Genomic DNA, 85,903 nt, shown 5'->3' on the forward strand with positions numbered 1-85,903 from the left:
GTGTTGGTTACGCCCCACACGAGCGGCACCAGCACGTAAAGCCAGAAGATCGCCATCAGCGCATTGTTCGACGATTTCGGGGCGGCTTGGGTAGACATTGCGCGTTCCTCCTTATTTACCGGCGGCGAGTTGCGTCTCGCTCATGTGGTGCTTCGCGTCCACGCGGCGCACGAGCAGATTGCAGATGAAGCCGATCACGAGCAGCGAAGCCATGATGTGCACGGTCATCGTGTAGGCGTCGGCCTTCGCCACGCCGTGCGCGACCTGGTACGCACGCACGTAGTTCACGAGCACCGGGCCCGCCACGCCTGCCGCGGCCCATGCGGTGAGCAGACGGCCGTGAATGCCGCCGACGAACGCCGTGCCGAACATGTCCGCGAGATAGGCGGGCACGGTCGAGAAGCCGCCGCCGTACATCGAGAGAATCAGGCAGAACGCGAGCACGAAGAACACGATGTTGCCGCTCTGCGCGAACTGCGGCACCGCGTAATAGAGCAGCGCGCCGAACACGAAGAAGATGAAGTAGGTGTTCTTGCGGCCCACCCAGTCGGAAGCCGAAGCCCACACGAAGCGCCCGCCCATGTTGAAGAGCGAGAGCAGGCCGACGAAGCCCGCCGCCGCGCCGGCGCTCACGGTGTCCTTGAAGCTTTCCTGGATCATGACCGAGGCCTGGCCCAGAATGCCGATGCCGGCCGTCACGTTGAGGAACAGCACGAGCCAGATCAGATAGAACTGCGGCGTCTTGAGCGCCTGGTCGATATGCACGTGCTGGTTCGACACGAGCTTCTTCGCCACGACGGGCGGCGTCCAGCCAGCCGGCTTCCAGTCCGGCGCAGGCACGCGGATGGTGATGGCGCCGATCGTCATCGAGATGAAATACGCCACGCCGAGCACCACGAAGGTCTGGGCGACGCCCACGCTCGTGTCGCTCGCGAAATGCTTCATCAGCATGACGGAGAGCGGGGCGGCGATCATCGCGCCGCCGCCAAAGCCCATGATCGCGAGGCCCGTTGCCATGCCGCGGCGGTCGGGGAACCAGCGGATCAGCGTCGAAACCGGCGAGACGTAGCCGAGTCCGAGGCCGATGCCGCCGATCACGCCGTAGCCGAGATAGAGCAGCGCGATCTGGTGCAGATACACGCCGAGCGCGGAAACGAGGAAACCGCCGCCAAAGCAGCACGCCGCGGTAAACATCGTGCGGCGCGGGCCGACACGTTCGAGCCACTTGCCGCCGAACGCGGCGGAAAGGCCGAGAAACACGATGGCCAGCGAGAAAATCCAGCCCAGCGTGGTGAGCGACCAGTCATCGGGCGCGGACTGCGTAATGCCGATCACCTTCGTGAGCGGCGCGTTGAACACGGAAAACGCGTAGGCCTGGCCGATGCACAGATGCACGGCCAGCGCGGCGGGCGGCACCATCCAGCGCGAAAAGCCCGGCGGGGCGACGGTCGCCTCTTTGGAAAAGAAAGGTGCGCTTTGCGCACCGCGCGTCGAATCTGCAACGCTGCTCATGGGATCTCCCGAATCGACCAGAGGTTGAGAGCGCGGGGTCAACGCTCGCTCTGGTCCCATCCAAAATGGCTGTTGGTAGGCGTGGTCTTTCGTGCTCTTTATATGCGCAAACGCATAGAACACTTAATTGCCGCTTGACGGCTGGACGAACCTTAGTCCCCAACCGCCTCCTTGGCAATATGAGGTAAACATACATATGCCATACAACGGGCCTCGCGCTGCCACGCGGCCTCGATTGTTGCGTGCGCAGCAAACCGGCGGGGACGCCAATGACGCAGCGGAGAACGCCACAGGCGGGCATGTCGTTGCACGGCCCAGCTTTAGACTCAACACTCGATACAGGGCCCCCTGCGGTCGCTGTGCGGGCCATCCGCTTGACAAGCGGGTTGCATGACTTTTAAGTGGCAGAAGTAGCGCTCATCCGCGACCCGCCACCTGCCGAGCCCCCCATGCGCCTCGCTCTCGCTCTTTGCCTAGCCGTGCTCGGCCCCGCCACGGGAACCTTCGCCGCCGACCTGCGCCCGGGCATGGCGCAGCTCACCCCGGTGCCGCTCGAAGCGGGCGCGCTGAATCCCGCAGGCAGCGCCGCACAGGCGCCCTACACCAACGAAGCGGAGACGCAGACCTTCACCGTCAACGCGGACGGCTCGTACACCAAGCTCGACTCGCTCACGCTGCGCGTGAACACCGAAGCCGGCATTGCGCGCGCGGGCCAGTATTACGTGTGGTTCAACCGCGAGATGGCCCACGTGGAGGTGCTCGAAGCGTGGACCGAGGACGCCCAGGGCGGGCGTCACGACGTGCGCCCCGAGCAGATCCGCGACGTGCAGGAGGTGCACTCGTTCGACGCCCCGATGTTCCAGGACGTGCAGGACAAGGTGATCGTGTTCCCGGCCGTGGAGCCGGGCGCGCGCGTGCATCTCACGTGGCGCAAGATCCAGCGCGTGCCGCTCGTGCCCGGCTGGTTCAGCGACTTTACGCCCCCCGACCTCGCGCCGACACACCACTTCCGCGTGATCTACGACCTGCCCGCGAAAGTGCCGCTCTACGCCGACGCGCGCGGCTTCACCGTGCTGCCGCCCGCCACGGTGAACGGCCGCACGCGCTACGAGTACCGCTACGACAAGTCGAATTTCGAGCGCCTCGAATATGGCTCGGTCGCCTACGTGAGCTACGGCGACCGGCTGATGGTATCCACCTTTCCCGACTACGCGGCCTTCGCGAAGGTGTATCGCGAGGCGGCGATGGATCCCACCGTGCGCGATCCGGCCGTCGTGCGCCTTGCGCAGACGCTCACGGCACACGACGACACGCCGCGCGCAAAGGCGCAAACGCTCTATGACTGGGTGCGCCGCAACATTCGCTACGTGGCGATGAATATCGGGCGCGGCGAGATCGTGCCGCACCACGTAACCGACGTGCTCGCCAACCGCTACGGCGATTGCAAGGACCACGTCGCGCTCTACGGCGCGCTGCTCGGCGCCGTGGGCATCCGCAGCACGCCGGCGCTCGTGAACAGCGGCACGGTCTACACGCTGCCGGTCGTGCCGGGCTTCGGCGTGATCAATCACGTCATCACCTGGCTGCCCGATCTGCAGATGTTCGCGGATTCCACGGCGAGCAACATCGAGTTCGGCTATTTGCCGTCGACGGACATGGACCGCGAGGCCGTGCTCGCCGGCGACGGCACGCAGGTCCGCACGCCCGCCACGGCCACGACCACGCGCGAGAGCGATCTCGACATCACGGTCGCGCCCGACGGCTCGGCGCGCTTCATCTATCGCTTGCAGTCGGAGGGCTGGTCCGCCGAACAGACGCGCAGCGTGCTGCGCCTGCAAACGCCCGCGCAGCGCGAGGAGTCGCTGCAATGGGAGCTGCGCAACGCGAACCTGCGCGGTAACGCCACGCTCGCCTCCAGCCCGCTCGACGCCACCGCGGGTCCGCTCGTGCTCACGCTCACGGGCACCTTCGACGGCTTCGTCGACCCGGAAATGACCACGCCCGTGCCCACGCTCACGAGCTTCGTGGGCGGGCTCGACGCGAATCTGCGCTACTGGCTCGGCGAATCGCGGCGCACGCAGCCCTTCATGTGCCGCAACGTGGTGGTGACCGAGCGCACGCGCATCGTGTTGCCGCCGGGCATGCACGTACTCGACGTGCCCGTGCCGCAGCACGCCGACAACCGTTTCATTGATTTCAGTTCGCAGTACGCGCTCGACCCGCAGGCGAACGTGCTGCGCGTCACGCGTATCGGGCAAACGCATTTCGCGAGCGACGTCTGCAGCGCCGACGATTTCGCGCAGATGCGCCCCGCGTTCGAGACGATGGCGCGCGACCTGCGCGCGCAGTTGATCGTCAAGCCGTCGGCTCAGGGCGCCGCGCCAGATAGTCAGGCGAGCGCGCAGTGAGCCGGCGCACGACGTTCACACGGGCCAGAGCGGTCCTTCCTGCATCGCACCGATCTGCTCGCGCAGTTCGAGAATGCGCTCTTCCCAGTAGCGCTGCGTGTTGAACCACGGGAAGGCGGCCGGAAACGCGGGATCGTGCCAGCGGCGCGCGAGCCAGGCCGAGTAGTGGATGAGACGCAGCGTGCGCAGCGCTTCGACGAGGTGCAGTTCGCGCGGCTCGAATTCGCAGAAGTCCTCGTAACCGGCGAGCAAATCCGCCATGGCACGCGAAGCGCCCGCGCGATCTCCGGGCAAAAGCAGCCACAAATCCTGGATAGCGGGACCCATGCGGCTGTCGTCGAAGTCCACGAAATGCGGGCCGGCGTCGGTCCAGAGCACGTTGCTCGGATGGCAATCGCCGTGCAGGCGCAACGACCGCACATCGCCCGCACGCTCGAAGGCCGCCTCCACGCCTTCGAGCGCGAGCGTCACCGCGGCCTGCCACGCTTCGCGCACGTCCTCGGGCACGAAGCCGTGTTCGAGCAGATACGTGCGCGGCTCGTAGCCGTAGGACTGAATGTCGAGCGTGGGGCGCGCCTCGTACGGCCGGGTCGCGCCCACGGCGTGAATGCGGCCGATGAAGCGGCCGAGCCACTCGAGCGTGTCGCTGCGGTCGAGATCAGGCGCGCGGCCGCCGCGCCGCTCGAACAGCGAGAAGCGAAACCCGTCGAACTCGTGCAGCGTGCGCCCTTCGAAGGCGAGCGCAGGCACGGCCGGAATCTCGCGCGCGGCGAGTTCGGCGACGAAAGCGTGCTCTTCGAGGATCGCCTCGTCGCTCCAGCGCCCGGGCCGGTAGAACTTGGCGACGAGCGGCGGGCCGTCTTCCACACCCACCTGGTAGACGCGATTCTCGTAGCTGTTGAGCGCGAGCATGCGGCCATCCGTGCGGCGCTCGGCCGGGATCAGCACGCCGTCGACGGCGTCGAGCACGCATTCGGGCGTGAGGCGCGCGTACGGCGCGGCTTGCTGGTCGCCGGGACCGGAAGGCCCGCCCGGGACAGGAGAAGGATCGTAATTCATACCCGCAATTGTGCCTCTTGCGGGCAGTGCCGGCGAGCGCGCGGTGCACGCGCCAGACACGATCAACACAAACGCGGCGCACAACCCTGCGACGGGACGCGGCGCGCCTCGTCAACGTGTCACAGGGCCCAGACTCAGTGGATCTGCGCGCCGGCGGGCATGACGTGCTCGCCCGTGTCGATCAGATCTTCGAGAAAAAAGGGCTCGGTATTGAGCTGCGCCGACGAGCCAGGCTCCCCGGCATACCACGTCACCATCGCCATGTCGCCGAGAATGCGCATCACGATGCCGCGCGCGCCCTGTGGCACCGCGATATGAACGGAACGGACGATAGAACCGATTTGCATGATGTTTCCCCGTTACCTCGCTACCTTCGCCGACTCCCTCGAAGGAAGTCCGGTCGGCATGCTGACAAAAAAAACCGATGCGCACGATCAGTTGCGCGCGCATCCAAACTCGCTTCGGGCGACCCGCTCTCGCCGCGCGCTTAAGCACGGCCGGACCCTTGGCAACCCCATTGTTGCCTGTTTGAGCGCGCGAGCAAAGCGAAAAAATAGGGGGGTGTATCAACGGCGGCGTGCATTTGGCGCCTCGTGCCGCCACAGCCCCGCCCTGCTTCGCTCACGCATCTTACGAAAACCTGACTGTAACAGATGGTAAACCCCATTCTTCGCGACCTTGCTAGGGCAGTCCCTGAAAAAGTACGCTGATGCATGGCGACTGGCGCTATAGTCCTGTCCCAACCGTGCACCACAAAGGCCCGGCGCAGCACAGGCAAAGACCTCACGCGCGCCACAATAGCCGGCCACGATACCGATAACCTGAACGCTCGCCACCGCGGCCAGACCAGCCGCGCGAGCCAGACTCCGCCACCAGCGAAGGAACCCGCCGTTCCATGTGGATCGTTCGACTCGCGCTCAAGCGCCCGTACACGTTCGTCGTGCTCGCGTTGCTGCTTTTGATTGTCGGGCCGCTGACGATCCTGCGCACGCCCACGGACATCTTCCCGAACATCGACATTCCGGTGCTCTCGGTGATCTGGACCTACACGGGTCTGCCCGCCGACGAGATGGAAAAGCGCATCGTGCTCAATTACGAGCGCGGCCTTTCCGTGGCGGTGAACGATATCGAGCACACCGAATCGACGTCGCTGAACGGCATTGCGGTCGTGAAGATCTTCTTCCAGCCGCATGCCAATATCCAGGAAGCGCTCGCCGAAGTCACGGCGCTGTCACAGGCGCAGCTGCGCTCGCTGCCGCCCGGCATCCAGCCGCCGTTCATCCTGCGCTACAACGCCTCGACGGTGCCGATCCTGCGCCTGTCGCTTTCTTCGCCGCAGCTGACCGAGCAGGAGCTGTTCGACTACGGCAACAACTTCCTGAAGACGCAGCTCGCGACCGTGCCGGGCGCCTCCGCGCCGCTGCCCTATGGCGGCAAGCAGCGGCAGATCATGGTCGACATCAACCAGCGCGCGCTGCAGCAGCACAATCTCTCGCCCATGGACGTGGTGAACGCGATCAGCGCGCAGAACCTCATCCTGCCTTCGGGCACGGCGAAAATCGGCGCAACCGAATATTCGGTGACGATGAATGCAAGCCCCGACAGCTTAGCGGGCCTGAACGACATTCCCGTGAAAACCACGGCGAGCGGCACGATCTATATCCGCGACGTGGCGCACGTGCGCGACGGCTACGTGCCGCAAACCAATATCGTGCGCGTGGACGGCCAGCGCGCCTCGCTTCTCACCATCAACAAGAGCGGCAACACGTCCACGCTCGAGATCGTGGACCGCATCAAGGAGATGATGCCGACGCTGCGCAATCTCGTGCCGCCGTCGCTCAATATCGATCCGGTCGCCGACCAGTCGCTGTTCGTGCGCGCCTCCGTGCAGGGCGTGCTGCGCGAAGCGCTCATCGCCGCGGCGCTCACGGCGCTCATGATCCTGCTGTTCCTCGGCAACTGGCGCGCCACGCTCATCATCGCGATCTCGATTCCGCTGTCGATGATCACCTCGGTCATCGTACTCGCAGCGCTCGGCGAGACCATCAACATCATGACGCTGGGCGGGCTCGCGCTCGCGGTCGGCATTCTGGTTGACGACGCAACGGTCGCGATCGAGAACATCAGCCAGCAACTGGAGCAAGGCAAGACGCTGGAACAGGCGATTCTCGACGGCGCGCACCAGATCGCGATTCCCACGCTCGTCTCCACGCTCTCCATCTGCATCGTGTTCGTGCCGATGTTCCTGCTCACGGGCGTGGCGCACTACCTCTTCATTCCGCTCGCGGAAGCCGTGGTGTTCGCGATGCTGGCGTCGTACTTCTTTTCGCGTACGCTCGTCCCGACGCTCGCGAAGTATCTGATGCGCCATCATCACAAGCCCGCCGACCTGCATCACGTGCATGGCACGACGCGCAATCCGTTCATGCGCGTGCACCTCGCGTTCGAGCGCGGCTTCGAGGGGCTGCGCGAGCGCTATCGCGGTTTTCTCATGGCGCGGGTGAAGCATCCCGTGTGGTTCGTGGTGGCGTTTCTCGCCTGCTGTGGCGCGTCGTTGCTGCTCATGCCGTTCCTCGGACGCGACTTCTTTCCGCAAGTCGATGCGGGCACCATCGCGCTGCACGTGCGCGCGAAAACCGGCATGCGCGTCGAGGAAACCGCGGTGCTCGTCGACCGTATCGACAAGCGCGTGCGTACGCTGATTCCGCCGGGCGAGCTGCATTCGATCATCGACAACATCGGCCTGCCGGTCTCGGGCATCAACCTCTCGTACAGCAACACGGGCACCATCGGCACGTCCGACGCCGACGTGCTGATCTCGCTGAACGAGGACCATCACCCGACCGCCGGTTACGTGCGCCTCCTGCGCCGCACGCTCAACGACGAGTTTCCGGGCGTGCAATTCGCCTTCCTGCCCGCCGATATCGTGAGCCAGACGCTGAACTTCGGCATGCCCTCGCCCATCGACGTGCAGATCGTGGGCCGCGACGTGGCCGGCAACCGCGCGTTCGCGGCGAAGCTGCTCGCGCGGCTGCGCGGCGTACCCGGTTTCGCCGACGCGCGCATCCAGCAGCCCGCGGACCTGCCGCGCATCTTCATCGACGTGGACCGCACGCGCGCGCAGCAGGCGGGCTTCTCGCAGAAGGACGTGGCGAGCGACCTGCTCATCACGCTCTCGGGCAGCCAGCAGACCACGCCCACGTTCTGGCTCAATCCGATCAACGGCGTGAGCTACAACGTCGTCACGGAAGCCCCGCAATACACGATCGATTCGCTGCAATCGCTCGCCAACATTCCACTCACCGCGAACGGGCGCAGCAACATACTCGGCTCGCTCGCGAGCATGCAGCGCATCTCGGGCGACGCGGTGGTCACGCACTACAACGCGCAGACCACCATCGACATTTACGGCACCGCCGACGGGCGCGACCTGGGCGCCGTTTCCGACGACATCGCGAAGATCATCGATGAGACGCGCAGCGAACTGCCGAAGACGTCGAGCATCAAGCTGCGCGGCCAGGTCCAGACGATGAACGATTCGTTCTCCGGACTGTTCGGCGGGCTCGTCTTCGCGATCGTGCTCGTGTATCTGCTGATCGTCGTGAACTTCCAGTCGTGGCTCGATCCGTTCATCATCATCACGGCGCTGCCGGGCGCACTCGCGGGCATCGTCTGGATGCTGTTCCTCACGCACACCACGCTGTCCATTCCCGCGCTCACGGGCGCGATCATGTGTATCGGCATCGCCACGGCGAACTCCATTCTCGTCATCAGCTTCGCGCGCGAGCAGTTGCGCCTGCACGGCGACGCGGCGCGCGCCGCGATCGAAGCGGGCTACACGCGCTTTCGCCCGGTGCTCATGACCGCGCTCGCCATGGTGATCGGCATGGTGCCGATGGCCATCGGCCTCGGCGAAGGCGGCGAGCAGAACGCGCCGCTCGGGCGCGCGGTGATCGGCGGCCTCGCGGTGGGCACGCTCGCCACGCTGATCTTCGTCCCCGTGGTGTTCTCGCTCATCTACCGCAAGCTCGGCGAGCGCCGCCAGCGCGCCAGTGAAAACGTGATGCCCAAATCATGAATACCCCGTCATGACGACTCATTCGCAAACGCCTTCGCCACAAGAGCCGCCTCGTCCTCATCAACCGCGGCGCTGGCCCATCGTGCTCGCCGCGCTCGTGGTGCTCGGCCTCGCGGCGCAGGGCATCTGGTCGCGCCATAGCGCGCATGCGGCGCTCGAACGCGAGGCCAAAAGCGCGAGCACACTGACCGTGCAGGTCGTCACGCCGCAGCGCTCGGCGCGCGCGCTCGACCTCGTGCTGCCCGGCAACGTGCAGGCCTTTCTCGACACGCCGATCTACGCGCGCACGAGCGGTTATCTGCGCAAGTGGTACTTCGACATCGGCGCGCACGTGAAGGCGGGCCAGCTGCTCGCCGAAATCGAGGCGCCCGAAGTGGACGACCAGTTGCGCGCCGCGCGCGCCGATCTCGCCAACGCCGAAGCGAACTACGCGCTCGCGAAAACCACGGCCGACCGCTGGACGCAGATGTTGCAAACGCGCTCGGTGGCGAAACAGGACACCGACGAAAAAGTCGGCGACATGCTCGCGAAAAAGGCCACGCTCGATTCCGCGCGCTTCAATGTCTCGCGGCTCTCGCAGCTGCAGTCGTACGAGCGCGTGACGGCGCCCTTCGACGGCATCGTCACGGCACGTAACGTGGACGTCGGCGCACTCATCGACGCGGGCAACGGCGGCACCTCGCAAAAGGAGCTGTTCCATCTTGCGCAGGCCGACCGTCTGCGCGTGTACGCGAACGTGCCGCAGGCTTACGCCCAGCAGATCCGTGTGCAGCAGCACGCGTATCTCACGCTCAACGAGGAGCAGGGCAAGCACTTTCCCGGCATCGTCGCGCGCACCGCGGGCGCGGTCGACGCGCAGCAGCGCACCATGCTGGTCGAAGTCGATGTGGACAACCGCGGCGGCGAACTGCTGCCCGGCGCGTATGCGCAGGTCCACTTCGCGCTCGACGGCTCGGCCACGCCGATCACGCTGCCCGGCAACGCCTTCCTGTTCCGCCCCGACGGTGTGAAGGTGGCGACCGTCGATGCGCAAGATCGCGTGAAGCTCGTGAAGGTCACGCTCGGCACCGACTTCGGCACGCGCGTGGCAGTGGCGGCCGGGCTCACGGGCGACGAGCGCGTGATCGTCAATCCGCAGGACGCGATCGTCGACGGCACGCCGGTGCGCATCGTGCAGCCGCGCGGCGCGCACGAGGCCGGTGCGGCGCATGGCGCGAGCGGTGCGGGCAGGAACATGGGCAACAGCGCGCAGGCGCAGGGCGAATGATGAAGCACGCGCGGATTCGACTGTTCGCGTTGGCCATGCTCGCGGCGCTCGGCGGCTGCAAGGCAGGCCCCGACTACGTGCGCCCGGCGATGCCCGTGGCCGCAACCTTCAGGGAACTCGAAGGCACGGGCTGGACGATTGCGCAGCCCGCTGATAGTGCGTCGCGCGGCGCGTGGTGGACGATCTACGAGGACGCCCAGCTCGACGCACTCGAAGCCCAGGTCGAGAGCGCGAACCAGAACGTGCAGGCCGCGCAGGCGCACTTTCGCGCGGCGCGCGCGAACGTCGCGCAGCAGCGCTCGAGCTTTTTCCCGCACGTGACGGCGAGCGGCGACTTTTCGCGCTACCGCACCTCGCAGAATCTCCTGTACACGTCGAAGGCCGGTCAGACGATCAATGACTACTCCGTGGGCATCGACGCCACCTGGGAGCCCGACATCTGGGGCCGCGTCGCGCGCAACGTCGAGGCCGCCAAAGCGAGCGCACAGGCGAGCGCCGCCGATACGCAGGCCGTGCTGCTCTCCATGCAGGCCGAACTCGCGACCGACTACTTCGAGCTGCGCGGCGTCGACCGCGAACGGCAACTGCTCGACGACACCATCAAGGCCTATCGCGAATCGCTCGAACTCACGCAGAACCGCTACGCGGGCGGCATCGCCACCGACGCCGACGTGGGCCAGGCGCAAACGCAGCTGCAGACCACCGAGGCGCAGGCGATCGATCTCGGCGTGCAGCGCGCGCAGCTCGAACACGCCATCGCGATCCTGATCGGACAGTCGCCCTCTACGTTCACACTCGCTGCCGCGCCGAAGGAGGCCTATGCGGTGCGCGCGATCGCGAGCCCGCCGGGCGTGCCCTCGACGCTGCTCGAACGGCGCCCCGACATCGCGGCTGCCGAACGGCGCGTGGCCGCTGCAAACGCGCAGGTGGGCGTGGCGACGGCGGCGTTCTTCCCGAGCCTCATGCTCGCGGTCACGGGCGGCCTGGAAGCGACCAACTTCAGCCAGTGGCTCGTCGCGCCCGCGCGCTTCTGGTCGCTCGGACCGACGCTCGCGGGCACGCTGATCGACTTCGGCGGGCGCGAGGCGGTGCGCAACGAAGCGCGCGCGCAGTATGACGAGAACGTCGCGCAGTATCGCCAGACCGTGCTCGACGCCTTCGGCGAGGTCGAGGACAACCTCGCGGCGCTGCGCGTGCTCGAACAGGAGGCGGCGGCCCAGGACCGCGCGGTGAACGCCGCGCAGCGCACGCTCGTCACCATCAACAATCGCTATCTGGGCGGCGCGATCACCTATCTCGACGTGGTGGTCGCGCAAACCACGGCGCTCACCAACGAACGCCAGGCCGTGGCGATCTCGCGCCGGCGCATGGCGGCGAGCGTCGCGCTCGTGAAGGCGCTGGGCGGCGGCTGGAACGCGGCGGATTTGCCGGGCGATGCGGCGCTGGTCCACCCGGACGACGCACAAAATGCGCAGCCCGCCAGCGGGCCGCAAGGCGCTTCGCCGGCCGCCGCTCGCAGCGCGCAGCCGGGCGCCTCGCGCGCTCCGGGCTGAGCGGCCGCGCGGTTGCGCCGGGCACCCGGCCTGCGGCGCTCGACCACGCCATTTGCCCAACAGGCGTATCGTTGCGCCTTTGCAATCTTGCTGGAGATCCTGTCGTGACTGCATCACCGGGCGCCCCGCGCACTTCCGCGCCCTCCGCCGTTCCGTACATCGAACGCGGCACTCCCGAATTCTGGCGCGCAAGCCTCGCGCTGCTGTTCGCCGGCTACGCCACCTTTTCGCTTCTCTACTGCGTGCAGCCGCTCCTGCCCGCGTTCTCCCAAACCTTCGGCGTGAGCCCCGCGCAGAGCAGTCTCTCGCTCTCGTTCACCACGGCCGCGCTCGCCATCGCGATCTTCGTCGCGGGCTTCGTCTCCGAAGGCTGGAGCCGGCGCGGCATGATGACCGCTTCGCTGTGCGCCTCGTCGCTGCTCACGCTCGCCAGCGCCTTCGTGCCGCACTGGCAGGAGATGCTCGTGCTGCGCACGCTCCTCGGCATCGCGCTCGGCGGCGTGCCCGCCGTGGCCATGGCGTGGCTCGCCGAGGAAATGCACCCGGACGGCCTCGGCCTTTCGATGGGCCTCTACGTGGGCGGCACGGCGATCGGCGGCATGGCCGGGCGCGTAATCACGGGCATCGTCACCGACCTGTTCGGCTGGCGCGCGGCCGTGGCCGTGATCGGCGTGCTCGGGCTCGCCTCCATGTTCGCGTTCCGCTCGCTGCTGCCGCCCTCGCGTCACTTCGTGCCGAAGAGCGGCCTCGGCTTCGCGCATCATCGCGCGGCGCTGCTGCGCCACTTCGCGCGGCCGGGCCTGCCCATGCTGTTCGCCATGGGCTTCGTCCTGATGGGCAGCTTCGTCACGCTCTACAACTACATCGGCTACCGCTTGATCGCGGCGCCCTATCACATGAGCCAGGCGGCCATCGGCGCGATTTTCCTCGTCTACCTGACCGGCGTGGTCGCCTCGCCGTGGTCGGGCCGCATGGCCGACACGTTCGGGCGCGGCCGCGTGCTGATCGCCAGTCTCGCGCTGATGCTCACGGGCGTCGTGCTCACGCTGTTCGCACCGCTCACCGCGATTGCGGCGGGCATCGCCTGCCTGACCATCGGCTTCTTCGCGGGGCATGCGGTCGCGAGCGGCTGGGTCGGCCGGCTCGCGCGCGAAGCGAAGGGCCAGGCCGCGGCGCTTTACCTGCTCGCCTATTACCTCGGCTCGAGCGTGATGGGTTCGATCGGCGGCCACTTCTGGGCCGGCGCGGGCTGGGGCGGCGTGGCCGGCCTCGTGATCGTGCTGCTGGCCGTGGGCCTCGCACTGGCGCTCACGTTGCGCGGGCGCGAACGAGCCGGAGCGGCCTGAGCCCGCGCGGCATGCAAACTGCGCACTCGCGACTTTGTGTGCTGCGCGCGATGGCAATCGAAAGGCGTCCGTAATATTCAGACGACTCGCGATTTGCGGGCCGTGTGCATCGCACCGCAGCGCAGCGCCGCATCTGGCGGGCTTTTGCGGCGCGGCATCGGCTTCGCGGGGAGTCTGACGGCGCGCACACGCGCCGCCGCGCGCGCCGCCCTCACCTATACTCGATTGCAGGCCCGGGGCCGCAGCGCCATGCCATTGGCATGGCGATGAGAAAGACAAGCACTGCGAGCCATCGTCGCCCATACGATACGCAATCCCTGCATGGGACCGGAGTCAATGCTGAAGCACTAACTCCGGATCGACAGGAGACAAGCATGGAAGGTTATTTCACGATCGGCGATTTCGTGATGATCATCCCGATGGCCCTCGCTGGCGCGCTCTTTCTTGGCGCAGTGCCGTGCGCAACGGAATTCAGACACAACACGCTGCGCGTGATCGGCGCGCTGATCGGCGTGCTCGCGGCCGTTGCACTCGTCGAGACACTGCCGGCGCTGATGTAGCGGACGTTTGCCGTACGCTTCGTACGCACGGCGGCTTGCGATGCGCCGGCCCGTGAAGTGACGAAGCAACGAAGCGGCATCCTCGCGGCTCGAAGCGTTGCGGCTGGCGCGCACGCGCGCCAGCCGCTCGCACTCCCCCTCTCAGCCGGGATCGATACCCGGCTGCAAGCCCTTGAACTGACGCAATGCAGCGGCCAGGTAGCCCGTTCGCGCCGCCGCGCCTGCGGCCTCTTCGGCGTGCACGAGCGCGGGCAGCGCCGTCCATGGCTGCGTCGGATGCAGATGATGCTGGCGATGCAGATGGTGATTCATCAGCAGCACGCCCAGCGCGCGCGGTACGCGAAAATCCCGCGCGCGGCCCGGTTCGTCGAGCGCGACGCCGTAGTGCGGCAGGTTGTCGGCAAGCGAGAGCCACAGTCCGCGCAGGTACATCGCCACGAGGAGCACTGGCCAGGCCTTGCCGTAGAGCGCGAACGAAGCCGCATAGAGGGCGAGCGACGCGAGCCAGTCGCGCCGCGCGCGGCGACGCCTCACGGGATCGGTGGCGTGGTTCGCGAAGAGCCGCTGCACCTGCACGCCTTCGCGGCCATGCGCGCCCACGCCGCGCTCGATGACGGCACGCGCGAGCCGCGCCGGCACGAACGCCAGCAGCGGCAGCAGCAATTCGGCGAGGTACAGGCCGCCCATCAGCCGCCCGTAGTACGCCACGCGACGACGCCAGCGCGGACCGCTCGCGCCGTGCTTGTCGTGCACATCGGGCCGGTCGAACGGCTCGCGCGTGAAGCGGTGATGCATCAGGTGTCCGAAACGCACGGCGTCGAACGGCATCGCCAGACCGATCGAGAGCGCGCGGGCGAACCACTCGTTCACGCGCCGGTCGCGCGCCAGTTGCCCGTGTATGCCTTCGTGAATGAGGCCCCAGTGGATCGGCGTGGCGAGCACGACGGGCGCGAGCGTCGCCAGCAGCGCGAGCGTCGGGCCGCCCGCTGCGTCCAGCAAGAGCGGCAAGCCGATGAGTTCGTAGCCAAGCGCCGTGAACGCGAACGCGATCAGCGCGGCGTTCATGCGGGTCGTCGTTGCGGGCCTGGGTGGGTGGGTTGGCCGCCTGGCGGGTTCGGCGCGGGTGGCGGACGGGGAAAGCGCTTCAGTTTCGGCGCTCAAGAACTCCATGGTGATTCCTCGCGGCAAAGGCTGCCGCGACGTTAGCAGGGCCACATGACAAAGCGAAGAATGGCGCACCGCGCGGTCGTGGCCGATGTCTGCCCGATTGTTCGCGCATAAAAAAACCGCCTCGCGAGGAGGCGGTTCTTTACGCCGGGAAGCGGGCAGAAGCGTGCCGCTCAGATGTGCTGATCGGTCGACGGCTTCTCCCACAGATTCACGCCGCCTTCGGTCGCATAGCGGTCGATCTCCGCGAGTTCTTCCTTCGAAAACTCGAGGTTCTTCAACGCCGCGACGTTCTCGCGTACCTGCTCCGCGCGGCTCGCGCCGATCAGCGCCGAGGTCACGCGGCCGCCGCGCAGCGTCCACGCGATCGCCATCTGCGCGAGGCTCTGGCCGCGGCGCAGCGCGAGGTCGTTGAGCTTGCGCACGTGCTCGATGTTCTGCGTGCTCAGGTGCTCGCTCTTGAGCGAGCCGCCGCCCGGGCGGTTCACGCGCGCGTCTTCGGGCACGCCGTTCAGGTACTTGTTCGTGAGCACGCCCTGCGCGAGCGGCGTGAACGCGATGCTGCCCGTGCCGAGGTCCTCGAGCGTGTCGAGCAGTTCTTCCTCGACCCAGCGATTGAGCATGTTGTACGACGGCTGGTGAATGAGCAGCGGCACCTTGTATTCGGCGAGGAGCCGGGCCATTTCGCGCGTCTTCGCGGGCGAATACGACGAGATGCCGACATAGAGCGCCTTGCCCTGCTGCACGGCCGTGGCCAGCGCGCCCGCCGTTTCTTCGAGCGGCGTTTCCACGTCGAAGCGGTGCGAATAGAAGATGTCGACGTAGTCGAGGCCCATGCGCTGCAGGCTCTGGTCGAGGCTCGCGAGCACGTACTTGCGCGAACCGCCGCCCTGGCCGTACGGGCCCGGCCACATGTCCCAGCCGGCCTTCGACGAGATCAGCAGCTCGTCGCGGTACGGACGGAAATCGTCCTTGAAAATGCGGCCGAAGTTCGTTTCGGCGCTGCCGTACGGCGGGCCGTAGTTGTTCGCGAGGTCGAAGTGCGTGATGCCGAGATCGAACGCGGTGCGCAGGATGTCGCGCTGGGTCGAGATCGGCGTGGTGTCGCCGAAGTTGTGCCACAGACCGAGCGACAGCGCGGGCAGTTTGAGCCCCGACTTGCCGCAAAAGCGGTACTGCATGTCCGAATAGCGTTCTGAGGCTGCTGCGTAAGCCATGGTCTGAATCCTCGGCGAAAACGGGAAGTGAGCGAAACGAGGGGCGCGATGCGCCGAGGGGCGCACCGCTCGCGTGAGGCAGCTATGTTAGCCAATCCGCCCAAGGCGTGCAGATGCCCACTATGCGGGAAAGGCGATGGAGCGCGCGCGTCGGGCAGGCGCAAAAAACCGCACCCTGGACGCGCCGCGGCCACTCGCCTACACTGCGGCGTCCATCCTTTGCGAGAGGTTGTTCATGGCCAAAGCGATTTCGATCGCGCTCATCGCCTGTGGCGTCGTGCTGTTGTACTTCGGCGGCCAGTCGCTCCATTCGTTCGCGAACGACATGTCGCGCCTGTTTACCGGCGCGCCCACCAACCGCACGATCCTCCTGATCGGGGGCGGCATCGCCGCGACGCTCGCGGGCATCACCGGGCTCGCGATGTCGGGGCGCCGGCGCTAGTTGCCAGCACGGCAGCGTCGGCTCAGAACTTCACCTCGGGCTTCGACGCCGAGCGCGTGCCCGGCAGCGGCACGTTGCTCGCGCCGTGATAGGTGTAGACAAGCGAAAACTTCACCTGATCGCTCTGGTTCTGCCCCGCCGAATGCAGCGTGTTGCAGTGGAAGAAGACGACGTCGCCGGCGGCGAGCGTCGGGGCAATGGCGCGGTCGATCCACACCTTGTTCTCGGGCAGGTCGGCGCGGAAGAATTTGGCGGCGTCGAACTTGTCCGAGGTGAACGGCGCTTCATGCGAGCCCGGCACGAACCACAACCCGCCGTTTTCCATCTTCTCCGGCCCGAGCGCGAGCCAGACCGACACGAGGTCGTCCCGCTCGAACGACCAGTAGCGCACGTCGCGGTGCCAGCCCGTCAGGCTGCCGTAGTGCGGATGCTTCGTCATCATGCAGTTGTGATGCGCGCACGACAGGACCGGCTCCTCGCCGAAATACAGCTCCATCCACCCCGCGATTTCCGGCGACGTCGCCCACTCGCGATACAACGCGTGGCGCGAGTAGGCGTCGAGCAGGCGCCGCACCGTATGGCCGCCGGGAGCGTGCTTCGATTCCGGCGCGCCGGGGTAGCGCAGATCGGCCTCGAATTCGAGCGGCGCGGCAGCCGCCTGCAACTGCTCCTGAGCAACCCGCTTGATCGCCTCGCAGCGCTCGGGCGAGACGAGCCCCGGCACGACCACGAAGCCGCGCTCGCGCAGCGCCTGCACCTGTTCTTTCTTTGACTGGACTGACATGGGACTTCCGTTATGCGATCTCGATGCGAGCAAGGGCCGCAGCCTGCGTTCGCCGCTTGGTCAAACGACAAGCGTGCGGCGTCGGCGCGCGCCGACTTCATCGATTGTAAAGCGTGCCGGCACGGCGGGAAGGACCACGCGCTCACACGAGGTGGCTCCATGTGCGCCGCGCATCGAGCCGCACGCGAATGGCGCGCGCGCACCGCGATGAAGACAAAGGGCGGGATCGCATGCATCAAAGACGCGCAGGGCCGGGTATTAACGGACTTTCTGCCGTCATGATTCGCGTGTAGCCTGTCGCGATGTTGTTTTACTTCACCGAATTCTCATCGCACGGACGGATCGCCGTGAACGCCTTGCCCCACAAGGTGCTCCAACAGAAGAATCCGTCGCGTCGCGTCCTACGCCGCGCCATGCGGCCCGTCTCCCGTCCACCGAAATCGTGACGCCCTGGAAGACAGGCACGTTTGCTGCTCGACGCATAGCGTCGCGCAAGGCGCACCTCGAACCGATTGCTCAACCGCCATGCATACCCTCTTCAATACTCAACGCATGACCCACGCCGCCCACACAGCGCTGAAAGCGGCACGCCCCGCCCGCCGTCACCTGGTGCGCGCACTGCGACACCATGCCGCCCGCACCCGCGCGCTCACGCAACAGGTGCGCGAAGCGAAGCCCGTCGACGGCATGCGCACCTGGTTCCACTCGTTCTTCGCCGTGCTGCGCATGCGCTCGGGCGCGCGTCACTTCTCGCTGCGCACGCTGCTCTATCGCCCGAATGCGCCGCTGCGCACGCTCGCCGCGCCCTCCACGGTTCATGTGGCGCGCAGCACGCGCAAGCCGCGCCGGATGGCCGTGAGCAGCGCAGGCTGGTTCGGCTTCGCGATGCGTTAAGACCTGCGCGCGGCCCGCGCCGCGCAATCCGCAGAAAACAAAAACCCCGCACGGGCTTGCACCCTGCGGGGTTTTTCTTCGCTTGCTTCACTTAAGCCGGCGCGAAGCCGGCTTTTCGCGAACGCTTACGCGACGGCTGCGCTCACCGGCTCCGTGCCGGCGGCTTCGGCCAGCGCCAGCGCCTTGTCGGTCGCTTCCCACGAGAATTCCGGCTCTTCGCGGCCGAAGTGGCCATAAGCGGCGGTCTTTTCATAGACCGGACGCAGCAGGTCGAGCATCTGGATGATGCCCTTCGGGCGCAAGTCGAAGTGCTCGCGCACGAGCTTCGTGATGGTCGCGTCCGAAACCTTGCCGGTGCCGAACGTGTTGACCATGACCGAGGTCGGCTCGGCCACGCCGATGGCGTACGACACCTGGATCAGGCAGCGCGACGCGAGGCCGGCGGCCACGATGTTCTTCGCGACGTAGCGGCCGGCGTAGGCTGCCGAGCGGTCCACCTTCGACGGATCCTTGCCCGAGAACGCACCGCCGCCGTGCGGGGCTGCGCCGCCGTACGTATCGACGATGATCTTGCGGCCCGTGAGACCGCAATCGCCCTGCGGGCCGCCGATCACGAAGCGACCGGTCGGGTTCACGAGGAACTTGATGTCGCCCTTGATCAGCTCGGAAGGCAGCACCGGCTTGATGACTTCTTCGATCACGGCTTCGCGCAGCGTGCCGAGGTCGATGTCCGGCGAGTGCTGGGTGGAGAGCACGACGGTGTCGATGGCGTGCGGCTTGCCGTCGACGTAGCGGATCGTGACCTGCGACTTCGCGTCCGGGCGCAGCCAGGGCAGACGGCCGTCGCGGCGCAGGTTCGACTGGCGCTCGACCAGACGGTGCGACAGGTGGATCGGCAACGGCATCAGTTCGGGCGTTTCGTCGCACGCATAGCCGAACATCAGGCCCTGGTCGCCGGCGCCCTGGTCGAGGTTGTTGTCGTGCGCGCGGTCCACGCCCTGGGCGATGTCCGGCGACTGCTTGTCGTAGGCGACGAGCACCGCGCAGCCGCGGTAGTCGATGCCGTAGTCGGTGTTGTCGTAGCCGATGCGCTTGATGGTATCGCGCGCGACCTGGATGTAGTCGACGTTGGCAGTCGTGGTGATTTCACCGGCGAGCACGACGAGACCCGTGTTGCAGAGCGTTTCCGCTGCAACGCGCGAGTACTTGTCTTGCGTGAGGATGGCGTCGAGGATCGCGTCCGAGATCTGGTCGGCGACCTTGTCCGGATGGCCTTCGGAGACGGATTCGGAGGTGAAGAAATAGTCGTTTGCCACGTGTATGGCTCCTTGTAGCTGGTGACGGTTGAGTTCACGTAGCCAGCTTCGGGAGCTTTGAAGCGGCGACGCTTTAGCGGAATTGCTGCCCGGTTGCCATGACTCGCGATCGATCACGCGTAGTTCACAGCCCACCGGCTTCGCCCCGCAAGTTGTCTATTAACTCGGCGAAGCCCTTATTATAGCGACTTCCTTAAATTGTCGCAGAGTCTCCCCCGCGTGCCGCCCATCGCCCCTTCCACAGTTCGCAAGCCCTGCAGCGGAGTTGCCACATGATAGGCAAACTCGGCTCCCGTTTCGCCATCGGCCTGCTCAAGCTGTTTGCGATCCTGCCCTATGGCTTCGTCGCGCGTCTGGGCGACGGCCTCGGCTGGCTGCTCTATCAGATCCCGAGCCGGCGCAAGCGCGTCGTTCATACGAATCTGCGCCTGTGCTTCCCCGAGTGGAGCGACGAAAAGCGCGAGGAAGTGGCGGGGCTGCACTTCCGTCACGCGATTCGCAGCTATATGGAGCGCAGCGTGCAATGGTTCGCCTCGGCGAAGAAGCTCGAAAAAATCGTCGAACTCGACAGCGAGATCGATCTCACCGATCGGAACCTGCCGCCCACACTCTTTCTCGGCCTGCATTTCGTGGGCATCGAGGCGGGCTCCATGTTTCTGAACTACTCCCTGCACCGGCCGTGCGGCTCGCTCTACCAGCCGTTCTCGAACCCCGAGTTCGAAGCCGCGGCCAAGGCGGGACGCAGCCGTTTCGGCGCGGAAATGGTGAGCCGCGCGGACAGCGCGCGCGCCGTGCTGCGCTGGCTGCGCGACAAAAAACCCGTGATGCTCGGCGCCGACATGGACTACGGCATGCGCAATTCCACGTTCGTGCCCTTCTTCGGCGTGCCGGCGTGCACGCTCACGGCGGTGGGACGTCTGGCGAAGGTGGGTCATGCGCAGGTGGTACCGTTCATCGGCGAGGTGTTGCCCAATTACAAGGGTTATCGGCTGAAAGTGTTCAAACCTTGGGAAAATTATCCAACCGGCGACGACGATCTCGACGCGCGCCGCATGAACGCCTTCCTCGAAGAACAGATTCCACACATTCCCGAGCAGTACTACTGGGTCCATAAGCGCTTCAAGACGCGGCCGCCAGGCGAGCCGAGCGTCTATAACTGAACGTTGCGCACACGATCGAGGCCCGGGTTTTCGCCCGGGCCTCGCTTACAATGGCGGCATGAAACTCAAATTCACCAAGATGCACGGCGCGGGCAACGACTTCGTCGTGCTCGACGGCTACAGCCAGGACCTCGCGCTCACGCCCGAGCGCGTGCGCGCGCTCGCCGACCGCCACTTCGGCATCGGCGCGGATCAGTTGCTGCTGGTCGAGAAGCCGACCGTGGAAGGCGTGGACTTCCGCTATCGCATCTTCAATTGCGACGGCGGCGAGGTCGAGCACTGCGGCAACGGCGCGCGCTGCTTCGTGAAATTCGTGCGCGACCGCAAGCTCACCGATTCGAACCGCGTGCGCGTGCAGGTGCAGAAGGGCACGATCACGCTCGTCGTGCAGGAAAACGGTGAAGTCGTCGTCGACATGGACCGCCCCGAGTTCGAACCGGCGCTCGTGCCGTTCAACGCGAACGGCCTCGAAGGCCGCCGCGAAGGCAACGACACGCTCTGGCCGCTCGACGTGAACGGCGCCCGGCGCTGGGTGTCGGTCGTCTCGATGGGCAACCCGCACGCGGTGCAGGTCGTGGACGACGTCGAGGCGTACCCGGTGAAGGCCGAAGGCGCGGTCATCGAAACGCATGCGCGTTTCCCGAACAAGGTGAATGCCGGTTTCATGCAGATCGTTTCGCGCCACGAAGTGAAGCTGCGCGTATTCGAGCGCGGCGCAGGCGAAACGCTCGCGTGCGGCACGGGCGCATGCGCGGCCGTGGCGGCGGGCATTCGCCGCGGGCTGCTCGACACGCCCGTGAAGGTGCATACCCACGGCGGCATCCTGACCATCGCCTGGGACGGCGCACGCGATGAATCCGCCGCGCTCACCATGGCGGGCCCGGCTGCCACGGTGTTCGAAGGCGAGATCGAGCTGGCCGACTGACACGCACCATCGGCCTCGTGCGGCGTGCGCAACGAGAGAACGTCGCGCTGCACGAAGACCCGAAAACCATCCACCGCATGACAGACCGCGCGCCGCCGTGCGCGCCTCACAACTACAACGCGTCCACAACATGAACGATCGCGAAGTTGCCGACTATCTGCTCGCCCACCCCGATTTTTTCGTTGAGCATGCCGAACTGCTCGCGACGATCAAGCTAGGCAATCCGCACGGCAAGGCTGCCGTCTCGCTGCAGGAGCGCCAGATGGAAATGCTGCGCGAGAAGAACAAGCATCTCGAGCGGCGTCTCTCCGAGCTGCTGCGCTACGGCCACGAGAACGATTCGATCGCCTCGAAGTTCAACCGCTGGACCACGCGCATGATCGCCGAGCGCGATCCGTACGCGCTGCCGCGCTCGATCACGCAGAACCTGCGCGACGTGTTCGACATGCCGCAAGCCGCGCTGCGCGTGTGGGACGTGGCCGAGTCCTACAGCCAGGCCGACTTCGCGCGCCATACCGGCGAGGAAGTGCGCATCTTTGCGAACAGTCTCGACACGCCGTACTGCGGTGCGAACACCGGCTTCGAGGCCGCGCAATGGCTCGACTCGAGCGACGGCGCCGCCGAATCGGTTGCGATCATCGCGCTGCGCGCCCCCGCTGTGGCCTCGAACGACGCGCCAGTGGGCGAAGCCTTCGGCCTGCTGGTGATGGGCTCGCCCGACCCGCGCCGCTTCCACGAAGGCATGGCCACCGACTTTCTCACGCAGATCGGCGCACTCGCGAGCGCGGCACTCTCGCGCCTGTTGCCGCACTGACACCCGCCCAGGCCGCCCAACGTGAACCCGACCGATCCGATCGCCGCCTATCTCGCGATGCTCGAACACGAGCGGCGGCTCTCGGAGCACACGCTGCGCGGCTACACGCATGAACTCGACGAGCTGAAGAAGCTCGCCAACGGCAAGCCGCTCGAAACGGTCACCGCCGCGCAGGTGCGTGGCGCGGTGGCGCGCGCGCATGCGGGCGGCCTCTCGGCGCGCTCGATCGCGCACCGGCTCTCGGCGTGGCGCGCCTTCTATCGCTGGCTCGCGGGGCGCATCGAGATGGACGCGAATCCCGTGGCCGCCGTGCGTGCGCCCAAGCGCGCCAAGACGCTGCCGAAGGCGCTTTCGGTCGACGACGCCGCGCATCTCATGGAAGCGCCTGCCGTCGCCGGCACAGAGGAAGGCGGCCCCGAGGCGTTGCGCGACCGCGCGATGCTCGAGCTGTTCTACTCGTCCGGGCTGCGGCTCGCCGAACTCGTGGGCCTCGACGTGCGTTACGTGAAGCGCGACGGCTACGAATCGGCGGGCTGGCTCAAGCGCGACGCCGCCGAAGTCGAGGTGCTGGGCAAGGGCAACCGTCACCGCATGGTGCCGGTCGGGCGCAAGGCGCTCGACGCGCTCGACGCCTGGCTCGCCGCTCGCAGCGCCTTCGTGAAGCACGACGACGCCCCGCTCTTTCTCTCCGTGCGCGGCAACCGCATGGCGCCCGGCGTGGTGCGCGAGCGCGTGAAGCGCGCCGCCATCGCGGCGGGCATTCCCGCGAACGTGCACCCGCACGTGCTGCGGCACTCGTTCGCCACCCACCTGCTGCAGTCGAGCGGCGACCTGCGCGCCGTGCAGGAACTGCTCGGTCACGCGAGCATCTCGGCCACCCAGGTCTATACGTCGCTCGACTTTCAGCATCTCGCGAAGGTCTACGACACCGCGCATCCGCGCGCCAAGAAGCGCGATTGATACGCCACGGCGCTCGCGCAACGCTGCGCGACACGAGTGCCGTTACCCAGCATCGAAGCCATCATGAATATCGTCACCCTCAAGCCGTCCAAAGAAAAATCCCTGCTGCGCCGCCATCCGTGGGTCTACGCGAACGCGATCGACCACGTGGAAGGCAAGCCCACGCCAGGCGCGACCGTCATCGTGCGCGCGGCCGACGGCCGCTTTCTCGGGCGCGCCGCCTACAGCCCGCATTCGCAGATCCGCGCGCGCGTGTGGAGCTTCGACGAAAACGAGCCGATCGACCACGCGTTCTTCAAGCGGCGCGTGCAGCGCGCCGTGGCCGACCGCCGCGCGATGGTGAGCGGCACGGGCGCGGTGCGCCTGATCTTCGGCGAGGCCGACGGCCTGCCCGGCCTGATCGTCGACTACTACATCGAAGACGGCGGCGACGGTCGCGGCCAGCTCGTGTGCCAGTTCATGGCGGCGGGCGTCGAGGCGTGGAAGGAGGCGATCGTCGCCGCGCTCACGTCGGCGACGGGCTGCCCGAACGTGTACGAGCGCTCGGACGTGTCGATCCGCGAAAAGGAAGGGCTCGAACAGATCACCGGCCTGCTCGCCGGCGACGAACCGCCCGCCACGATCATCACGAGCGAGAACGGCGTGCGCTATCACGTGGACGTGCGCAACGGCCACAAGACCGGCTTCTACGTGGATCAGCGCGACAACCGCGCGCTCGTGCAGACCTACGCGCGCGAGCGCGAGGTGCTCAACTGCTTCTGCTACACCGGCGGCTTCTCGCTCGCGGCCATGAAGGGCGGTGCGAAACGCGTGGTGTCGATCGATTCCTCGGGCGAAGCGCTCGCCACGGCGCAGAAGAACGTCGAGGCGAACGGCTTCGACGCCGCCCTCGCCGCCTGGCTCGACGCCGACGCCTTCAAGACGCTGCGCCGCCTCTACGACGATGGCGAGCGCTTCGACCTCGTGGTGCTCGATCCGCCCAAGTTCGCGGCCTCGCGCGAGCACGTGGACCGCGCCGCGCGCGCCTACAAGGACATCAATCTCACGGGTTTCAAGCTGCTGCGTCCGGGTGGTCTGCTGTTCACGTACTCGTGCTCGGGTGCGATCGATTCGGCGCTGTTCCAGAAGATCGTGGCCGGCGCCGCCGCCGACGCCAGGGTGGACGCGCGCATCCTCAAGCGCCTTGGCGCGGGTGTGGATCACCCGCTGCTCACGGCGTTCCCGGAAGGCGAATATCTGAAGGGCCTGCTGTTGCAAATCGCCTGAGGCGGCCTTACTTGAGGCTTTTCGGCGGCGCGCCGGAACGCCTTTCGGGCCGTCTGTTCGTGCCCCGATTGGGCCTCGCGCCCGGCCGCCGCATGCGGGCGCGGCGCAGATATGTTTCAATAGGAAGTTATGTTGTAACACTCGAAGGCAGCGACAGCACGAAGCGGCGCGCCTGAACGTACCCCTCGAACACCTACCAGGCAGACAGCATGGCAACCAGCATGATTCCCGTCACCATCCTGACCGGCTTTCTCGGCAGCGGCAAAACCACGCTGCTCAAGCGCATCCTGAACGAGAAGCACGGCATGAAGATCGCCGTGATCGAGAACGAGTTCGGCGAAGAGAACATCGACAACGAAATCCTCGTGCAGGACAGCACCGAGCAGATCATCCAGATGAGCAACGGCTGCATCTGCTGCACGATTCGCGGCGACCTCGCGCGCGTGCTCGGCGACCTCGCGCAGCAAAAGCGCGACGGCAAGCTGGACTTCGACCGCGTGGTGATCGAAACCACCGGCCTCGCCAATCCGGGCCCGGTCGCGCAGACCTTCTTCATGGACAACGAGATCGCCGACGAATTCCTGCTCGACGCGATCATCACGCTCGTGGACGCCAAGCACGGCAACCATCAGCTCGACGAGCACGAAGTGGTGCAGCGCCAGGTCGGTTTCGCCGACCGCCTCTTCATCACGAAGGCCGACCTCGTCGACGAGAATGAACTCGCCGACCTGCGCCATCGCGTGCTGCACATGAATCCGAAGGCGCAGATCCGCCAGGTCAATTTCGGCGAGGCCGACATCAAGGAAGTGTTCGACCTGCGCGGCTTCAACCTGAACGCCAAGCTCGAGATCGACCCCGACTTCCTCGCCGAAGACGATCACGCTCATGCGCATCACGACCATGATCATGACCACGCGCATGATCATGACCACGCCGATTGCGACCACGATCACGGCCAGTGCAGCCACGAAGGCCACGATCACGGCCATCACCATCACGCGCACCACGACGACAAGATCAAGTCGTTCGTCTACCGCAGCGACCGTCCGTTCGATCCGAACCGCCTCGAAGACTTCCTCGGCGGCATCCTGCAGATCTACGGCGAGCGCCTGTTGCGCTACAAGGGCGTGCTCTACATGAAGGGCGTGGACCGCAAGGTGGTGTTCCAGGGCGTGCACCAGATGATGGGCAGCGACCTGGCCGCCAAGTGGCTGCCGATCGAGAAGAAGGGCAGCAAGATGGTGTTCATCGGCATCGAGCTGCCGCAGGACCTCATCACCGACGGGCTCGACGCCTGCCTCGCCTGACGCACTTCCCCGCTTTTCCCGATACGCCCGGCCCGCTGCCGGGCGTTTTCGTCTGGAGTTTGTGCACTGCGACGCGGCGGCGGCGCCGAGTTTGCGGCCTGCGCAAAGATTTCCTTCCGGCTTCGTGCGTCAAATAACGTACCCGACCATCGCTTTTTCACGATTGGCGCGTTATATTTTCTGGATATCGACCGGTTCGCAAACGGCCTGGTAGCAGGCGGGCCACAGCAGGGATTTCCCGCTTGCGGCGCGAGTTTGCGGTTCGGTTACAATACGGCCCCACTGGAAGAGAGGTGCCCCGGAATTCAGCCGAGGGACGCCCCGCCGGCAGCGCATCGCGTCGCAGCGCGCAGTCGGTACGATATATGCCTCAGAAGCATCTGATGACCGGTTTCCAGAGGAGTTCGGCCCCGCAGCGGCGCTTCGGGCGTCACGACAGTTCATCGTCCGTGCCCGCCAGCGCGCATATAACGGCGCGGTAACTGCGCCTGGCAAAGTGGTAAGGGTTGGTAAAGGCCACCGCGGCCACTGCGGGCAACACAAAAGTGCAGGCAAGATGTGCCAGTTTTGCCTCACTCATTGAAGAAGCAAGCCAGATGACGACGAAACGACTCTTGACCGAAGCCGAAATCCTGAAGATGAGCGACAAGGATTACATGAACGAGGATCAGCTCGCCTTCTTCAAGAACCGGCTCGAACAGCTGCAGGCGGAAATCCTCCGCAATGCGGGCCAGACCACTGAGAATCTGCGCGAAACCGTGATCGTTCCCGATCCGGCCGACCGCGCGACGATCGAAGAAGAGCATGCGCTCGAGCTGCGTACGCGCGACCGCGAACGCAAGCTGCTCAAGAAGGTGCAGCAATCGCTCGCGCGCATCGATTCCGGCGACTACGGCTGGTGCGAAGAAACGGGCGAGCCGATCGGCATCCCGCGTCTGCTCGCGCGCCCGACCGCCACGCTCTCGCTCGAAGCGCAAGAGCGCCGCGAACTGCGCCAGAAGCTGTTCGGCGATTGAGCTTTATTCTGGCCGCGAAGCCCTGCTTGCGCGGCTAGCGACTTGCCTTCCCTGTCGAAGCGCACGGAGCCCCGTGCGCTTTTTTCTTTTGCGCGCGTGGCCGCCGCGCCACCGGGCCGGCGTACCGTTTTCTGCGCCGGCGGCCCTTGATATGCCCATTGCCGCCCTAAACTGCAACTGATATGCGCTCGCGGCGCGAGATAGGCGCGCGCGAAGCACCCGGATTCAGGGCAGCGGCGCCCGCAGCGTGCACGGCGCGCGAGCACCGCGGGGCCCACCCGAAAGCGGCAGGCACACCACCTTCGCATCCAACCCGGCATCAACGGTAAAAAGGAACGCACATGGAGCAATTTCACGGCACGACGATCGTATCCGTGCGGCGCGGCGACAAGGTCGCGCTCGGCGGCGACGGCCAGGTCACCCTCGGCAACATCGTCATGAAGGGTGGCGCGAAGAAGGTCCGGCGCATTTACGGCGGCAAGGTCATGGTCGGCTTCGCCGGCGGCACCGCCGACGCGTTCTCGCTGCTCGACCGCTTCGAAGCCAAGCTCGAAAAGCATCAGGGCAACCTCACGCGCGCCGCCGTCGAACTCGCCAAGGATTGGCGCACCGACCGCATGCTGCGCCGCCTCGAAGCCATGCTGATCGCCGCCGACGCGACCACCACGCTCGTGATCACCGGCAACGGCGACGTGCTCGACCCCGAAGAAGGCATCTGCGCGATCGGTTCGGGCGGCGCGTATGCGCAGGCCGCGGCCCGCGCACTCGTGGAGAACACCGAACTCTCGCCGCGCGAGATCGTCGAAAAATCGCTCGAGATCGCGGGCGACATGTGTATCTACACGAATCACAACCGCGTGATCGAAACCATCGAATAACTCGCCAACCGACCGTACCGACGAGAAGGAATCAGGATGAGCACCATGACCCCCGCCGAGATCGTCTCGGAACTCGACAAGCACATCATCGGCCAGGCGAACGCGAAGAAGGCCGTGGCCGTCGCGCTGCGCAACCGCTGGCGCCGCCAGCAGGTCGCCGAGCCGCTGCGCCAGGAAATCACGCCGAAGAACATCCTCATGATCGGGCCGACGGGCGTCGGCAAGACCGAAATCGCGCGGCGTCTCGCGAAGCTCGCGGACGCGCCGTTCATCAAGATCGAAGCGACCAAGTTCACCGAAGTGGGCTACGTGGGCCGCGACGTGGACAGCATCGTGCGCGACCTCATCGAGATCTCGGTGAAGCAGACGCGCGAAACGGAAATGCGCAAGGTGCGCAGCAAGGCCACGGATCAGGCCGAAGACCGCATCCTCGACATCCTGCTGCCGACGGCGCGCCCGGTAGGCTTCGGTTCGTCCGATGCGGGGAGCCACGCCGAAAGCGGCGACAACACGACGCGTCAGACCTTCCGCAAGCGACTGCGCGAAGGCCAGCTCGACGACAAGGAAATCGAGCTGGACGTGGAGCAGCCGCAAGTGGGCATGGACATCATGGGCCCCCCGGGCATGGAAGACATGACCGAGCAGATCCGCTCGATGTTCGCCAATCTCGGCGGCGGCAAGAAAACCCGCCGCAAGGTGAAGGTCAAGGAAGCGCTCAAGCTGCTGACCGACGAGGAAGCCGGCAAGATGCTCAACGACGAAGAGGTCAAGCAAAAGGCCGTGCAGAACGTCGAGCAGAACGGCATCGTGTTCCTCGACGAGATCGACAAGATCGCCTCGCGCAACAACGAGGGCAGCGGCGGCGAAGTTTCGCGTCAGGGCGTGCAGCGCGATCTGCTGCCGCTCGTGGAAGGCACGACCATCAACACGAAATACGGGATGGTGAAGACCGATCACATCCTGTTCATCGCGAGCGGCGCGTTCCATCTCTCGAAGCCGAGCGATCTGATTCCCGAGCTGCAGGGCCGTTTCCCGATTCGCGTGGAACTCGACTCGCTCTCCGTGAAGGACTTCGAAGCGATTCTGGTCGCGACCGACGCGAGCCTCGTGAAGCAGTATCAGGCCCTGCTCGCCACTGAAGACGTGCAGCTCGATTTCGCCGAAGACGGCATTCGCCGCCTCGCGGAAATCGCCTTCTCGGTGAACGAGAAGACCGAGAACATCGGCGCGCGCCGACTCTACACGGTGATCGAAAAGCTGCTGGAAGATGTCTCGTTCGCAGCCGGCAATCACGCCGGCAAGAGCGTGACCATCGACGCCGCCTATGTCGACAATGCACTCGGCGAAGTGGCGCAGGACGAAGACCTGTCGCGTTACGTGCTCTAAACGTTACGCATGGCGCATGAAAAAGGGACCCCGCGGGGTCCCTTTTCTTTTGCCGCGCCTGGGGCAGCCGTGCTTACTGGCGCACCGGGCGTTTCGCGAGCTTGCGCTGCAGCGTGCGCCGGTGCATGTTGAGCGCGCGCGCCGTGGCCGAGATGTTGCCGTTGTGCTCGGCCAGCACGCGCTGGATGTGCTCCCATTCGAGGCGCGCGACCGAGAGCGGCGCCGGGTGCTCGATGGCCTCTTCGGCCTGCATGGCGCTCGCATCGCTTTGGAGTGCCGAGAGAATCATCTCGACGTTGGCGGGCTTGGCCAGATAGTTGTCTGCGCCGTCCTTCACGGCCTGCACCGCCGTGGCGATGCTCGCGTAGCCCGTGAGCACGAGCATGCGTGCGTCCGGCTGCAGTTCGCGCAGCGGCGCGATGAGCGACAGGCCTGAGTCGTTGCCGAGATGCAGGTCCACGGTGATCTGCGAGAACTTCTGCTGGTTGGCGAAGCGAATCGCCTCTTCCGCATTGTGTGCCTGCTTCACCTCGAAGCCGCGCCGCGTGAGGCCGCGCGTGAGGATGTCGGAGAACACTTCGTCGTCGTCGATGACCAGAAAACTCATATCGCTCATGCCTAATTCTCCGTGTTGTTACGCGGCGTCGGGCCGGGTCGGCCCCTCGCCTGATCCAATCTCCGAACCCGCAGGCGCTGCGCCCTCGCGCGCCGCCGCGGAGTTCGCCTGACCCGCCTTGACCGGCTTCGCCGGCAGGCGCAGCACCGCACGGGTGCCGCGCGGGCGGCGCGTGCGCATGCCGCTGCCCGTTACGATGCCGGCCGACGTCTCGTCGTCCGCGCCGCACACTTCGCCCGACGCGCTGCCGGGCGGCGTGACGTCGTTGAGCTCGATCGAGCCGCCAAGCCGTGCCGCCGACGAAAACGCCAGATACAGTCCGACGCCGTGACCGCCCTGGGTGCTGTCCACGGGCGCGGCGCCCAGCGAGGCGCGCAGCGACGACGGAATGCCGGGCCCCGCATCGCAAACTTCGAAGTCGACGTACCCGGCTCGCGCAGCCGCATAGGCGCGCAGCGTCACGAAATCGCGGCTGGCGCGCGCGGCGTTGTCGAGCAGGATGGTGAGGATCTGGCCAACGGCGACGGTGTCGTCGAGAGCGAAGTCGCCCGGTCCATTGTCGAGGAGTTCGAACTTCACGTGCGGATGACGCAGACGCCATTGCTCGACGAACGGCCCGAGCCATTCGCTCACGAGCTGGCGCGCGCCCGTGGACGACGCGCGGCTCCTCAGCCGTGCGAGCGCCGAGGTGCAAAGCGAGATCTGCTTGTCGAGCAGCTCGAGGTCGGCGGCATACGGTTCGAGGCCCTTGTCCGTGCGCGCGACGTCGCGCAGCTCCTCGGTGAGCATGGCGATGGTCGAGAGCGGCGTGCCGATCTCGTGCGCCACGGTGGCGGCCTGCACGCCCAGCGCCACGGCGCGTTCGTCGCGCAGCAGGCGCTGCTGCGCGTCGCCAAGCGCGGTGTCGCGCTGGCGCAGCGCGCGCGACATACGCGCGACGAACCACACGATCAGGCACACGCTCACCATGAAGTTCACCCACATGCCCGCGCGATAGTAGTCGAACAGGTTGGCGGGATTGTCGAGATTGAGCGGCACGTTGTCGAAGCCGAGCAGCACGTAGCAGGCCACCGCGAAGGCCGCGAGCCACGCGGTGAGATACCACGGCAGCACGGCGGCCGCGATGGCGAGCGAGGGCAGGTAGAGCGAGACGAACGGATTGGTCGTGCCGCCGGAAAGAAAGAGCAGCGCGGAAAGCGCGCCGAGATCGACCCAGAGCTGGCCGAACAGTTCGAGATTCGATTCGGGACGATCCTGCGTGACGCGCAGCCAGGTCACGCCGTTGAACGCCACTTCCATGGCGATCACGAACAGCATGGCGGGCAGCGGCAACTGCACGCCGATGAAGAGCTGCACGAACGCGATCGTACAGAGCTGGCCGATGATGGCGAGACTGCGCAGCCAGAACAGATGGCTGAGATTGACGCGAGCACTGACGGTTATGCGATGCATGCTGTCAGTTTACCGGTTAAGACTTATCTGATTCATCATCTTGAAAGGGTTTGCTTCAATCTATGTCATCCGCCGACCACTTTTGCTTCGGCGCTTTCTGACAAGCCAGACGGAACAATGCAAGCCTCGCCCCCTGACGTACTCCACACCGTGCGCAATCTCTTTCTCGATTTCATCGACGCTGCGGCGGCCAGTGGAACCGACGAGGCGACCGATGCGTCCGCACACGAATTGCTGGCCGCCACGCGCGCCGCGCTGCGCGGCCTCGACGACGACGCGCTCATGCACATCGCCGCTCGCGCACAGGACAGCACCCTCGCGCAAGAAGCCGTACGCCTGAGCGCCGCGATCGCCCGGCTCGCCCCGGAGCGCGCCGCCGCGTGGTTCTCAGCGGGCCTCGCGCTGCAGTTTGCAAACCGTCATGCCGAAGCGGTAGAACCTTACCGCCACGCGCTTGGAATCGCGCGTACGTTTCCAAATCTGCGCAACAATCTTGCAACAGCTTTGATGCAGATCAATTTTGGAGACCGCGAGATTCTGTCGCTGCTCGAAGAAACGGTCGCCGAAGAGCCCGCCAACGTCAACGCCTGGATCAACCTGGCGCGCGTGTTCCCAACCGATACCGACGCGGCGCGTCCACTCCACGCCAGTCGCCGCGCGCTCGAACTCGCACCGCGAAGCCCGCTCGCCCTGAACAACCGTGCGATGGCCTGCAAGGAAGCGCAGCAGTGGGACGAGGTCGAACGCGCCGCGCGCGCCGCCTGCCAGTATGCGCCCAACGACGCATCGCTACGCTCGAACCTGTCGATGACCCAGCTTCTGCGCGGCAACTATGCCGAGGGCTGGCCCGGACACGAGATGCGCTGGCAGGGGTCGAGTGAGCTGGCCATGGGCCGCCCGGTGTTCCCGAAGCCCGAGTGGCGAGGCGAGACGCTCGCGGGGCGCACATTGCTGGTCTGGGGCGAACAGGGCATGGGCGACCTGCTGCAATTTTGCCGCTACGTGCCCATGCTCGCCGAACGCGTGCATCGCGAAGGCGGCCGGCTCGTCTGGAATTCGTTTCCGCAGATGGGCGCGCTGCTCGCGCGCAGCCTGGGCCGCCATTGCGACCTGTACTGCGCGGGCGGTCCCGTCGAAAACCTGCCTCCCTACGACTGCGAAATCTCGCTATTGAGCCTGCCACGTATATTCGGCACCGAGGAAGCGACGATCCCGGGCCCCACCGGTTATCTCAAGGCCGATCCCGAGGCGGCGGCGCGCTGGCGCGAGCGCCTTGCGATCGAACCGCGCCTGAAGGTCGGGCTCGCATGGACGGGCAGCCTCACGCACAAACGCAATCCGTTTCGTCGCGTCGGGCTCGAGCGGTATGCCCGGCATTTCGGCGGCATCGAGGGCGTGGCGTTCTATTCGCTGCAGCCCGGCGCACAGCAGGACATCGCCGCGGCGCACGAAGCGGGCTTCGAGGTGACCGACTTCAGCGCTCAGTGGAAGACCTTCGACGACACCGCCGCGTTCGTCGATGCGCTCGACCTGGTGATCTCCGTGTGCACGTCGAGCGCACACCTTGCGGGCGCGCTCGGCAAGCGCGCCTGGGTACTGCTGGACGTGAATCCGCATTGGGTCTGGCTGCTGGATCGGCGCGACAGTCCGTGGTATCCGAATACCCGGCTGTACCGTCAAAAGGTGTTCAGACAGTGGCAACCCGTGCTCGACGAGGTGAGCGCCGATCTCGCGGCGCTCGCGCACGGCGCGCAACGCAACGCGCAACTCGGCGCGCCATTCATGGCATAACGCTCCTGCCCTTCGGCGCGGCGCTCGCTGCCGGCGCCGCCGCCGCCGCGAGGCATTCGGGGCAGAGGCAGCGCCCGCGCGAGTCCAGCTCGCTCGCGGGCAAGGCGGGCAGCGACTTGCACCAGCAATCGAAGGGTTCGGTGTTCCTGCCGCAATCGAAGCTGTTGCCGCAGCGCGGGCAGCGGGCGCTTTTCATGCCGGTGGCGGGCACGGCGGAGGCGGTCATGGCACGCACTCCTCTCGAAGCCATGGGTTGGCGACAGGAAGATGATGCCACAGCCCGCGCGCGGGTCCTGCGCCTCGCTTGCCACGCCCGCCTTTCCCCGCCGATTTCGCCCCGTTTTGCGGCGCTGCCGATACGCCCGCGCCCGTGTTGCGCACGTGCCTCGCCGGGCGTGGGACGCGCGTCGTTTTCCCCGCCGTTTTCCCTGCTGCACCGCGCCAGTCCTGTACAATCCGGCCTGTTTCGACCGTTTTGCGGCCGCGTTCTTCGTGCGCGGATTTTCGTCCGCGAGTTTCGTCTGTTTTTCGTCCAAGTCTCCGCCGCCATGTCCGAGCCCATCGACCTTTCGCAGATCGCCCCCACCCTGAAAGCCGAAATTCTGGCCGAAGCGCTGCCTTACATTCGCCAGTATCACGGCAAGACCGTCGTCATCAAGTACGGCGGCAACGCCATGACCGAAGAGCGGCTCAAGCAGGGCTTCGCGCGCGACGTCATCCTGCTCAAGCTCGTGGGCATCAATCCGGTCATCGTGCACGGCGGCGGCCCGCAGATCGACACGGCGCTCAAGAAGATCGGCAAGCAAGGCACGTTCATCCAGGGCATGCGCGTGACCGACGAAGAAACCATGGAAGTCGTCGAGTGGGTGCTCGGCGGCGAGGTGCAGCAGGACATCGTCACGCTCATCAACCACTTCGGCGGCCACGCGGTCGGCTTGACCGGCAAGGACGGCGGCCTGATCCACGCGCGCAAGCTGATGATGCCGGACCGCGACAACCCCGGTCAGTACGTCGACATCGGCCAGGTGGGCGAAGTCGAGGCGATCAACCCGGCGGTCGTGAAGGCGCTCCAGGACGACGCGTTCATTCCGGTGATCTCGCCGATCGGCTTCGGCGAAGACGGCCTCTCGTACAACATCAACGCGGACCTCGTGGCGGGCAAGCTCGCCGTGGTGCTCAACGCCGAAAAGCTCGTGATGATGACGAACATCCCGGGCGTGATGGACAAGGCAGGCAATCTGCTCACCGACCTCTCGGCGCGCGAGATCGACGCCCTCTTCGAAGACGGCACGATCTCGGGCGGCATGCTGCCGAAGATCTCGTCGGCGCTCGACGCGGCCAAGAGCGGCGTGCGCTCGGTGCACATCATCGACGGCCGTATCGAGCACTCCGTGCTGCTGGAAATCCTGACCGAGCAGCCGTTCGGCACGATGATCCGCTCGCACTAAGCTCCTTGCTCCCGGCGGCGGCGCCGTGCCGCCGCGTCTCACGTCCGCGATGACCGACTCCAGCCTTCATGCCAGGCGTGCCCGGCGCCGGCCGCGCCGCGTCGCCCGTACAGCGGGCGCCCCCACCTTGCGCGGCCCGGGCTACGGCGCCCCCACCTTGCGCGGCCCGGGCTACGGCGCCCCCGTCTGGCTCTTCGATCTCGACAACACGCTGCACAATGCGTCGCGCGCAATCTTCCCGGCCATCAACGCCGGCATGACGCAGTACATCATCGATGCGCTCGGCGTGAGCCGCGACGAAGCCAATCACCTGCGCACGAGCTACACGCGCCGCTACGGCGCGACGCTGCTCGGCCTCACGCGCCATCATCCGATCGACCCGCACGACTTCCTCAAGGTCGTGCACACCTTCGACGACCTGCACGGCATGCTGCACGCCGAGCGCGGCCTCGCCCGCACGCTCGCCGCGCTGCCCGGGCGCAAGATCGTGCTCACCAACGGCCCCGAGGACTACGCGCACGCGGTGCTCGCGGCGCTCGGCATCGAGCGGCTGTTCGAACGCGTGATCGCCATCGAAGGCATGCGCTCGCGCAGCCACTGGCGCGCCAAGCCCGACTGCGCGATGCTGCGCGGCACGCTGCGCCGGGCGGGCGTGGCGCTCGCCGATGCGATCCTGATCGAAGATACGCGCAGCCATCTCAAGCGCTACCGGCGCCTCGGCATCCGCACCGTCTGGATCACCGGGCATTTGCCGGCGCACTTGCCGGGTACCGGCAGGCCGCACTATGTCGATCGTCGCATTCGTTCGCTAAAATCCCTGAAACCAGGCCTGCAGTCGGGACGCTCGAAGTAAAACGGGGGAGCGCCAACCCAGAGGCCAACGCCAGGGACGATATCCATGCAGCCGACAGAAACGCGTGAAGCAGTCGAAGCAGCAGAATCGCCGGGCGCGGCCCGCCGCGCCCCCCGCCCGAAACCGGGCGAACGCCGTATCCACATTCTCCAGACGCTCGCCACCATGCTCGAGGCGCCGCGCGGCGAGAAAATCACCACCGCGGCATTGGCCGCGCGCCTGGGGGTGTCCGAGGCCGCGCTGTATCGCCATTTCGCGAGCAAGGCCCAGATGTACGAGGGCCTGATCGATTTCATCGAGCAGACGCTCTTCGGGCTCATCAACCAGATCGTCGAAAAAGAGCCGAGCGGCGTCCTGCAGGCGCGTGCGATCGCGCTGATGCTCGTCAACTTTTCCACGCGCAACGCCGGCATGACCCGCGTGCTGACCTGCGAAGCCCTCGTGGGCGAGCACGAGCGCCTCGCCGAGCGCGTGAACCAGATGCTCGATCGCGTCGAAGCGTCGCTGCGCCAGTGCCTGCGCGTCGACCTCGCGCAGGAGGCCGAGCGCAAGGCAATTTCGGGGTCTGAACATGTCAGCGCGAAGCCGGCCGCCAAGGGATACGATCCAACGGTCCGGGCGAATCTGGTCGTGCGCTATGTGATCGGTTGCTGGCATCGCTATGCGCAAAGCGGCTTCACGCGTTCACCGAGCGAGCACGCCGACGAGCAGATCCGCATCATTCTTCAATAGCGCGGCCGCGCGGCGTTGTTCCGTGGCGGTGGCTCGCGTCGCTACCAGGAGAACCGTCGCATGAACCGTCCCGTTCCTCCTCTCGGCCTGCCGCCCATCCTGATGGGCCTCTCCGCCCATTGGGGCTGGCTCGTCGCGCGCGGCATCGCCGCCATCGTCTTCGGCGTGCTCGCCTTCTCGCTGCCCGGCCTCACCGTGCTCACGCTCGCCATCGTCTGGGGCGCCTACGCCCTCGTCGACGGCGCGTTCGCGCTGATCTACGGCGCGCGCGGCGGCGGCACGCGGCGCTGGACCTACATCATCATCGGCCTGATCGGCGTGATCGCGGGCCTCGTGGCGTTTTTCTGGCCCGGCGAGACCGCCATCGTCCTCGTCATGATCATCGGCGTGTGGGCGTTCTTCACGGGCATCTTCGAGATCGTCTATGCGATCCAGTACCGGCACGCCATCGCGCATCCGTGGGCGGTCGGGATTTCGGGGCTGCTCTCGGCCACGGTGGGCTTTTTCTTCGCGATGTTCCCCGGCGCGGGCGCGCTCTCGCTGATCTGGGTGATCGCCGCCTATGCGGTCCTCTACGGCCTCCTGATGATCATCGCGGCCTTGCAGCTGCGGCGCTGGCGCAACGCGCATCCGTCCGCGCCCATGAAGTGATAAGGCTTCCCGGCCTCGCGCGGTGCGCGGGCACGTGAAGCGGCGGTGCCAAGGCGCCGGGCGGCAGCGCGCCGCCCGGCCGGCCTTTCCCGTGCGCCGCGTCGCTTTGCACTTTTTCCGATATACTCTGCGTTCCTTTTGCAATACCCACGCGCCGATTTGCTGACTCGATTGCGGGCGCGTGAACTCCCAAGGCCTGGGCCCCGGAGTTCGATATAAATGCGGCTAAAGAGGTCGTCAGCTGCGCCAATCCTTTCGCACTCCGCGCCCGCCGACACCGTTTAGCCGCCCGAAAAACCAAGGCGGAACGAATGGAATCGATCGGCATCGTCGCTCCTCAAACACTGCATTTCGACGAGCCTCTGCAACTGCAGAACGGCACGGCGCTGGCCGGGTACGACCTCGTGGTCGAAACCTACGGCACGCTCAACGCCGCGCGCAGCAACGCGGTGCTCGTCTGTCACGCGCTCAATGCGTCGCACCACGTGGCGGGCGTCTACGCGGACGACCCCAAGAACGTGGGCTGGTGGGACAACATGGTCGGCCCGGGCAAGCCGCTCGACACCAACCGCTTCTTCGTGATCGGCGTGAACAATCTCGGCTCGTGCTTCGGCTCGACCGGCCCGATGAGCATCGACCCGGCCACCGGCCAGCCCTATGGCGCGAAGTTTCCGGTCGTGACCGTCGAGGACTGGGTGGACGCCCAGGCGCGCGTGGCCGATCGCTTCGGCATCGAGAAGTTCGCCGCGGTGATGGGCGGCAGCCTTGGCGGCATGCAGGCGCTTGCATGGAGCCTGCGCTATCCGGATCGCCTCGGCCACTGCATCGTGGTCGCCTCCACGCCCAAGCTCTCGGCGCAGAACATCGCGTTCAACGAAGTCGCGCGCTCGGCCATCCTCTCGGACCCCGACTTCCATGGCGGCGACTACTACGCCCACGACGTGAAGCCGCGCCGCGGCCTGCGTGTCGCGCGCATGATCGGCCACATCACCTATCTGTCCGACGATGACATGGCCGAGAAATTCGGCCGGGCGCTGCGCCGCGCGGAAGGCGCCGAGAACGCCTACAACTTCAACTTCGACGTGGAATTCGAAGTGGAGTCGTACCTGCGCTATCAGGGCGACAAGTTCGCCGACTACTTCGACGCCAACACCTACCTGCTGATCACGCGCGCGCTCGATTACTTCGACCCCGCCAAGGCGTATGACGGCGACCTCACGCGCGCACTCGCGCACACGAAGGCGAAATACCTCGTGGCGAGCTTCGCGACCGACTGGCGATTCGCGCCCGCGCGTTCGCGCGAACTCGTGAAGGCGCTGCTCGATCACAAGCGCCAGGTGACCTACGCGGAAATCGACGCGCCGCACGGCCACGACGCCTTCCTGCTCGACGACGCGCGCTATCACAATGTGGTGCGCGCTTACTACGAACGTATTGCTGCTGAGGTGGGCGCATGAACCAGAGCGCTTTCGACAGTCTTTCCGCCCGTCCCGACTTTCGCACCATCGCGCGCTGGATCGAACCGCGCGCGAAGGTGCTCGACCTCGGCTGCGGCGACGGCTCGCTGCTCTCGCTGCTCACCGAGGAGCTGGAGTGCACGGGATACGGCATCGAGATCAACGACGCGGGCGTGCTCGCTTCGGTAAAGAACGGCATCAACGTGATCCAGCAGAATCTGGAAGACGGCCTGCGCCTGTTCGAGGACGCGAGCTTCGATTTCGCGATCCTCTCGCAAACGCTGCAGACCATTCACCAGACGGCCGCCATCCTGCGCGAGACGGCGCGCGTGGGCAAGGAGTGCATCGTCTCGTTCCCGAACTTCGGCTACTGGCCGCACCGGCTTTCGGTAATGCGCGGACGCATGCCGGTTTCGAAGTCGCTGCCCTACCAGTGGCATAACACGCCGAACGTGCGTGTTCTCACGGTGAAGGACTTCGAGGCGCTCGCGCCCGAGGTGGGCATCGAAATTCTCGACCGCGCCGTGCTCCATGGGGGTCAGACCGTTCGTTGGGGTGTGAACTGGCGTGGTAGTCTTGCGGTCTATCGCGTGAGAAAAAAATGACGCCGTGCGCGGCGTCGCGTGTTTTTCTGCCCGACCGGTTCACCTGGAACCGCACCCAACACCGCCGCCGCTAACGACGACATGCAGAATCCGCCCCACGAGGCACCCGCTCTTACCGCTCACGAATCCCACCCCGGCTGGCGTGCGTATCTGAATACGCACATGCTGATCTGCGTGTTCCTCGGTTTTACCTCCGGGCTGCCGCTGTTCACGCTCGTCTATCTGGTGCAGGCGTGGCTGCGCTCGGAGGGCGTCAATCTCAAGGAGATCGGCCTCTTCGCGCTGATCCAGTTCCCCTACACCTGGAAGTTCGTCTGGGCGCCGCTCATGGACCGCTACGTGCCGCGCCTGCCCGGCTGGCGCCCGGGGCGGCGGCGCGGCTGGATGCTCGTCACGCAGATTCTCGTGGCGCTCGCCATCGGCACGCTCGGCTACGTTTCGCCGAAAGATTCGATCTGGACCGTGGCCGCGCTCACCGCGCTGGTGGCGTTCTTCGGCGCGAGCCAGGACATCTCCATCGACGCCTACCGGCGCGAACTGCTCACCGATACGCAGCAGGGCCTCGGCAACGCCGTGCACGTGAACGCCTACAAGATCGCGGCGCTCGTGCCGGGTTCGCTCGCGCTGATCCTTTCCGATCATCTGCCGTGGAGCACCGTGTTCGTCGTGACGGCGGCGTTCATGATTCCCGGCATGATCATGACGCTCGTCGTGAAAGAGCCCGAAGTGCACGGCGCGCCGCCGAAGAACCTGCGCGAAGCGATCGTGCAGCCGTTCGCCGAATTCGTGCGCCGTGACGGTCTGGCCGCGGCACTGTTTGTGCTCGCCTTCATCTTTCTCTACAAACTCGGCGACACGATGGCGACCACCCTGTCCACATCGTTCTTCCTCGACATCGGCTATTCACGCACCGAGATCGGCGTGATCGCCAAGATGACGGCGTTCGGCGCGAGCCTCGCCGGCGGCATTATCGGTGGCGTGGCGCTCGTGAAGATCGGCATTGGGCGCGGGCTGTGGATCTTCGGCTTCCTGCAAATGATTTCTACTCTGGGTTTCGCGTGGCTCGCGCAGCTCGGCGCCGGATCGCCCTCGCTCGCGGCCATCTACGATGCCGTGGTCGCCGTGAGCCACGCGGTTGCGTGGGCCGCGGGTCTCTTCGGCGCCACCGTGCAGTTCACGCTCGACCCGCGCGCCGTTGCGCTCGCGCTCGTGTACGGCTTCGAGACCTTCGCAACGGGACTCACGCTCGCCGCGTTCACTGCTTATATTGCAAGCACGACCGATCCGCGTTACACCGCCACGCAGTTCGCACTCTTCACGAGCCTCGCCTCCGTGCCGCGCACGCTGGCCTCGGCCGCGAGCGGCTATGTGGTCGCGAAGATCGGCTGGTTCGACTATTTCATCGTCTGCACGGTGCTCGCGGTACCGGGTATGCTCCTGCTCATTCGTATTGCCCCGTGGAGAGTCCGGTCGTGAGCACGCATGAGACCGTCGCGCAAAGCCCGCGTGCGCCGCAGCGCAGCGGCGAGCGCGCTCGTGCGCTCGTGCTGGCGCTCGCCGCCGTCTTGCCGGGTCTTTGCGCATGGAATGCCTGGGGTGCCGAAAACCCGGCCGCCACGAGCGCCCCGGCGAGCGTGCCGGCCAACCCTGCCACGCCGCCAGCAGGCAGCGCCGCGAGTGCAGGCAATGCCGCAACGAACCCGACGAACGGCGCAGCAAACAGCGGCGCGAACGCAAGCGTCGCGCCGGGCAGCGTCGCCCCCGGCACGCCGAACACGGGCCGTGTGGTGCGCTTCGGCAACGCCGCCGTGTACCGCAACCTGATTCCTTCGCCGATGCTCGAAGCGCAGGCCACGGCCGAGTTCAACGAGATCGTGCGCGGCGCGGCCCATTCGAACCGCCTCTATGCCGAAAGCGATCCGCACGTGCAGCGCGTGCGGGCTTTCGTCGACCGGCTCGCGCCTTACTCGCTGAAGTGGAGCGATCGCGTCAAGAACTGGAAGTGGGAAGTGGCGGTGATCCGCTCGAACGACATCCGCATGTACGCGCTGCCGGGCGGCAAGATCGTCGTGTATGGCGGCCTGCTCGACCGCGTGAAGCTCAACGACAACGAGTTCGGCATGCTGCTCGGCCACGAGATCGCGCATGCGGTGCGCGAGCACGTGCGCGAGCGCCTGGGCGAACAACAGGCCGCGCAGATCGAATCGGGCTCCGTGCCGCAGCTCTTCGGGCTCGCGGATCTCGGCGTGTTTCCGCTCGGCATCGGCTCGCAGCTCGTGGAGATGCACTACGGCCGCGCCGACGAAACCGAAGCCGACGTGATCGGCAGCGATATCGCCTCGCGCGCGGGCTTCGATCCGCGCGCGGCGCTCACGCTGTGGGACAAGCTCGCGGTGGCGACGCGCGCCGACCGCGATCAGGGCTTCATCTACGTGCATCCGTACACGCCGGCGCGGCGCGCCGATATCGCCAAGCGCCTCGCCGACATGATGCCGCTCTACGCCAAGGCCATCGGCAAGCCGCTCGCCGAGTTGCCCGACTACGAGGGCATCCCCGCTGTGCAGAAGCGCAAGGTGGTGTCGGCGCCGTGAAAGCGGTTTCGCAGCGCGCCACGGTGAGCGTCAGCTCTTGACCTTGTAGTCGTAGTCGATGGTCAGCGGCGCGTGGTCGCTGAACTTGATGTCCTTGAAGATCGAGGTCTTCTTCGCCTTGTGCGCAATGCCGGGCGTCGCGATCTGATAGTCGATACGCCACCCCACGTTCTTCGCATACGCCTGGCCGCGGTTGCTCCACCACGTGTATTGCTCGGGGCGCGCGTCGAGCGTGCGGAACACGTCCACGTAGCCCACGTCGTCGAACAGGCTCGTGAGCCATGCACGCTCTTCGGGCAGGCAGCCGGAGTTCTTCTGGTTGCCCTTCCAGTTCTTGATATCGATTTCCTTGTGGACGATGTTCACGTCGCCACACAGGATCACTTCACGCTCACGCTTGAGTTCCGCGAGATGCGGCATGAATTCGTCCATGAAGCGGTACTTGGCGGCCTGACGCTCGTCGCCGCTCGAGCCCGAAGGCACGTACACGGAGATCACCGAAAGCTTGCCGAAGCGCGTTTCCACATAGCGCCCTTCCGGGTCGAACTCCTCGCTGCCAAAGCCGATGATGACCTCGTCGGGCTCGTGGCGCGAATAGACGCCCGCGCCGCTATAGCCCTTCTTGACCGCATGCTGGAAGTAGCCCGTGAAGTCGTGCGGGGCGAGGAATTCGGGCGTCATGTCGTCCTGCGAGCACTTGATTTCCTGCACGCAGAGCACGTCGGCCTTCTGTTCGCCGAACCATTCGAAAAAGCCCTTCTTCGCCGCCGAGCGGATGCCGTTCAGATTCGCGGTGATCACACGCAACATGTCTTCTTTCCTCTTGATTGTGCGTTGCCTCGCACGGCGCGCCGAACCGCAACTGCGCCGCGCCGCGCGAGGAAATTCGGTCGGTCTCAGTCGATCTTGAGACCCTTGAGTTCGGCCTTGGCCGGCGGAAATTCGAGTTTCAGACTTTCCATCAGGCGCAGCAGCAGTTCGGCCACCATGAGGTTGCGATGCGACTTCGAGTTCGCGGGGATCACGTACCACGGCGCGTATTCCGTGGAGGTGGCCGCGAGCGCGTCGTGGTACGCGGCCTGATAGGCGTCCCAATGCTTGCGCGCTTCGAGATCGGATACGTCGAATTTCCAGTGCTTGGTGGGGTCGTCGATGCGCGCCTGGATGCGGCTGCGCTGCTCGTCCTTCGAGATGTGCAGCATGCACTTGATGATCGACGTGCCGCTCTCGGCGAGCAGCGCCTCGAAATGGCGGATCTGCCGGTAGCGGCGCTCGCACTCGGCCGGGTCGATCTGGCCGATCACGCGCGGCACGAGCACGTCTTCGTAGTGGCTGCGGTTGAAGATCGCCAGCTCGCCCGCCGCGGGCACCTGCAGGTGCACGCGCCAGAGAAAGTCACGCGCGGCCTCGATGGGCGTCGGCGCGCGAAACGGCACGATGCGCAGGCCGAGCGGATCGACCTCGTGAAACACGCCGCGGATCGTTCCGTCCTTGCCGCTCGTGTCCATGCCCTGCAACACGAGCAGCACGCGCTGATGGCGCTGCGAATGCAGACGTTCCTGCAACACGTCGAGCTTGTTGCCGATCTCGGTGAGCCGGTCGCGGTCACCGTCCTTGCTGCCGGTCGAGAACGGTTTCACGGCGGGGTCGAGCGCGCTGAGCGAGAACGTCTCCGCCTTCTTGCCGCTGAAGTACGGCACGCGGTAATCGTCGAGACTCGGGATATGGGACATGCGTTGTTCTCCTCTCTCTCGTGAATTTGACGGCGCCAACGCCGTTGCCCGCCTGAAGCGGCAAGGCGGCGCCGCACTGCTACGCACGACGCCGCCTCGCAAGCATGCCCGAATCAGGCCGGCTCAAGTCAAACTCAGCCCAGCTTCTTCTTTAGCAGCTCGTTGACCTGCTGCGGGTTCGCCTTGCCCTTCGTAGCCTTCATGGCCTGGCCGATCAGCGCGTTGAACGCCTTTTCCTTGCCGGCGCGGAATTCTTCCACCGACTTCTGGTTTGCGGCGAGCACCTCGTCGATGATCGCTTCGAGCGCGCCGGTGTCCGAGATCTGCTTGAGGCCCTTCGCTTCGATGATGCGGTCGGCTGCGTCGACGTCCGTGGCCTTCTCGTCCCACATCGCCTGGAACACTTCCTTGGCGATCTTGTTCGAGATCGTGCCGTCGGCGATGCGCGCGAGCAGCACCGCGAACTGCGCGGCCGAGACCGGCGAGTCGGCAATGTCGAGGCCCTCGCGGTTGAGCTGCGACGAGACTTCGCCCATCAGCCAGTTGGCCGCGGCCTTGGCCTGCGCCGCGCCCGCCTTGGCCACCACCGCTTCGAAGTAAGCCGCCATCGCCTTGCTCGAAGTGAGCACGTTCGCGTCATACGGCGTCACGCCGTACTGCTCGACAAAACGCGTTTGCATCGTCGCGGGCAGCTCGGGCAGCTCGCCCTTCACGCGCTCGACCCACGCGGCATCGATCACGAGCGGCATGAGGTCGGGGTCGGGGAAATAGCGGTAATCGTGCGCGTCTTCCTTGCTGCGCATCGAACGCGTCTCGCGCTTGTCCGGGTCGTAGAGGCGCGTTTCCTGCACCACCGTGCCGCCGTCTTCGATCAACTCGATCTGGCGGCGCACTTCGTACTGGATCGCCTCTTCGAGAAAGCGGAACGAGTTCAGGTTCTTGATCTCGGCGCGCGTGCCGAATTCCTTCTGGCCGACCGGACGCACGGAGACGTTCGCGTCGCAGCGGAACGAGCCTTCCTGCATGTTGCCGTCGCAAATGCCGAGCCACACGACGAGCGTGTGCAGCGACTTCGCGTACGCAACGGCTTCGGCGGCGCTGCGCATTTCGGGTTCCGTGACGATTTCGAGCAGCGGCGTGCCGGCGCGGTTCAGGTCGATGCCCGTCATGCCCGCGAAGTCTTCGTGCAGCGACTTGCCTGCGTCTTCTTCGAGGTGCGCGCGTGTGAGATTGACGGTCTTCTCGTACGCTTCCTTGCCGGCCTTTTCGTTAGCCGGGACCTGAATGGTGATCTGGCCGCCCTGCACGACCGGAATCTCGTACTGGCTGATCTGATAGCCCTTCGGCAGGTCCGGATAGAAGTAGTTCTTGCGCGCGAAAATGCTGCGCGGCGCAATCGTTGCGTTGATCGCGAGGCCGAACTGGATCGCGCGCTCCACGGCGCCGCGGTTCATCACCGGCAGCACGCCCGGCAGCGCGAGATCGACGGGGCAGGCCTGCGAGTTGGGTGCGGCGCCGAACTGCGTCGATGCGCCCGAGAAGATCTTCGACGCCGTCGACAATTGCGCGTGCGTCTCGAGACCGATAACGACTTCCCACTGTGTTGCCATGTTCACACCCCTGCCGGCGCCTTGCGATGCCAGTCGGTCGCGCGCTGGAAGGCGTCGGCGACCTGCAGCATGCGGGCCTCGTTGAAATAGTTGCCGACGATCTGCAGACCGACGGGTCGCTGCGCGTTCGCACCCGCGCCGAAGCCGCACGGCACGCTCATGCCGGGCAGGCCCGCGAGGCTCGTGGAGAGCGTGTAGATGTCCGCGAGGTACATCTGCAGCGGATCGTCGCCCTTGGCGCCGAGGTCCCATGCCACGCTCGGGGCGACCGGCCCCATGATCACGTCGCACTGTTTGAACGCTTCCTGGAAGTCCTGCGCAATGATGCGGCGGATCTTCTGCGCCTGCAGGTAGTACGCGTCGTAGTAGCCGTGCGAGAGCACGTAGGTGCCCACCAGAATACGGCGCTTCACCTCGGGGCCGAAGCCCTCGGCGCGCGACTTCTTGTACATGTCGAGCAGATCGCGGTATTCGGCCGCGCGGTGGCCAAAGCGCACGCCGTCGAAGCGCGAGAGGTTCGACGAGGCTTCGGCCGGGGCGATCACGTAGTACACCGGAATGGACAGCTCGGTTTTCGGCAGCGTGACTTCCACGAGCGTGGCGCCGAGCGACTCGTACGTCTTCAGCGCGGCGTCGATGGCGGCGCGCACGTCGTCGGCGAGGCCCGCGCCGAAGTATTCCTTCGGCAGGCCGATGCGCAGGCCCGCGAGCGGCTTGTCGGCGCCGGCGTCCTGGCTCCACGTCTGGCCGATAAAGCGCGTGTAGTCCTCGTGCTCGTGCGTGAGGCTCGTCGAGTCGCGCTCGTCGAAGCCGCCCATGGCGTTCAGGAGCAGCCCGCAATCGCTGGCGCTGTGCGCGAACGGGCCGCCCTGGTCGAGAGACGAGGCGAACGCGATCATGCCGTAGCGCGAGACGCGGCCGTAGGTGGGCTTGATGCCCGTCACGCCCGTGAACGACGCCGGCTGGCGAATCGAGCCGCCGGTGTCGGTGCCGGTCGCGGCGGGCGCGAGGCGTGCGGCGACGGCCGCGGCGGAACCGCCCGACGAGCCGCCCGGCACGGCCTTCGTGTCCCACGGGTTCTTCACGGCGCCGAAGTGCGAGTTCTCGTTGGACGAGCCCATCGCGAATTCGTCCATGTTGGTCTTGCCGAGGCAGACCATGCCCGCGCGCTCGAGCCGCTCGACCACGGTCGCGTCGAACGGGCTCACGTAGTTTGCAAGCATCTTCGAGCCGGCGGTCGAGCGCCAGCCGCGCGTGACGAACACGTCCTTGTGCGCGAGCGGAATGCCCGCGAGCGGGCCCGCGTGCCCCGAGTGCAGGAGCGCGTCCGCGGCCTTCGCCTGGGCGAGCGTCAATTCGGGATTGACGTCGACGAAGGCGTTCAGGTCTTGATGCGCCTCAATCCGGCCCAGAAAGTGCTGGGCCAGCTCGACTGCGGAGCACTCCTTCGCAGCCAGCGCGGCGCGCAGTTCGGTCAAGCTTTTGTCATGCATTGCGTGATTCCTGGAAGAACGTCACGGCGTGGTCGAAATCCGATCGTTGCGCCGTCCGGGAGCGGCTCGACTGACGTTGGCAAACGTTCAGGCCGCCACCCGGAAAACCCCGGAAAATTCGGGAGTCCGTGCCGTTTCGAACCGTTCCGACGACTCGAAAGATTTCGAAATGGCGAAAAAATGCTGCGCGCTTACTCAATCACGCGCGGTACGAGGTAAAGTCCGTCCTGCACCGCGGGCGCGGGACGCTGCAGCGCTTCGCGGTCCACGATTTCGGTCACGGCGTCCTCGCGCAGGCGCAGCGCGACGTCCTCGATCTGCTCGATCGGGTGGGCGAGCGGCGCAATGCCGGTCGTGTCCACGGCCTGCATCTGCTCGACGAGGCCGAAGAAGCCGTTCAGGCGTTCGAGCGTATTGCCGGCTTCGGCGTCGGCCAGTTCGAGGCGCGCAAGATGCGCGATACGCTTCACATCGTTCAGGGTCAGGGCCATGCGGTCACCGGAAAAAGGGGCTGCGGCAGTGCGGAAATTCGGTGCTGCAACAGCGGTTTATCGCGCCGGATCCGGCTCTGGAGGAAAGCTTCGATGAGGTCAAAAACTGCCTTCCGGATCCTGCAAAACAGGCAAAATTATAAGGTATCATTACGCGTTCGACCCAAACCCGGACCGCCTTGCATCCGCCTTTCAGTTCTGTACGCAACACAATGCGGCCAGACAAGATCAAACGGGCGGCGCAGCCAGGCAGCCTCCGGTAATCATCCCCGCAGTCTCAGGCCCCTCGTGGCGCCCCTTGCGACGCCCTCCGCCGTGATTTCGGAGTGCTCTCGTGGTGGAGCATATCGCCCTGAGGCTGTTAATTTTTCCGCTGCCGTCCTCGCCCACCAAGCTGGAAGGACGGCCACAAGCGAGACAGGATTTTTGAATGTTCGGTTTTCTGCGTAGCTACTTCTCCAACGACCTGGCGATCGACCTCGGCACCGCCAACACCCTGATCTACATGCGCGGCAAGGGCATCGTCCTCGACGAACCCTCGGTCGTCTCCATTCGCCAGGAAGGCGGCCCGAACGGCAAGAAGACGATTCAGGCAGTCGGCAAGGAAGCCAAGCAGATGCTCGGCAAGGTCCCGGGCAACATCGAAGCCATCCGGCCGATGAAGGACGGCGTGATCGCCGACTTCACCGTCACCGAGCAGATGATCAAGCAGTTCATCAAGACGGCGCACGAGTCGCGCATGTTCTCGCCGTCGCCGCGCATCATCATCTGCGTGCCGTGCGGTTCGACCCAGGTCGAGCGCCGCGCGATCAAGGAAGCCGCGCACGGCGCGGGCGCCTCGCAGGTCTATCTCATCGAGGAACCGATGGCCGCCGCGATCGGCGCGGGCCTGCCGGTTTCGGAAGCCACGGGCTCGATGGTCGTCGACATCGGCGGCGGCACGACCGAGGTGGGCGTGATCTCGCTCGGCGGCATCGTCTACAAGGGCTCGGTGCGCGTGGGCGGCGACAAGTTCGACGAAGCGATCGTCAACTATATCCGCCGCAACTACGGCATGCTGATCGGCGAGCAAACCGCCGAAGCCATCAAGAAGGAAATCGGTTCGGCCTTCCCGGGCTCCGAAGTCAAGGAAATGGAAGTGAAGGGCCGCAACCTGTCGGAAGGCATTCCGCGCAGCTTCACCATTTCGAGCAACGAAATCCTCGAAGCGCTCACCGACCCGCTGAACCAGATCGTCTCGTCGGTGAAGATCGCGCTCGAACAAACGCCGCCGGAACTGGGCGCCGACATCGCCGAGCGCGGCATGATGCTCACGGGCGGCGGCGCACTGCTGCGCGACCTGGACCGCCTGCTCGCCGAAGAAACCGGTCTGCCGGTGCTCGTGGCCGAAGATCCGCTCACCTGCGTGGTGCGCGGCTCGGGCATGGCGCTCGAGCGCATGGACAAGCTTGGCAGCATCTTCTCGTACGAGTAAGCGCGCCGCGCACCGCTGCGCTCGCCCGCGGCGCGGTTTCGGCGTCGCCGCGCCATTGATGGCGTGGCGGCACGTGCGCCGCCACGGCGCCCGCAAAGGGGCGTCCTGCGGGGCGCCGAAGTTTCACGCTTCGTTGTGCCCTCCGTTACACCCTCTGTTTCACCGAACCGCACACGCCCCCGGCGCCGACCATGGAATACAGTCCGCCGCCCCTCTTTAAACAGGGCCCATCGGCACTCGCACGGCTGATTTTCTTCGTCGTGCTGTCGCTCGCGCTGCTCGTCTCCGACGCGCGTTTCAAGACGCTAGAGATCGTGCGCGGCGTGCTCGGCGCGGGTCTCTACCCGCTGCAACGCGCGGCCCTCGTGCCGCGTGACTTCTTTATGGGCGCCGCCGATCTGGCCGTGACGAGTTCCACGCTGCGCACCGAAAACACCCAGCTGCACGTGCGCAATCTCCAGCTTTCGCAGCAGGCCAACGCGGCCGCTTCGCTCGCCGCCGAAAACGCGCACCTGCGCGCGCTTCTGCAGCTCTCGCAGCGCATCGGCGCGCAAACCACGCCGGCGGAGATCCAGTACGACACGCGCGACCCGTTCACGCAGAAGGTCGTGATCGGCGGCGGCTCGCAGCAGAATATCCAGAACGGCTCGCCGGTATTGAGCGAGGACGGCGTGATCGGACAGATCACGCGCGTGTTCCCGATGCAGTCCGAAGTCACGCTCGTCACCGACAAGGACCAGGCCGTGCCGGTCGAAGTCGTGCGCACGGGTCTGCGCAGCGTGATCTACGGCACGGCGAAGGGCGACCTGCTCGATCTGCGCTTCGTGCCGATCAGCGCCGATCTGCAAGTGGGCGACGAACTCGTGACGAGCGGCCTCGACGGCATCTATCCGCAAGGGCTGCCGGTCGCGAAGGTGTTGCGTGTGGACAAGCAGGCCGACACCGCATTCGCGCGCGTGGTGTGTCTGCCGCTCGCCGCCGTGCGCGGGGCGCGCCAGGTGCTCGTGCTGCACTATGTGCCGCAGGTGCCGCCCAACCCGATCGCCGCCGAAGAGGCTGCAGCGGCCGCCGAGGCGAAGGACGCGAAGAAGAAGCCCGCCAAGGCCGCGGACAAGAAGGGCGACAAGAAAGCCGATGACGCGAAGGCGAAACCCGCCGCCGCATCGGGCGCGGCGCCGGCCCCGGCGCAGCAGGCGAAGCCCGCAGCGAACGCAGCCGCAGCAGACACCAGGGCGGCGGAGAAAAAGCGGCCCAGGGAGAGCCTGCGCGAAGAGGCAGCGAAGGCCGTCGAGAAAGGGGGCCACTGATGCCGCGTCCGCAATACATTCTGCAGCCGGTCAATCCGTACTTCATCGTTTTCAGCCTCGCGGCGGCGTTCCTGCTGAACCTGCTGCCCTGGGGCAAGCTGCCCGGCGTGCCCGACTTCGTCGCGCTCGTGCTGCTGTTCTGGAACATTCACCAGCCGCGCAAGGTCGGCATGGGCGTCGCGTTCTTCCTCGGGCTCCTCATGGACGTCCACAACGCGAACCTGCTCGGCGAGCACGCGCTCGCCTACACGCTGCTTTCGTATGGCGCGATCACCATTCACCGCCGCGTGCTGTGGATGTCGATCGGCCTGCAGATGTTCGCCGTCGCGCCCATGCTGATCGGCGCGCAGGTCGTGCCGTTCGTGATCCGCCTGCTGATGGGCGCGTCGTTTCCTGGCTGGGGATACCTCATCAGCGGCTTCGTCGAGGCGATCCTCTGGCCGATCGCGAGCGTGCTGCTGCTCCTGCCGCAGCGCCGCCCCGTCGATCCCGACGACACCCGGCCCATTTGAGCGGCGCGCCGCCCGCCGCTGGAAGACTCGCTTGACTACCTCTTACGCACCCCGGCCCGCCGTTCCTCGCGATTGGAACCGTGGCGCCTGGGTCTGACAGCATGACCGAATTCAAGGACACCCAGCAGCAGCTCACGAAGTTCCGCCTGCGCGTCGCGGCGGCGGGGCTGTTCGTGTTCGTCTGCTTCGGGCTGATCGCGTTCCGCTTCCTCTATCTGCAGGTCTGGAACCACAGCAAGTACTCGCTGCAGGCAGACGAAAACCGCATTTCCGTCGCGCCGATCGTGCCGAACCGCGGCATCATCACCGACCGCAACGGCGTCGTGCTCGCGAAGAACTACTCGGCGTACACGCTCGAAATCACGCCCTCGAAGCTCACAGACACGCTCGACAACACGATCGACGAACTCTCGACCGTGATCCCGATCGATGCGCGCGACCGCCGCCGCTTCAAGAAGCTGCTCGAAGACTCGAAGAATTTCGAGAGCCTGCCGATCCGCACGCGCCTGACCGACGACGAAGTCGCGCGTTTCACGGCCCAGCGCTTCCGCTTCCCCGGCGTGGAAGTGCGCGCGCGCCTGTTCCGCCAGTATCCGCTCGGGCCCACGGCCGCGCACGTGATCGGCTATATCGGCCGGATTTCGCAGCGCGACCAGGAGCGCATCGACGACCTCTCCGACAAGAACGACAGCGATCCCGAGCACTACGATCCGCGTCTGGATGCGAACAACTACAACGGCACCGACTACATCGGCAAGATCGGCGTCGAGCAGAGCTACGAAACCGAGCTGCACGGCCTGACGGGCTTCGAGGAAGTGGAAGTGACGGCGGGCGGCCGCCCTGTGCGCACGCTCTCGCGCACCCAGGCCACGCCGGGCAACAACCTCGTGCTCTCGATCGACATCGGTTTGCAGCAGGTCGCCGAGCAGGCCTTCGCGGGCAAGCGCGGCGCGCTCGTGGCGATCGAGCCGTCCACGGGCGACATTCTCGCGTTCGTCTCGGCGCCGAGCTTCGACCCGAACTCGTTCGTGGACGGCATCGACCAGCAGACCTGGGACGAGCTCAACAACTCGCCCGATCACCCGCTCCTGAACCGTCCTCTGCACGGCACCTACCCGCCGGGCTCGACCTACAAGCCGTTCATGGCGCTCGCCGCGCTCACGCTGCACAAGCGCACGCCGCAGTGGGGCTTCTCCGACCCCGGCTACTACATGTTCGGCGGCCACCGCTTCAACAACGACGTGCGCTCGGGCCAGGGCTGGGTCGACATGAACCGCGCGATCATGGTGTCGAACGACACTTACTTCTTCATGCTCGCGCACGACCTGGGCGTGGACAACATTGCCAACTTCATGAAGCCGCTCGGCTTCGGCCAGCTCACCGGCATCGACATCGCGGGCGAGGCGCGCGGCATCCTGCCCTCCACCGAATGGAAGCGCAAGGCGTACCGCAAGCCCGAGCAGCAGCGCTGGTACGAGGGCGAGACGATCAGCCTCGGGATTGGCCAGGGCTACAACTCGTTCACGATCCTGCAGCTCGCGCACGCCACGGCCACGCTCGCCGACAACGGCGTTCTGATGAAGCCCCACCTCGTGAAGGAGATCGAGAATCCGATCACGAAGCAGGAGCGCCTCACGGTGCCAAGCGAAAGCGGGCGCCTGAACGTGACCCAGGCCGATATCGACGTGGTCAAGCGCGGCATGGAAAACGTGACGATGAATCCCTCGGGCACGGCCTACCAGGTGTTCCGCAACGCGCCGTACACCTCGGCCGGCAAGACCGGCACGGCGCAGGTGTTCTCGCTGCAGGGCGGCAAGTACAAGGCGCATGCGCTCGCCGAAAACCTGCGCGATCACGCGCTCTTCGTCGCGTTCGCGCCGGCCGAGAAGCCGCAGATCGCGCTCGCGCTGATCGTCGAAAACGGCGGCTGGGGCGCACAGGCCGCAGGCCCGATCGCGCGCCGCGTGCTGGATTACTACCTCGTCGATCGCCTGAAGCCGGGCGTCGAGCAGGCAGCCGTGAGCGCGGCGGCTTCGGCCACGGAGGACGCCTCCGCGCCCGTGATCGGCGCGCCGCCCGAGGCGGCGTCGGCTTCGGCGGCGTCGGCGGCTTCGGGCGCGGCCCCGGCCGCGCCCGCCGTGCAGCCAGTGCGGGTCGCCGCCGGCTTCACGCCGCTGCCGATTCCCGGAGCGGCATCGGCAGCCGCGGCGGCTTCCGCTGCTGCGGCGGCTTCGGAAGCCTCGGGCGCAGCCGCTGCTGCGCCTGCCTCCGCTGCCGGTCCGGCTGCGGCCCCCGGTGCGGCGACGCGGCCCACGCCCGCCAGCAGCGCCGCCGGCAAGACTCGCAAGCCCCGTCAGAACGTGAGCCCCGATGCGTCCGCAGCAACCGACGCCGTGAATGGCGGCACCGCCGGCACGTCCGACACGGGCGCCGCGCGCCCCGCGCCCGCCTCCGAGCCCCGCCACTTCGGCCCTGGCCCCCATCGCCCGCGCCGCCCCGCCAGCGCGAGCGACGCGGCCACGCTCGCACCGCCGCCCAAGCCCGCAACGGGCGGCATCGACGAGTAAGGAATCACCATGCCTTTCCTCCAGTTCGACAAGATCGACAAGCGCGCGGTGCTCGACACGCTGCGCAAGATGTTCCTCGGCTTCGACCGCCCGCTCGCGCTCACCGTGTTCCTGCTGCTGTGCGTGGGCATCGTCACGCTGTACAGCGCGAGCCTCGACGTGCCGGGCCGCGTGGAGGACCAGCTGCGCAACATCATGCTCACCTTCGTGCTGATGTGGGCGCTCGCCAATGTGCCGCCCAACACGCTCATGCGCTTCGCGGTGCCGATCTACACGTTCGGCATCGCGCTGCTCGTTGCCGTGGCGCTGTTCGGCCTCACGCGCAAGGGCGCCAAGCGCTGGATCAACGTGGGCGTTGTGATCCAACCCTCGGAAATCCTCAAGATCGCCACGCCGCTCATGCTCGCCTGGTACTACCAGCGCCGCGAAGGCGTGATGCGCTGGTACGACTTCGTCGTCGGCTTCGTGATCCTGCTCGTGCCGGTGGGGCTCATCGCCAAGCAGCCCGACCTCGGCACCGCCGTGCTCGTGTTCGCGTCGGGCCTCTTCGTCATCTATTTCGCGGGACTCTCGTTCAAGCTGATCGTGCCGGTGCTGATCGCAGGCGTGATCGCGGTGGCCTCGATCGCGGCGTTCCAGGACAAGATCTGCCAGCCGCAGGTGAACTGGCCGCTCATGCACGACTACCAGAAGCACCGCATCTGCACGCTGCTCGACCCGACCTCCGATCCGCTCGGCAAGGGCTTCCACACCATCCAGGCCGTGATCGCGATCGGCTCGGGCGGCCCGCTCGGCAAGGGCTGGCTGAAGGGCACGCAGTCGCACCTCGAGTTCATCCCCGAAAAGCACACCGACTTCATCTTCGCGGTGTTCTCAGAAGAGTTCGGCCTGGCAGGCGGCCTCGTGCTGCTCACGCTCTACATGTGTCTGATCGCGCGCGGGCTCTATATCGCCGCGAACGGCGCGACGCTGTTCGGGCGATTACTGGCCGGTTCGCTCACGATGGCGTTCTTTACCTACGCGTTCGTCAACATCGGCATGGTGAGCGGCATCCTGCCCGTGGTCGGCGTGCCACTGCCGTTCATGAGTTATGGCGGCACGGCGCTCACCACGCTCGGCGTGGCGATCGGGCTGATCATGAGCGTGGGACGCCAGAAGCGCTTGATGCAGAGTTGAGGGCGCGGCGGGCGGCCATGCCCAACCGATCGCGGAGATCGAAGCCCCCAAAAAAACGCGCCGGCATTGTCCGGCGCGTTTTCGTTTCGGTGATCGCTCGCTGGCGCTTACTGGGTGGGCGCCGACTTCATCAGCTGTGCACTCAACTGCTGGTACTTCAGGCGCGCCACGGGATCGCCCTGGGCCGCCGCCGCGGCGTAGTACGCGCGCGCGACGTTGAGGTTCTTCGGCACGCCGTCGCCGCCGCGCTCGTAGAACGAGCCGGTCACGTATTGCGCCGTCATGTCGCCGCCCTCGGCGGCCTTCTTGTACCAGTAGAACGCCTGCTTGTTGTCGCGCGTGGTACCGCGCCCGTCCAGGTACTGGTTCGCGAGCGCCAGCTCCGCCTGCACGTGGCCCTGCTTGGCCGCCTTGAGGAACCACTGGTGCGCCTGCACGGGATCGCGCTCGACGAAGTCGCCGTCGTCGTACATCTTGCCGTACACGTACTGCGCGTGCGACATGTTTGCGTCCGCCGCCTTGCGCAGCCACTTGCGCCCCTCGCTCACGTCGGCGGCACCGCCTTCGCCGTTCACGAGCATCATCGCGTAGTTGAACTCCGCCAGCCGGTTGCCGCGCTCCGCGGCCGCCTGGAACTCGGCGCGCGCCGCGCTGAGGTTGCCCGCGTTGTAGTCGGCAACGGCGCTGGCCGTTTGCGGATCGGATTCCGCGCCCGCGGTGGCGCTCGCGGCGTCGGCGGCTGCTGCGGCTCCACTTACGCCGAGCGCGGCGGCCGCGAAGCAGCCGATGGCAAGCGCGCGCGCTCGCCCCAAAAGCGCTTTCGGACGCGTCATGATCTCGCCTCCTGCAGCGCCTGGCGTGTCGCCCGCACGAGCCACATCACGTCGGCGGCCAGGGCGATGAAGCTGAAACCCATCTCGCGATACTGCCTCGCGGCGGCCGCATCCATGGCGAAGATGCCCGCGGCCACGCCCGCCTCGCGCGCGGCCGCAACGATGCGCTGCACGGCGGCGACCACGTCCGGATGCTTCGAATCGCCGAGATGGCCAAGGCTCGCCGCCAGATCGGCGGGACCCACGAACAGGCAGTCGACGCCCGGCACCTTCGCGATCTTCTCGACTTCGCCCAGCGCCGCCGCCGACTCGATCTGCACGATCGTCGCGATCTGCGCGTTCGCGCCCTGAAGGTAATCGCGCCGCATGCCGTAGGCCGCCGCGCGCACCGCGCCCGCCACGCCGCGCTGGCCGCCGGGCGTGCTCGCGTCGGGATATTGCGTGAGGCTGACGGCGCGCGCCGCTTCTTCAGCCGACGCCACATTGGGGAACATCACCGTGCGCGCGCCCGCGTCGAGCACGTGCTTGACGAGCCACGGCTCGCTGTCGGGCAGACGCACCACGGGCTCGGTGGGCAGATGTGCGGCCGCAATGGCGCGCAGTTGCGCGATGGTGTCGGCGCTGTCGTTGGGGGTGTGCTCCATGTCGATCAGCAGCCAGTCGAAGCCGGCGTGCGCGAGCGCCTCGGCCGCGGTCTCGCTGCCCATCGACAGCCAGAGGCCGAATAGCGGGTCCGCCTCCTTGAGGCGTTCCTTGAGGGGATTGGTGAAGGTGCTCATCGCCGTGCTCCCGGCGAGGCCGCGGGGCGCACGCGCCAGGCGCGGGCGGTGTCGCCCGGCAGCGCGGCAGCCGGCAGGTCTCGCTCCGTTATGTGTTTGTCGGGCCGCGCGCGGGGATGCGCAGGCCTTGCGGCAATGATCATACCGCGACAAAAACTTGCGGGACGGCACGGAAAACCCGCCTTGCGCGGGTCGCCGGAGCGAGGGTGAGTGAGGCGGGTAAAGGGGCCCTGCGCGCGTCAGTCGCGCGTGACTTCGGCCCAGCAGTTCGGCGTCTCGTACAGGCGCAGCTTGTGCAGGCGCAGATTCACGCCATAGTGCGCGTCGTACACGTTCGCGAGAATGTCGAACGCGATGGCCGCGAGGTTTTCCACGGTCGGAATGCGGTCGATCACGACCGTCTTGTGGCCCGGCAGCGTTTCGAGGAAGCCGCGCACCTGCGTATCGCCCGCAAAGACGAGGAACGCGTGATCCCACAGGTCGACGAGATGCTGGTTCGCGAGCGACTTCACGTCGGCGAAGTCCATCACCATCCCGCGGTCGGGCGCGCCCTCGGTTTCGACGAGGTCGCCTTCCAGCGTGATTTCGAGCACGTAGCGATGGCCGTGCAGATTACGGCACTGGCTGCGGTGGTCGGGGATGCGGTGGCCCGCGTCGAATTCGAGTTTTCGGGTGATCGTCAGCACGGCGCTTCTTCAGGTAAATTCGCGTGAATCAGGGAATGTTCAAGTATTTGTGGGTCTGCATCGACAGGCGCCACTGCGGATGGCGCTTGCACCAGTCGATGGCGAGCTTCGTGTTCAGGTCGCGCGACGGGCCGTCCATGGGCTGCACGAGAAAATACTCGAAATCGAGCTTCGCGTAGTCGGCGAGGCGCTGGTTTTCCTGCGGCACGACAACCTTCAACTCGTTGCCCTTCGTGACGACGAGCGGCGCATCGGCCTTCGGGCTCACGCAGATCCAGTCGATGGTTTCCAGCACCGGCAGCGAGCCGTTGGTTTCGATCGCGATCTCGAAACCGGCAGCGTGCAGCGCGTCGACGAACGGCTGGTCGATCTGCAGCATCGGCTCGCCGCCCGTGCAGACCACGAAGCGGTTGCCCTCGCCTTCTGGCCAGAGCAAGGCGATCTGCGCGACGAGCGCTTCCGGCGTGCGGAATTTGCCGCCGTTCTCGCCATCGGTGCCGACGAAATCGGTGTCGCAGAAGCGGCAAACGGCCTGCTCGCGATCTTCCTCGCGGCCCGACCACAGATTGCAGCCGGCGAACCGGCAGAACACGGCCGGACGCCCGGCGTTCGCGCCCTCGCCCTGCAACGTGTAGAAAATTTCCTTTACCGCGTAAGTCATCGTGCAGCCTGGTTCTGGCTCATGCGCGCGAGGCGCGTGCAAAGCCGGTTGGTCTCGGGCGCGAAATCATCGTGTCGGCGGGGCGCGCCGCCCGTGCGCGGCCCTGGCCGTATTCATCCACCGCGAAAGTCGCGGCTGCGGCCCGAGGTTAACACTCAGACCGGGGCTTCCGTCACGTTCTCGCCGGCGAGATACGCTTCATACCCGCGCTTGCGCAACTTGCACGCCGGGCACTCGCCGCAGCCGAAACCCCACGCGTGAAGCTCGGCGCGCTCGCCCACGTAGCAGGTGTGCGTTTCGACGCGGATCATGTCCACCAGCGCTTCGCCGCCCAGCTGTTCGGCGAGCCGCCATGTGTCGGCCTTGTCGAGCCACATGAGCGGCGTTTCCAGCACGAAGCGCGTGTCCATGCCGAGATTGAGCACCACCTGCAGCGCCTTCATCGTATCGTCGCGGCAGTCGGGGTAGCCCGAGAAGTCGGTTTCGCACATCCCGCCCACGAGCACCTTGAGCCCGCGACGATAAGCGATCGCCGCGGCGATCTGCATGAACATCAGGTTGCGGCCCGGCACGAAGGTGTTCGGCAAGCCGCTCGCGGCGGTTTCGATCTCGATCTCGCGGGTCATGGCCGTGTCGCTGATCGAGCCGAGCACCGAGAGATCGATCATGTGATCGTCGCCGAGGCGCTCGCCCCACTCGGGGAACGTGCCGGCAATCGCCGCGCGAAAGCCCTCGCGGCATTCCAGTTCGACGCGATGACGCTGGCCGTAATCGAAGCCGAGCGTTTCGACGCTCTCGTAGCGGTCGAGCGCCCATGCGAGGCACGTGGCCGAATCCTGGCCGCCGGAAAACAGGACGAGCGCGCCTTTGGCTTCTGTTCGAGTCACCGTGAAACTCCGTGTATGAGGTTTCCGCGCGAATGCCTTCGTTGCGTGCCTGGGTTGCTCGCTTTTGTCGCCTGGCGCCCGGCGGGCCGGCAGGGACAACTCCCGCGCCGGCTCATGCAGTATAGGCCTGGGCCCCTGCCCGGGCATCGGCGCACCCTTATACCCCGGATACCGCCGATGTCTGGAGTTCGAGCCGCAGGACAACGCGCACAACGAAAAAGCCCCAGGAATCGAACGATCTCCTGGGGCTGCATTCTGGTGGCCTGGGACGGAATCGAACCATCGACACGCGGATTTTCAATCCGCTGCTCTACCAACTGAGCTACCGGGCCAACGAAGAAAGAAGAGTATAGCGGTGAAATCAGCGTTTGCCAAGTGGCTTACGCAAAATTGATGCGTCCGGCCGCGCCGCTCACCTGCCCACGTTCATTCGCCCTTGCTCTTGCCGAGGTCGACGCCGAGCTGCTTGAGCTTGCGATACAGGTGCGTGCGCTCAAGCCCCGTTTTTTCGGCCACGCGCGTCATGCTGCCGTTCTCGCGCGCGAGGTGGTACTCGAAGTAGGCGCGCTCGAATGCGTCGCGTGCATCGCGCAGCGGGATGTCGAACGAGATCGATGCCGTTTGCGTGGCCGCGCCCGCCTGCATGCCATGCACGCCGTCGGCGCCCAGCACCGGCAGCGCCGCCGCCGATGCCACGACCGCGGGTCCGCCCGCCGCCGTCTTCCCCGCCGCCGCCGCTGTGGCCGGCGCGACCGGCGCGGCCGTGCCGCGCGCGAGCCCCTGCTCGACCGCCTTCAAGAGCTTTTGCAGCGCGATCGGTTTTTCGAGGAAGTTGAGCGCGCCGATCTTCGTCGCCTCGACGGCGGTGTCGATGGTCGCGTGCCCCGACATCATGATGACCGGCATCGTGAGATGACCCTGCGCGGCCCATTCCTTGAGCAGCGTCACGCCATCGGTGTCCGGCATCCAGATATCGAGCAGGACGAGGTCCGGCACGTGGCGCTGCCGGAACTCGCGCGCCTGCTGCGCATCTTCCGCGAGCTCCACGACGTGTCCTTCGTCGCTGAGGATCTCCGAGAGCAATTCCCGGATGCCCATTTCATCATCTACCACCAGGATGGTTGCCATTTACGCTGCCCTTGTCTGCACTGTTGCTTTTGATCCCTGCTCCGCTTCGGCACGCGCCTGCCCCTCCCCGGATCGGCCGGGTCCGGGCGTGACGGCATCGTCTGCCAACTGGAGAAAGAGAATCGAGATCTGCGCGCCTTCGATCACATCGCCCGCTCTCATTCGATTGCGGATGTCGATGCGCGCGCCGTGCTCGTCGACGATCTTCTTGACCATCGCAAGCCCGAGTCCTGTTCCTTTGGCCTTGGTCGTCACATAGGGTTCGAACGCACGCGTGAGGATGCGCGCCGGGAAACCCGGGCCGTTGTCCGATACCGTGAGACGAACCGCCACGCGCGTGCGGCCTTGCGCGTCGGGGTCTCCGTATTCTACGGCGCGGGTCTCGAGCGTCACGCGAGGATTCTGCGTATCGGCCACCGCGTCCTGCGCGTTTTGCAGCAGGTTGTGGATCACCTGACGCAATTGCGTCGCGTCGCCGCGTATCACCGGCAAGTCGGAGAGCTCGACCTTGATCGCGCTCTTGCCTTCTTCCGCGCCGTAGAGCGTGAGCACTTCGCTCACGAGTTCGTTGAGCTGCAGGTTCGCGAGCACCGCCGGCGGCGTGCGCGCGTAATCGCGGAAGTCGTCGACCATCTGCTTCATCGCCGCGACCTGATTGACGATGGTGGTCGCGCCGCGCCTGAGCACTTCGGCGTCGGTGGGCGCGAGCTTGTCGGTGAGCTTCATCTGCAGGCGTTCGGCCGACAGCTGGATCGGCGTGAGCGGATTCTTGATCTCGTGCGCAAGACGCCGCGCGACTTCGCCCCACGCGACCGAGCGCTGCGCCGAGATCACGTCGGAGATGTCGTCGAACACCACGACGTAGCCCGAGGTCTGCATGTCGCCCGCGTCGCGGCCCGTGTCGGATACGAGGCGCGCGCCGCGCACGAGCAGCGTGAGCGGATCGGTCTCACCCGGAATCGGCACGGAGAACTGCTGCTGCCAGTGGCCGCGCTCGTGATCGCCATCGCCGCGCGACGCTTCCTGGTCGGCGAAGGCCTTGCGCACCATCGCGCCGAACTCCGTGAGCGCGCCGATATGATCGAGCGCGACGCCGAGCTGCGTCTGGAACGGCTGACGGAAGATGCGCTCCGCACCGGGGTTCGCCGTCGTGAGGCGGAACTGCCGGTCGAACACGAACACGCCCGCGGTGAGGTTCGCGAGAATGCTTTCGAGGTACGCCTTCGAATGCTCGAGCGCGACGCGGTTCTTCTCCACGGCCTGGCGCGCTTCGGAAAGCTGGCGCGTCATCGCGTTGAACGACTGCGTAAGGAAGCCCAACTCGTCGCGCGACTTGATTTCGCGCTTGGGCGTGTAGTCGCCCTCGGTGACTTCCTTCGTGCCCTGCGCGAGCAGGAAGAGCGGCCTCGCCAGCTGGTTGCCGAGCGCGAGCGCGAGCATCATCGCGACGAAGGTGGCGAGAAAGAGCGCGAGCGTGAGCGTGCCGATATACATCTTGCGCAGGCCCGTGCGGCCGAGCGCCTTTTCCTGATACTCGCGGTACGCGCGTTGCACGGCGTCGGCGTTGCGCGCGAGCGCGGCCGGCACCGGTTGCTCGAGCTGCAGGAAACGCTCGACCGGCTGCAGATCCGTTGTGTTCGCATCGGGAATGCGCGTGACGACGCGCAATCGCAGCGCGCCCTTCGAGCCAAGCTGATGCGGGTCGCCGTCCACTTCGCCTTCGATCGCCGCATAGCCGCGCCCGCGCGCCTGATCGATCATGAGCGCCGTGGGCATGTCGGCGGGCATGAGCGACGAGAAGTTGCTCGACGCCTGCGCCACCACGTGCATGTCCGGCGCCGCGCCCGACATGCTGCGCACCGGCTCGACGATCATCGCGTCCTGAACGCCGAACTGGTCGCGCGCACGCAGCAGCGTGAGCGTCGTGCCCGCGGAATCGCCGTTCGCGATCTGCTCGGCCATCAGGCGGCCCTTGGTTTGCAGGTCGGAGAGCGAGGCGTCGAGCATGCCGCGGCCGAGATTCAGGCCCGCCGTGAGCGCGGTTTCCACGTTCACGTCGAACCACGACTCGATCGAGCGCGAGACGAACTGGTACGAAACGATATAGATGATGCCGCCCGGCACCACGCCCACGAGCGCGAAAAAGAACGCGAGCTTGGCGAGCAGCCGCGTGCCGAATTTGCCGCGCCTCAAGCGCACGACGATCACGATCATGAGCGCCGTGACCACCGACAGGAAGATCAGCGCGACGACGATATTGGCCGCGTAGAGCCAGCCGTAGTAGCGGTCGAAGAACTCGGTGTTCGCGCTCGCCGCGGCGAGCAGGACGAGCAGCAGCGTCGCGGTGAACGCGACGGTGGAGACGAGCAGCTTGACGACGACGCTGCTGAAGCTGGTGGCGCGGCGCACTTTATTTAGCACGTTCGGTCACTGTGAAGTTGAAGCGCTTCCAGTCGGAAGCGAGGTTCCAGTCGCGGTTGTTCACGGCGTCGATCTGGAACGGCTTGGGCATCAGCGCGACGTCGAGCTGCATGCGCACCGAGGCCGTGTACGTTTCGCCGGCATGCACGTCGTTGCGGTCGATCACGTGCCACGAGGTGACGTGCTTGATGACCGCGAGCGCGTCCGCGAGCGTCGAGAAGCCGAGCTGCAGACCGCCGCTCGACACGCGGTACTCGCGCGTAAGCGGCTGGAACGACAGGCGAATGCTTTGCGAAACGCTCACCGGCTGTTCGTCGAACCAGTACCAGCGCGCGCGCGTGAGCTCGAAGTCGGTGGTGAAGTAGAGCGGAATGCCCTTGTTGACCGCGTCTTCCAGGCTGCTGTTGAGGTCGAAGTCGAAACGGGCGTCGAGGCTCCAGCCGTTGCTGTCGGCCTGGAGCGACGCGCGCTGCACCGAGATCGAGTCGGCGCGCGCCGGCGCGGCGGCCACGAAGCCGACGACGGCAAGCACCAGCCAGATCAGGGCCGCGAACCGCAGCGGGAAGAAGCGTTTGATGGTCACCGTTTCTGAAAGCGCGCGTAGAAGAATCCGTCGTGATCTGCGGTGCGATCGGGAACGGGAAAGACAGTTGTCGTCACTTCGGCCTTTGCAGCAGCATCGTGCCGCGCTTCGCCGGCTGCGCCGTCTTCTGGCCCCCGGGCCGGCGCGCCGAACGCCTCGGGCAGCAACTGCCCCGGGGCGTCCAATCGTACCGCATCCGCATGGGTGCTTTCAAACCAGCGCGCCTGCGCCTCGCCTTCCTCGGGGAAGATCGAACAGGTCACGTAGAGCAGTTCGCCGCCTGGTTTCACGAGCGGCCACAGCGCATCGACGATGCGGCGCTGCTCGGCGGCAAGCGCCGCGATGTCGCTCTCGCGGCGCAGCCAGCGGATGTCCGGGTGACGGCGCACGATGCCCGCGGCCGAGCACGGCACGTCGGCGAGGATGCGATCGAAGCCTTCGCCGTCGTGCCACGCGGCCGGATTGCCCGCGTCGCCGACCACAATCTTCGCGCGCCGCATGGGATGCGCGGGATCGTCCTGCGTAAAACCGAGGCGCGCGAAGTTTTCGCCGATGCGCGCGGCGCGCGCGGCGTCGCTTTCGAGCGCAACCAGGTCGATGTCGGCAAGCTCGAGCAGATGGCCGCTCTTGCCGCCGGGCGCCGCGCACGCGTCGAGCACGCGCATGCCGTCACGCGCGCCGAGGATTTGCGCGGCCACTTGCGCGCCGGCGTCCTGCACGGACACGTCGCCCGCGAGGAACCCGGGGATGCGATCCACCGGCAACGCGGCGGCGAGACGCACGGCGTGTGCGCCGATCTGGGTGGCGGCGATGTTTTCGGCGGCGAGCCGCTGGACGTATTCGGCAGCGCTTGCACGGCGCGCGTTCACGCGCAGCGTGAGCGGGCCCTGCGTGTTGCCCGCGGTGAGAATCGCCTGCCACTGCGTGGGCCACGCGGCGCGCACCGCGTCGATCCACCAGCGCGGATAGTTCCAGTGGGCGATTTCATCGGCCTGGGCGGCGGCAAGCGCGGTGTCGCGCTCGCGCAAAAAGCCACGCAGCACCGCATTGACGAGCCCCGTTGCGAAGGCGATCTCGCGGCGCGCGCCCACGGCGCGCACGGCCTGATCGACGACCGTAAACGGCGTGTAGGCGGCGCTCGCCTCGTCTTCGGCGAGCAACGCCAGCGCGCAGGCGAGGAGGTTCGCGACGAGCGGCGGCGGCGCCTTGCTCACGCGCTGCCGGATCAGCCAGTCGACCGTGCCGAGCCGCCGCATCGTGCGATAGGCGATGTCCTGCACGGCGCCGCGAGCCTGCGGCGCGAAGTCGGCGGGCAAGGCGGCGAAGGCGCTCGCAAGCGCGGCGGGCAAAGCCGCACCGGCGCGCACCGCGCCGACCGCATGTGCGGCCTGGTCGAGCGCAAAGCCCAGCGAATCGGGGGCCAGGTGCACGGCGTGGCTGCGCGCCGGCGCCGCGCCCTGCTGGCGCGCGGGCGATGCGGAACTCTTTTTGCCGTGAGACGGCTTGCTGGGTCGCCGGGATGGGCTGGATGTCATGAAGAAACCGGATGCGGGCCGCAGTGAGTCGCGGCGTCAGTAATGCACAAGCGAGCCATTGTAGCGTGGCGAGCGCGCAACACTGCGAGCCGGCGCGATTCCCGTTGACGGCACCGCGCCCGCACGCGAATAGCGACGAAAGCGCAGGGATACATATTGGCGGATACCGACTAGCCGCTCGCCTCATGATGGCGACAGAAAACGCCCCTCCTCCCTGCGACGTAGCGGCCATCATGAAACGACTCGGGAAGAAACAAGACTTCGCGTTCCTCGCCTTCGTTGCCCTCTTTTCCGTGTACCAGCAGGGACGGGGAAAGCTGTTCTCGCCGTTCTGGGACTACAAGGTATACGCGTATGCGCTGGATCAGTTCAAGCGCGGCGCGAATCCGTATATCCCGCACGGATTCCCCTTCGTCTATCCGCCCATCTTCCTGAATCTCTTTTCGCGCGTGCCATTTCACTGGCTTTATCTGGCATTCGCTATCGCGTCGCTGATCTATCTCGCCTACAGCATCAGGCATGCGGATTTCGTCGTCGCGGGAGCGTTGGGGTTTCTGACCGGTGGCGCGGGCGTGGGCGGCATCCTCACGGGGAATTTCGCGATCTTCGGCCACTTGCTGATCATTGCGCTTTTTTATGCGGCTTCGCGGGACAGCCGTGGCGCGACGGCAAAGTATTGCGCGCTGGCTTTCTTTATCGCCCTGTTTGCCTCCATCAAGATTTATTTCCTGACCTACGCCGTCGTGTTCTTTTTTATCCCCAAAGGCATGCGCTACTTCTTCGCCGTGCCGTTGTGCGTTGCGCTGGCGACCATCGCGCAGCTCGCGCTGGAACCGCGCCTGTGGACCGACTTCGAAACCCTGCTGCGCTGGCAGATGCTCGCCCAGAACGATTCCGGGCTCGTGCTGTTCGGGATACTCGAACAGCACGTGCGCGCGCTGTCGACACTGGAAGACGTGCTGCTCTACGAACTGGTGGTCGTGGCGCTATTCGTGTATGCGGTCAATCCATTGCGCGGGCGGCGGCTCATGATTGCCGAAAACGCAAGCGTGCCAGGCAGGCTGTTCTATGTGCTCGCGTTCTGTCTCGCGCTGAATCCGAGAATGAAGGAATACGACATCGCGCCGTTTTTTGCGTGCTGCTACGTTTCGCTGTTCCAGAGCAGCAAGGAAGTAAACCGGATGGATCGCGTGTTTTTCTACGCCGTACCGTTGGCGTTCATCGCCGCGTGGATCGTCGTCAAGTTCGGGCACGTGTACTACGCGCTCGACGTGTCCTGGTTCATCGCCGTCTATTTCGTGTTCTTCGTGGTTTCGCTGCGTCAACGGACATTGCGGGTTTCGGCGCGAGCGTGTGCCCGACAGGTGGACGGCGACGCGGCGGCGACGGGCTGAATGAAAAAACGCCTCCGAAAAGGCGTTTTTTCCGTTACCCGTTATCCGTCGTCGCTCTAGCGTCGGCCGCCCGCAGCCATCTCCATCAAGCGGCGGATCCGCTCTTCGGTGGACGGGTGCGTGCTGAAGAGGTTCTGCAAGCCGCCGCCCGACAGCGGATTCATGATCATCATCTGCGCCGTGGCCGGATGCTCTTCGGCCGCCGGGAACGGAATGCCCTGGGCGTAGCGGTGGATCTTGTCGAGCGCCGAGGCGAGCGCCTGCGGATCGCCGGAGATCTCGGCGCCGCCGCGGTCCGCCTCGAACTCGCGCGCACGCGAAATCGCCATCTGGATCAGCGCGCCCGCGATCGGCGCGAGCAGCGCCACGGCGATGCTCGCGATGGGGTTCGCCGGGCGGCCGTTTTCGTCGCGGCCGCCGAAGATCATCGCGAAGTTGGCGAGCGCCGAGATCGCGCCGGCCATGGTGGCCGAGATCGTCGAGATGAGAATGTCGCGGTGCTTCACGTGCGCCAACTCGTGCGCCATGACGCCGCGCATCTCGCGCTCGGACAGCACGCGCAGGATGCCCGTGGTCGCCGCGACCGCGGCGTGCTCGGGGTTGCGGCCCGTGGCGAAGGCGTTGGGCGCGTCCTCGTTGATGAGGTAGACGCGCGGCATCGGCAGACCCGCCCGCGTGGCCAGATCGCGGACCATGCGATAGAACTGCGGCGCCGTGGTCTCGTCGACTTCCTGCGCGTTGTACATGCGCAGAACCATCTTGTCCGAATACCAGTACGAGAAGAAGTTCATGGCGAGCGCGAAGAACAGCGCCAGCACCATCCCGCGATGCCCGCCGATCAGCCCGCCAATCACGATGAAAAGGGCCGTAATCGCGGCCATCAACATCGCGGTTTTGACCCAGTTGAACATGTGCTGTGCTCCTTCACCCATCAGGGGATCAAATCGATCGTTGAACGCCCGCCGCCAGCCGGTCAGCCGCGCTCGGGCGAGCGCATTGTAAGCGATTTGTTAGATATGGGCAGATCCGAAAAATTCAATCTCAGCGCGTGGCGGTCGCGAGCTTCAGGCCCAGCCCGACGAACGCCGAGCCGACCGTGCGGTCGAGCCACTTCTTCACGCCCGGCTTGCCCGAGAAGCGCTGCGTGACGCCACCCGCCACCCACGCGACGAAGCTGTTCCACACCGTGCTCATCAGCAGGAACACGGCGCCGAGCGTGAGGAAAGCGAGGGCCTTGTGCTCCGTCCCCGTGGACACGAACTGCGGGAAAAACGAGACGAAGAACAGCACCACCTTCGGATTGAGCACGTTGGTGCAGAAACCCGACACGAACAGCTGACGCAGCGGGCGCGGCGCGGCGGCGGAAGGCGTGGCTGGCGCGCCGCCTGCGGCGGGCCTGGACTCGTGCTTCGTGAGCATGAGGCGCACGCCGAGATACACGAGATAGACCGCGCCGACGATCTTGATGACCGTGAACGCCGTGGCCGACGCCGCGAGCAGCGCGGTCAAGCCGAACGCGCAGGCGAGCGTGTGCACGCAGCAGCCCGCCGAGATACCCAGTGCGGAAACGAGGCCAGCGCCGCGGCCCTGCGCGACGCTGCGGCCGACGATATAGGCCGTGTCGGGCCCCGGCGTCACGTTCAGGAGAAATACGGCGACGACAAAGAAACCGAAATGGGTAATGCCGAGCATGACAACCTCAAAATCGAAAAACCGCGCTTCAAACGCCATTGATTCTAGCGCGCCGGGAACCTCGCGGCACTTGGCCTCGCGGCCGTTTTCAGGCGCTGGCGTTCAGGCAATGGCGCGAGCCCTGGTTAGGCCGCAGGCGTCTCGGGCAACTGAAAACGCTGCCCCGCCGCCAGCGGCATGCCGGCCAGGAATTCGCGCGCGGGCAGGCGCTTGCCGCCCGGCTTTTGCAGCTGCGTGAGGCGCAGCGCGCCCTCGCCGCAGGCCACCACCACCCCCGCCGGGCTCACTTCGAGAATCTCGCCCGGCTCGGCGGCGGCGGTCGACGTACGCTCGACCGGCTCGGCAGCCCACAGCTTGAGCTGCGCGCCGTCCAGCGTGGCCGCGCCGCCCGGGAACGGGTCGAACGCGCGAATCTGCCGCGCGAGCGCCACCGCCGGCCGGCGCCAGTCGAGCGCGGCTTCCTGCTTGCCGATTTTTTCGGCGTAAGTCGCGCCTTCTGCCGGCTGCGGCGTGGCGGGCAGCGCGCCGTCGCGCTCGAGCGCGACGAGCCCATCCACGATCAGCCGCGCACCGAGTTGCGCCAGGCGGTCGTGCAGCGTCGCCGTGGTGTCGCCCGGCGCGATCGGCGTGCGCACCTCGGAGATCATCGGGCCGGTGTCGAGCCCCGCGTCCATCTGCATGAGCGTGATGCCGGTCTCGGTGTCGCCGGCTTCGATCGCGCGATGAATCGGCGCCGCACCGCGCCAGCGCGGCAGGATGGACCCATGAATGTTGATGCAGCCGCGCGGCGGGATGTCCAGCACTTCCTGCGGCAGCAACAAGCCGTAGGCGGCGACCACCATCACGTCGTGCGGCGTGGCGCGCAGCAGGTCCAGCGCCGCGGCGGCCTCCTGCGGATACTTGCCCGCGCGGCGCAGCGACGGCGGCTGGGCGACGGCCATGCCATGCTCCTGCGCATAGCGCTTGACCGGGCTTGCCTGGAGCTTCATGCCGCGGCCCGCCGGGCGGTCCGGCTGGGTCAGGACGAGCGGCACGGCAAAGCCCGCTTCGTGAATCGCCGCGAGCGCCGCGGCGGCGAATTCCGGCGTGCCGGCGAAGATGACGCGAAGGGTGTGGCTCATGGGCGCTCGGTGCGTGGCGGCAGGTTGATGAAGAAAGAGACGGTCAGATCGCGCTTACATCGCGCGTTCGAGCTTCTTCATCTTGCTGCGGATGCGCGTCTGCTTGAGCGACGAGAGGTATTCGACGAACACCTTGCCCATCAGGTGATCCATTTCGTGCTGGATGCACACGGCGAGCAGCCCTTCGCAGTCCACCTCGTAGGTCTCGCCCTTTTCGTTCATCGCGCGCACGCGCACCTTTTCCGCGCGCTCGACTTCATCGTAGATGCCCGGCACGGAAAGGCAGCCTTCCTCGTGAACTTCGCGCTCGTCGCTCGACCAGATGATTTCCGGGTTGATGAACACGCGCAGTTCGTCGTGCGCGTCGGACACGTCGATCACCACGACGCGTTCATGCACGTCGACCTGGGTGGCCGCGAGACCGACGCCCGGCGCGGCGTACATGGTTTCGGCCATGTCGGCGACCAGTTTGCGGATGCGGTCGTTGACCGCCTCGACCGGCTTCGCGACCTTGTGCAGACGCTTGTCCGGGTAATGAAGAATGTTCAGTAGAGCCATGATTTGACGGGTTTCTCGTTGGGCGCCTGAAAGAGCCAGGCACAGGGAACGATGCGCGCCTGGCCATTCGGCCAGCTTGCGGGTCCCAGGCCGGATACGGAGGATATCTCCTCATATTCGGACAAAAGGGCCGCAATTCAACGTTGAACGCGCTGATCGCCCGCGCGGATGCGCTGCGCCCGAAGGCGTGCGCGCAATGCCACGGGTCAGGACGCCACGGTGTATTTCGGATGGTGAAAATTTTATCACGAGGTGCGGCAAACCGTCCGCGCCAGGGGGAACGCAATGCCGACGACCTTGCCGCTGTCTGCCGGGGAACTGGCTGCCTGGCTGCGCCTCGCCGTCGCGCGCGGCCTGAGGCCTACCGCGCTGCGGGCGCTGCTCGGCGCGTTCGGCTTGCCTCAAAACGTGCTGGCCCAGCCGTTCGCCGCACTCGCCGCGGTGGCGGGTACGCAGGCCGCCCACGCCGCCCTGGCCGAGCCCCGGCCGGACTTCGCGGCGCAACTCGAAGCCCTGCAGGCCTGGCGCGCGGCGCCCGGCAACGCACTCATCACGCTTGCCGATCCGGCTTATCCGGCCCGCCTGCTCGACATGTCCGATCCACCGCCGCTGCTCTATGCAAAGGGCCGGCTCGAGCTGCTGCACGCACGCGCGGTAGCCGTCGTGGGGAGCCGCAGCGCCACGCCGCAGGCCGTCGAGGACGCCGCGCGTTTCGCGCGCACACTCGCCGCGTCGGGTCTCACGGTCGTCTCGGGGCTCGCGCTCGGCGTGGACGGCGCCGCGCATCGTGGCGCACTCCACGAGCAGGGCGGCACTGTCGCCGTGATCGGCACCGGCGCGAATCTCGTCTATCCCCCGGCCCATCATCCGCTCGCCATGGAAATCGCCGCACACGGCGCGCTCGTCTCCGAATGGCCGCTCGGCACCCCGGCGCGCTCCGCGAACTTTCCGCAGCGCAACCGCGTGATTGCCGCGCTCGTCGAAGGCGTGGTGGTGGTCGAGGCCGCGCAACGTTCCGGCTCGCTCATCACGGCAAGGCTCGCCAACGAAATGGGACGCGACGTGTTTGCGCTGCCCGGCTCGATTCACGCGCCGCACACGCGTGGCTGCCACGGGCTCATCAAGCAGGGGGCGCAGTTGATCGAATCGCCCGAAGAGGTGCTCGATGCACTCAATGTCGGGCCACCCCCGGGTGCCGGGCGCGCGCTCGCGTCGCCGCGGGAACCGCGCCGCCAGAAGGTCTCGGTTCCCTTCGATTGCATCCAGCGCGACGACACAAGCGAAACGCCACAGCTGGCGCTCGCATTCCCCCACCCCGAACCGACGCCTGTGCATCGCACTGAAGCACGAAAACCGCCCGCCAGCCTTGGCGTCGAAGCCCGGCGCCTGCTCGAAGCGCTCGGTCACGCGCCGGCCACGGTTGAAATTCTCGCGCAGCGCACCGACATGCCCGAAGCGGTGCTGCAAGGCACGCTGCTGCAACTCGAACTCGCGGGACACCTCGACGCCCTGCCCGGCGGCTGGTTCTCGCGGGCCTCGCGTGGCTGATGCCGCACATTGGGGGAGCCTCACCGGCTGCGCGCCGCCGTGATACATTCGCGCCAAATACCCCGCTCTATATATAAGAGAACGCAAGGAACGCCCATGCCCGCGCTAGACCTCGACACCGACGCCGACCAGATCGCCGAGCGCGTCAGCAATCAGGACACGCTGTTCGTCGCGTGCCTGTGCGCGCAGTGGTGCGGGACGTGCCGCGACTACCGTGCCACGTTCGACCGCATCGCCGAGGCGCATCCCGATGTCTGCTTCGCGTACATCGACATCGAAACCCATGCCGACCGCTTCGACGATCTCGATGTCGAGAACTTCCCGACCATCCTGATCGAGGACGGTCACGCCACGCGCTTTTTTGGCACGGTCCTGCCGCACGCCGCCGTGGTCGAGCGCATGCTCTCGGACCTCACGGCGCTGCCGGGTGTGTCCGACGCGCCCAAGCTGCGCCCCGCGCTGGCCGTCGTTTAAGCGCAACCGGCATCTGACCCCGGTCAGGCACGCCGCTTGCCGCGCGGCCTGGCGCGCCCTTATGATTGGGCGCCCTGGCGGGTGCGCGGGTGTCGTCATGAGATGACGCAAAAATCGACGCCGACGCGCCATGTGCTATAAAGCGGTCGAGAACGGCCCCCCGAGCGGGGCAGCAACGCCGGGCATCGCGCCCAAGCGCCCATTCAGGCGGTATCGGCCCCGGGGCGCCAACCGGATACACCCACAAGCAACCAGTCATGTCCAAAGCTCTGATCATCGCCGAGAAGCCATCCGTCGCGAACGACATCGCGCGTGCGCTGGGCGGTTTTACCAAGCATGACGAGTACTACGAGAGCGACGACTACGTGCTCTCGTCGGCAGTCGGCCATCTGCTGGAAATCGCAGCGCCGGAAGAATATGAGGTCAAGCGCGGCAAGTGGAGCTTCGCCCACCTGCCCGTGATCCCGCCGCACTTCGACCTGAACCCGATCGCCAAGAGCGAATCGCGGCTCAAGGTGCTCAACAAGCTGATGAAGCGCAAGGACGTCACGCAGCTCATCAACGCCTGCGACGCGGGGCGCGAGGGCGAACTGATCTTCCGCCTCATTGCGCAGCACGCGAAGGCGAAGCAGCCGGTCCAGCGCCTGTGGCTCCAGTCGATGACGCCGCAGGCGATCCGCGACGGCTTCGCGAACCTGCGCAGCGACCACGACATGCAGCCGCTCGCCGACGCCGCCCGCTGCCGCTCGGAAGCCGACTGGCTCGTCGGCATCAACGGCACGCGCGCGATGACTGCCTTCAACAGCAAGGGCGGCGGCTTCTTCCTCACGACGGTGGGCCGCGTTCAGACGCCAACCTTGTCGATCGTCGTCGAACGCGAAGAGAAGATCCGCCGCTTCATCCCGCGCGATTATTGGGAAGTGCGTGCGGAGTTCGTCTGCGCAGGCGGCTTCTACGAAGGCCGCTGGTTCGACCCGAAATTCAAGAAGGACGAGTTCGATCCGGAAAAGCGCGACTCGCGCCTCTGGAGCCTGCCGGCCGCCGAGACCATCGTCGCGGCCTGCCATGGTCGCGAAGGCACGGTCAGCGAGGAATCGAAACCGTCCACCCAGCTCTCGCCCGCGCTTTTCGACCTGACGAGCCTGCAGCGTGAAGCCAACGGCCGCTTCGGCTTTTCGGCCAAGAACACGCTCGGCCTCGCCCAGGCGCTGTACGAAAAGCACAAGGTGCTCACCTACCCGCGTACCGATTCGCGCGCGCTGCCCGAGGATTACATGGGCACGGTGAAAGAGACGCTCGAGATGCTCAAGGAGAGCAACAACTACCTGCCGCACGCCAAGCAGGTGCTCGACAAGGGCTGGGTGAAGCCGAACAAGCGCATCTTCGACAACTCGAAGATCAGCGACCACTTCGCCATCATCCCCACGCTGCAAGCGCCGAAGTCGCTCTCGGAGCCCGAGCAGAAGCTGTACGACCTCGTCGTGAAGCGCTTCCTCGCCGTGTTCTTCCCGGCGGCGGAATATCGCGTCACCACGCGTATCACCGAAGTCGCCGGACATCACTTCAAGACCGAAGGCAAGGTGCTGGTCGAGCCGGGCTGGCTGCAGGTCTATGGGCGCGACGCGGGCGGCGACGACGCCAACCTCGTGCCGGTGAAGAAGGACGAGAAGGTCAAGACCGACAAGATCGCGGCGCACCAGCTCGTGACCAAGCCGCCTGCGCGCTACAACGAAGCGACGCTGCTCTCGGCCATGGAAGGCGCGGGCAAGCTCGTGGACGACGAAGAACTGCGCGAGGCCATGGCCGCCAAGGGCCTGGGCACGCCGGCCACGCGCGCGGCGATCATCGAAGGTCTGCTCGGCGAAAAATATCTCGTGCGCGAAGGCCGCGAACTGATCCCGACTGCCAAGGCGTTCCAGCTCATGACGCTGTTGCGCGGTCTCGGCGTGGAAGAACTCACCGCGCCGGAACTCACCGGCGAATGGGAGTACAAGCTTTCGCAGATGGAGCGCGGCAAGCTCCCGCGCGACGCGTTCATGCAGGAAATCGCCCGCATGACGCAGACCATCGTGAAGCGCGCGAAGGAATACGACTCGGACACGATCCCCGGCGACTACGCGACGCTACAAACGCCGTGTCCGAATTGCGGCGGCCAGGTGAAGGAAAACTACCGCCGCTTCGCCTGCACGAAGTGCGAGTTTTCGATCTCGAAGATTCCGGGCGGCCGTCAGTTCGAAATCCCCGAAGTGGAAGAGCTGCTGCAGAACAAGACGATCGGCCCGCTCTCGGGCTTCCGCAGCAAGATGGGCCGACCGTTCTCGGCAATCCTCAAGCTCTCGTTCGACGACGAAATCAAGAACTACAAGCTCGAGTTCGATTTCGGCCAGGACTCCGGCGCGGAAGACGGCGAAGCGCCCGACTTCTCGCAGCAGGAGCCGGTGGGCGCGTGCCCGAAGTGCAAGGGACGCGTGTACGAGCACGGCATGAGCTACGTGTGCGAGCACTCGGTCGCGAATCCGAAGACCTGCGACTTCCGTTCGGGCAAGGTGATCCTGCAGCAGGAGATCGCGCGCGACCAGATGGCCAGGCTGCTGGCCGAAGGCCGCACCGACTTGCTGACCAACTTCAAGTCGTCGCGTACGGGCCGCAACTTCAAGGCTTTCCTCGTCAAGCAACCGGACGGCAAGATCGGCTTCGAGTTCGAGAAGAAGGAGCCGAGCGCGAAGACGGCGGCCAAAACGGCCGCGAAGAAGTCGGCTGCGTCGGCTGAGGCGACGAACGATGCCGCGAACGACGCGGCGGAGTCGGCCGAAGAAGGCAAGGCGAAGCCCGCGCGCAAGACGGCGGCCGCCAAAGCCGCACCGGCGCGCAAGACCGCCGCCCGCAAGACGCCGGCGCGCAAGACAGGGTCGTAATGCCCATCCTCACCAGGGCCGTCGCCGGCCTTGGTGCAGCAAGGCAAAAAGGCGCAGCTTCTCACGAAGCTGCGCCTTTTTTATCGCCCGATGAACGGCGATATCGGGCTTATAGCGGCGAAATCGCCGAAGTCCGGGTGCGCGCCGCCGAAGCGCGCGCGGCCTTCGGTGCGCGCTCGCCGTCCATGCCGTCGTGCTCGCCATCGTGCAGGCTGCCGCCCGGCGCTGGCTGCACGCCATCGTAGTCGTCGCCCGCAACACCGTTGCGAGCCGCCACTGCCGGACGTGCAAGACCGTCCTTGACCCACTGCTCGCCAAGCTGGCTGTTCGGCGTCTGGCTGAAGTGCTCGACGAGATGGTCGATGAACGTACGCACCTTGGCCGGCAGGTGACGGCGGCTCGGATACGCGACGTTGATCTCGACCTGCGGCAGACGATAGTCGCCAAGCAGCCGCACGAGGCGCCCGCGCGTCATGTCGCGACCGATCAGGTAGCTCGGCAGGATCGCGATGCCCATGCCGAGCAGCGCGAACTGACGCAGCATCTCGGTGTTGTTCGCCACGATCACGTTGGTCGGACGCACGCGGATTTCGCCGTCCGGCCCCGTGAACACGCGCTCGTCACCCCAGTACTCGGAGGGCAGCGAGAGGCTCGGGTGCTCCATGAGGTGCTCGGGGCGCGTGGGCGTGCCGTGCTTTTCGAGGTACGCGGGCGTGGCGCACACCGTCATGCAACCCGTCGTGAGGCGGCGCGTGACGATGCTGGCGCTGCGCATCTGGCGCGCAGTCACGACGCCCAGATCGAAGCCCTCTTCGACGAGATCGACCTGACGGTCCACCAGCGTGACGTCGGGAATGACCTGCGGATAGCGCTGCGTGTACGTCTGCAGCACCGGCGCGAGATTATGGAGCCCGAACACGACCGGCGCGACGATGCGCAGCGTGCCGACGGGCTCGTGATTGCGCGCGACGACCATCTGTTCGACATCCTCGAGTTCATCGAGGATCTGGCGGGCGCGCTCGAGATAGACCTGACCCGATTCGGTCAGGGAGAGACTGCGGGTCGTGCGGTTGAGCAAACGCGTGCCGAGTCGACCTTCGAGGTCGGCAACATGCCGCGTCGCAACCGCGTTGGAGATATCCATCGCGGAAGCGGCCCGGGCGAAACTGCCGAGGTCGGCCACTTTGACGAATACTCGCATCGACTGCAAATGATCCATGAGACAACTCCTGCCTGTTACTACCCCGCTGTTAATCAGCGGAGGAAACCGCGAATTCTCCTACGACAGCAGAAATCCTGCAGAAGTTGCCTCCGAAGCCCTTATTTTCTTTACGAATTCTTCGACTGCACCCCAAAATGCATCAACCGAGGTCCGATTGTTACCTCGAACGAAACAATTTTGCGCGTTGCAGCGAAATAGCCGCTCGAGCGCCGAACAGATGGGCCTGTGCACCGCACCAATGCATTCGACCCCGAAAACAAAAATGGCCGCCCGAAGGCGGCCATCAAGTTAGCGAGCGCTCACATCACATACTTACAGGCGCGTTTCCAGCGTCTTGCGAGCGTCCTTCAGCACTTCCGGCAAGCCATGAGCGAGTTTGTCGAACAGCTCGGCGTGCAGCGCGAGTTCGGCGCGCCAGGCGTCGGCATCCACCGAAATCACCTGCTCGAACTGCTCCTGCGTAAAGTTCAGGCCGCTCCAGTCGAGATCGCCGTAGCGCGGCGACACGCCGAATGCGTGCTCATCGCCCGTGGCCTTGCCCTCGATACGGCGCACCATCCACTCGAGCACGCGCATGTTCTCGCCAAAGCCCGGCCACACGAACTTGCCGTCCGGCCCCTTGCGGAACCAGTTCACGCAGAAGATGCGCGGCACCGTCGCGCCGGCCTTGGCGAGGCGTGCGCCCACGTCGAGCCAGTGGCCGAAGTAGTTGGCCATGTTGTAGCCGCAGAACGGCAGCATCGCGAACGGATCGCGGCGCACCACGCCCTGCTGCCCCGCGGCCGCGGCCGTGGTCTCCGAGCCCATGGTCGCGGCCATGTAGACGCCCTCGGTCCAGTCGCGCGCCTCGGTCACGAGTGGCACCGTGGTCGAACGGCGGCCGCCGAAGATGAACGCATCGATGGCCACGCCCTTGGGGTTCTCCCACTCGGGATCGATCGACGGACACTGCGACGCGGGCGCCGTGAAGCGGGCGTTCGGATGCGCGGCCTTGCGGCCGGTTTCCTTGCCGATGGCGGGCGTCCAGTCGTTGCCGAGCCAGTCGATCGCGTGCGCGGGCGGCTCGTCGGTCATGCCTTCCCACCAGACGTCGCCGTCGTCGGTGAGCGCGACGTTCGTGAAGATCACGTTCTCCTTGAGCGTCGCCATGGCGTTGAAATTGGTCTTCTCACCGGTGCCCGGCGCCACGCCGAAGTAGCCGGCCTCGGGGTTGATCGCGTAGAGACGGCCATCGGCGCCGGGCTTGATCCAGGCAATATCGTCGCCGATTGTGGTGATTTCCCAGCCGTTCATGGCAGGCGGCGGAATCAGCATGGCGAAGTTGGTCTTGCCGCACGCCGACGGGAACGCCGCCGCGACGTGGTACTTGCGGCCTTCCGGCGAACGCACGCCGAGAATCAGCATGTGCTCGGCGAGCCAGCCTTCGTCACGGCCCATGGTCGAAGCGATGCGCAGCGCGAAGCACTTCTTGCCGAGCAGCGCGTTGCCGCCGTAACCCGAGCCATAGCTCCAGATCTCGCGCGTTTCCGGGAAGTGGACGATGTACTTCGTCTTGTTGCACGGCCACGGCACGTCTTGCTCGCCCGCCGCGAGCGGCGCGCCCACGCTGTGCACGCACGGCACGAACGCGCCGTGTTCGCCGAGCACGTCGTACACGGCGCGGCCCATGCGCGTCATGATGCGCATGTTCACGGCCACGTAGGGGCTATCAGAAAGCTCCACGCCGATATGCGCGATGGGCGAGCCGAGCGGGCCCATCGAGAACGGCACGACGTACATCGTGCGGCCGCGCATCGAGCCTGCGAACAGGCCGTCGAGCGTCGCGCGCATTTCGCCGGGCGCGACCCAGTTGTTGGTGGGGCCGACATCTTCCTTGGTGGGAGAGCAGATGAACGTGCGGTCTTCCACGCGCGCGACGTCCGAGGGGTCGGAGCACGCGAGATACGAATTCGGACGCTTTAGCGGATTGAGACGGCGCATCGTGCCGGCCTCGACCATCTGCGCACACAGGCGGTCGTATTCTTCCTGGGAACCGTCGCACCAGACGATGCGATCCGGCTGCGTATGCGCTGCAATTTTCTGCACCCAGTCGATCAGTTTCCGGTGCCGGACCCAGGCGGGCACCTGAGCGGCGGCCTGGGCTTGGTAATCGGGATGGTTCATCGAGCTGTCTCCATTTTTAGGGCTGTAAAAAGGGAATCGGCCCTTTTCAACGCTGCACGCGAGAGGCGCAACTCATGCGAACCGGATGTCGATGGCAAATCAACATGCGAATCGATTCGCGCAGTTGGGCAGGTCGTCAAGGTCCTTTAGCCTGGGGTTCGAAACCGTCTGTAAAGCGGCTTGCATCGGAGCCCGACAAGCTGTTAAAAGTTGCAAATTCGCGGCTGATTACCGCGTCAAAAACCTGCGTGCGTAGCCTCGGGCTTGCGCAATTGCAATGCCTGCTGCTGCACGCGGCGAGCGACGTGAAGGCTCCCCATATTCATACCAGCCTTCCCGGCGCTGCATAGTGGGACAACCACCAGATGAACACCGAAGTCGCGCTACGAAAGGCGCGATGCAAAACACGCAAAACAACCCGCTGCCATGAAAATTGCCATCCTTGACGACTACCAGGACGCCGTCCGCAAGCTCGACTGCTTTCAACTGCTCGCCGACCACGAGGTCAAGGTTTTCAACAACACGGTGCGCGGCCTCGGCCAGCTCGCCAGCCGCCTCGCCGAAGTCGACGCGCTCGTCCTGATTCGCGAACGCACCCGCATCACCTCGCAACTGCTCGACAAGCTCCCGCACCTGCGCATGATCAGCCAGACGGGCAAGGCCGGTCCGCACATCGACATCGAGGCCTGCACCGAACGCGGCATCGCCGTACTCGAAGGCACCGGTTCGCCGGTCGCGCCCGCCGAACTCACGTGGGCGCTCATCATGGCCGCGCAGCGCCGCATTCCGCAGTACGTCGCCAACCTCAAGCAGGGCGCGTGGCAGCAGTCGGGCCTCAAGACCTCGGCGATGCCGCCCAACTTTGGCTTGGGCCAGGTGATGCGCGGGCAAACGCTCGGCATCTGGGGCTACGGCAAGATCGGCCGGCTCGTGGCCGGCTACGGCAAGGCCTTCGGCATGCGCGTGCTGGTGTGGGGCCGCGAGCATTCGCTCGAAGCGGCGCGCGCCGACGGCTACGAAGCCGCCGCGAGCCGCGAGGCGCTGTTCGAGGAGAGCGACGTCTTGTCGCTACATCTACGCCTGCACGATGACACTCGCGGGATCGTGAAGCAGGAAGATCTGCTGCGCATGAAGCCCACGTCGCTGCTCGTCAACACGAGCCGCGCGGAGCTGATGGAAGAAAACGCGCTGCTCGGCGCGCTTGCTCACAACCGTCCGGGCATGGTCGCGATCGACGTGTACGAGAGCGAGCCGATCCTGCAGGGCTACAGCCTGCTGCGCATGGAAAACGTGATCTGCACGCCGCACATCGGCTATGTGGAGCGCGAAAGCTACGAGCTGTACTTCGGCGGGGCGTTCCGCAACATCCTCGCGTTCGACGCGGGCGATCACGCGAGCGTCGCGAACCCCGAAGCGCTGCAGGGCGGCCGCCGCAAGTAAGCGCGGGGCGGCGCGCGCCGCCCTTCCCGCGTCTTTCCGTCTGATTTCGATGTGGCCGCGTGCGCTCAGGCGTTAGCGGCCGCTTCCATGACCTCGGGCAAACGCGCGAGGAAACGCTCGCCGTCCACGCGGCCGAGGTTGTAGGCGTGCTGCATCTGCTGCGGGCTCGTGTAGTCCCAGCTCGAGATCGGCACCCGGGCCGACGGCTGCACATAAAGGCGCTGCTGCACGCCCTGCGCCGCCTGATGCCGCACCACGAACATCTGCGGACGCGGATAGAGCCGCGTCACCATCACCAGCACGCGGCCGGGCGTGTCGTCGAGCGCGCCGACCGGCACGTTGTCGACCATGCCGCCGTCGAGCACCGGGCGGCCGTCGCGCCGCAGCACCGGCGTGAACGGCGGCGTGCATGACGACTGCAGGATGAGATCGGCCAGGTCCTCCACGCTCGCGCATTCCTGCGCCGTCACGAACTCCGGATGAAACCCGAGCCTGCGCCCGAGCGTGGGATGCAGCGTCTTGCGGATGTGTTTTTCGATGTTGTACGCGATGAGACCCGCCGCCACGGCGCTGCGCGCGCCAAGCCAACGCGGCACATGCGACACGCCGATGCGGATCTCAGGCGCGTCCTGCAGTTGCGTGAACGGCTCGCCGTAGATGTCGAGCAGCGCCTGGCGATAGATGCGGTAATGCGGAAACACCGACTCGCCGCGCAGCAGATTGCCCCAGTAGGCGTTGCGCTTGTTGTGGCGCAGCGCTTCCTCGTAATAGCGCATGACCCAGTCGGCGTCGCGCGTGTAGAGCATGCACGCGGTGGCCGCGCCCGCCGAGATGCCCGTAATGACGCGCGGGCGAATACGCAGCTCGGGCTGGACGATGTCCCAGACCCCCGCCTGCCACCAGCAGCGATTGCCACCGCCGGCGAAAACCACCTGATCGAACATGCCTTCTACGTCCTTCGAAGCGACCGAAACCGATCGGAAGCGCCAAGCTTAATCGAGCAGCGCGTAGGTCGAGGTCGCGTGAACGGCCATCCGGCCGTCTTCGTCGTAGAGTTCTATTTCACCGAACACCAGATTGCGGCCCATGCGCAGCACGCGCGCCGTCACGAGCACGTCGCCCTTGCGCACCGCGCGCATGAAGTTCGTGTTCAGCGCGACGGTCGTCATGGGCTTGAAGCCCCCGAGCGCGGCCGTGATCGCCACGATCATGGCCGTATCCGCCGCCGCCATGAACACCTGGCCGCAGATCACACCGCCCGAATGGCGCAGCTCGCCGGAAAACGGCAGGCGCAAGGTGGCGCTGTCTTCCGAGACCTCAACGGGCTTCATCCCGAGCGCGCGCACCCACGGGGCCAGCACGCGCTCCAGCAGCGCGTCGATTGCGTTGTCGTCCATCGTTTGCCTTTGTGGATTGCCGTGCGACGATTCCAGCCGTTTGCCACCGACCTCGGCCAGCTTTGGCTTCGGCAAACGGGCGGTGCACAACGGCTGGCTTGAAACCTGGATTGACCCAGGAGTGGCGACATCATACCGGGACAGCAAGGCCCCCGTGGAAAAGGGGCAAACGCGCTCGCAGACGGAGCCTGCACCGCATCGACAAACTATTTTCAGATAATTTGCAGAAGGGGCTTGCCAAGCCCAAAAAAGTCCTGCATAATCTTTTTTCTGTTGGGGGCGTTAGCTCAGTTGGTAGAGCAGCGGACTCTTAATCCGTAGGTCGAGTGTTCGAGTCACTCACGCCCCACCAGCGAATTCAGCCAAAAAGCCCGATCCTTGCGATCGGGCTTTTTGCATTTCTCCGCCGCCACAGGCCTGAGTTACTTCACGCGCCTCACGTGACGCGAGGCCTGCTTCGGGCGCGGCAGCCAGCGGCCGAGCGCCTCGAAGCCGTCGAGTTGGCGCAGCAGCGTGTCGACGGTCGAGAGCTGAACGTGGGTCAGATGGTTTTGCTTCAGAAGCGCGTGAAGGCGCTTGCGCCAGTACGCGACACCCATCACCGGCATTTCGAAATCGCCAGCCAGCGACGGCGGCATCACGCGCGCGATGTGCGCGATTTCCTGTTCGACGAATGTCATGGCTATCCCCGTTGGTCCTGCCGTGGTTTCTTATCGTATGAAGTACTGTAGGACGCTCCGGGGCGCTCGCCAGCCTACCCGTATGGATAGGTAACAAATAGTCCGACTAAATTGGGGATGGACGCCGCTGAAAGCGGTTCCTCGCTGGCGCGACTCTCGCGCTTCGTCGTTCGCCGGCAAGCCGGTCATGCACTTGCCACGCTTGCCAGGTCCGTAACGGCATGGACGGCGAAAAACTTCGGAATCCAGACGATCGAACGCCGCTCCGCACGCCTCGCTTTTCGGCCTCTTCTTCGGCGTCACGCTCGCGACCCAGAACCTCTAGCCGCCAGCACTCAGAGGAACGGCTTGCCGTCCACCTGTTCGTAGACGACATTGCCATCGTCGTCTTCGAACTGCTCCAGGTAGTTGCGGGCGCCACACAGCGGACACCGGAACAAGGGCCCCTGCCCTTCGTTCTTGATCACCACCTCGCTCTGTTCCCACGGGGTGCCGCACGACTGGTTGCGGCAAACGAATGTACTCGACATGCAGACTCTCCTGACTGTTACGGGTGCAAAGCCTACCGCAAGTACGGCCCGCGCGCCGCAAATCTCCGACTCCCGCCGCTATTGCGCTCCCAGGCTGTTCACTTCTTGAGCAGTTGGCCGCGTTCCTGTTCCGGCCTGACGCAATCCTTTCGCGGCCCTGAAGGCTCGCGCGCCGCGCATTCGAGCGGCATGCACGCGCCAGACCGCGACTGCGCGGCGGCGCGCCGCGCTGGCATGGTTCTCGCGTTAGCGTGCCGCGGTAGCGCGGCCTCGCCCGCGTCCATCCATATCGAGATCGAGAACACTGAGGAGCACGCAGATGAATCACGCGGACATGCAATTCCTGACCACCGAATTCCCGTACAAGAAGCAGTATGGCAACTTCATCGGCGGCGAGTGGGTCGCGCCGCTCGGCGGCGAGTATTTCGACGATGTCTCGCCCATCACCGGCCACGCGTTCACGTCCATCCCGCGCTCGCGTGAAGCCGACATCGAACTCGCGCTCGACGCCGCACACAAGGCCAAGGCCGCATGGGGCAGGACCTCGCCCACCGAGCGCGCCAACATTCTCAACCGCATTGGCGATCGCATCGAGCAGAACCTCCACAAGCTCGCCGTGGCCGAGACCATCGACAACGGCAAGCCGCTGCGCGAAACGCTCGCCGCCGACATCCCGCTCGCCGCCGACCACTTCCGCTATTTCGCAGGCTGCGTGCGCGCGCAGGAAGGCGGCATCTCCGAGATCGATCACGATACGGTCGCGTATCACTTTCATGAGCCGCTGGGCGTGGTCGGCCAGATCATCCCGTGGAACTTCCCGATTCTCATGGCCGCGTGGAAGCTTGCGCCCGCGCTCGCGGCCGGCAACTGCGTGGTGCTCAAGCCCGCCGAGCAGACTCCCGCCTCGTTCCTCGTGCTCACCGAACTGATCCAGGACCTGCTGCCGGCCGGCGTACTCAACGTGGTGAACGGCTTCGGCCTCGAAGCCGGCAAGCCGCTCGCCTCGAACAAGCGCATCGCCAAGATCGCCTTCACGGGCGAAACCACCACGGGCCGCCTCATCATGCAGTACGCGAGCCAGAACCTCATTCCGGTGACGCTGGAACTGGGCGGCAAGAGCCCGAACATCTTCTTCGCCGACGTACTCGACCACGACGACAGCTATTTCGACAAGGCGCTCGAAGGCTTCGCGATGTTCGCGCTCAACCAGGGCGAGGTGTGCACCTGCCCGTCGCGCGTGCTCATCGACGAGAAGATCTATGACCGCTTCATGGAGCGCGCGCTCAAGCGCGTCGCGGCGATCCAGCAGGGCCACCCGCTCGACACGAAGACGATGATCGGCGCGCAGGCCTCGCAGGAGCAGCTCGAGAAGATCCTCTCGTATATCGACCTCGGCAAGCAGGAAGGCGCGCAATGCCTGATCGGCGGCGAGCGCAACAGCCTCACCGGCGAACTCGGCGACGGTTATTACGTGAAGCCCACCGTCTTCCGCGGCCACAACAAGATGCGCATCTTCCAGGAAGAGATTTTCGGACCCGTGGTGTCCGTCACGACCTTCAAGACCGAAGAGGAAGCCCTGGAAATCGCCAACGACACGCTCTATGGCCTCGGCGCAGGCGTGTGGACGCGCGACGGCACGCGTGCCTACCGCTTCGGCCGCGCAATCCAGGCGGGGCGCGTGTGGACCAACTGCTACCACGCTTATCCGGCGCACGCGGCGTTCGGCGGCTACAAGCAGTCGGGCATCGGGCGCGAGAACCACAAGATGATGCTCGACCACTACCAGCAGACGAAGAACCTGCTCGTGAGCTATAGCGAGCAGCCGCTCGGGTTCTTCTGATCGCACGGTGTGCCCCGTGCGTCGCGCGTGGTGTTTTGCGGTCGAGGGTCCGCAGCCGCGCGCGACGCCCCTTTCGTTGCATCTTGAGAGGAGCATCACGACATGGTCGAACGCGTTACCGCCACGCCGGCCGCGCTCGCGCTGATCGAGCAGTTGGCTCGCGAGCACGGTTCCCTGCTCTTTCACCAGTCGGGCGGCTGCTGCGACGGCAGCGCGCCCATGTGCTTTCCCGTCGGCGAGTTCATGGTCGGCAATGCCGACGTGCAGTTGGGAGAAATCGGCGGGATGCCGTTCTATATGACGGAGGCACAGTTTGAATACTGGCAGCACACCCAGCTCGTCATCGACGCCGTGCCAGGCAACGGCGGCATGTTTTCGCTCGAACGACCCACGGGCCTGCGCTTTCTCACGCGCTCGCGGCTCTACGACGACGAAGAGAACGCGTGGCTCGAGGCGCATCCGGTGATGCGCGTGAGCTTGTGAGGCTCGGGCGCCCGGCATACCAGGGGCGTCGCACGGAGCATGGTGCTATCTTGGTCCGCAGGCGCTGCGCAGTCGCGCGGCCATCGCACCAGGAGACGCCATCATGCAAAACCACGACGTGAAACTCCTCACCCTCGAGCCGATGGACCTGCTCGCCGTCAGCCACGTGGGTCCGTACATGAAGATCGGCGACGCGTTCTACACGCTCGCGCAATGGCTCGGCGAGCGCAACGTGCGCACGTCGGGCTCGAAGATGGTCGGCATCTATTACGACGATCCCAATACGGTCGAAGAATCGAAGCTGCGCTCGAAAGCGGCGCTGCATCTGGGGCAGGAAACCGATGTGGAGATCGTGGCGCCTGTCGAGAAGTTTCAGCTGCGCGGCGGCGAGCACGCAATGATGCTGCACAAGGGGCCGTATCAGGGGCTGGGCCAGGCGTGGATGTGGTTTTACAACGAAGGATTGCAGAAGCTCGGACGCACGCCGGACTTTTCGGCGCCATCGTTCGAGGTTTATCTGAATACGCCCGATGAGGCGGCGCCGGATGACCTGAAGACGGAGCTTTATATTCCGCTCGCATGAGCTATGCGATTCGCACGGTTTGAACGATGCCGTCGGGACGTTTACGGCGGCATCTTCGTTTCCGATGCGAGGGTTCTAAGGTTTTAATAACGTATGTATACGTAAACGTAGTAATAGTTAACAAGCCCCTGGGTATTCTGTGGATAACCCCGGAAAACCATTGAGTAAACAAGGCTGTGGAAAAACCATAACCTTGCGGGCGTTAACGGGACAACGCCAGGTTGCTGCTGGCAACTTTTCCACAGTTTGCACGCGGCAGAAGTTATCCCCGATTCATGCACAGTGATTTCCTGGGGTTTTCCGGGAGTTATCCGCTGGGGGCTGTGGATAGTGCGGGAAGCGTATTCCCTCTGTCTTCCAGACGAAAAAATAGCGCCTCCAGGGCCGCTTTTTCGCTGGTGAAAATCGCGACGTTGAATCGGACCTCGCAATCTCGAATTTACGGTCTATAACTTCTGCGAGTGGGCCAGTGGTGACTGTTGATCAAATTGCACCATGGTCCGAGTGTCGCTCGAAAAGGTGAAATAGTAAGAATCGCGAAGGCCATTGAGGCCTGCTCCGTCACTCATGGAGGCGCCGGATGAAACGCCGTGAACTGCTGGCTGCGCTGGCTGCGGGCGCAATGACCCAGGTTTCCACCGGCCAGGCACAGGCGAGCCCGGCGAAGTACACCGACGAGATCGAACTGCCCAAGCCCAAAGTCTCCGGTACGGTCTCTCTCGAGGATGCCATCCAGGGGCGCAGGTCCGTGCGCAGGTTCCGGTCCGACGCGCTGCCTGTCGAGACCATCGGCCAGCTGCTGTGGGCCGGCCAGGGCGTGACGAGCCCGGACGGCAAGCGCGCGGCGCCTTCGGCCGGCGCCTTGTATGCGCTTGAACTCTACATGGTGACCGCCGCGGAGGTGATGCACTACGTGCCTCAAGGCCACCGCGCGCAGACGCGAGCAACGCCCGATATGCGCCCCAAGCTGCAAGCGCTTGCACTCAACCAGGCGTCTGTCGGGGCGGCGCCAGCCTTGATCGTGGTGGCTGCCGATCCCGGTCGCCTCAAGCAGCGGTATGGGGGGAGAGCCGGTGTGTATAGCGACCTGGAGGCCGGGCACGCCGCCCAGAACATGCTGCTTCAGGCCGTTGCGCTCGGGCTCGTCGCCGTGCCCGTGGGCGCGGTCGATGGGCCGCAGGCAGCCCAGGCGCTCGGTTTGCCTGCCGGGCAGAGCGTCGTCTATGTCATCCCGGTGGGCTTCGCGGCTTGAGTTGCGGCGTGCGGCCGTACAAAAAACAAACGCCCGGGAAACCGGGCGTTTGTTGTTCAATGGCAGCAGCAGATGGACGCAAAACTTGAGAAACCCAGCCTTGTTCGGCAAGGCTCTCTAGCCGATGCGAACGCATTACGTAAGAACGCGTGACGCATAAGCTGAGAGTTTGCAGCCTCGGCCTCTTGAGTGCGGAGTGGCTGAGACTTCGAAAACGAAGCTATACCATCACTACGCGTTGTTGCTTTCCTCAACGCAACCTCAGAAATTAGCCATCAGACATCTCGATTTTACGAATTCCGTGAGCCGGAGAATCAGTTCTATGCGGCTGGCAGGAGTCTTCCTGGCGATCACGGATGCCGCTCGTCAATCTGTGAAGCAGCGACGAGTCGGGATTGCATCGCCGAACGTGCGTCCGGCGAAACCGCTATCCGCGTGTCGCGCTAGATTACGAAACGAAAAAGTGGACGTCACATTCAGCTAAAGTGCAAACCACCCGAGGAATTTGACTTGCACTCCATTGTTCGGAACTTGAAGCCACCGTCGGTCTGAAAAGCTTCAGACACACGACCGTCGCCAACACGCGCAAACAGTCCAGTAGAGGTCGCACCTGGGCACGCCGCATCCTGTGTGTATTCCATGCTTACGAGGATTCTTGTCAACACGGAGGATGCGACAGAGGCGTTCAATATCGCGAATTGAAAAGACAATACAGCCGATGCCCAAAGCAACGTGCCAATGGGTGCAAGTAGCGCAACACTCTGTCTGTGATGAACAGTGTCGGGGTCATCGGCAATCTTGCGCCCGGTTCTGAGCCGACGCCAGAATTCACCTAGCTCACACGCGATCGGCACAGAAAAAGTGAGGTGCCTGACAAAGGTCCCCAGGACTTGCTGAGAAAAAAGCTTAATTAGCTGAAAAACTGCCACGATAGCGAGAAGCAGTGCAAATATCTGAATTAGTCGTACTGCGGTACCTACAGAGGTCAAGAGACCCGAAAAGCTCGAAAAGTGGTCATAGGTTTCTCGGGTCAGCCTGAGGACGATTCTTGCCGTATCAGCATGGCTAAGCCATAGAGCAATGGTGCTGACACCTAGGGAAGGTCTGCACAATACGTTTTCAGAGCGCCGATCTTTTTTCACGTTGGGCGTATCGGCCGCAGAATCTGCTAGCAGGTTGGTCGTCCGGCTTTTGAAGCATGATGACCTGCGTTTGCCGAGACTC

The 85,903-nt window shown here is 65.7% G+C and carries 77 protein-coding genes and 2 tRNA genes (1 of these 79 cut by a window edge); 42 read left to right on the forward strand and 37 right to left on the reverse strand.

Annotated features, from left to right (window positions below; genetic code table 11):
* Both AB4Y44_RS01540 and AB4Y44_RS01545 read right to left on the reverse strand, forming a co-directional pair.
* Positions 1-98, reverse strand: partial view of an oxalate:formate antiporter gene (locus AB4Y44_RS01540; protein WP_342924414.1) — the 5' portion only. The gene continues 31 nt to the left of window position 1, outside the view; 98 of the gene's 129 nt are visible here — the first part of the coding sequence; it begins with the start codon at positions 96-98; the stop codon falls past the left edge of the window.
* Positions 99-111: 13 nt separating this feature from the next.
* Entirely contained in the window at positions 112-1,512 is a 1,401-nt protein-coding gene (locus AB4Y44_RS01545; RefSeq protein ID WP_368698518.1) for an OFA family MFS transporter, read from the reverse strand.
* Positions 1,513-1,961: 449 nt separating this feature from the next.
* On the opposite strand from AB4Y44_RS01545, the gene AB4Y44_RS01550 reads away from it, so the two are divergent.
* Positions 1,962-3,920 carry a DUF3857 and transglutaminase domain-containing protein gene (locus tag AB4Y44_RS01550; RefSeq protein WP_342924416.1) on the forward strand — a complete coding sequence of 653 codons (1,959 nt, stop codon included), beginning with the start codon at positions 1,962-1,964 and terminating at the stop codon, positions 3,918-3,920.
* Between the two features lie 15 nt (positions 3,921-3,935).
* Here AB4Y44_RS01550 and AB4Y44_RS01555 read toward each other — a convergent pair whose 3' ends face one another.
* Positions 3,936-4,979, reverse strand: coding sequence for a serine/threonine protein kinase (locus AB4Y44_RS01555; RefSeq protein ID WP_342924417.1), 1,044 nt, complete (start codon positions 4,977-4,979; stop codon positions 3,936-3,938).
* 134 nt (positions 4,980-5,113) lie between these two features.
* Positions 5,114-5,326 carry a hypothetical protein gene (locus AB4Y44_RS01560; RefSeq protein WP_028211876.1) on the reverse strand — a complete coding sequence of 71 codons (213 nt, stop codon included), beginning with the start codon at positions 5,324-5,326 and terminating at the stop codon, positions 5,114-5,116.
* 548 nt (positions 5,327-5,874) lie between these two features.
* Here AB4Y44_RS01560 and AB4Y44_RS01565 point away from each other — a divergent pair.
* The 5 genes from AB4Y44_RS01565 (at position 5,875) to AB4Y44_RS01585 (ending at position 13,783) form a co-directional block, all read left to right on the forward strand.
* Complete coding sequence (locus AB4Y44_RS01565) at positions 5,875-9,057, forward strand: efflux RND transporter permease subunit (RefSeq protein WP_368698519.1); 3,183 nt, start codon at positions 5,875-5,877, stop codon at positions 9,055-9,057.
* Positions 9,058-9,067: 10 nt separating this feature from the next.
* Positions 9,068-10,324 carry an efflux RND transporter periplasmic adaptor subunit gene (locus AB4Y44_RS01570; RefSeq protein WP_368698520.1) on the forward strand — a complete coding sequence of 419 codons (1,257 nt, stop codon included), beginning with the start codon at positions 9,068-9,070 and terminating at the stop codon, positions 10,322-10,324.
* A gap of 35 nt (positions 10,325-10,359) precedes the next feature.
* Positions 10,360-11,877, forward strand: a complete 1,518-nt coding sequence (locus AB4Y44_RS01575) for an efflux transporter outer membrane subunit (protein ID WP_368698553.1) — start codon at positions 10,360-10,362, stop codon at positions 11,875-11,877.
* A gap of 104 nt (positions 11,878-11,981) precedes the next feature.
* Positions 11,982-13,223 carry an MFS transporter gene (locus tag AB4Y44_RS01580; RefSeq protein WP_368698521.1) on the forward strand — a complete coding sequence of 414 codons (1,242 nt, stop codon included), beginning with the start codon at positions 11,982-11,984 and terminating at the stop codon, positions 13,221-13,223.
* A gap of 374 nt (positions 13,224-13,597) precedes the next feature.
* The gene (locus AB4Y44_RS01585) at positions 13,598-13,783 is read left to right on the forward strand and encodes a hypothetical protein (protein WP_028203177.1); all 186 of its coding nucleotides are present in this window, start codon (positions 13,598-13,600) and stop codon (positions 13,781-13,783) included.
* A 141-nt stretch (positions 13,784-13,924) separates the two neighbouring features.
* Here AB4Y44_RS01585 and AB4Y44_RS01590 read toward each other — a convergent pair whose 3' ends face one another.
* Complete coding sequence (locus tag AB4Y44_RS01590; RefSeq protein ID WP_368698522.1) at positions 13,925-14,848, reverse strand: fatty acid desaturase; 924 nt, start codon at positions 14,846-14,848, stop codon at positions 13,925-13,927.
* A 275-nt stretch (positions 14,849-15,123) separates the two neighbouring features.
* Positions 15,124-16,167 carry an L-glyceraldehyde 3-phosphate reductase gene (gene mgrA / locus AB4Y44_RS01595; protein WP_342924422.1) on the reverse strand — a complete coding sequence of 348 codons (1,044 nt, stop codon included), beginning with the start codon at positions 16,165-16,167 and terminating at the stop codon, positions 15,124-15,126.
* Positions 16,168-16,402: 235 nt separating this feature from the next.
* On the opposite strand from mgrA, the gene AB4Y44_RS01600 reads away from it, so the two are divergent.
* Positions 16,403-16,609, forward strand: a complete 207-nt coding sequence (locus AB4Y44_RS01600) for a DUF3185 family protein (protein WP_069264683.1) — start codon at positions 16,403-16,405, stop codon at positions 16,607-16,609.
* A gap of 22 nt (positions 16,610-16,631) precedes the next feature.
* On the opposite strand, the gene AB4Y44_RS01605 is transcribed toward AB4Y44_RS01600, so the two are convergent.
* Positions 16,632-17,393, reverse strand: a complete 762-nt coding sequence (locus AB4Y44_RS01605) for a phytanoyl-CoA dioxygenase family protein (protein ID WP_342924423.1) — start codon at positions 17,391-17,393, stop codon at positions 16,632-16,634.
* Between the two features lie 525 nt (positions 17,394-17,918).
* Here AB4Y44_RS01605 and AB4Y44_RS01610 point away from each other — a divergent pair.
* Positions 17,919-18,287 carry a hypothetical protein gene (locus AB4Y44_RS01610; RefSeq protein ID WP_342924424.1) on the forward strand — a complete coding sequence of 123 codons (369 nt, stop codon included), beginning with the start codon at positions 17,919-17,921 and terminating at the stop codon, positions 18,285-18,287.
* A gap of 125 nt (positions 18,288-18,412) precedes the next feature.
* Here the strand turns inward: AB4Y44_RS01610 and metK are convergent, their stop codons facing one another.
* Positions 18,413-19,603, reverse strand: coding sequence for a methionine adenosyltransferase (metK, locus tag AB4Y44_RS01615; protein ID WP_368698523.1), 1,191 nt, complete (start codon positions 19,601-19,603; stop codon positions 18,413-18,415).
* 272 nt (positions 19,604-19,875) lie between these two features.
* On the opposite strand from metK, the gene AB4Y44_RS01620 reads away from it, so the two are divergent.
* The 9 genes from AB4Y44_RS01620 (at position 19,876) to hslU (ending at position 29,315) form a co-directional block, all read left to right on the forward strand.
* The gene (locus AB4Y44_RS01620) at positions 19,876-20,763 is read left to right on the forward strand and encodes a lipid A biosynthesis lauroyl acyltransferase (RefSeq protein WP_368698524.1); all 888 of its coding nucleotides are present in this window, start codon (positions 19,876-19,878) and stop codon (positions 20,761-20,763) included.
* A 58-nt stretch (positions 20,764-20,821) separates the two neighbouring features.
* Positions 20,822-21,688 (forward strand): diaminopimelate epimerase, encoded by an 867-nt coding sequence (gene dapF / locus AB4Y44_RS01625; RefSeq protein ID WP_342924427.1) that lies wholly within the window; start codon positions 20,822-20,824, stop codon positions 21,686-21,688.
* 130 nt (positions 21,689-21,818) lie between these two features.
* Positions 21,819-22,502 (forward strand): DUF484 family protein, encoded by a 684-nt coding sequence (locus tag AB4Y44_RS01630; protein ID WP_342924428.1) that lies wholly within the window; start codon positions 21,819-21,821, stop codon positions 22,500-22,502.
* A 57-nt stretch (positions 22,503-22,559) separates the two neighbouring features.
* Positions 22,560-23,462, forward strand: coding sequence for a tyrosine recombinase XerC (gene xerC, locus AB4Y44_RS01635; RefSeq protein WP_342924435.1), 903 nt, complete (start codon positions 22,560-22,562; stop codon positions 23,460-23,462).
* A gap of 63 nt (positions 23,463-23,525) precedes the next feature.
* Positions 23,526-24,728 carry a class I SAM-dependent rRNA methyltransferase gene (locus AB4Y44_RS01640; RefSeq protein ID WP_342924429.1) on the forward strand — a complete coding sequence of 401 codons (1,203 nt, stop codon included), beginning with the start codon at positions 23,526-23,528 and terminating at the stop codon, positions 24,726-24,728.
* A 221-nt stretch (positions 24,729-24,949) separates the two neighbouring features.
* On the forward strand, positions 24,950-26,035 hold the full coding sequence (locus tag AB4Y44_RS01645) for a GTP-binding protein (RefSeq protein WP_368689580.1): 1,086 nt from the start codon (positions 24,950-24,952) through the stop codon (positions 26,033-26,035).
* Between the two features lie 596 nt (positions 26,036-26,631).
* Entirely contained in the window at positions 26,632-27,051 is a 420-nt protein-coding gene (dksA, locus tag AB4Y44_RS01650; protein WP_028203189.1) for an RNA polymerase-binding protein DksA, read from the forward strand.
* 341 nt (positions 27,052-27,392) lie between these two features.
* Positions 27,393-27,929: an ATP-dependent protease subunit HslV gene (gene hslV / locus AB4Y44_RS01655; protein ID WP_238465739.1), complete on the forward strand. Its 537-nt coding sequence runs from the start codon at positions 27,393-27,395 to the stop codon at positions 27,927-27,929.
* A gap of 36 nt (positions 27,930-27,965) precedes the next feature.
* Positions 27,966-29,315 (forward strand): ATP-dependent protease ATPase subunit HslU, encoded by a 1,350-nt coding sequence (gene hslU / locus AB4Y44_RS01660; protein ID WP_342924430.1) that lies wholly within the window; start codon positions 27,966-27,968, stop codon positions 29,313-29,315.
* A gap of 73 nt (positions 29,316-29,388) precedes the next feature.
* Here the strand turns inward: hslU and AB4Y44_RS01665 are convergent, their stop codons facing one another.
* Positions 29,389-29,931 (reverse strand): response regulator transcription factor, encoded by a 543-nt coding sequence (locus AB4Y44_RS01665; protein ID WP_028203192.1) that lies wholly within the window; start codon positions 29,929-29,931, stop codon positions 29,389-29,391.
* Positions 29,932-29,949: 18 nt separating this feature from the next.
* Positions 29,950-31,383, reverse strand: a complete 1,434-nt coding sequence (locus tag AB4Y44_RS01670) for an ATP-binding protein (protein ID WP_368698525.1) — start codon at positions 31,381-31,383, stop codon at positions 29,950-29,952.
* A 117-nt stretch (positions 31,384-31,500) separates the two neighbouring features.
* Between AB4Y44_RS01670 and AB4Y44_RS01675 the strand changes: the two genes are divergently transcribed.
* A complete protein-coding gene (locus AB4Y44_RS01675; protein ID WP_368698526.1) occupies positions 31,501-33,174 on the forward strand; it encodes a hypothetical protein in 1,674 nt (557 codons plus the stop codon).
* Here AB4Y44_RS01675 and AB4Y44_RS01680 read toward each other — a convergent pair.
* Positions 33,164-33,400, reverse strand: a complete 237-nt coding sequence (locus AB4Y44_RS01680; protein WP_342920216.1) for a cysteine-rich CWC family protein — start codon at positions 33,398-33,400, stop codon at positions 33,164-33,166. The genes AB4Y44_RS01675 and AB4Y44_RS01680 overlap by 11 nt on opposite strands.
* A gap of 322 nt (positions 33,401-33,722) precedes the next feature.
* Here AB4Y44_RS01680 and argB point away from each other — a divergent pair, with 322 nt between their 5' ends.
* The 8 genes from argB (at position 33,723) to AB4Y44_RS01720 (ending at position 41,511) form a co-directional block, all read left to right on the forward strand.
* The gene (gene argB, locus AB4Y44_RS01685) at positions 33,723-34,622 is read left to right on the forward strand and encodes an acetylglutamate kinase (RefSeq protein WP_368689439.1); all 900 of its coding nucleotides are present in this window, start codon (positions 33,723-33,725) and stop codon (positions 34,620-34,622) included.
* A 49-nt stretch (positions 34,623-34,671) separates the two neighbouring features.
* Positions 34,672-35,475 carry a pyrimidine 5'-nucleotidase gene (locus AB4Y44_RS01690; protein WP_368698527.1) on the forward strand — a complete coding sequence of 268 codons (804 nt, stop codon included), beginning with the start codon at positions 34,672-34,674 and terminating at the stop codon, positions 35,473-35,475.
* Positions 35,476-35,520: 45 nt separating this feature from the next.
* Positions 35,521-36,207, forward strand: coding sequence for a nucleoid occlusion factor SlmA (gene slmA, locus AB4Y44_RS01695; protein ID WP_342920219.1), 687 nt, complete (start codon positions 35,521-35,523; stop codon positions 36,205-36,207).
* A 60-nt stretch (positions 36,208-36,267) separates the two neighbouring features.
* Positions 36,268-36,858 (forward strand): HdeD family acid-resistance protein, encoded by a 591-nt coding sequence (locus AB4Y44_RS01700; RefSeq protein ID WP_342920220.1) that lies wholly within the window; start codon positions 36,268-36,270, stop codon positions 36,856-36,858.
* Positions 36,859-37,169: 311 nt separating this feature from the next.
* The gene (locus AB4Y44_RS01705) at positions 37,170-38,315 is read left to right on the forward strand and encodes a homoserine O-acetyltransferase (protein WP_342920221.1); all 1,146 of its coding nucleotides are present in this window, start codon (positions 37,170-37,172) and stop codon (positions 38,313-38,315) included.
* Positions 38,312-38,920 (forward strand): methionine biosynthesis protein MetW, encoded by a 609-nt coding sequence (metW, locus tag AB4Y44_RS01710; protein WP_069264642.1) that lies wholly within the window; start codon positions 38,312-38,314, stop codon positions 38,918-38,920. The genes AB4Y44_RS01705 and metW overlap by 4 nt, the downstream gene beginning before the upstream one ends.
* An 81-nt stretch (positions 38,921-39,001) precedes the next feature.
* Entirely contained in the window at positions 39,002-40,396 is a 1,395-nt protein-coding gene (locus tag AB4Y44_RS01715) for an AmpG family muropeptide MFS transporter (protein ID WP_368698528.1), read from the forward strand.
* Entirely contained in the window at positions 40,393-41,511 is a 1,119-nt protein-coding gene (locus tag AB4Y44_RS01720) for a M48 family metallopeptidase (RefSeq protein ID WP_368698529.1), read from the forward strand. The genes AB4Y44_RS01715 and AB4Y44_RS01720 overlap by 4 nt, the downstream gene beginning before the upstream one ends.
* Before the next feature lie 30 nt (positions 41,512-41,541).
* On the opposite strand, the gene AB4Y44_RS01725 is transcribed toward AB4Y44_RS01720, so the two are convergent.
* The 5 genes from AB4Y44_RS01725 to gatC all read right to left on the reverse strand — a co-directional run bounded on the left by AB4Y44_RS01725 (position 41,542) and on the right by gatC (position 46,838).
* Positions 41,542-42,321 carry an exodeoxyribonuclease III gene (locus tag AB4Y44_RS01725; RefSeq protein WP_342920224.1) on the reverse strand — a complete coding sequence of 260 codons (780 nt, stop codon included), beginning with the start codon at positions 42,319-42,321 and terminating at the stop codon, positions 41,542-41,544.
* Positions 42,322-42,407: 86 nt separating this feature from the next.
* The gene (locus AB4Y44_RS01730; protein WP_342920225.1) at positions 42,408-43,244 is read right to left on the reverse strand and encodes a PPK2 family polyphosphate kinase; all 837 of its coding nucleotides are present in this window, start codon (positions 43,242-43,244) and stop codon (positions 42,408-42,410) included.
* A gap of 134 nt (positions 43,245-43,378) precedes the next feature.
* Positions 43,379-44,854: an Asp-tRNA(Asn)/Glu-tRNA(Gln) amidotransferase subunit GatB gene (gatB, locus tag AB4Y44_RS01735; protein WP_368689448.1), complete on the reverse strand. Its 1,476-nt coding sequence runs from the start codon at positions 44,852-44,854 to the stop codon at positions 43,379-43,381.
* Between the two features lie 2 nt (positions 44,855-44,856).
* Positions 44,857-46,347 (reverse strand): Asp-tRNA(Asn)/Glu-tRNA(Gln) amidotransferase subunit GatA, encoded by a 1,491-nt coding sequence (gatA, locus tag AB4Y44_RS01740; protein WP_342920227.1) that lies wholly within the window; start codon positions 46,345-46,347, stop codon positions 44,857-44,859.
* Positions 46,348-46,538: 191 nt separating this feature from the next.
* Positions 46,539-46,838, reverse strand: coding sequence for an Asp-tRNA(Asn)/Glu-tRNA(Gln) amidotransferase subunit GatC (gatC, locus tag AB4Y44_RS01745; RefSeq protein WP_028211911.1), 300 nt, complete (start codon positions 46,836-46,838; stop codon positions 46,539-46,541).
* Positions 46,839-47,268: 430 nt separating this feature from the next.
* On the opposite strand from gatC, the gene AB4Y44_RS01750 reads away from it, so the two are divergent.
* The 5 genes from AB4Y44_RS01750 (at position 47,269) to rodA (ending at position 53,874) form a co-directional block, all read left to right on the forward strand.
* Positions 47,269-48,312, forward strand: coding sequence for a rod shape-determining protein (locus AB4Y44_RS01750; RefSeq protein ID WP_004189550.1), 1,044 nt, complete (start codon positions 47,269-47,271; stop codon positions 48,310-48,312).
* Positions 48,313-48,503: 191 nt separating this feature from the next.
* Positions 48,504-49,619 (forward strand): rod shape-determining protein MreC, encoded by a 1,116-nt coding sequence (gene mreC / locus AB4Y44_RS01755; protein WP_368698530.1) that lies wholly within the window; start codon positions 48,504-48,506, stop codon positions 49,617-49,619.
* A complete protein-coding gene (gene mreD / locus AB4Y44_RS01760) occupies positions 49,619-50,131 on the forward strand; it encodes a rod shape-determining protein MreD (protein WP_368698531.1) in 513 nt (170 codons plus the stop codon). Before mreC ends, mreD begins: the two co-directional genes overlap by 1 nt.
* A 101-nt stretch (positions 50,132-50,232) precedes the next feature.
* Positions 50,233-52,698, forward strand: a complete 2,466-nt coding sequence (gene mrdA / locus AB4Y44_RS01765; RefSeq protein WP_368698532.1) for a penicillin-binding protein 2 — start codon at positions 50,233-50,235, stop codon at positions 52,696-52,698.
* A gap of 9 nt (positions 52,699-52,707) precedes the next feature.
* Complete coding sequence (gene rodA / locus AB4Y44_RS01770; RefSeq protein WP_342920231.1) at positions 52,708-53,874, forward strand: rod shape-determining protein RodA; 1,167 nt, start codon at positions 52,708-52,710, stop codon at positions 53,872-53,874.
* A gap of 107 nt (positions 53,875-53,981) precedes the next feature.
* On the opposite strand, the gene AB4Y44_RS01775 is transcribed toward rodA, so the two are convergent.
* From AB4Y44_RS01775 to rsmB, 10 genes are all read right to left on the reverse strand, one after another.
* Complete coding sequence (locus AB4Y44_RS01775) at positions 53,982-54,707, reverse strand: tetratricopeptide repeat protein (RefSeq protein WP_368698533.1); 726 nt, start codon at positions 54,705-54,707, stop codon at positions 53,982-53,984.
* Positions 54,704-55,486, reverse strand: a complete 783-nt coding sequence (locus tag AB4Y44_RS01780) for an aldolase/citrate lyase family protein (protein WP_342920233.1) — start codon at positions 55,484-55,486, stop codon at positions 54,704-54,706. Before AB4Y44_RS01780 ends, AB4Y44_RS01775 begins: the two co-directional genes overlap by 4 nt.
* A 239-nt stretch (positions 55,487-55,725) precedes the next feature.
* Positions 55,726-56,169, reverse strand: a complete 444-nt coding sequence (queD, locus tag AB4Y44_RS01785; protein ID WP_028203213.1) for a 6-carboxytetrahydropterin synthase QueD — start codon at positions 56,167-56,169, stop codon at positions 55,726-55,728.
* Between the two features lie 31 nt (positions 56,170-56,200).
* Positions 56,201-56,833, reverse strand: coding sequence for a 7-carboxy-7-deazaguanine synthase (gene queE, locus AB4Y44_RS01790; RefSeq protein WP_342920234.1), 633 nt, complete (start codon positions 56,831-56,833; stop codon positions 56,201-56,203).
* Positions 56,834-56,988: 155 nt separating this feature from the next.
* Positions 56,989-57,720: a 7-cyano-7-deazaguanine synthase QueC gene (gene queC, locus AB4Y44_RS01795; protein ID WP_368698534.1), complete on the reverse strand. Its 732-nt coding sequence runs from the start codon at positions 57,718-57,720 to the stop codon at positions 56,989-56,991.
* Between the two features lie 256 nt (positions 57,721-57,976).
* A tRNA-Phe gene (locus AB4Y44_RS01800) sits at positions 57,977-58,052 on the reverse strand.
* A gap of 94 nt (positions 58,053-58,146) precedes the next feature.
* Entirely contained in the window at positions 58,147-58,848 is a 702-nt protein-coding gene (esaR, locus tag AB4Y44_RS01805; protein WP_368698535.1) for a response regulator transcription factor EsaR, read from the reverse strand.
* Positions 58,849-61,269 carry an ATP-binding protein gene (locus AB4Y44_RS01810; RefSeq protein ID WP_368695003.1) on the reverse strand — a complete coding sequence of 807 codons (2,421 nt, stop codon included), beginning with the start codon at positions 61,267-61,269 and terminating at the stop codon, positions 58,849-58,851.
* A complete protein-coding gene (locus AB4Y44_RS01815) occupies positions 61,259-61,852 on the reverse strand; it encodes a DUF4390 domain-containing protein (RefSeq protein ID WP_254319380.1) in 594 nt (197 codons plus the stop codon). The genes AB4Y44_RS01810 and AB4Y44_RS01815 overlap by 11 nt, the downstream gene beginning before the upstream one ends.
* Positions 61,849-63,387 carry a 16S rRNA (cytosine(967)-C(5))-methyltransferase RsmB gene (gene rsmB / locus AB4Y44_RS01820; protein ID WP_368698536.1) on the reverse strand — a complete coding sequence of 513 codons (1,539 nt, stop codon included), beginning with the start codon at positions 63,385-63,387 and terminating at the stop codon, positions 61,849-61,851. Before rsmB ends, AB4Y44_RS01815 begins: the two co-directional genes overlap by 4 nt.
* Before the next feature lie 233 nt (positions 63,388-63,620).
* Here rsmB and AB4Y44_RS01825 point away from each other — a divergent pair, with 233 nt between their 5' ends.
* Positions 63,621-64,781, forward strand: coding sequence for a hypothetical protein (locus tag AB4Y44_RS01825; RefSeq protein WP_368698537.1), 1,161 nt, complete (start codon positions 63,621-63,623; stop codon positions 64,779-64,781).
* Positions 64,782-64,837: 56 nt separating this feature from the next.
* Here the strand turns inward: AB4Y44_RS01825 and htpX are convergent, their stop codons facing one another.
* The 4 genes from htpX to def all read right to left on the reverse strand — a co-directional run bounded on the left by htpX (position 64,838) and on the right by def (position 68,152).
* A complete protein-coding gene (gene htpX, locus AB4Y44_RS01830; protein WP_042266165.1) occupies positions 64,838-65,692 on the reverse strand; it encodes a zinc metalloprotease HtpX in 855 nt (284 codons plus the stop codon).
* Between the two features lie 130 nt (positions 65,693-65,822).
* Positions 65,823-66,473 (reverse strand): LysE family translocator, encoded by a 651-nt coding sequence (locus tag AB4Y44_RS01835; RefSeq protein ID WP_342920242.1) that lies wholly within the window; start codon positions 66,471-66,473, stop codon positions 65,823-65,825.
* Positions 66,474-66,598: 125 nt separating this feature from the next.
* Positions 66,599-67,594 carry a methionyl-tRNA formyltransferase gene (gene fmt / locus AB4Y44_RS01840; RefSeq protein WP_368698538.1) on the reverse strand — a complete coding sequence of 332 codons (996 nt, stop codon included), beginning with the start codon at positions 67,592-67,594 and terminating at the stop codon, positions 66,599-66,601.
* Positions 67,595-67,648: 54 nt separating this feature from the next.
* Positions 67,649-68,152: a peptide deformylase gene (gene def / locus AB4Y44_RS01845; RefSeq protein WP_322031547.1), complete on the reverse strand. Its 504-nt coding sequence runs from the start codon at positions 68,150-68,152 to the stop codon at positions 67,649-67,651.
* A 285-nt stretch (positions 68,153-68,437) separates the two neighbouring features.
* Between def and dprA the strand changes: the two genes are divergently transcribed.
* From dprA to AB4Y44_RS01860, 3 genes are all read left to right on the forward strand, one after another.
* Complete coding sequence (gene dprA, locus AB4Y44_RS01850) at positions 68,438-69,700, forward strand: DNA-processing protein DprA (protein WP_368698539.1); 1,263 nt, start codon at positions 68,438-68,440, stop codon at positions 69,698-69,700.
* A 96-nt stretch (positions 69,701-69,796) separates the two neighbouring features.
* Complete coding sequence (locus tag AB4Y44_RS01855; RefSeq protein ID WP_342920245.1) at positions 69,797-70,174, forward strand: thioredoxin family protein; 378 nt, start codon at positions 69,797-69,799, stop codon at positions 70,172-70,174.
* A gap of 257 nt (positions 70,175-70,431) precedes the next feature.
* Positions 70,432-73,089, forward strand: coding sequence for a DNA topoisomerase III (locus AB4Y44_RS01860; RefSeq protein WP_342920246.1), 2,658 nt, complete (start codon positions 70,432-70,434; stop codon positions 73,087-73,089).
* Between the two features lie 109 nt (positions 73,090-73,198).
* Here AB4Y44_RS01860 and AB4Y44_RS01865 read toward each other — a convergent pair whose 3' ends face one another.
* Both AB4Y44_RS01865 and AB4Y44_RS01870 read right to left on the reverse strand, forming a co-directional pair.
* Positions 73,199-74,308: a LysR family transcriptional regulator gene (locus tag AB4Y44_RS01865; protein ID WP_342920247.1), complete on the reverse strand. Its 1,110-nt coding sequence runs from the start codon at positions 74,306-74,308 to the stop codon at positions 73,199-73,201.
* 315 nt (positions 74,309-74,623) lie between these two features.
* Positions 74,624-76,474, reverse strand: a complete 1,851-nt coding sequence (locus tag AB4Y44_RS01870) for a phosphoenolpyruvate carboxykinase (GTP) (RefSeq protein ID WP_368698540.1) — start codon at positions 76,472-76,474, stop codon at positions 74,624-74,626.
* Between the two features lie 104 nt (positions 76,475-76,578).
* Here AB4Y44_RS01870 and AB4Y44_RS01875 point away from each other — a divergent pair, with 104 nt between their 5' ends.
* Both AB4Y44_RS01875 and AB4Y44_RS01880 read left to right on the forward strand, forming a co-directional pair.
* Complete coding sequence (locus AB4Y44_RS01875; RefSeq protein ID WP_342920249.1) at positions 76,579-76,824, forward strand: hypothetical protein; 246 nt, start codon at positions 76,579-76,581, stop codon at positions 76,822-76,824.
* Positions 76,825-76,900: 76 nt separating this feature from the next.
* The gene (locus AB4Y44_RS01880) at positions 76,901-77,914 is read left to right on the forward strand and encodes a D-2-hydroxyacid dehydrogenase family protein (RefSeq protein WP_321922812.1); all 1,014 of its coding nucleotides are present in this window, start codon (positions 76,901-76,903) and stop codon (positions 77,912-77,914) included.
* A 65-nt stretch (positions 77,915-77,979) separates the two neighbouring features.
* Here AB4Y44_RS01880 and AB4Y44_RS01885 read toward each other — a convergent pair whose 3' ends face one another.
* Together AB4Y44_RS01885 and AB4Y44_RS01890 are read right to left on the reverse strand one after the other, a co-directional pair.
* The gene (locus AB4Y44_RS01885) at positions 77,980-78,858 is read right to left on the reverse strand and encodes a patatin-like phospholipase family protein (RefSeq protein ID WP_368698541.1); all 879 of its coding nucleotides are present in this window, start codon (positions 78,856-78,858) and stop codon (positions 77,980-77,982) included.
* Between the two features lie 48 nt (positions 78,859-78,906).
* Positions 78,907-79,311 carry a PaaI family thioesterase gene (locus AB4Y44_RS01890; protein ID WP_028203232.1) on the reverse strand — a complete coding sequence of 135 codons (405 nt, stop codon included), beginning with the start codon at positions 79,309-79,311 and terminating at the stop codon, positions 78,907-78,909.
* Between the two features lie 276 nt (positions 79,312-79,587).
* On the opposite strand from AB4Y44_RS01890, the gene AB4Y44_RS01895 reads away from it, so the two are divergent.
* Positions 79,588-79,663 (forward strand) — tRNA-Lys (locus AB4Y44_RS01895).
* A 70-nt stretch (positions 79,664-79,733) separates the two neighbouring features.
* On the opposite strand, the gene AB4Y44_RS01900 is transcribed toward AB4Y44_RS01895, so the two are convergent.
* Together AB4Y44_RS01900 and AB4Y44_RS01905 are read right to left on the reverse strand one after the other, a co-directional pair.
* Positions 79,734-79,991 (reverse strand): hypothetical protein, encoded by a 258-nt coding sequence (locus AB4Y44_RS01900; RefSeq protein WP_051481331.1) that lies wholly within the window; start codon positions 79,989-79,991, stop codon positions 79,734-79,736.
* Between the two features lie 335 nt (positions 79,992-80,326).
* Complete coding sequence (locus AB4Y44_RS01905) at positions 80,327-80,521, reverse strand: hypothetical protein (RefSeq protein WP_069264575.1); 195 nt, start codon at positions 80,519-80,521, stop codon at positions 80,327-80,329.
* A 319-nt stretch (positions 80,522-80,840) separates the two neighbouring features.
* On the opposite strand from AB4Y44_RS01905, the gene adh reads away from it, so the two are divergent.
* The 4 genes from adh to AB4Y44_RS01925 all read left to right on the forward strand — a co-directional run bounded on the left by adh (position 80,841) and on the right by AB4Y44_RS01925 (position 84,679).
* Positions 80,841-82,361, forward strand: coding sequence for an aldehyde dehydrogenase (adh, locus tag AB4Y44_RS01910; protein ID WP_368698542.1), 1,521 nt, complete (start codon positions 80,841-80,843; stop codon positions 82,359-82,361).
* A gap of 102 nt (positions 82,362-82,463) precedes the next feature.
* Positions 82,464-82,844: a DUF779 domain-containing protein gene (locus AB4Y44_RS01915; protein WP_342920252.1), complete on the forward strand. Its 381-nt coding sequence runs from the start codon at positions 82,464-82,466 to the stop codon at positions 82,842-82,844.
* Between the two features lie 103 nt (positions 82,845-82,947).
* Positions 82,948-83,427: a GyrI-like domain-containing protein gene (locus tag AB4Y44_RS01920; RefSeq protein WP_342920253.1), complete on the forward strand. Its 480-nt coding sequence runs from the start codon at positions 82,948-82,950 to the stop codon at positions 83,425-83,427.
* A gap of 580 nt (positions 83,428-84,007) precedes the next feature.
* On the forward strand, positions 84,008-84,679 hold the full coding sequence (locus AB4Y44_RS01925) for a SagB/ThcOx family dehydrogenase (protein WP_368698543.1): 672 nt from the start codon (positions 84,008-84,010) through the stop codon (positions 84,677-84,679).
* Positions 84,680-85,155: 476 nt separating this feature from the next.
* Here AB4Y44_RS01925 and AB4Y44_RS01930 read toward each other — a convergent pair.
* The coding region (locus AB4Y44_RS01930; protein ID WP_368698544.1) for a hypothetical protein at positions 85,156-85,903 on the reverse strand (748 nt) is incomplete at its 5' end.

Source organism: Paraburkholderia sp. BR10937 (genome assembly GCF_040965695.1).
GTDB lineage: Bacteria > Pseudomonadota > Gammaproteobacteria > Burkholderiales > Burkholderiaceae > Paraburkholderia.

Excerpts from the sequence above, each read along its gene's own strand:
- AB4Y44_RS01545 (WP_368698518.1), bottom strand. The coding sequence starts at position 1,512 with ATGAGCAGCGTTGCAGATTCGACGCGCGGTGCGCAAAGCGCACCTTTC.
- AB4Y44_RS01550 (WP_342924416.1), top strand. The coding sequence starts at position 1,962 with ATGCGCCTCGCTCTCGCTCTTTGCCTAGCCGTGCTCGGCCCCGCCACG.
- AB4Y44_RS01555 (WP_342924417.1), bottom strand. The coding sequence starts at position 4,979 with ATGAATTACGATCCTTCTCCTGTCCCGGGCGGGCCTTCCGGTCCCGGC.
- AB4Y44_RS01560 (WP_028211876.1), bottom strand. The coding sequence starts at position 5,326 with ATGCAAATCGGTTCTATCGTCCGTTCCGTTCATATCGCGGTGCCACAG.
- AB4Y44_RS01565 (WP_368698519.1), top strand. The coding sequence starts at position 5,875 with ATGTGGATCGTTCGACTCGCGCTCAAGCGCCCGTACACGTTCGTCGTG.
- AB4Y44_RS01570 (WP_368698520.1), top strand. The coding sequence starts at position 9,068 with ATGACGACTCATTCGCAAACGCCTTCGCCACAAGAGCCGCCTCGTCCT.
- AB4Y44_RS01575 (WP_368698553.1), top strand. The coding sequence starts at position 10,360 with ATGCTCGCGGCGCTCGGCGGCTGCAAGGCAGGCCCCGACTACGTGCGC.
- AB4Y44_RS01585 (WP_028203177.1), top strand. The coding sequence starts at position 13,598 with ATGGAAGGTTATTTCACGATCGGCGATTTCGTGATGATCATCCCGATG.
- AB4Y44_RS01590 (WP_368698522.1), bottom strand. The coding sequence starts at position 14,848 with ATGAACGCCGCGCTGATCGCGTTCGCGTTCACGGCGCTTGGCTACGAA.
- mgrA (WP_342924422.1), bottom strand. The coding sequence starts at position 16,167 with ATGGCTTACGCAGCAGCCTCAGAACGCTATTCGGACATGCAGTACCGC.
- AB4Y44_RS01600 (WP_069264683.1), top strand. The coding sequence starts at position 16,403 with ATGGCCAAAGCGATTTCGATCGCGCTCATCGCCTGTGGCGTCGTGCTG.
- AB4Y44_RS01605 (WP_342924423.1), bottom strand. The coding sequence starts at position 17,393 with ATGTCAGTCCAGTCAAAGAAAGAACAGGTGCAGGCGCTGCGCGAGCGC.
- AB4Y44_RS01610 (WP_342924424.1), top strand. The coding sequence starts at position 17,919 with ATGCATACCCTCTTCAATACTCAACGCATGACCCACGCCGCCCACACA.
- AB4Y44_RS01620 (WP_368698524.1), top strand. The coding sequence starts at position 19,876 with ATGATAGGCAAACTCGGCTCCCGTTTCGCCATCGGCCTGCTCAAGCTG.
- dapF (WP_342924427.1), top strand. The coding sequence starts at position 20,822 with ATGAAACTCAAATTCACCAAGATGCACGGCGCGGGCAACGACTTCGTC.
- AB4Y44_RS01630 (WP_342924428.1), top strand. The coding sequence starts at position 21,819 with ATGAACGATCGCGAAGTTGCCGACTATCTGCTCGCCCACCCCGATTTT.
- xerC (WP_342924435.1), top strand. The coding sequence starts at position 22,560 with ATGCTCGAACACGAGCGGCGGCTCTCGGAGCACACGCTGCGCGGCTAC.
- AB4Y44_RS01640 (WP_342924429.1), top strand. The coding sequence starts at position 23,526 with ATGAATATCGTCACCCTCAAGCCGTCCAAAGAAAAATCCCTGCTGCGC.
- AB4Y44_RS01645 (WP_368689580.1), top strand. The coding sequence starts at position 24,950 with ATGATTCCCGTCACCATCCTGACCGGCTTTCTCGGCAGCGGCAAAACC.
- dksA (WP_028203189.1), top strand. The coding sequence starts at position 26,632 with ATGACGACGAAACGACTCTTGACCGAAGCCGAAATCCTGAAGATGAGC.
- hslV (WP_238465739.1), top strand. The coding sequence starts at position 27,393 with ATGGAGCAATTTCACGGCACGACGATCGTATCCGTGCGGCGCGGCGAC.
- hslU (WP_342924430.1), top strand. The coding sequence starts at position 27,966 with ATGAGCACCATGACCCCCGCCGAGATCGTCTCGGAACTCGACAAGCAC.
- AB4Y44_RS01665 (WP_028203192.1), bottom strand. The coding sequence starts at position 29,931 with ATGAGCGATATGAGTTTTCTGGTCATCGACGACGACGAAGTGTTCTCC.
- AB4Y44_RS01670 (WP_368698525.1), bottom strand. The coding sequence starts at position 31,383 with ATGCATCGCATAACCGTCAGTGCTCGCGTCAATCTCAGCCATCTGTTC.
- AB4Y44_RS01675 (WP_368698526.1), top strand. The coding sequence starts at position 31,501 with ATGCAAGCCTCGCCCCCTGACGTACTCCACACCGTGCGCAATCTCTTT.
- AB4Y44_RS01680 (WP_342920216.1), bottom strand. The coding sequence starts at position 33,400 with ATGACCGCCTCCGCCGTGCCCGCCACCGGCATGAAAAGCGCCCGCTGC.
- argB (WP_368689439.1), top strand. The coding sequence starts at position 33,723 with ATGTCCGAGCCCATCGACCTTTCGCAGATCGCCCCCACCCTGAAAGCC.
- AB4Y44_RS01690 (WP_368698527.1), top strand. The coding sequence starts at position 34,672 with ATGACCGACTCCAGCCTTCATGCCAGGCGTGCCCGGCGCCGGCCGCGC.
- slmA (WP_342920219.1), top strand. The coding sequence starts at position 35,521 with ATGCAGCCGACAGAAACGCGTGAAGCAGTCGAAGCAGCAGAATCGCCG.
- AB4Y44_RS01700 (WP_342920220.1), top strand. The coding sequence starts at position 36,268 with ATGAACCGTCCCGTTCCTCCTCTCGGCCTGCCGCCCATCCTGATGGGC.
- AB4Y44_RS01705 (WP_342920221.1), top strand. The coding sequence starts at position 37,170 with ATGGAATCGATCGGCATCGTCGCTCCTCAAACACTGCATTTCGACGAG.
- metW (WP_069264642.1), top strand. The coding sequence starts at position 38,312 with ATGAACCAGAGCGCTTTCGACAGTCTTTCCGCCCGTCCCGACTTTCGC.
- AB4Y44_RS01715 (WP_368698528.1), top strand. The coding sequence starts at position 39,002 with ATGCAGAATCCGCCCCACGAGGCACCCGCTCTTACCGCTCACGAATCC.
- AB4Y44_RS01725 (WP_342920224.1), bottom strand. The coding sequence starts at position 42,321 with ATGTTGCGTGTGATCACCGCGAATCTGAACGGCATCCGCTCGGCGGCG.
- AB4Y44_RS01730 (WP_342920225.1), bottom strand. The coding sequence starts at position 43,244 with ATGTCCCATATCCCGAGTCTCGACGATTACCGCGTGCCGTACTTCAGC.
- gatB (WP_368689448.1), bottom strand. The coding sequence starts at position 44,854 with ATGGCAACACAGTGGGAAGTCGTTATCGGTCTCGAGACGCACGCGCAA.
- gatA (WP_342920227.1), bottom strand. The coding sequence starts at position 46,347 with ATGCATGACAAAAGCTTGACCGAACTGCGCGCCGCGCTGGCTGCGAAG.
- gatC (WP_028211911.1), bottom strand. The coding sequence starts at position 46,838 with ATGGCCCTGACCCTGAACGATGTGAAGCGTATCGCGCATCTTGCGCGC.
- AB4Y44_RS01750 (WP_004189550.1), top strand. The coding sequence starts at position 47,269 with ATGTTCGGTTTTCTGCGTAGCTACTTCTCCAACGACCTGGCGATCGAC.
- mreC (WP_368698530.1), top strand. The coding sequence starts at position 48,504 with ATGGAATACAGTCCGCCGCCCCTCTTTAAACAGGGCCCATCGGCACTC.
- mreD (WP_368698531.1), top strand. The coding sequence starts at position 49,619 with ATGCCGCGTCCGCAATACATTCTGCAGCCGGTCAATCCGTACTTCATC.
- mrdA (WP_368698532.1), top strand. The coding sequence starts at position 50,233 with ATGACCGAATTCAAGGACACCCAGCAGCAGCTCACGAAGTTCCGCCTG.
- rodA (WP_342920231.1), top strand. The coding sequence starts at position 52,708 with ATGCCTTTCCTCCAGTTCGACAAGATCGACAAGCGCGCGGTGCTCGAC.
- AB4Y44_RS01775 (WP_368698533.1), bottom strand. The coding sequence starts at position 54,707 with ATGACGCGTCCGAAAGCGCTTTTGGGGCGAGCGCGCGCGCTTGCCATC.
- AB4Y44_RS01780 (WP_342920233.1), bottom strand. The coding sequence starts at position 55,486 with ATGAGCACCTTCACCAATCCCCTCAAGGAACGCCTCAAGGAGGCGGAC.
- queE (WP_342920234.1), bottom strand. The coding sequence starts at position 56,833 with ATGACTTACGCGGTAAAGGAAATTTTCTACACGTTGCAGGGCGAGGGC.
- esaR (WP_368698535.1), bottom strand. The coding sequence starts at position 58,848 with ATGGCAACCATCCTGGTGGTAGATGATGAAATGGGCATCCGGGAATTG.
- rsmB (WP_368698536.1), bottom strand. The coding sequence starts at position 63,387 with ATGACATCCAGCCCATCCCGGCGACCCAGCAAGCCGTCTCACGGCAAA.
- AB4Y44_RS01825 (WP_368698537.1), top strand. The coding sequence starts at position 63,621 with ATGAAACGACTCGGGAAGAAACAAGACTTCGCGTTCCTCGCCTTCGTT.
- htpX (WP_042266165.1), bottom strand. The coding sequence starts at position 65,692 with ATGTTCAACTGGGTCAAAACCGCGATGTTGATGGCCGCGATTACGGCC.
- AB4Y44_RS01835 (WP_342920242.1), bottom strand. The coding sequence starts at position 66,473 with ATGCTCGGCATTACCCATTTCGGTTTCTTTGTCGTCGCCGTATTTCTC.
- fmt (WP_368698538.1), bottom strand. The coding sequence starts at position 67,594 with ATGAGCCACACCCTTCGCGTCATCTTCGCCGGCACGCCGGAATTCGCC.
- def (WP_322031547.1), bottom strand. The coding sequence starts at position 68,152 with ATGGCTCTACTGAACATTCTTCATTACCCGGACAAGCGTCTGCACAAG.
- dprA (WP_368698539.1), top strand. The coding sequence starts at position 68,438 with ATGCCGACGACCTTGCCGCTGTCTGCCGGGGAACTGGCTGCCTGGCTG.
- AB4Y44_RS01855 (WP_342920245.1), top strand. The coding sequence starts at position 69,797 with ATGCCCGCGCTAGACCTCGACACCGACGCCGACCAGATCGCCGAGCGC.
- AB4Y44_RS01860 (WP_342920246.1), top strand. The coding sequence starts at position 70,432 with ATGTCCAAAGCTCTGATCATCGCCGAGAAGCCATCCGTCGCGAACGAC.
- AB4Y44_RS01865 (WP_342920247.1), bottom strand. The coding sequence starts at position 74,308 with ATGGATCATTTGCAGTCGATGCGAGTATTCGTCAAAGTGGCCGACCTC.
- AB4Y44_RS01870 (WP_368698540.1), bottom strand. The coding sequence starts at position 76,474 with ATGAACCATCCCGATTACCAAGCCCAGGCCGCCGCTCAGGTGCCCGCC.
- AB4Y44_RS01875 (WP_342920249.1), top strand. The coding sequence starts at position 76,579 with ATGCGAATCGATTCGCGCAGTTGGGCAGGTCGTCAAGGTCCTTTAGCC.
- AB4Y44_RS01880 (WP_321922812.1), top strand. The coding sequence starts at position 76,901 with ATGAAAATTGCCATCCTTGACGACTACCAGGACGCCGTCCGCAAGCTC.
- AB4Y44_RS01885 (WP_368698541.1), bottom strand. The coding sequence starts at position 78,858 with ATGTTCGATCAGGTGGTTTTCGCCGGCGGTGGCAATCGCTGCTGGTGG.
- AB4Y44_RS01890 (WP_028203232.1), bottom strand. The coding sequence starts at position 79,311 with ATGGACGACAACGCAATCGACGCGCTGCTGGAGCGCGTGCTGGCCCCG.
- AB4Y44_RS01900 (WP_051481331.1), bottom strand. The coding sequence starts at position 79,991 with ATGACATTCGTCGAACAGGAAATCGCGCACATCGCGCGCGTGATGCCG.
- AB4Y44_RS01905 (WP_069264575.1), bottom strand. The coding sequence starts at position 80,521 with ATGTCGAGTACATTCGTTTGCCGCAACCAGTCGTGCGGCACCCCGTGG.
- adh (WP_368698542.1), top strand. The coding sequence starts at position 80,841 with ATGAATCACGCGGACATGCAATTCCTGACCACCGAATTCCCGTACAAG.
- AB4Y44_RS01915 (WP_342920252.1), top strand. The coding sequence starts at position 82,464 with ATGGTCGAACGCGTTACCGCCACGCCGGCCGCGCTCGCGCTGATCGAG.
- AB4Y44_RS01920 (WP_342920253.1), top strand. The coding sequence starts at position 82,948 with ATGCAAAACCACGACGTGAAACTCCTCACCCTCGAGCCGATGGACCTG.
- AB4Y44_RS01925 (WP_368698543.1), top strand. The coding sequence starts at position 84,008 with ATGAAACGCCGTGAACTGCTGGCTGCGCTGGCTGCGGGCGCAATGACC.